The sequence below is a fragment of the Microcoleus sp. S36a_B3 genome (assembly GCF_036700745.1).
Lineage (GTDB): Bacteria > Cyanobacteriota > Cyanobacteriia > Cyanobacteriales > Microcoleaceae > Microcoleus.
The window spans coordinates 1-115,343 of sequence record NZ_JAUBPN010000018.1; the positions used below are offsets into that span (position 1 = coordinate 1).

The 115,343-nt window shown below is 46.2% G+C and carries 70 protein-coding genes and 4 pseudogenes (1 of these 74 running past the window's edge); 38 read left to right on the forward strand and 36 right to left on the reverse strand.

Annotated elements, in window-relative coordinates:
* Nucleotides 1–81: 81 nt before the first annotated feature.
* The gene (locus QUA01_RS18985; RefSeq protein WP_333091975.1) at nucleotides 82–723 is read right to left on the reverse strand and encodes a class I SAM-dependent methyltransferase; all 642 of its coding nucleotides are present in this window, start codon (nucleotides 721–723) and stop codon (nucleotides 82–84) included.
* Nucleotides 724–823: 100 nt separating this feature from the next.
* Here QUA01_RS18985 and hemH point away from each other — a divergent pair, with 100 nt between their 5' ends.
* Nucleotides 824–1,987 carry a ferrochelatase gene (hemH, locus tag QUA01_RS18990; RefSeq protein ID WP_333091974.1) on the forward strand — a complete coding sequence of 388 codons (1,164 nt, stop codon included), beginning with the start codon at nucleotides 824–826 and terminating at the stop codon, nucleotides 1,985–1,987.
* 286 nt (nucleotides 1,988–2,273) lie between these two features.
* Here hemH and QUA01_RS18995 read toward each other — a convergent pair whose 3' ends face one another.
* Nucleotides 2,274–2,885 carry a DUF4126 domain-containing protein gene (locus QUA01_RS18995; protein ID WP_333091972.1) on the reverse strand — a complete coding sequence of 204 codons (612 nt, stop codon included), beginning with the start codon at nucleotides 2,883–2,885 and terminating at the stop codon, nucleotides 2,274–2,276.
* Between the two features lie 408 nt (nucleotides 2,886–3,293).
* Between QUA01_RS18995 and QUA01_RS19000 the strand changes: the two genes are divergently transcribed.
* Nucleotides 3,294–4,580, forward strand: coding sequence for a Glu/Leu/Phe/Val family dehydrogenase (locus QUA01_RS19000; protein WP_333091971.1), 1,287 nt, complete (start codon nucleotides 3,294–3,296; stop codon nucleotides 4,578–4,580).
* Between the two features lie 82 nt (nucleotides 4,581–4,662).
* Here QUA01_RS19000 and nrdJ (QUA01_RS19005) read toward each other — a convergent pair whose 3' ends face one another.
* Nucleotides 4,663–5,745, reverse strand: coding sequence for a ribonucleoside-triphosphate reductase, adenosylcobalamin-dependent (gene nrdJ / locus QUA01_RS19005; protein ID WP_333114276.1), 1,083 nt, complete (start codon nucleotides 5,743–5,745; stop codon nucleotides 4,663–4,665).
* An 82-nt stretch (nucleotides 5,746–5,827) separates the two neighbouring features.
* On the opposite strand from nrdJ (QUA01_RS19005), the gene QUA01_RS19010 reads away from it, so the two are divergent.
* Nucleotides 5,828–5,968, forward strand: a complete 141-nt coding sequence (locus QUA01_RS19010; RefSeq protein WP_333091970.1) for a hypothetical protein — start codon at nucleotides 5,828–5,830, stop codon at nucleotides 5,966–5,968.
* 12 nt (nucleotides 5,969–5,980) lie between these two features.
* Here the strand turns inward: QUA01_RS19010 and nrdJ (QUA01_RS19015) are convergent, their stop codons facing one another.
* The 7 genes and pseudogenes from nrdJ (QUA01_RS19015) to QUA01_RS19040 all read right to left on the reverse strand — a co-directional run bounded on the left by nrdJ (QUA01_RS19015) (nucleotide 5,981) and on the right by QUA01_RS19040 (nucleotide 14,894).
* Entirely contained in the window at nucleotides 5,981–7,225 is a 1,245-nt protein-coding gene (gene nrdJ / locus QUA01_RS19015) for a ribonucleoside-triphosphate reductase, adenosylcobalamin-dependent (protein ID WP_333091968.1), read from the reverse strand.
* A 257-nt stretch (nucleotides 7,226–7,482) separates the two neighbouring features.
* Nucleotides 7,483–7,770, reverse strand: a complete 288-nt coding sequence (locus QUA01_RS19020) for a hypothetical protein (RefSeq protein ID WP_194008052.1) — start codon at nucleotides 7,768–7,770, stop codon at nucleotides 7,483–7,485.
* A gap of 200 nt (nucleotides 7,771–7,970) precedes the next feature.
* Entirely contained in the window at nucleotides 7,971–10,133 is a 2,163-nt protein-coding gene (locus tag QUA01_RS19025; protein ID WP_333091967.1) for a DUF4394 domain-containing protein, read from the reverse strand.
* Between the two features lie 697 nt (nucleotides 10,134–10,830).
* A pseudogene (locus QUA01_RS27465) lies at nucleotides 10,831–11,397 on the reverse strand (DUF6745 domain-containing protein); the annotation flags it as partial.
* Between the two features lie 495 nt (nucleotides 11,398–11,892).
* Nucleotides 11,893–13,011 (reverse strand): annotated as a pseudogene (locus tag QUA01_RS27470) (leucine-rich repeat domain-containing protein); the annotation flags it as partial.
* 90 nt (nucleotides 13,012–13,101) lie between these two features.
* Entirely contained in the window at nucleotides 13,102–14,142 is a 1,041-nt protein-coding gene (locus QUA01_RS19035; protein WP_333208045.1) for an ABC transporter permease, read from the reverse strand.
* A 239-nt stretch (nucleotides 14,143–14,381) separates the two neighbouring features.
* Nucleotides 14,382–14,894: an adenine phosphoribosyltransferase gene (locus tag QUA01_RS19040; protein WP_333040475.1), complete on the reverse strand. Its 513-nt coding sequence runs from the start codon at nucleotides 14,892–14,894 to the stop codon at nucleotides 14,382–14,384.
* A 403-nt stretch (nucleotides 14,895–15,297) separates the two neighbouring features.
* On the opposite strand from QUA01_RS19040, the gene QUA01_RS19045 reads away from it, so the two are divergent.
* The gene (locus tag QUA01_RS19045; RefSeq protein ID WP_333091961.1) at nucleotides 15,298–16,464 is read left to right on the forward strand and encodes a pyridoxal phosphate-dependent aminotransferase; all 1,167 of its coding nucleotides are present in this window, start codon (nucleotides 15,298–15,300) and stop codon (nucleotides 16,462–16,464) included.
* A 306-nt stretch (nucleotides 16,465–16,770) separates the two neighbouring features.
* On the opposite strand, the gene QUA01_RS19050 is transcribed toward QUA01_RS19045, so the two are convergent.
* On the reverse strand, nucleotides 16,771–17,544 hold the full coding sequence (locus tag QUA01_RS19050; RefSeq protein ID WP_333091959.1) for an RNA polymerase sigma factor SigF: 774 nt from the start codon (nucleotides 17,542–17,544) through the stop codon (nucleotides 16,771–16,773).
* Nucleotides 17,545–17,985: 441 nt separating this feature from the next.
* Nucleotides 17,986–18,828, reverse strand: a complete 843-nt coding sequence (locus QUA01_RS19055; protein WP_333091958.1) for a photosystem II manganese-stabilizing polypeptide — start codon at nucleotides 18,826–18,828, stop codon at nucleotides 17,986–17,988.
* A gap of 297 nt (nucleotides 18,829–19,125) precedes the next feature.
* Between QUA01_RS19055 and QUA01_RS19060 the strand changes: the two genes are divergently transcribed.
* Nucleotides 19,126–19,572: a hypothetical protein gene (locus QUA01_RS19060; RefSeq protein ID WP_333091956.1), complete on the forward strand. Its 447-nt coding sequence runs from the start codon at nucleotides 19,126–19,128 to the stop codon at nucleotides 19,570–19,572.
* An 86-nt stretch (nucleotides 19,573–19,658) separates the two neighbouring features.
* Here QUA01_RS19060 and QUA01_RS19065 read toward each other — a convergent pair whose 3' ends face one another.
* The 4 genes from QUA01_RS19065 to QUA01_RS19080 form a co-directional block, all read right to left on the reverse strand.
* Nucleotides 19,659–21,206 carry a calcium-binding protein gene (locus QUA01_RS19065; RefSeq protein ID WP_333091954.1) on the reverse strand — a complete coding sequence of 516 codons (1,548 nt, stop codon included), beginning with the start codon at nucleotides 21,204–21,206 and terminating at the stop codon, nucleotides 19,659–19,661.
* A gap of 209 nt (nucleotides 21,207–21,415) precedes the next feature.
* Nucleotides 21,416–27,334, reverse strand: a complete 5,919-nt coding sequence (locus QUA01_RS19070) for a trifunctional serine/threonine-protein kinase/ATP-binding protein/sensor histidine kinase (RefSeq protein WP_333091952.1) — start codon at nucleotides 27,332–27,334, stop codon at nucleotides 21,416–21,418.
* Between the two features lie 80 nt (nucleotides 27,335–27,414).
* Entirely contained in the window at nucleotides 27,415–32,808 is a 5,394-nt protein-coding gene (locus QUA01_RS19075; RefSeq protein WP_333091950.1) for a trifunctional serine/threonine-protein kinase/ATP-binding protein/sensor histidine kinase, read from the reverse strand.
* Between the two features lie 172 nt (nucleotides 32,809–32,980).
* Complete coding sequence (locus QUA01_RS19080; RefSeq protein ID WP_333091948.1) at nucleotides 32,981–33,967, reverse strand: AEC family transporter; 987 nt, start codon at nucleotides 33,965–33,967, stop codon at nucleotides 32,981–32,983.
* A 213-nt stretch (nucleotides 33,968–34,180) separates the two neighbouring features.
* Here QUA01_RS19080 and QUA01_RS19085 point away from each other — a divergent pair, with 213 nt between their 5' ends.
* Both QUA01_RS19085 and QUA01_RS19090 read left to right on the forward strand, forming a co-directional pair.
* A complete protein-coding gene (locus tag QUA01_RS19085) occupies nucleotides 34,181–36,712 on the forward strand; it encodes a vWA domain-containing protein (RefSeq protein ID WP_333091947.1) in 2,532 nt (843 codons plus the stop codon).
* Between the two features lie 95 nt (nucleotides 36,713–36,807).
* Nucleotides 36,808–37,152, forward strand: coding sequence for a hypothetical protein (locus tag QUA01_RS19090; protein ID WP_333091946.1), 345 nt, complete (start codon nucleotides 36,808–36,810; stop codon nucleotides 37,150–37,152).
* 115 nt (nucleotides 37,153–37,267) lie between these two features.
* Here the strand turns inward: QUA01_RS19090 and QUA01_RS19095 are convergent, their stop codons facing one another.
* From QUA01_RS19095 to gyrA, 3 genes are all read right to left on the reverse strand, one after another.
* Entirely contained in the window at nucleotides 37,268–38,560 is a 1,293-nt protein-coding gene (locus tag QUA01_RS19095) for a ribonuclease D (RefSeq protein WP_333091944.1), read from the reverse strand.
* 219 nt (nucleotides 38,561–38,779) lie between these two features.
* Nucleotides 38,780–39,436: a Uma2 family endonuclease gene (locus tag QUA01_RS19100; RefSeq protein WP_333091943.1), complete on the reverse strand. Its 657-nt coding sequence runs from the start codon at nucleotides 39,434–39,436 to the stop codon at nucleotides 38,780–38,782.
* 116 nt (nucleotides 39,437–39,552) lie between these two features.
* Nucleotides 39,553–42,270 (reverse strand): DNA gyrase subunit A, encoded by a 2,718-nt coding sequence (gene gyrA, locus QUA01_RS19105; protein ID WP_333091942.1) that lies wholly within the window; start codon nucleotides 42,268–42,270, stop codon nucleotides 39,553–39,555.
* Between the two features lie 529 nt (nucleotides 42,271–42,799).
* Here gyrA and QUA01_RS19110 point away from each other — a divergent pair.
* Nucleotides 42,800–43,723: a histone deacetylase family protein gene (locus QUA01_RS19110; RefSeq protein WP_333091941.1), complete on the forward strand. Its 924-nt coding sequence runs from the start codon at nucleotides 42,800–42,802 to the stop codon at nucleotides 43,721–43,723.
* Nucleotides 43,724–44,048: 325 nt separating this feature from the next.
* Nucleotides 44,049–44,237, forward strand: coding sequence for a hypothetical protein (locus tag QUA01_RS19115; RefSeq protein ID WP_194008036.1), 189 nt, complete (start codon nucleotides 44,049–44,051; stop codon nucleotides 44,235–44,237).
* Between the two features lie 341 nt (nucleotides 44,238–44,578).
* On the opposite strand, the pseudogene QUA01_RS19120 reads toward QUA01_RS19115, so the two are convergent.
* Nucleotides 44,579–45,202, reverse strand: a pseudogene (locus QUA01_RS19120) (transposase family protein); the annotation flags it as partial.
* 189 nt (nucleotides 45,203–45,391) lie between these two features.
* Between QUA01_RS19120 and QUA01_RS19125 the strand changes: the two are divergent.
* A pseudogene (locus QUA01_RS19125) lies at nucleotides 45,392–45,711 on the forward strand (DUF4277 domain-containing protein); the annotation flags it as partial.
* 163 nt (nucleotides 45,712–45,874) lie between these two features.
* Here the strand turns inward: QUA01_RS19125 and QUA01_RS19130 are convergent.
* A complete protein-coding gene (locus tag QUA01_RS19130; RefSeq protein WP_333091939.1) occupies nucleotides 45,875–46,009 on the reverse strand; it encodes a hypothetical protein in 135 nt (44 codons plus the stop codon).
* 559 nt (nucleotides 46,010–46,568) lie between these two features.
* On the opposite strand from QUA01_RS19130, the gene QUA01_RS19135 reads away from it, so the two are divergent.
* The 4 genes from QUA01_RS19135 (at nucleotide 46,569) to QUA01_RS19150 (ending at nucleotide 51,793) form a co-directional block, all read left to right on the forward strand.
* Nucleotides 46,569–47,852, forward strand: coding sequence for an energy transducer TonB (locus QUA01_RS19135; RefSeq protein WP_333091938.1), 1,284 nt, complete (start codon nucleotides 46,569–46,571; stop codon nucleotides 47,850–47,852).
* 72 nt (nucleotides 47,853–47,924) lie between these two features.
* On the forward strand, nucleotides 47,925–49,028 hold the full coding sequence (locus tag QUA01_RS19140; protein ID WP_333091937.1) for an MORN repeat-containing protein: 1,104 nt from the start codon (nucleotides 47,925–47,927) through the stop codon (nucleotides 49,026–49,028).
* 58 nt (nucleotides 49,029–49,086) lie between these two features.
* Nucleotides 49,087–49,563 carry a hypothetical protein gene (locus tag QUA01_RS19145; RefSeq protein WP_333091936.1) on the forward strand — a complete coding sequence of 159 codons (477 nt, stop codon included), beginning with the start codon at nucleotides 49,087–49,089 and terminating at the stop codon, nucleotides 49,561–49,563.
* 142 nt (nucleotides 49,564–49,705) lie between these two features.
* Entirely contained in the window at nucleotides 49,706–51,793 is a 2,088-nt protein-coding gene (locus QUA01_RS19150; protein WP_333156930.1) for an acylase, read from the forward strand.
* Nucleotides 51,794–51,888: 95 nt separating this feature from the next.
* On the opposite strand, the gene QUA01_RS19155 is transcribed toward QUA01_RS19150, so the two are convergent.
* The 4 genes from QUA01_RS19155 to QUA01_RS19170 form a co-directional block, all read right to left on the reverse strand.
* A complete protein-coding gene (locus QUA01_RS19155; protein WP_333091933.1) occupies nucleotides 51,889–53,175 on the reverse strand; it encodes an MFS transporter in 1,287 nt (428 codons plus the stop codon).
* 90 nt (nucleotides 53,176–53,265) lie between these two features.
* The gene (locus tag QUA01_RS19160; protein WP_333091931.1) at nucleotides 53,266–54,447 is read right to left on the reverse strand and encodes a PepSY-associated TM helix domain-containing protein; all 1,182 of its coding nucleotides are present in this window, start codon (nucleotides 54,445–54,447) and stop codon (nucleotides 53,266–53,268) included.
* Between the two features lie 260 nt (nucleotides 54,448–54,707).
* Nucleotides 54,708–57,500 (reverse strand): TonB-dependent receptor domain-containing protein, encoded by a 2,793-nt coding sequence (locus QUA01_RS19165; RefSeq protein WP_333091929.1) that lies wholly within the window; start codon nucleotides 57,498–57,500, stop codon nucleotides 54,708–54,710.
* A gap of 531 nt (nucleotides 57,501–58,031) precedes the next feature.
* Complete coding sequence (locus QUA01_RS19170; RefSeq protein WP_333091927.1) at nucleotides 58,032–58,157, reverse strand: hypothetical protein; 126 nt, start codon at nucleotides 58,155–58,157, stop codon at nucleotides 58,032–58,034.
* Between the two features lie 136 nt (nucleotides 58,158–58,293).
* Here QUA01_RS19170 and QUA01_RS19175 point away from each other — a divergent pair, with 136 nt between their 5' ends.
* The 10 genes from QUA01_RS19175 to QUA01_RS19220 all read left to right on the forward strand — a co-directional run bounded on the left by QUA01_RS19175 (nucleotide 58,294) and on the right by QUA01_RS19220 (nucleotide 94,568).
* A complete protein-coding gene (locus QUA01_RS19175; protein WP_333091925.1) occupies nucleotides 58,294–66,879 on the forward strand; it encodes an amino acid adenylation domain-containing protein in 8,586 nt (2,861 codons plus the stop codon).
* A 20-nt stretch (nucleotides 66,880–66,899) separates the two neighbouring features.
* Nucleotides 66,900–71,669, forward strand: a complete 4,770-nt coding sequence (locus QUA01_RS19180; protein ID WP_333091924.1) for an amino acid adenylation domain-containing protein — start codon at nucleotides 66,900–66,902, stop codon at nucleotides 71,667–71,669.
* A gap of 1 nt (nucleotide 71,670) precedes the next feature.
* Nucleotides 71,671–74,943, forward strand: a complete 3,273-nt coding sequence (locus tag QUA01_RS19185; protein ID WP_333091922.1) for an amino acid adenylation domain-containing protein — start codon at nucleotides 71,671–71,673, stop codon at nucleotides 74,941–74,943.
* A 96-nt stretch (nucleotides 74,944–75,039) separates the two neighbouring features.
* On the forward strand, nucleotides 75,040–76,728 hold the full coding sequence (gene panP / locus QUA01_RS19190; RefSeq protein ID WP_333091921.1) for a pyridoxal-dependent aspartate 1-decarboxylase PanP: 1,689 nt from the start codon (nucleotides 75,040–75,042) through the stop codon (nucleotides 76,726–76,728).
* Entirely contained in the window at nucleotides 76,715–78,265 is a 1,551-nt protein-coding gene (locus QUA01_RS19195; RefSeq protein WP_333091919.1) for a condensation domain-containing protein, read from the forward strand. The genes panP and QUA01_RS19195 overlap by 14 nt, the downstream gene beginning before the upstream one ends.
* A 291-nt stretch (nucleotides 78,266–78,556) precedes the next feature.
* On the forward strand, nucleotides 78,557–79,606 hold the full coding sequence (locus QUA01_RS19200) for a TauD/TfdA family dioxygenase (protein ID WP_333091917.1): 1,050 nt from the start codon (nucleotides 78,557–78,559) through the stop codon (nucleotides 79,604–79,606).
* A gap of 22 nt (nucleotides 79,607–79,628) precedes the next feature.
* Nucleotides 79,629–82,868 carry a non-ribosomal peptide synthetase gene (locus QUA01_RS19205; RefSeq protein ID WP_333091916.1) on the forward strand — a complete coding sequence of 1,080 codons (3,240 nt, stop codon included), beginning with the start codon at nucleotides 79,629–79,631 and terminating at the stop codon, nucleotides 82,866–82,868.
* Nucleotides 82,865–88,600, forward strand: coding sequence for a non-ribosomal peptide synthetase (locus tag QUA01_RS19210; RefSeq protein WP_333091914.1), 5,736 nt, complete (start codon nucleotides 82,865–82,867; stop codon nucleotides 88,598–88,600). Before QUA01_RS19205 ends, QUA01_RS19210 begins: the two co-directional genes overlap by 4 nt.
* A gap of 191 nt (nucleotides 88,601–88,791) precedes the next feature.
* Nucleotides 88,792–93,132 carry a non-ribosomal peptide synthetase family protein gene (locus QUA01_RS19215; RefSeq protein ID WP_333091912.1) on the forward strand — a complete coding sequence of 1,447 codons (4,341 nt, stop codon included), beginning with the start codon at nucleotides 88,792–88,794 and terminating at the stop codon, nucleotides 93,130–93,132.
* Nucleotides 93,133–93,191: 59 nt separating this feature from the next.
* Nucleotides 93,192–94,568: an aspartate aminotransferase family protein gene (locus tag QUA01_RS19220; protein ID WP_333091910.1), complete on the forward strand. Its 1,377-nt coding sequence runs from the start codon at nucleotides 93,192–93,194 to the stop codon at nucleotides 94,566–94,568.
* Between the two features lie 178 nt (nucleotides 94,569–94,746).
* Here the strand turns inward: QUA01_RS19220 and QUA01_RS19225 are convergent, their stop codons facing one another.
* Nucleotides 94,747–95,037: a transposase gene (locus tag QUA01_RS19225; RefSeq protein ID WP_333114279.1), complete on the reverse strand. Its 291-nt coding sequence runs from the start codon at nucleotides 95,035–95,037 to the stop codon at nucleotides 94,747–94,749.
* A 1,025-nt stretch (nucleotides 95,038–96,062) separates the two neighbouring features.
* Here QUA01_RS19225 and QUA01_RS19230 point away from each other — a divergent pair.
* The 3 genes from QUA01_RS19230 to QUA01_RS19240 all read left to right on the forward strand — a co-directional run bounded on the left by QUA01_RS19230 (nucleotide 96,063) and on the right by QUA01_RS19240 (nucleotide 97,941).
* Nucleotides 96,063–97,085 carry an ABC transporter ATP-binding protein gene (locus QUA01_RS19230; RefSeq protein ID WP_333091908.1) on the forward strand — a complete coding sequence of 341 codons (1,023 nt, stop codon included), beginning with the start codon at nucleotides 96,063–96,065 and terminating at the stop codon, nucleotides 97,083–97,085.
* 166 nt (nucleotides 97,086–97,251) lie between these two features.
* Complete coding sequence (locus QUA01_RS19235; protein ID WP_333091906.1) at nucleotides 97,252–97,581, forward strand: DUF433 domain-containing protein; 330 nt, start codon at nucleotides 97,252–97,254, stop codon at nucleotides 97,579–97,581.
* Nucleotides 97,582–97,590: 9 nt separating this feature from the next.
* Complete coding sequence (locus QUA01_RS19240) at nucleotides 97,591–97,941, forward strand: DUF5615 family PIN-like protein (protein ID WP_333025501.1); 351 nt, start codon at nucleotides 97,591–97,593, stop codon at nucleotides 97,939–97,941.
* A 21-nt stretch (nucleotides 97,942–97,962) separates the two neighbouring features.
* Here the strand turns inward: QUA01_RS19240 and QUA01_RS19245 are convergent, their stop codons facing one another.
* A complete protein-coding gene (locus QUA01_RS19245; RefSeq protein WP_333091904.1) occupies nucleotides 97,963–98,424 on the reverse strand; it encodes a hypothetical protein in 462 nt (153 codons plus the stop codon).
* Here QUA01_RS19245 and QUA01_RS19250 point away from each other — a divergent pair.
* The gene (locus QUA01_RS19250) at nucleotides 98,394–98,852 is read left to right on the forward strand and encodes a GUN4 domain-containing protein (RefSeq protein ID WP_333091902.1); all 459 of its coding nucleotides are present in this window, start codon (nucleotides 98,394–98,396) and stop codon (nucleotides 98,850–98,852) included. The genes QUA01_RS19245 and QUA01_RS19250 overlap by 31 nt on opposite strands.
* A 58-nt stretch (nucleotides 98,853–98,910) precedes the next feature.
* Here the strand turns inward: QUA01_RS19250 and QUA01_RS19255 are convergent, their stop codons facing one another.
* The 6 genes from QUA01_RS19255 to QUA01_RS19275 all read right to left on the reverse strand — a co-directional run bounded on the left by QUA01_RS19255 (nucleotide 98,911) and on the right by QUA01_RS19275 (nucleotide 101,062).
* Entirely contained in the window at nucleotides 98,911–99,273 is a 363-nt protein-coding gene (locus tag QUA01_RS19255; protein ID WP_333091900.1) for a type II toxin-antitoxin system PemK/MazF family toxin, read from the reverse strand.
* On the reverse strand, nucleotides 99,263–99,742 hold the full coding sequence (locus QUA01_RS19260) for a DUF433 domain-containing protein (RefSeq protein ID WP_333091898.1): 480 nt from the start codon (nucleotides 99,740–99,742) through the stop codon (nucleotides 99,263–99,265). The genes QUA01_RS19255 and QUA01_RS19260 overlap by 11 nt, the downstream gene beginning before the upstream one ends.
* 187 nt (nucleotides 99,743–99,929) lie before the next feature.
* Nucleotides 99,930–100,340, reverse strand: a complete 411-nt coding sequence (locus QUA01_RS19265; RefSeq protein WP_333091896.1) for a type II toxin-antitoxin system VapC family toxin — start codon at nucleotides 100,338–100,340, stop codon at nucleotides 99,930–99,932.
* Nucleotides 100,331–100,531, reverse strand: coding sequence for a hypothetical protein (locus tag QUA01_RS19270; RefSeq protein WP_333091894.1), 201 nt, complete (start codon nucleotides 100,529–100,531; stop codon nucleotides 100,331–100,333). Before QUA01_RS19270 ends, QUA01_RS19265 begins: the two co-directional genes overlap by 10 nt.
* 65 nt (nucleotides 100,532–100,596) lie before the next feature.
* Nucleotides 100,597–100,710 (reverse strand): type II toxin-antitoxin system PemK/MazF family toxin, encoded by a 114-nt coding sequence (locus tag QUA01_RS27475; protein ID WP_333208047.1) that lies wholly within the window; start codon nucleotides 100,708–100,710, stop codon nucleotides 100,597–100,599.
* Nucleotides 100,700–101,062: a hypothetical protein gene (locus tag QUA01_RS19275; protein WP_333091892.1), complete on the reverse strand. Its 363-nt coding sequence runs from the start codon at nucleotides 101,060–101,062 to the stop codon at nucleotides 100,700–100,702. Before QUA01_RS19275 ends, QUA01_RS27475 begins: the two co-directional genes overlap by 11 nt.
* A 201-nt stretch (nucleotides 101,063–101,263) precedes the next feature.
* Here QUA01_RS19275 and QUA01_RS19280 point away from each other — a divergent pair, with 201 nt between their 5' ends.
* Both QUA01_RS19280 and QUA01_RS19285 read left to right on the forward strand, forming a co-directional pair.
* A complete protein-coding gene (locus QUA01_RS19280; protein ID WP_333091891.1) occupies nucleotides 101,264–102,154 on the forward strand; it encodes an ABC transporter permease in 891 nt (296 codons plus the stop codon).
* Between the two features lie 216 nt (nucleotides 102,155–102,370).
* Complete coding sequence (locus QUA01_RS19285) at nucleotides 102,371–102,760, forward strand: hypothetical protein (RefSeq protein WP_333091889.1); 390 nt, start codon at nucleotides 102,371–102,373, stop codon at nucleotides 102,758–102,760.
* Between the two features lie 351 nt (nucleotides 102,761–103,111).
* Here QUA01_RS19285 and QUA01_RS19290 read toward each other — a convergent pair whose 3' ends face one another.
* The gene (locus tag QUA01_RS19290; protein WP_333091887.1) at nucleotides 103,112–103,861 is read right to left on the reverse strand and encodes a class I SAM-dependent methyltransferase; all 750 of its coding nucleotides are present in this window, start codon (nucleotides 103,859–103,861) and stop codon (nucleotides 103,112–103,114) included.
* Between the two features lie 308 nt (nucleotides 103,862–104,169).
* Here QUA01_RS19290 and QUA01_RS27480 point away from each other — a divergent pair, with 308 nt between their 5' ends.
* The 6 genes from QUA01_RS27480 (at nucleotide 104,170) to QUA01_RS19325 (ending at nucleotide 111,489) form a co-directional block, all read left to right on the forward strand.
* Nucleotides 104,170–105,636: an adenylate/guanylate cyclase domain-containing protein gene (locus tag QUA01_RS27480; protein ID WP_442921563.1), complete on the forward strand. Its 1,467-nt coding sequence runs from the start codon at nucleotides 104,170–104,172 to the stop codon at nucleotides 105,634–105,636.
* Nucleotides 105,637–105,920: 284 nt separating this feature from the next.
* On the forward strand, nucleotides 105,921–107,333 hold the full coding sequence (locus QUA01_RS19305; protein ID WP_333091885.1) for an adenylate/guanylate cyclase domain-containing protein: 1,413 nt from the start codon (nucleotides 105,921–105,923) through the stop codon (nucleotides 107,331–107,333).
* Between the two features lie 206 nt (nucleotides 107,334–107,539).
* Nucleotides 107,540–108,844, forward strand: coding sequence for an adenosylmethionine--8-amino-7-oxononanoate transaminase (gene bioA, locus QUA01_RS19310; RefSeq protein WP_333091883.1), 1,305 nt, complete (start codon nucleotides 107,540–107,542; stop codon nucleotides 108,842–108,844).
* A gap of 17 nt (nucleotides 108,845–108,861) precedes the next feature.
* Nucleotides 108,862–109,905: a biotin synthase BioB gene (gene bioB, locus QUA01_RS19315; protein WP_333091881.1), complete on the forward strand. Its 1,044-nt coding sequence runs from the start codon at nucleotides 108,862–108,864 to the stop codon at nucleotides 109,903–109,905.
* 135 nt (nucleotides 109,906–110,040) lie between these two features.
* Nucleotides 110,041–110,658, forward strand: coding sequence for a class I SAM-dependent methyltransferase (locus QUA01_RS19320; RefSeq protein WP_333091879.1), 618 nt, complete (start codon nucleotides 110,041–110,043; stop codon nucleotides 110,656–110,658).
* A 153-nt stretch (nucleotides 110,659–110,811) separates the two neighbouring features.
* A complete protein-coding gene (locus QUA01_RS19325; protein ID WP_333091877.1) occupies nucleotides 110,812–111,489 on the forward strand; it encodes an SDR family oxidoreductase in 678 nt (225 codons plus the stop codon).
* Nucleotides 111,490–111,602: 113 nt separating this feature from the next.
* Here QUA01_RS19325 and QUA01_RS19330 read toward each other — a convergent pair whose 3' ends face one another.
* Nucleotides 111,603–112,106: a hypothetical protein gene (locus QUA01_RS19330; RefSeq protein WP_333091875.1), complete on the reverse strand. Its 504-nt coding sequence runs from the start codon at nucleotides 112,104–112,106 to the stop codon at nucleotides 111,603–111,605.
* Between the two features lie 447 nt (nucleotides 112,107–112,553).
* Here QUA01_RS19330 and petN point away from each other — a divergent pair, with 447 nt between their 5' ends.
* On the forward strand, nucleotides 112,554–112,643 hold the full coding sequence (petN, locus tag QUA01_RS19335) for a cytochrome b6-f complex subunit PetN (protein WP_071883976.1): 90 nt from the start codon (nucleotides 112,554–112,556) through the stop codon (nucleotides 112,641–112,643).
* 152 nt (nucleotides 112,644–112,795) lie between these two features.
* Nucleotides 112,796–112,984, forward strand: a complete 189-nt coding sequence (locus tag QUA01_RS19340) for a CsbD family protein (RefSeq protein WP_194066876.1) — start codon at nucleotides 112,796–112,798, stop codon at nucleotides 112,982–112,984.
* 559 nt (nucleotides 112,985–113,543) lie between these two features.
* Here the strand turns inward: QUA01_RS19340 and QUA01_RS19345 are convergent.
* A protein-coding gene (locus QUA01_RS19345; RefSeq protein ID WP_333091872.1) for a calcium-binding protein crosses the window boundary here: on the reverse strand, nucleotides 113,544–115,343 show its 3' portion. Its footprint extends 144 nt past the window's final position; 1,800 of the gene's 1,944 nt are visible here — the last part of the coding sequence; its start codon lies off the right edge, out of view; it ends in the stop codon at nucleotides 113,544–113,546.

Genomic DNA, 115,343 nt, shown 5'->3' on the forward strand with positions numbered 1-115,343 from the left:
ATAACCAATAACCAATAACCAATAACCAATAACCAATAACCAATAACCAATAACCAATAACCAATAACCAATAACTACTAACTATTTTTCAACTTGGATTACTTGAATGCTGCCACCCGCATAAAGTTTAGCTTGTTGATTTGCTTGGGAATTGTTAGGTTGAAATCCAACTTCGGCCAACAAACTATTCAAGTCAGTTTCGATTAACTCCCAAGCAGTTTCAGTCTCAAACAACCACAAAAATACAGCTAACCCCGGCCAAAATACTGGATTTGTGGGCCGATGAAAATCTACCAAAGTGAATACACCCCCCGGCTTGAGTACGCGGTAAACTTCTTGAAAGATTTCCCTCAACTGTAGGGGCTGCATTTCGTGCATCGCCACGCTGCTGTGTACCAAATCAAAATGACAGTCGGGAAAAGGCATGGATTCGGCAAAAGCTTCTACATACTTGGCTGACGGTACATTTTTTCTGGCCCGTTCGAGCGATCGCGGCGAAGCGTCAAGTCCTGTGACATCCTGGGAATATTGCACGAGAAACTGCGTAGTTTGACCGCTACCGCAACAAAGGTCTAAAATTTTAGTTTCCGCGCTAGGGGTCAAATTTTGCAGGGCTAGCTGGCGAAAACGAGCCTCGCCACCTACGCTCAAAGCAGCCAGACGGGCGATCGCGTCGTACAGCCACTGATACCGATAACTTAAATCTCTAAAAATTGTTGCCATAGTCAAAATTATGTATAGCTTGTTATCGACTTAAGATATCATGAGGCTATATTGTTAAAATAAGTAACAGAACTGAGACGATGGGAGAGCTGTAACTGCTATGGGCCGTGTGGGAGTATTGCTATTAAACTTGGGCGGGCCAGATCAAATCGAGGATGTCCGTCCTTTCCTGTTCAACTTGTTTGCTGACCCGGAAATCATTCGCATTCCGTTTCCGTGGATGCAGAAACCGCTCGCCTGGTTGATTTCGACCCTGCGATTTCAGAAATCCCAGGAAAACTACCGCCAAATCGGGGGCGGCTCTCCTTTGCGCCGGATTACCGAAGAACAAGCCGCTTCGCTGCAAGAACTCTTGCAAGAAAAGGGACAAGATGCCCGAGTATACGTGGGGATGCGCTATTGGCATCCTTTTACCGAAGAGGCGATCGCCAAAATTAAGCGCGATCGCATCGAACAGTTGGCAATCTTGCCGCTATATCCTCAATTTTCCATCAGTACCAGCGGTTCTAGCTTCCGGCAGTTAGAAGAAATGTGGGGCAAAGATCCAGCCCTCAGCGAGATCGAATACACCGCTATTCCTTCTTGGTATCAACGACCTGGTTACATTCAGGCGATGTCGGAACTGATCGCCCAAGAATTAGACAACAGTCCACATCCCGATCGAGTTCACATCTTTTTCAGCGCCCACGGTGTCCCCCTCAGCTACGTAGAAGAGGCTGGAGACCCCTATCAGCGCGAGATTGAAGATTGCACTCGTCTGATTATGGAACATTTGAACCGATCGAACGAACACACCCTCGCCTATCAAAGTCGGGTTGGCCCGGTGGAATGGCTCAAGCCTTACACCGAAGACGCGATTACCGAATTGGCAGAAAGTGGAGTCGAAGATTTGTTGGTAGTTCCGATTAGTTTTGTTTCGGAACACATCGAGACTCTGCAAGAAATTGACATGGAGTATCGAGAACTAGCAGAAGAATCGGGCATTGAAAATTTCTACCGAGTGCCCGCACTGAATACTCATCCGGTGTTTATTGAGGCCTTGGCCGATTTAGTCATCGAGTCGATCGAATCTCCCAGCGTTAAATTCTCTGATGTAGTACGCCCTTCCAAGAGAGTCAAAATGTACCCTCAAGAGCAATGGGAGTGGGGTTTGACGACGGGGGCCGAAGTCTGGAACGGTCGTGTAGCAATGATTGGTTTTATAGCATTAGTGATCGAGTTAGTTACGGGTCAAGGCCCGCTACACTCGATCGGCTTGCTTTAAACAATCGGTTGTGCGATCGATCTTTAGGGACGGCTTAAGCCAGCAATCAGTGGTCTTAACTTCAATCTGAAATTCTTGATATCTCTGGTTTGTATTTAAGTATCGATCCCCCCTTAGCTTGCTCTCTACTCCCCCTTCCCTAGGGGGATATGACCCCGGCAAGAAACGAGAAATACAAAGGGGTTCCAGACAATTGTTAACACCAACAGCAGACAAACAACCTGCGCCTAAAACCCGCCCCCGCCCCTGAGAACCGCCAGAGGGCGGTCTTTGTATCTACCTTAAACTAATCTGGATCGTGCTTGTGGCGGCGGGGATTTTCCCCATCGGCCACTATTCCCTGACTTCTGTACCAGCGATACCACTCTTTAGAACTGCGAATTGCCAGCCACAGCAGCAGCATAGCAACTAACGCTCCCTGTCGCGGGGCATCAAAGGCAAATAAAACCAAAGAAATGCACAGAATATCTTGCAAAAAAATTACCCAAATCGGCAAACCCCGCAGCCGGTAAAGCCATCCTGCTTGTACCAGTTGCAGCACTAAAGCCAACAAACCTCCGACAATACCAATAATCCACAGCATCCAGGGATGAGCAATAATTTCGTTGATCGAACTTACCTGAGCGATCGCAATTCCCATAATTGCTCCTACAATGGGACTAAAAATAATCTGCACAACTTGCAGCACCCGCTGTCCCACAAAAGTTTTAGAAGCAAATAACTCTAACAGCGACCAACTCACTAAGATGGTAATAGCCACTTGGGGAGGAACCCCCGATAATAGAGGTATTTCCGACCAAAGTTTATCAATCCGCAACAAACCAATTAACAGCAGGGGCAGGGCAATTCTCATACCCCCCGCCGCCGATGCAGATAACGCGGCTAGGAGTCCAACCATAATAATAATTGAGTTTAGAACATTTGCTAGAGCCTCGATCTATGTCACAATTTACTTCCCCTAGTGACTGGCTGTGATTTGAGCGATCGAACTCAAATTACCCCTTGAGCTTAAATATATCTCTCTATTTTAAGTGTATTTGCTTAATCTCTGCTTGGGAGTGCGGTATTGTCGAGCGACACCAAGCAGTTTGTCAACAGTTGACCGTTGACAGTTGACAGAATTCAACCTAGATTGTGATTAAATTAAAATGTATAGGAAAACCAGTAGGTCAGCCGAGATACTTAAAATTAAGATGTCAGCTATTCTTCCTTCTTCACTCTTCTTTCAAAATCTGACGGGCACTAAATAATTAATCCGTGTATCCGTGTCCAAATCCGTGTCGTGGTTTCCTTCTTCCTTCATCTTATGTCTGATTCATTATTTGCCGATGCCAGCCGCCGATTAGAACGAGCCTTAAAATATGTATCCCTTTCCGAGGATACGATCGAACGGCTCAAATATCCCAAATCCAGCTTAATTGTATCGATTCCCGTGCGGATGGACGACGGTTCCCTGCGAATTTTCCAAGGTTATCGAGTGCGCTACGACAACACCAGAGGCCCCTCTAAAGGAGGAGTGCGCTATCATCCGGGAGTATCCCTTGATGAAGTGCAATCCTTGGCATTTTGGATGACTTTTAAATGTGCGGTTCTCAACATACCATTCGGAGGAGGCAAGGGCGGAATTACTGTCAATCCCAAAGAATTGTCTAAATTTGAATTGGAAAGGCTGAGCCGGGGTTACATTGATGCGATCGCAGATTTCATCGGCCCCGATGTCGATATTCCCGCACCGGATGTCTACACCAATCCCATGATTATGGGCTGGATGATGGATCAGTACAATATTATTAAGCGACAGCTTTGTCCGGCGGTGGTGACTGGAAAACCCGTGACAATCGGTGGCAGTTTGGGCCGAGATACCGCTACAGCAACCGGCGCTTTTTTTGTAATAGAAACTATACTGCCAAAATTCGATCTAAATCCTCAAAATACAACCGTAGCAGTACAAGGTTTTGGTAATGCGGGTGCAGAATTAGCAGAATTGCTCTATCAAGCCGGTTACAAAGTTGTTGCAGTCAGCGATTCCCAAGGGGGAATTTATGCCAAACAAGGCCTGGACATCCCCAGTATTCGAGGGTTTAAAGACTCTAATAAAGGTATCAAAGCTATTTACTGCAAAGGTTCAGTTTGCAATATTATCGAACACAAAATCTTGACAAATGAGCAACTTTTAGCATTAGATGTAGACGTGCTGGTTCCAGCAGCTTTGGAGAATCAAATAACTGAAGCCAATGTTAACGATGTCAAGGCTAAGTTTATTTTTGAAGTAGCTAACGGGCCGATCGATTCTGCTGCTGATTTGATTTTAGAATCGAGGGGGATTCAGGTAATTCCTGATATTTTAGTCAATGCTGGGGGCGTAACGGTTAGTTATTTTGAGTGGGTGCAAAATCGCAGCGGGCTTTATTGGAAGCTGGAGGATGTCAACCAGCGGTTGCAGCACAAAATGGTCGAAGAAACTGAGGCAATTTGGAAGATATCTCAGGAATTTTCAGTTTCCATGAGAACTGCGGCTTACGTGTACGGGTTAAATCGACTCGGAGAAGCGATGAATGCGAAGGGAACCCGGGATTATTACGTCAACGGTTGAGAAACAAAATCCCCGACTTCTTTTGGTTATCTTCGTGAAATATCGAAGTAATTTCAGAAGTCGGGGATTTGGCTATTGGCTATTACATAGCCTTAGTCTCCGGCATCAAACACTTATCTGAATCGCAGCCCGCCGGCCCCGAATCCATCATTTCACCTAAGTCATAACGGCTCAAAGCCGCGTGAAAAACATCAATTTCGCGGCGCGCTAAACTCTCTTCCACCATCTTGGTGTAAGTTTCCTTGTTTATCGGTTCAAATGGCAAACGTGGGAAAGTTTCAAGAGCATCAAACCGAGCTAAAAGCGCTGCGGAAATGTAGCCTTCGTCGTCGCGAATGGCTTCGTAAATCCGAGTGCCCAAACTTTCAACTTCATTTTCCCGCAATTCAATGGTGGCCGAAGTGTTATGTCTAACATAGAACTTTTGTACCTGCATATAAAAGTCCATTTGTGCCGCCGCTGAGAATTTGTTAATGTCAATTTGATCGGCACCGGGTAAATCAGCCCAACTTACCGCAACGGGTATTTCTACCAGCCATTCCGTGCAGCGTTCGTCGAAGGGATTGTTCAGCAAATTGCCGTTTTCATCCTTGTCAGATTGAGACGGAATCACGTTGTATCCGTAGTCTATGCAGGCGAGGGCTACGGGGTCGTTTTTGCCGAAAGTGATCCGGCGAATAAAACGCTGGGCTTTCGGCGGATGCCACCCCGGAGAAGCGCCTGTGAGCAGAGATTTGGTACCCGATGGTTGCACGGTTGTGCAGCGATTTGGGCGTTTTAAGGAATGGCGATCGCAATAATCCCATACTACGCGATCAACAATCTCCCGCCAACCAGTCAAATACTCTTCTTCCCGCTGTTTAAAAGCGATTCCTTGCGGAGTTTGCGGGCGGCCTTCCACCCACCAGTGCAGCCACTCAACACCAAAAGCATGAACGAAGAAATCGAACAATCCCGTGAAAGATACGCCGACAATCGGGTCTAATTCGCGGCTGTATTGATAGCGAGGTTCGAGAAATTTGTGATTGAGAAGTACCGCAACAGATAAACCTGCTGCGGTGAAAGCTTCCTCTTGTTCTTTGAAGTTGTAAGGATCGATTTGATTGAGGTGAACCTCCCCCAGATTACAGTGAAAATTAGAGCCGATGATTTCCAGTTGTGTTATCCTAAAGGCTTTTTATCCTTTAGTTCTACAGATTCTATTTTCCCTGTAGCTCGGCGTACTTTTTCATTTACTTTAGTTATAAATGCCCCGCACTCTTGCCAGGATTATATTCTTCAATCAAGAAGGTTTACCCGGTACGCTCTACGGTGGTAAAGGATTTTTAATTCCCTTACTTACCTCGGAATTAACATCTCAGTCTTCTCCGAATTTGCGAGGTTTTTAACGTGAGGCAAAATTACTTACCACACGGGTTTAAGCCCAAACGAACTGACCGATGCTCTAATTCTTCCGCAGTCATGTCAGGATAGCGTTCCTGCAACCAATGTTTAGCTTTTCCTTCGTCGTAAGCTTTCAAAAACTCAAGTTTAAGACTCGGTGTAGAAAGTAAGTCAACGTTAGCTCTAGCTACAGCTTCACCAGCCCATTGAATTGCACCTTCACCAGAATAATACTGTTTGCGGACAGCATCAATACATTCTTCCAGTGTTGGTTTGTGATGAAAAACACGAGAGTGATTTGCCATTCTAAAAGCATCGCGTTCTGGATCTATTTTCCAGTTGCCATTTTCATCTTGTTGCCATAGGTTATTTTTAGCATTGGCTCCCAGTTCGTCATCGAAAGAAAACTGACGAATTCCCGCGCTGCGCCTAATATTTCCAGCAACAATTGTGACCGCTGCTTCATCAATCAATATGCAGCATTCAACTGAATTTAATTGCCGCCCTAAAGCTTTATTCAAAATAGCCGCGCAGCGCTGATAAAGGTCGGGCAATTTCACCGGATTTGCGACTCCGCCAAAACCTTTTAAAGGCTCTCCCACCGGGCGAACGTCGCTCAAATCTATGTAAACTTGAACTTCGCCTGCAAATCTTTCATCTGTGGATAATTCCAGTAAAGTTTGATAGGATTGCACCCAACCTTGGCGAGAATCTCCGACATGGATAGTGGCGGTTTTTTTGTCTATTTTTACTTCGGTTGCTTGGCGGCGCGACTGGGCGGGTGTAGAGCCGATTTCGCCTTGCATTGTCACGGTTAAGCGGTTGCGGATTGGCGGCAATTGGTTGATATATTTGGGTTCCAAAACTGCACCGGTGCCGCAGCCCATCATTGCCAAATCCATTAACAAGCCAAAGGCGCGCCAGTCGATAATATTGGTTGAGGAACAATTATAGGCGCCGGAAAAGTTTTCGGGTTGTTCTATCCATTTGCTGCCGCCTACCCACAGCCAGCGCCCGGAAGCGAGGGTTTTGAGCTGGTTTTGCATCCGGTGTAGGAGCTCTGTTTCTTCAGCAGTGAGGTTTCCTAGCGACGCTAAGCCCTTAACTGTTCGATCGCACACTTGGGCCCAAGTCTCCCGCCCTGTCTCGGTACGGCGGCTGTACGTCCTGAAAAATATTGGATTTGCTGTGGGTACTGTTTCGGGAAAATCGGACTGGTTGCGTTTTTCGCTGACACTCGATCGCTCTAATTTTGGAACCATAATTTATGTACTGACGCGGAATATATCAACAGACTACGAATATACAATAGGATTCAGATTGAGAGTTAAACGTTAATATATTGGACGAATTGCACTAAATAGGGTGTTTTGGGCTTTGTCAGATCCAAGACTTACGCAGTGTCAAAGAAACCCGGTTCCTGCTCATCCGTGCGCCGGCAAACTAAGAGTGCCCCAAAACTTGACGAAAAAACCCGATTTCTTCCAGAAACCGGGTGAAGCGCAAATTTTGTCAACTGTCAATTATTTGTCAATAAAAACTCAATATTCGGTAACAGCGGGTCTTGAACGATCCCCACACCCTTAAAGCTCCAACGTTCCAGCAACTTTTTTACCTGAGAACCAGAAATTGATTCTACTCCGAATCGATCGGCAACATCAGCAGCATGGGTGTTGAGATAGCTCAAAGCGTCATAGTCTTCGCGAAACATTAACAAGTAACTAACTGCCGAATCAGGATTGGGATTGGCGGATAGATATTTGCCGTCAGCACGAGAACGGAGCAAGTAAAAAACTTGGGATAACATCTTATCTTGTTTGTCAAAATAATAGATTAACTTAAATTGGGAATTGGGAATTGGGAATTGGGAATTGGAAATTGGGAATGGAAATTGGGAATGGGGAATTGAGAATTGCCCGATCGCAATTGCAGTGCGAACTTCTAGCTCGCACTGCGAAATAATTACGACTCCTCAACCGGCCTCGATCGCCGATCGGACTTCACCATTTAAATCAAAGTCAGTGCCAAACCTTTAATCGATCGCCCGTCGCCAATTGGACCAACGATGGAAGCCCGACCGGTCGTCAAATTAATATTGTACAGGCTCGAAACTCCGCCAACTTCGATCGCAGCCAAAGCCGTCTCATTACCGCCAACACTCCTGACATCAAAGCCGAGAACGGTACCAGCATCAACTCCCAAAGATCCGATCGTATTCAACACTCCATTATTCGGCGGATCTTGCCGCACCAAAACGTCTAAATTGCTGTCGATGGCAAACAAAGTTGTCGAATTTACCCCCGGCAAGTTATTCACATAAGCAGCAGACGCCACCCCCGGAGAATTTCCAAAATTGCGATCGCCCGCAGCATAGGCCAAATTCCCGTCGAGTTGAATTCCCCCCGTCAGCGTGTCAGTATCCACAACTGCCCCCGTATCCGGGTTGAGGCGGGCGTTTTGACCGGCTTGATTGACAAACCGAATGCGATCCACCGTCGGATTGAAATCAAAACCCGCAGCCCCCGGAGTCAAACCAACAGGAAATTGCCCAGTCCCGACTTGACTTGCAGCCCCAGTCACCGGATCGATCGCGTACAAGCGATTGCTAGAACCCACACCGAAAAGTTGGCCGTTAGCGGGGCGAAAATCAATTCCCAGCAAACTTTCTCCAGGCTGCAAACCCGTAACTGTCGCGTCGCTCAGAATCGCCTGCGGTGCCGCCTCGTTAAAACCGACAATTGCTTCAGCGCCATTTCTGACAGTCAAAGCGTAAGCTGTAGGCAAAGGCAAAGCCAAACCGTTAATCTGTCTTCCGTCGGCAATTTGGCCCGCGAAGGAAGCTTGACCGGTTGTCAAATTGATATTGTACAAACCGGAAACACCCCCAACTTGCAGCGCAGCCACCGCGACATCGCGGCCGCCGATAGTTCTGATATCAAAGCCGAGAATGCTAGTAGCATCAACTCCCAAAGATCCGATCGTATTCAACACTCCATTATTCGGCGGATCTTGTCGCACCAAAACGTCTAAATTGCTGTCGATTGCAAACAAAGTTGTCGAAGTTACCCCGGCCAAATTGTTAGTATAGGCAGCCCCAGCCACCCCCGGAGAACTTCCGAAATTACGATCGCCCGCAGCATAAGCCAAATTCCCGTCGAGTTGAAGTCCCCCCGCCTGCGTGTCAAAATCCACAATTCCCGCCGTATTCGGATTGAGGCGGGCATTTTGACCGGCTTGATTGACAAACCGAATTCGATCCACCGTCGGATTGAAATCAAAACCCGCAGCCCCCGAAGTCAAACCAACAGGAAATTCCCCGCTACCGACTTGACTTGCTTCTCCAGTTCTGGGATTGAGAGTATACAAGCGATTGCTAGAACTTACACCGTAAAGTACGCCATTCGCCGGCCGATAATCAATTCCCAGCAAACTTTCTCCCGCTGGTAATCCAGTCACGGGCAAATCTGAGATGACACTTCCCGGATTGGAAAGACTAAAACCGACAATCCGATTAGTAGATGTTAAAGCATAAGCGGTTGTTCGCGGTGGAGGCGGGAGAGTGGGAACAATGCTGCCAATATTATTAGTGAAATTTGCCGGGCCTATCGAACTTTGTCTCACCCCTTGGAGAACCGCAAAAAATTCTCCAGTCACCCGGTCTTGAATAACAGTATTGTTTCCAGCTTCCAGAATATTCAAGTCGCTAAAACTGACACCTTCTCCCAAACCGATTAAATCTGTACCCGGTGCAAAATCTGCGATCGCGTCAGCATCGCCCAAACTTACACCGCCGCTGGTACGAAAAGGATCGGCATCAGCGTAGCGCCTCAAAACAAATACGTCTGCCCCCTCGCCGCCGCTTAGGATATCAGTACCGCGATCGCCCGACAAAATATCATTGCCGGAGTTTCCTGAGATGAAATCGCTACCTTTTCCGCCAACTAAAAAATCGCTACCTTCACCGCCGTTAATAGTATCGTTATCTAAATCTCCAAAAATCGAATCATTGCCAGAATTTCCCTCAATGGAATCGCTTTGCTTTCCTCCAAAAATGCTGTCATTTCCCGAGTTTCCCGCAATGGTGTCATTTCCCATTAAACCAAAAATCAGGTCATCTTCTGGAGTTCCGGCTAGCAAGTTTGCTTGTGCGGTGTCTCTTATTTCTGCCATGCTGTAATCACCCTCTAATTTTGATACTTCCGTTGCCTAAAAGCGGCGGTTTTTTCATTTTAACATATCACAAATTCGCACTTTTAGGATAGTTTTTCTTATTTTCGGCTGTGTGGGCTGCCATAAAAGTATTACACGCAGGTAAAATGATATATAAACCCGCCCCCAGATTCAAATAAACTCACTCCTAAATACAGATCACTTAGCCGTATTTTATAGTTGGCTGTGTAGCTGGCGCGCGATCGCAGCTCAACTGCAAACAGGCAAGCTCAACTTTTTAGCGATGCGAACCTATGAAATTTTGTACTGCGTTCATTAGTAATATACGCTGACTCTATAATTTTGGATCTGTACAGTCAGAAATTATTTTGCAACTTTAATCTTAAAGCCTCCGAAGGCGGGCTTTTTGTGTGTAGTGGCGACAACCATCGCTCAATATAAAGTGAATTATAAATGCGGAATTGGCATAATAAGTGGAACAGTCGTCTGAAGAGGAGTTAAGGTTTTCTGCAAGGGTTTAAATCCCATACCGCAATCGGGGTTTCACATTAAGTTGACACCAAAGAGTTTTGCCTGCAAACGCAAAAAAGCAGTTTTTTCGCTTCTTCTTTCTTCCTTCTTGCTCAGGACTTACGCAAGCACACATTGCGACTGCTAATCAAATTTGATTTAATTATATACTGCCGCCGCAACTAGATCAAGTCTGCACGGAAAATTCCTCTGGATCAATATCCCAATTTACCCAGCGAATTGCCTCCCTAGCTGATGTCAGGTTAGGCGGCACTCTCAAAGCGTGAATGAATCCCGTACTCGGACAAGTCATTTTTAACAAACAAATCGGCTCGACATCGGCGTTATCTATTTGTAATAGTGCATATTCCTGCCAACTATCTATTTGTTTTGCTGACAATTCTTGACAAATGCGATCGTAACCAATTCCTTCAATTAACACTCGCCGAAGTTCGGCATTCTCTTCTGTTAAAAGCCAGTGGGATTGCCATTGATTTGGGTGGACTTTGCCGTATTTTTCAGGCAATTCGACACCGTGATAATAGTAAAAATTCCATCCGTCCGCAAACTCAATAGCAGGTTCTCCTTCTGCGTGCAAGCGGTTTTGACTGTCAAAGCGCAGGTGGCGGGGGCGATCGCACACCGCGCAAAACTTTTCAAAGGGAAATATCCAACCGCAATGCTCGAAAAGCAGCTTTTGGGAGCGAAGTATTTCTTGTGCCTTTTGGGAAAGATTGACGCCTAATGAAGAGATATACCATTGAGTCAAATAGATTTCTTTAAACAAAGTCGTGGGGGTTTCAGGGGATGTCAGGTCGTCAAACCAAATATCTGGAAAAACATTCCCCTTCGTTTGTTCCGATTGTGCATAGCTTTCAACCAATTCGTACATTAGCGAACTCAGTGTGCTGTCTGCTTCGGACTCGATCGTCATGCTATCAATCTCATAGTTCCACACGCCCGGACTTGCAAATTCTCCCACAGCGGACATCCATTTCTGGTCTAGATTTTTCCCCAATCTATTGCTGTATTTGTCTGAGCAGTTTTGTGAACGGTCCTGTTTGGGCCTGTTGAATATTTGGAGATAAGCGTCGCGGGGACTGCTGCAAATCATAACGGAGGGTTCTTCTAGCCCAATAGCGGCATAGGCAACTTTGATGGCTTCTGTGGCTTTTTGAACATCAATTGGCTTAGTCGAGAGAGTAAGACGTTTCTGGGCGAGTTCCCCTAACACGCACAGAGCGGTATTTTGATTGTTCCAGAGATTCAATGTTGTCAGATTGGTGAGCTCGCGCAAGGCGCTGATATCGGTAATTCGATTGCTGTTGAGATACAGTGTGGTCAGATTGGTGAGCGAGCCGAGAAAGCTGATATCGGTAATTTGATTCTCGCTGAGATTGAGTGTTATCAGATTGGTGAGCGAGCCGAGGAAGCTGATGTCGCTAATTCTATTGCCGCCGAGATTGAGTGTTGTCAGATTGGTGAGCGAGCCGAGGAAGCTGATGTCGCTAATTTGATTGTTGCTGAGATGCAGCTCTGTCAGAGTGGTGAGCGAGCCGAGGAAGCTGATGTCGCTAATTCTATTGCCGCCGAGATTGAGTGTTGTCAGATTGGTGAGCGAGCCGAGGAAGCTGATGTCGCTAATTTGATTGTTGCTGAGATGCAGCTCTGTCAGATTAGTGAGCGAGCCGAGGGAGCTGATGTCGGTAACTCGATAATTGTAGCCCAGATGCAGTGTGGTCAGATTGGTGAGCGAGCCGAGGAAGCTGATGTCGCTAATTCTATTGTAGGAGAGATTCAGTGTTGACAGATTGGTGAGCGAGCCGAGGGAGCTGATGTCGCTAATTTGATTGAGGCGCAGATTCAGTGTTGACAGATTGGTGAGCGAGCCGAGGAAGCTGATGTCGCTAATTTGATTGCTGTCGAGATTCAGTGTGGTCAGATTGGTGAGCGAGCCGAGGAAGCTGATGTCGCTAATTTGATTGTAGGAGAGATTCAGTGTGGTCAGATTGGTGAGCGAGCAGAGGAAGCTGAAGTCGGTAATTCGATTGTAGGAGAGATTCAGTGTGGTCAGATTGGTGAGCGAGCAGAGGAAGCTGAAGTCGGTAATTCGATTGCCGCACAGATTCAGTGTGGTCAGATTGGTGAGCGAGCAGAGGAAGCTGAAGTCGGTAATTCGATTGTTGCCCAGATCGAGTGTTGTCATGCTTGAAAGTATCTGCTCCGCTGCTTGTGCCTCATCAGTGCCAGCCTTTTTTAACAACACTTTAACTGTGTACCTTGCCTCTTGTGAAAGGCTGTCAATATGCCTGCACCAGTCGGCAAAGCGGCTAAAATTCATTGGCTCGTTGGGTTTTTTTTCTGACATAAAACACTCCGAGATGGGTAATGGGAATACTATTGACTGTTGACTATTACAAATCGCCTTTGCGTACCTTCTGTTACTGAGTTAAGTCTACTATTTCAAATCTTCCAGCTTAATCCGAGGATCGATCGCCTTCAGCAGCAAATCGGCCAACAAATTCCCCACAATCAACATCGTCGCACCCATCATCAAACTCGCCATTACTAAATACAAATCTTGATTAGTCACAGCCTCCAAAGTCAGCTTTCCCAAACCCGGCCAATTAAAGAAATATTCGGCAATAAACGCACCGCTCAACAAACCAGCAAACTCAAAACCCAACAGCGTAATCAACGGATTAACAGCATTCCGCAAAGCGTGAACGTAAATTACTCGATCTTCCGGCAAACCTTTAGCCCGTGCTGTTCGGATATAATCTTGACGCAGCACGTCCAAAAATTGTCCGCGCATCAATCTTTGTAAGCCTGCAAAACCTGTAACGCTGAGGGCGACTGTTGGCAAAATTAAGTGCCAGCAGTAATCGAGGATTTGACCCCACCAAGGTAAGTCTGCATGGTCGATGCTGGTCATTCCTCCGACGGGGAAAAGAGGGGAAGTATTTTGAGCAAAAAATAGCAGCAGCAAGGCTGTGATAAAGCTCGGAAATCCCTGGCCGGTGTAGCTGACTACTTGCAAAACTCGATCGACTGTGCGGTTTTGATTGACGGCGGCGACTATTCCCAAAGGAAGCGCGATCGCCCAAGTTACAATCAAAGAGGCGATCGCCATCAACAGCGTCGCCGGCACCCGTTCCCACAGCAGCGACGCTACGGATCGCTGATACACAAAACTCGTGCCAAAATTCCCCCGCGTTACAATTTGTTGCAGCCACCGCCAATACTGCACAATAGCTGGTTTATCTAAGCCGAACTGCTGTTCGAGTTGTTTGAGTGTCTCCGGCGAAATCTTGGGATTTTGGCTCAAAGTATCCAAGTAATTTCCCGGTGCTAGCTCAATAATTGCAAAACAAAGCATTGATGCCAAAAATAGGGTTAAAAGTGCCTGCAACAGTCGCTTGAGAACATAAGTAAATGTCTCGCTGCCAAACAGAGAATTCAACATTCGCCAATTTCGATTCAATTTAATAGAAGTCATACGATTTTAGATTTTAGATTTTAGATTTGAAGAATTGTGAATGATATTAATTCCGGTTGCATCGGAATGATTTAACCACAGAGAACGCAGAGAACACAGAGAAAGAGAAGAGAGAGATAAATAATTCCGATGCAAAGGTCAAGGATATTATTTGTCAGTAGTTTTTACTCAACAGTCAACAGTCAACTGTCAACAGTCAACTGTCAACTGTCAACTGTCAACTGTCAACAGTTAACTAACTAATACTCCACTAGCGTGACGATCGGCACATCGGGCAATTTCTGCCTGCCGCCCAAAGCCTGCAATTCAATGATAAAAGCAAAACCGACAAGCTCGCAGCCAGCTTGCTCCAACAATTTAGCCGTCGCCGCCGCTGTTCCGCCAGTGGCGATTAAATCGTCCACAATCAGCACCCGGCTGCCGGATGTCATCGCATCTCGGTGCATCTCCAGCCGATCGACACCGTACTCCAATTCGTACTCAGCAAAATGAACCGCACCGGGCAGTTTCCCTGGTTTGCGGACAGGAATAAAGCCTATTCCCATTTTATAAGCCAAAGGCGCGCCAAAGATGAAGCCCCGCGATTCCATGCCCACCACATAGTCAACAGACATTGCAGAGCATTTTTCCGCTAAGCTGTCAATGGTGTAGCTGAGCCCTTGCGGGTCGCGCAGCAAAGTTGTAATGTCTCGAAACAGAATTCCCGGCTTTGGGAAATCAGGAATGTCGCGAATCAGAGATTTGAGATCCATAAGCTTGCAGGTCGGTGTTGAAGGTAACGAGGAATCAAAAATGGTACAATCATAGCGCCAATCGATTTGAGATTTGAGATTTTAAATTTGAGATTTGAGATTCACACGAAAATCTCAATTTTCGGGGTCTAAATTTTGGGGCTGCGGGCGAACCTCTCCGGGGCTTGTCTCCCTATGCAGGTGAGGTGAGTCGATTTAAAATTTGAGATTTACTCCACAGATGCAATCTGGGCCTTAAACTAAGGTCTAAATTTTTGCTGAGAACTTCTTTAATTTTTATTTGTAAATTGTTTAATCCTTTGCTTACTATGTAAACAAATGTCATAATTCCCTAACACCAGGGTTGAATATCAAGATTTGTCAACCTATGATCTAAAGTCAAAAATATAGTATCTAAAATCCAATGATTAAGTTGGCAGCACGAGTGGGTGAGGTTTCTCCTTCTATAACCTTGGCGATCGCCGCTAAGGCTAAAGCCATGAAGGCCGAAGGAATTGATGTCTGTAGTTTGAGTACGGGAGAACCCGACTTTGATACGCCCGAACATATTAAAGCAGCGGCAAAACAAGCTTTAGACGCGGGGAAGACTAAGTATGGCCCTGTGGCTGGGGAACCGCAGTTAAAGGCTGCGATCGCGCGCAAACTCCGGGAGGACAACAATCTCAACTATCAACCGGAAAATATCATTGTCACCAACGGCGGCAAGCATTCCCTCTACAATCTGATGATGGCTCTGATTGAGTTTGGAGACGAAGTAATTATTCCGGCTCCCTACTGGGTGAGTTATCCAGAAATGGTCAAACTCGCCAGTGGCACACCCGTAATTGTACCGACAGATGCTTCGACAGCATATAAAATTACACCGGAACAACTCAACCGAGCGATTACTCCTAAAACCAAGTTATTTGTGCTGAATTCGCCTTGTAACCCGACGGGAATGGTGTACTCTCCAGCGGAAATCAAAGCCTTGGCCGAGGTGATAGTCGATCGAGATATTTTAGTCGTTTCTGACGAGATTTACGAAAAAATTATATATGACGGCGCTCAACACGTCAGCATCGGTTCCGTGGGTAAAGAAATCTTCGATCGCACGATCGTTAGCAGCGGTTTTGCCAAAGGTTACTCGATGACAGGCTGGCGCATTGGCTATTTAGCCGGGCCAGTCGAACTAATCAACGCCGCGGGTACCATTCAAGGTCACAGTACCTCAAACGTGTGTACCTTTGCACAGTACGGCGCGATCGCAGCATTGGAAAGCAGCCAAGAGTCTGTCGAAAAAATGCGACTAGCTTTTGCCGATCGGCGTAAAGTAATATTTGAATTGCTCGATGCCATCCCCGGAATTAGCTGCATCAAACCAGACGGTGCTTTCTATATGTTTGTCAACATCAGCAAAACGGGAATGACTTCTCTAGAATTTTCCGACGCTTTCCTAGAACAGCAACAAGTAGCAGTTATTCCTGGGATTGCATTTGGTGCAGACGACCACATTCGTTTATCTTACGCCACCGATTTAGACACAATTAAAAAAGCTGTAGAAAGGCTCGATAAATTTGTCGGAAGCATCTAAAAATTAGTCATTAGTCCTCAGTCATTAGTCATTTGCTACTAATGACTGTTGACTGTTGACTGTTGACTGTTGACTGTTAGCTGTTAGTTGTTAGTTGTTAGTTGTTATTTGTTAGTTGTTATTGGGAATTGAGAATTGAAAATTGGGAATTCGTAGCAAGTAACCAATAACTAATAACCAATAACTAATAACCAATAACCAATAACTAATAACCAACAACTACTGACAACTGACAACCAACAACCAATAACCAACAACCGATAACCAATAACCAATAACCAATAACCAATAACTACTGACAACTGACTAAAGCTGCTTCGTCATAATTTCCTTGAGCAAATCGAGTCCTTTCTTAACTCGCCGAGAAACTGTTACCGCACTGATACCCAAGCGTTCGGCGGTTTCCTTCTGAGTCAAATCGTAGAGAAAAACAAACTCCAATATCTCGCGAGTCCGTTGTTCCAACATCGCCAAAGCTTGCTGTACGCGAATTCGATCCTCTTGGGCCAACTGAAAACTCCGATACTTGCTATCGGGCATCAATTCGCCCAGACTTGTCGCACCCTCATCTTCATCCTGCATCGGCGCGTCCAAACTCAGAGGCGATCGGTTGAGGTGGGCTAACTTAATTTCTCGCCATTCTTCAACAGAAACCTCAAGCACTGCTGCTACTTCTGCATCCGTAGGTTTGCGGTTGAACTGCACCTGCAAATCCTTGATTGCTGCGACAGACTTGCGTTCCAGGGACTGCCAGTGGCGGGGAAATCGCACCGAAGGGCTTTTGTCTCGCAAGTAGTGTTGAATTTCGCCCCGAATGTAGGGAATTGCAAAGGAACTAAAAGCGTGTCCCCTCGACAGATCGAATCGCTCGATCGCCCTAATCAACCCTATACACCCGACTTGCTGCAAATCGTCGTAGCTTTCACCGCACTGGTTTAGCCAGTGGTAAACTTCTTTTCTCACCAGTCCAATATTCAGTTGAACTAACTGATTGCGGACTTCATTCGAGCCAGAATCTTGGTACTCGCGCAACAATTGAAAATTTTCGTTTTTTAGCTCGTTCGGGGCTGTGGTAGACATGGCGGCATAAGGGTTGGTAGAGCAGAGGACTGATGTTGCTTTATATCTAGTTTCCAATCTAGCTTAACAAAAAATATTTATAGGTGGTGTAATCCTAGCACTTAATCGTTGTGACAGCGAACACGCGAGTTTGATTTTGGGAAGACGCAGGGATTTGAACTGATTATCCCAAGGTAGGAATTCAAATTTAACGGGAATTTTTTCACACCGCATTATAAGCTGAAAACGGTTTAAAAGCAATACTTTAAATAATTAAAAATCGTCTCTTAATAAATTGCAACTCAATCATAGTTTAATCATAAATTTATTCATTAGTCAACAGTCTTCAGTGATCTTGCTAAAGACTGTTGGCTAATGAAGAGCGAGCAGTAGCTTGAGGCCAAAAAACTGCTCTAGTTCGTTGGCGAAGCCCTCGCAGAGGATCGATCCAAAAAGCCAATTTTACGAAACAGAAGGCTCGATGCGAGCGTAAAATAAACCGCGAATTTTCACATCCAAAGCAGGTCTAGCTCCCAAATCAGTATCAGAAGTCTGCAAGCTTTCAAAAATCCCGCCTATTTCGCCAGTGGCGCTGTTGACTTTTGCAACTTGGAGAGAAATTTTGCCCGCCTTTGTGTTGGTGTCAGCCAACTTCACATTAGAGCGTTTGAGTTTGGAGTTGTCAGTAGCCGGAAGCGCTACAGCATGGTCGTAACCAGAGGCTACCCCGCGAGCTTTAGGGTCTAAAAAGGTACCGCTACGGTAAGAAGGAACGTTAAAATTTCCTCGCAAATCGGTGGAAGTATTGATAGCAACCACTCCTGGCTCGGAACTGGCTACCAGTTCTTTAATAGTGAACAAGAAAGGTACTTGCTCTCCGCCCGGTAACAGAATCGTAATTGCTTGAAAGTCCAAGCCATCTTCTTCTGTAAAAGTCAGAGTCCCATCCTTACCAACATCTAGCGTACCTTGAACTTGGTCAATGCTCGACGTGAACCGAGTCAGCACTTTACCAGGCACAAATTCTGCCTCTTGGCGTTTGTTTGCTGGTTCTTCCTTCACAAAATAAGTTGTGGGCTGCAAACACATACCAGTCAGTTTATAGGTTGCGCCCGCTTCAATAGGGATAGATCCGCGAGAAGTTTCTGCCAAACTAGGGCAGTTATTTGCCAATCCAGTACCTCTGATCTGGTCGTAGGTGAGTAACTCGGTAGTCGCCACCGTTGTATCAGGAGCCGAAGAACAAGCAACCAGCGCACTCATGCAAAATGCTAAAAGTGCAACAATTAAAGCACGATATTTCATTGCCAACCTCAATCTCCAACATCGGATTATATTAAGAAAAAGCCCTATTTCGAGCAAAATACAATTGCTCACGGGCAGGCCCTGCCCGTGCAACCATCCGAAAGCCATCACCGAGTTTGACTCAAACAGTCGAGCTAGCTACTGCGGTGAAATTAAGCCTTGACTTAGGATTTCTCAAAATTTTCGGATCGTCGCCCAATACACATGGTACGACGGGTTGTGCTCTTTTCCTGACTTGAGTTGCAAATTAATATTGCTTAGGTCAACCTACTTAAGTTACGTTGCTCCTAGCCCCGAATGCCGATCGCCACTAGCTCGATTAGTCGGTTGACACCAGTGGCCCCGGAAAAACGCCTTGTAGATTTCAAAGGAAGCAGCAGTATGGACAACGGCAAAAATTTAGAGTCAGAAAAGTTGCAGTCTCAACTGCAATCGTTGACACAGGCGATTCGGACTTTAGCCGAAAGTTGTCAGGGAGACAGCGTACTGCTTTTGGCTTTGCTGCGAGCTTTAGAAGCTTCGCACCAGGAAATTCGGGACGGTTTGTTTCAAGCGTCTTTTCCCGACAACCGCCAAGCAATGTACAAACTGATCAGGAATATTGAAGCCAATGGCGGCTGGCCTTACATCCAGCGCATGAAACTTCGATCGCTCTTGGGGTACAGCAAACAATTATCTCCCCTAGAATACGATCCCGCCGAGCATGAAAACGACTCGGCCGAGACTGAGCAAGACCTTAAATAGCCTGAGCGATCAGTTATGAGTTATGAGTTTTGAGTTGGTGAGTTTGACATTAACTCAAAACTCATAACTGAGCTGCCCTCGCGCCCCTAGAACCCGAAAGGTGTAGGAGGTACGGGTGTCGGACTCGGCAGCATCGAAGGAAAAATCTGCGTCTGGCCAGGCATTGGCAACAGCCCGGGAGTAGGAGTCGGGGCGATCGAACTAATTGACACCATCGAATCAGGCGCCGTAATAGTCGGCGCAGTCGGAATCCTCGAAGCAGTCGGAGTTGTCACCGGAGTTGGAGTTGTCGCCGGAGTTGGAGTTGTCGCCGGAGTTGGAGTTGTCGCCGGAGTCGGAGTTGTCGCCGGAGTCGGAGTTGTCGCCGGAGTCGGAGTTGTCGCCGGAGTCGGAGTTGTCTCTGGAGTCGGAGTCGGAGTCGCAGTTGTCGGAGTCGGAGTTCCTATCGTAGTCGTAGTCGTAGTCGTAGTCGTAGTCGTAGTAGTCGGCCTGGGGCTAGACGTCGCGCTCACAGAGATAAAATCATTGGCATCAATCAGCGCCGATGGAGTGTCTACCAAAATTGCTAAAAGCTTGCCGTCGATCGTAATTACAGTATCTCGGAGATTTGCGCCGTTACCTTGGCTCACTTGCAGTTGACTGAAAGATAAACTGCTCGGCAGTCCAAAGAAATCCTCTGCCTCATTGTAATCAGTAATTAAAACCAAACTTCCAGGGCCCGCTCCCAATCCAAAGACATCGCTGCCGCTACCGCCAGTCAGAGTATCCGAACCCTCACCTCCGATCAGAGAATCATTACCCTCTGCCCCAAATAAATTGTCATTACCGAAACTGCCCAAAATTGTATCGTCACCGAGACCACCGGCCAAGGAATCATCGCCAAAACCGCCGTCTAGAACATCATTACCTTTGCCACCGAAGAGGAAGTCGTTGCCTTCATCTCCCATTACCGAGTCATCGCCTAAATCGCCGCGAAGCGTATCGGAACCGCTGCCGCCAAAAACCGTATCGTCAGCCTTCCCCCCGAATATTTGGTCGTTGCCGGAGTCACCGAAGAGCGAATCAGTGCCGTCATTACCATACAAAGTGTCGTCGCCGTCGGCACCGAGGAGATAGTCGTTGCCGTCACCGCCAAACAGTTGATCTCCGCCGCTACCGCCGTTGAGAGAATCATTCCCCGAATCTCCGTAGAGAAAATCGTCATCAGCATTCCCGAACACCGAATCGTCGCCGTCACCCCCCACCAGGCTGTCATTGCCAGTACCGCCGGCAATCACATCAAAGCCCGCGTTGCCGCGAATCACGTCGTCGCCGGCATCTCCGAATACAGTGTCTAACCCGTCGTTGCCTTCGAGGACGTCGTTGCCCAAACCGCCGAGAATTGAGTCGTCGCCGTTTCCGCCTAAAGCAAAATCGCGGCCTTGGTTGCCAATGAGTTCGTCATTTCCTTCGCCCCCAAACAGCGAATCTGCTCCGTCGCCTCCGAGCAGTTGGTCGTTGCCCGCGTCCCCTTCTAGGGTGTCATCTCCTCCCGCACCCAGGAGCGTGTCATCGCCATCTAAAGCACGAATTCGATCGCCCTGCGGAGTTCCTAAAATAAAGTCGTTGCTGTCTGTGCCGATCAGGTTTGCCATAGGGGATACACCGCTCCTTAATCAAATCAATTGTTTTAAAGTATGTCAATCGCCTTCATGACAAGGCATTGCTGCTTGCCTACGTTAGCATAGTTGAGATTTGGGCCATCTTGCCTAGGAGTGGGGGAGATGGCTGCGAGTGTCTTGATGGGCGATCGACAAATAGGTTCGTAGCGCGGACTAAAGTCCGCGCTACGAACCTAATTTTATTAAATGACGAAGGGCTGCAATTTTTGTTCGCTAATAGGTAAAACTATCACAAATTCAGTTCCCTCTCCCTGATGGGAATTCACCTCAATTGTACCGCCGTGGGTTTCGACTACAATCTGGCGGGCGATCGCCAATCCCAATCCCGTCCCCTTGCCCACAGCTTTTGTAGTAAATAAATGGTCAAATATCTTTTGTTTTAACTCTTCATTCATTCCCTTGCCATTATCAGCAATGGTAATTTTTACAAAATTATCGACAGTTGAAGTAGTGACATTAATTCGATTTTTATTTGCTTTGATTGAATGAAAGCCTTGTCCAATATTTGACTCATCTAATGCGTCAATAGCATTAGCTAAAATATTCATAAATACCTGGTTTAGCTGTCCGGAAAAACACTCGACTTGAGGTAAATCGCCATAGTTGGTAATCACTTCAATGGCGGGACGTTGGTTATTAGCTTTCAGACGATGTTTGAGAATCAAAATCGTGCTGTCAATGCCTTCGTGAATATTAAAAATAACTTTATAATCGCGATCCGCACGGGAAAATGTTCGTAGTGAAGTGCTAATCTTACTTAACCTTTCGCACGCGACAGACATGGCATCAATGACTTTTGGCAAATCTTCCAAGCTATAATTCAAGTCAATTTCTTCGGCATGAACGATAATTTTTTCAGGTGGATCTGTGAGCGTTTCTTGATAGAGTTTTAAGTGTTCAACAATGTCATTAAATGTTGGTTTTGCTTGGTGGAGACTAGCAGAAATAAAACCCAAAGGATTATTCATTTCGTGAGCCACCCCAGCCATAAGATTACCCAATGCAGACATTTTTTCACTTTGAACTATTTGTAATTGAGCGTTTTGTAACTCGGTTAGCGCTTGTTCTAAATCTTGCGTTTTTTGCTGCACAGCAAGTTCTGCTCGCTTGCGATCGCTAATATCAATTACCACTCCATCCCATAAGATTGCACCATCTGCTTGGCGCGCTGGCCTAGCAGCAGAGAAAACCCATTTTACGATTCCTGAAGGCACAATAATACGCCATTGTTGCTCAAATGGTGTTAGATTTTGGGCAGAGTAGATCATTGCTTGTGTAATAGTTAGGTCATCATCAGGATGATGCATAGCGTTAAGGCTATGTACACCTGCCATCACTAACTCTGGTGCTAACTCATATAAGTCGAAACAGCCAGAGCTGACATAAGGTGTTGAAATTGAACCGTCAGCCCCCAGACGTAATTGGTACACCGTACCAGGAATATTATTTGCTAAATTTTGAAAACGGATTTCACTAGCCTGCAATTGTGTTAGAGATTGTGTTAACTGTTGTGCATATTTTTGAGAATTTTGATAGAGTCGCGCATTTTCTAGAGAAATTGCAGCTTGAGCGCAAAGTAAATTCAGCAGTTCGACGCGATCGCTCGTGAAAGCACCCTTTGCTAAATTATTTTCTAGATATAAAATGCCCATCAACTTCCCTTGATACAAAATCGGGCTGCACAAAATACTCTTCGGCTGCTGGCGCATGATATAAGGGTCATTGGCTAAAGTCAGATCGGTACTCGCATCAACTATTACGGTAGTCTGCCTGTTGTGCTTGACTTTGTAAATCAGCTTCAGAGGAATTCCCTCACTCTCTTCAATGGGAAGGCGCTGCAACACGACTGGCTCTGTCCCCAGGGTAATCGAGCCTTTAATCAACAGGCGATCGTCTAGCAACAGCATTAACACGCATTTATCGGCTCCCGCATTTTCGATGATAATGGAAAGCAACGATGAAAGGAGTTTTTCGAGTTCGATTTCGCCTGAGATAGCTTGGGAAGCTTTGAGAACCGCAGCTAAATCTAAAGCCACATAAGCACTGCTACTAGAAATAGCGGAACTGGTGGATGTCACAGTCCCCAAGGCGAAGATAGTTTCGTTAGTGCAAAGAGCAGAACGAGTTGGCTGTAATACGGGAGCAAGTAATTGCGGATAGCGTTTTTCTAAATCAGCGACTTTGGCTTTTGCACCCCAACGAGCATAAGCATAGTAAGCTTCAATCGCGTATTCTTGCGCGATGCGCTGTTTATTCCATTGCAAGTAAAACTTGGCTGCCAATTCATTGGCGAGAGCTTCTTCGTTGATAAATTGATGTTCTTGAGCAAGATTTATGGCTCGGTCATAACACTCGCTGGCTGCGATTTTTTCACCCAAAACTCGATAACGTTCAGCCTCCACTAGATACCATTTATGCAAGTGGTTCATCGGGGCATGGTGCGACCATTGGTGCAGAATCGTTTGATGGGTGGCAGCACCAGCAAGCAGTTCGGCTTGCTCCGGTTCTGGTTGGGTAGGGAAGAGTGCTAGATGAGTTAGCGCGGCATAAAAATGGAAAATAGGAACAAAAATCGATCCCGATACTGCCATTAAACACAGCTTGGCTTGGGCAATATAGTTGCGTGCATCTGTATAATTACCAAAATAGTAAGCAAGCAGCAGTTTGTAGATATAGGCTTGCGCCATCGCTGTTAAATCGTTATCTTGCTGGTGCTTAGTTAGCATCAACGTTTCATTATAGGCATTGCCGATCAAGCAATATGGTTGACTGACTAATTCAATCAAGTTTTCTGCTGTTTGTTTTCCTAAATTCACATATACTCGAGCCGATTCTTGTTTCACCTGAGCCAATGCCACACTATAATCAGCCATGTCTTCAATAAAACTATTCAGTTCTTCACCGCTAAAAAATCGGCCATTACTGTGACCACCGAGAGCAAAACCAGCGTGTAAAAAATCTCCAGTTTCTACGCCAGCCTGGTAAGCTGTTTTTAGAGTCGGGATCGTAGCATCCAACCGCTCTTGGTAATGTTGAATAAAGCAACCAAATAGAGACATCACGCTGGATTTAATCTTTTGTATATTAAATTTTTCCAGTAAACTTAGAGCCAATTTACCAAAAGCATAGCCTGCGGAAGGATCTTCCAAGAAAGCACACAATACCATGCCATGAATACCATACCCAGTTGTTGATGCCACGGTATTCCCCGATCGAAGGGATAAATTCACCATCATCGAACTCAGCAAGGGCAATAGACCGGGCATTCCTTGAATAATTGGTGAAAACAACATTGCCATCAATTCCATTGCAGCCTGAGCGTTAGGATCTGTCATTAATGGCAGATCGCTCAAGTCTTCAATTTGTCTACCTTCGAGTTGGGTAGCAAGGCTTTGTAGCATTCTGCTAGTCTGGGATGGATCGGGTTCTGCAGGCAGTTCAACCCCCAATTGCTCCAATGCTTGTCTGCCAATAGCGATCGCCTCCAGCACATTACTTTGTAAAACTTGCGCTGCAATTTGAATTTGATAAATTTTTATTTTATCTAAAATCGTTTTAGCCGATCGCAACACGATTGTTGCTATCTGTTCCATGCCCTCAAAGTCACTATTCAAATAACTAGCTTCAGCCGCCGCAATATGGAGGTTTAAAGCTAATTCATACTGGCTGTGCCAACAGTTTGTTTGTAGTAGCTCGATTCCTATTTGGAAATATGTCCTTGCTGCCGCGTATGCTGTAGAATGTATCGCCTTACCTCCAGCTTTTAAATTTAATTCAGCTAATCTTTCTTGTTCTTTCGGTTCAGTAATTAACTTAATTCCTTTGTTACAATGCTCCACAATATCAAACAGTTTTTCATCTTGTTCTATTTCTGATAAATTTTCTCGAAGTAACTGTCCAATTTTGAGATGAGTTGCTTGTTTTTGATAGTCTGGAATCAAAGAATAAGCCGCTTGTTGTACTTGGTCATGTAAAAATTTGTAGGTAGCTGTCATTTGTACTCGGTCATTGGTCATTTGTTGTTCTTCGTTTACAAATGACCAATGACTATTTACTAATGACTCTTGTTGATAAAATTTATAAACATCACTACTCGGTAAAATCAATCCTTCTTCTAATGCTTTCCACAACTCAGTAGCAGTTTCTATTTCTGAATGTTCCGAAACAATTGCCAAAATAGCTAAATCAAATTGATTGCCAATACAAGCTGCTAATTTTAATACATTTTGAGTCGATCGCGGCAATTTTTGTAATTGCAATGCCATAAAGGTCACTACATCATCTGTAAGTGCCTGCTGATTCACTTGGGCAATATCGCATTGCCAACAGCCTAAATCAAAATTAAATTGAATGAGATTTTCTTGATGTAATGCTTTGAGAAACTGGGTGGTAAAAAACGGATTTCCTTGAGTTTTTTGATAGATCAATTGAGAAAGATTTACTGCTAAATTTCCCGGACATTTCAGCGTGTCTGCAACGAATTGATTTACGGTTACTTGGCTCAGGGGCGCTAAAGTAATTGTATGAATCGTTGCTTGTTTTTTTTGCATCTCGCCCAAAGTCAGCATCAATGGATGTCCTGGGTTGACTTCGTTATCGCGGTATGCACCAATTAATAAAAGATAACCCGTATCAGCCATTAAAAGCTGCATTAAGTTCAGCGATGCCAAATCTGCCCATTGCAAATCGTCTAAAAACATCACTAAGGGATGTTCGGCGCTGGTAAAAACTTGGGTAAATTTTTGAAACAATAAATTAAATCGATTTTGTGCCGCCGTTCCTGATAATTCTGGTGGGGGTGGTTGTTGACCGATAATTATCTCTAGTTCGGGAATGACTTCAATAATTACTTGTCCATTTTCTCCCAGTGCTGATAATATTTGGGTTTTCCATTGTTGAATTTGTGCATCGCTTTCGGTTAACAACTGTCCCATTAAATCCCGAAAGGCTTGGACAAAAGCACTGAAAGGAATATTCCGTTGAAATTGGTCATATTTCCCTTTGACGAAGTAGCCGCTCCACTGAACGATCGGCTTATGCACTTCATTGATAACGGCAGTTTTGCCAATGCCGGAGAAACCGGCCACCAGCATCAGTTGAGACCCACCATTGGCCACATAACCAAAGGCTTCCAGTAATGTCTGCACTTCCTTTTCTCGTCCGTAGAGTTTGTCGGGGATGATGAAGCGATCGCTAATATCGCGCTGTCCCAAATCAAACCAGGTGTGCTTGCCTGTTTCTTGCCACTGTTCTAAGCAGGTAACAAGGTCATGTTTTAGTCCCAATGCACTCTGATAGCGGTCTTCGGCATTTTTCGCCATCAGCTTGCGAATAATTTCTCCGAGCATTAAGGGAATCTGTGGATTTAAATCACAGACACAAGGGGTTTCTTTAGCAATATGGCAATGCACTAATTCCATCGGCTCGTTTGATTGAAACGGTAACTCTCCCGTCAGTAATTCATATAAAGTCACGCCCAAGGAATAGAAGTCTGTGCGGTAGTCAATTCCCCGATTCATTCGGCCTGTTTGTTCTGGAGAAATATAAGCCAGTGTTCCTTCTAAGACATTGGGATTCATCAGTGTTTGCGTTTCTCTTGGGAGTAAAGAGGCGATACTAAAGTCGATTAATTTGACTTCTTTGGTTTCGGGATTAATTAAGATATTGGCGGGTTTAATATCTTTATGAATAATCCGCTCTTGGTAGAGTACATCTAAGGTATCGCACAGGGTTCTGGCTATAACTAAAAAATCTTCTAGAGATTGTATGTATCCTAGGGCTCTCCATTCCTTGAGAGAAATCCCGCCAAAGTCTTCCATGACTAAGGCATAGCCATTTTGGTACGGTTCTAGGCTGTACGTTTGGACGATTAATCTTGAGTTGAGATTTTTCGCAATAGTGTATTGATTGCGAAATGACACCAGTTCGCTGAAACTGGGATAGGGATTTTTCAGTAGTTTGATAACAACAGGTAATCGGTCATCGCTACGGATAGCTCGATAAACTAAAGTCCGACTGCCTGAATAAAGGGTTTCGATAATTTGATAGTTGGGAATTTGACAATTTGTGTTTAGGTTAGGTTTTTTAGGGGAGTTATTCATTGCTATTGTTGACGTAAAGTTCGTGTTTTGTTGGTAAAATGAGTCTGAGATACAGGGGGAAAATTATTTTTTTGCTCTACTTAAGTTGGTAAGGTGATGATAAATTCTGTTCCCGCTCCTAGTCGAGAATTGACGTGAATTGAACCACCGTGTTTTTCTACCACAATTTGACGGGCGATCGCTAATCCCAATCCCGTGCCTTTTCCCACAGCTTTGGTCGTAAATAAATGGTCAAATATTTTGCCTTTAACTTCCTCCCTCATGCCCTTTCCATTATCAAAAATGGCAATTTTTACCCCTTGATTTTCCCGGACAGTTGTAATGGTAATGCAGTTAGGATTGGCTTTGATTTCGGCAAAAACCCGACCGATATTGGCTTCTTCTAAGGCATCAATGGCATTGGCCAGAATATTCATAAATACCTGATTTAATTGCCCAGGGAAGCATTCGAGCGCCGGAATATTGCCGTAGTCTTTGACGACTTCAATAGCGGGTCGCTGATCGTTGGCTTTCAATCGATATTTGAGAATTAAGAGCGTGCTGTCGATACCCTCGTGGATATTGAAGGGCACTTTGTAGTCTTTGTCAGCCCGAGAAAAGGTGCGGAGTGAAGTGCTGATATCTTTGATGCGATCGCATCCCAGTTGCATCGAGTCGATGATTTTGGGCAGGTCTTCTATGATATAGTCTAAATCGATATCTTCGGCATGGTCGGCAATCTCTATTTCCGGGGCGCGAGATCGATAGAGATTGAGATGTTCGGTTAAGTCTTGAACTGTGCGTTTGGCTTCATTCAAATTGCCAGCAATAAAGCCAACGGGGTTATTAATTTCATGAGCCACGCCAGCAACTAAATTACCCAAAGCCGACATCTTTTCGCTTTGAATCATTTGCAATTGGGTTTGCTGCAAGTCATATAAGGCTTGCTCTAGCTGCTGAGCATTGGTTTGTGACTGCTCATAAAGTTGGGCATTTTCTAGGGAAATGGCAGCTTGAGCGCATAGCAAATTTAGCAGTTCCACGCGATCGCTCGTAAACGCCCCCGTTACTAAAGTATTTTCTAGATATAAAATGCCCAACAACTTGCCCTGATGCAAAATCGGGCTGCACAAGATACTAGAAGGCTGCTGACGAATAATATACGGGTCATTAGCTAAAGTCGGATCGGCACTAGCATCAATCAGCACAGCAGTTCGCCGCTCGTGCTTGACTTTGTAAATTAGTTTGTGGGGAATGTCTTGGCACTCTTCAATGGGAAGGCGTTGCAATACGACTGGTTCCGTTCCCACAGTAATTGACCCTTTAATCAGTAGGCGCGAGTCTCGCAAGAGCATTAACACGCATTTATTGGCTCCCGCATTTTCGATGAGGATCGAAAGCAACGATGAAAGCAGTTTTTCAAATTCGATTTCACCTGAAATAGTTTGATAAGCTTTGAGAATTGCAGCTAAATCTAAAGCGACAGAGACACTGCTACTGCTAGAAGTTGCTCCAATTGTGGAAGTGAGACTTCCCAAGGCGAAGATGGTTTCATTAGTGGAGAGGGGAGAACGGGTTTGCTGTAATATGGGAGCCAGCAGTTGCCGATAGCGCCTTTCCAAGTCGGCAACTTTAGCTTTAGCACCCCAGCGAGCATAGCCGTAGTAGGCTTGGGTGATGTATTCTTGGGCAATGCGCTCTTTGCCCCAGTCGAGGTAGAACTTTGCCGCCAGTTCGTTAGCAGGTGCTTCTTCTTGGATATAACCGTTTTCTTTGGCTCCTGAAATGGCACGATCGTACAAGTCCATCGCTGAGGCTTTTTCACCTAACACTCGACATTTTTCTGCCTCCACTAAATGCCACTTGTGCAAGAAGTTCATCGGTGCATGGTGCGCTCGCTTCTGCAACGAAGTCTGATTCTCTGCTACCCGTTGCAAGCGATCGGTCAAATCAGAATCCCCACTACAATCTCCAGTTAAAGCAGCAAGAGAATCATAGAAGTAAAAGATTGGCACCGTAACAATACCTGCCCCTGCTGCTAAATACTGTCTGCCCTCAGTCGCAATCTCTGACAGGGATTGCGCCGTTTCACCAAACAGGTAGCCAAGAATCAGTTTATGCAGATAGAAGAAATGAAGCCCCTGCAGATCGTTCGCTGCCAACAACTGGGGTAGGAACTGCGCCTCGTCGCACATATCGCCCACCAAAAGCTGGGAATTGTGAGCATTGCCCAACAGTTTTAAAACCGCCTGTCTGAGTATTTGAAAGCAGTTAAACGTCTGAACCTGCTTGAGATTCTTCGGCATCTGACTGTAGACGTGGATATCTCGCTCCAGCGTTAAGAGTTCCTGACCGCTGAAGTAGGCATCTTTGCAGCTATGAAATGCGCCATAACCCGCAAATTCCAAATCTCCGGTATCTAATCCAATTTGGTAGCTTTCCCGTAGAACTGGCACTGACATTTGCAAATGAGTAGTTCCATGCAGAACAAATGCCCCCAATATGACGCGGATTCTACATTCAACCTCCTTGGCATTGAGTTTTTCGATTACCGCTAACGCTAGCTTGCCAGCCCGCTCTGCCGCTTCCATGTCTTCTAAAATGCCATTCAAGAGCAGGCCATAGCTGACATAAAAGAAGGCAGAGAACGGTGCGTTGCCATGTTGAATCGAGGCATTTACCTGCGAAAAAATCAGTAATGGATATAACAAAGGATTTGTATTATAAATGCCTGGTGCAGCGCTGGCGGCAATTCTCATCGCTGCCAGGGGTTCAGATGCCGTCATGGGGGGCAGGTTTAATAACTCCTCGATCGGTCTACCTGCCAACAGGTTCACCGTATGCTCAAATCCCCTCTGAATATCTTCCTGAGTAGGACAATCGGGTAATTGAATACCCAATTGACTTAGCACTTGTTTCGCCAAGGCGAGCGCATCCAAGAATTGATGCTGGAATATATGGTTTTGAATCTTTATCTCGTAGATTTTCACCCGATCGAGTAGTGTTTTGGCTTGCTGTAATACTATCTGAACCCAATGTTCCATTTGCTCACGTTCTCCAGCCAGAAAGGCATTTTCAGCCGCCAATTCATGCAACATTAGAGCCAATTCGTATTGACTTTGCCAGCAATCGGGCTTTAGCAGCGTGATTCCCGTAGTTGCGTAGGTCATAGCAGACTGATATGCGGTTGCAGACCTGGCTCTTTTGGCAGCGAGTCCGTTTAAGTGGGCAATTTTCTCTCGTTCTGCGGGTCGGGCGACCAATTTCAATCCCCTGTTCAGGTGATTGACTATATCAAATAGTTTGTTGTTCTGTTCTATGTCCGATGTACGATCGAGCAGCAGTTGACCTATTTGCAGATGGATCGAGGCTTTCTGGTCATCGGGAATCAGGGAATAGGCGGCTTGTTGTACTCGATCGTGTAAAAATTTGTAGGGTACGGCAATCTCTTGTGCTGATGTTTCTATATCAGCAGCTTGGAAGAACTTGTAGGTTTCGGTAATTGGTAAAATCAAACCTTCCTGTAAGGCTTTCCATAACGCCGTCGCTACGTCTATCTGGGATTGTTCTGAAACAATTGCCAGGGTATTCAAATCAAACTGCGCCCCGATGCAAGCTGCCAGTTTGAGAACCGTTTGGGTTTCTAGTGGCAATTTCAAAAGTTGCACAGCTACGAACTCTACGACATCATTGGTGAGCGAGAGCGATCGCACCTGGGCAATGTCGCACTGCCAATAGTTACCCTCAAAGTTAAAGGTAATTAATCCATCTTCATGCAATGCTTTGAGAAATTGTGTGGTGAAAAAGGGATTACCTTTTGTCTTGCCAATTGCCAGATCTGTCAACGGCAATGCCAAGTTCAGAGAACAACTAAGCGTATCTGCAACTAATTCGTTTATTGATGCCCGATTCAGGGGAGCTAGCGTAATGGTATTGATGGTTGCCTTTGCTTTTTCCAGCTCTTGCAGCATCAACATTAATGGATGAGCTTCCGAAACTTCGTTATCCCGGTATGCGCCAATCAGCAAGAGATACTGACTATCAGTTTTACTCATCAGCAGGTGCATCAACTTCAGTGATGCTGAATCTGCCCACTGCAAGTCATCAATGAAGATGACTAGAGGATGTTCTTTGGTGGTAAACACCTGGATAAATTTCTCAAACAGTAAGTTGAAGCGGTTCTGGGCAGCACTGCCAGAAAGGTCGAGTACAGAAGGCTGTTTGCCAATAATGTGTTCTAGTTCGGGAATCACCTCAATAATTACTTGTCCATTTTCTCCAACTGCTTCTAATATTTGGTTTCTCCATCGCTCTAGCTGGACATCACTTTCTGTTAATAATTGCTCCATTAAATCTCGAAATGCTTGGACGAAAGCAGAGAAGGGAATATTCCGTTGAAACTGGTCGAATTTTCCTTTGATAAAATAACCGCGTTGCCGCACAATGGGTTTATGAACTTCATTAACTACCACAGTTTTCCCAATCCCAGAAAAACCAGCTACTAGCATCATTTCTGTTGTTCCGGTACTGACTCGCTCAAATGCTTGCAATAGAGTTGATACTTCGGCTTCTCGTCCATAGAGTTGGTCTGGGATCAGGAAGCGATCGCACAGATCCTTTTGAGCTATTTTAAAGCTTTCAATTTTCCCATTTTTTTGGAGTTGAGTTAAACAATTTTGTAAATCATCTTTCAATCCAGATGCACTCTGATAGCGGTCTTCCGCATTTTTTGCCATCAATTTGCTGACCAGCTTTGAGAGTAAAGAGGGGATTTTGGGGTTGATTTCATGGACTAAAGGTGCTGGTTTAGCAATATGACAATGCACCAACTCCATCGGGTCATTGGATTGAAAGGGTAACTCTCCTGTCAGTAATTCGTAGAAGGTGACACCTAAAGAATAGAAGTCTGTACGATAGTCAATTCCTCGGTTCATTCTGCCGGTTTGTTCGGGAGAAATATATGCAAGTGTCCCTTCTAACACATTGGGATTGAGCAGGGTTTGCGTTTCTCGTGGCAATAAAGACGCAATACTAAAATCGATTAATTTTACTTGCTTAGTTTCAGGATTAATTAAGATATTCGCAGGTTTAATATCTTTGTGAATTATTCGCTCGCAATAGAGTATATCTAAGGTATTGCACAGGTCGATCGCCACTGGCAAAAACTCGCTCAGAGACGGCCCAGTTTCCCCTTTTTCCATCCATTCGTTCAGAGAAATTCCCCCAAAGTCTTCCATTACCAGCGCATAGCTGTTTTGGTAGGGTTCTAAACTGTAGGTTTCGATGATTCCGGGCAAGTTGAGATTTTTGGCGATCGTGTACTGATTGCGAAATTGCACCAGTTCGCTGAAGCTGGGATACTGACTCCGCAGGACTTTGATGGCTACTGGCTGTGTGTCGCCCGTGCGGAAAGCTCGATAAACTAGGGTGCGAGTTCCTGAGTAAATGCGATCGAGAAGTTGATAACCTTTCAATGTAAAATTTATACTTGCCATACTTTTATTGTTCCCGTCCTCAGCGAGCTATTTCCACATTAGCAGAAGCCAATACAGTTTCCCAGTCCCGTGATTATTATTTTAAATCAAGATGACATATATGGCTCCATATTTGTGATATGGATCACTGAAGTAAGGCAGTTTAAAAACTGAGCAATTCTTATTTTTGTTATTAAAAATTAAATATTCTCATCCATAGGGGAATAGTGAATAATAAACTAACGCAGCCGAGGCCGATCGCAGTTACGGCTAATTCGCGATCGAGATTGAAAGCTTCTGCCAGCAATGTAGTACCAAAAGCCGGAGGCATCGCCATTTGCAGGACTAGCACAAGTCGCGGCGCGCCCGCGATCCCCAAAAATGTTAATCCCGTGCCAATTACCAAGGGAATTAACAACATTTTAATCACGAGACAAGCCACAACTTGTTTGAGGTTGTGCAAGGAATTCAACTTGCTCAACTGCATCCCGATCGTAATTAAAGCTAAAGTAATTACACTCCAAGCACTTGTTGTTAACAATTCTGCGATTTGTGCCGACAGCGGCAAGCTGCGCGAGACAAACCCTAGACCAAAAGCCCACAGTGCCGGATTCAGAACAATTGCGCGCACCGGATTTAACCAACTCTGACGGCGATCGCTTTTACCGCAGTGAGAAGCAATAGCAACTCCCAGTATATTGATTCCCATGGTAGTGCCTAGCAAGTCGTAAAACAACGCCCAGGCAAAGTGTTCCGACCCTAATAAGGACAAGCTGACGGGAATGCCTAAAAAACCCGTATTACCCACCATCGTTGCCAATAAGAAGCTGCCTTGAGTGGGCAAACTCCAAGCGCTGGTGTGTTCCAGGCTATTTTGGGCGATCGGATTAAGAGTCTTGAAACGTTCCTCGCCAACACCGAAATTTATCAAAATCCCAGCGAGTCCTCCACCTACTAAAATTGCCGCCCAAGCTATCAGCGGCGCCATCCAAATAGCGCCCGACAAATTGGCGCTGCGGATAAAAGCAACAATGCTCAATGGCGTGCCAAGGAAGAAAAGAAACTTGGCTAAATATGTAGAATAGCTTCTCGGTAGCTGGCGGCCGAGAAAAAATCCCAACGCCACCCATCCGATCAAATTTAGATAAAGTTTGAGCAGCGGATTTTCTAAATAAACCATGATTGACTAAATATTTGCTAAACGACTTACGCAGATCCACTACTTTTGCCAAAACAGCCCACCTTTAGCCTAGCGCCGCAGTTTTTCATTGCACCGCAGCGTTCAATATTAATGCTTATTCAGTTTCGCAAATAATTTTCCACACAGGCCTTGACATCCCCAGAAGCGCGTGTCATGATTAAGTTGAGGAGAAAATCAACATAGGTGAAAACTATGGCACGGCAAGCGAAACAATCATCTCAAGTCAAAAGTTCCAGCAGCCAAGCAGCCTCCAATACTCGCACCAAATTTACCCTCTACAATTTTGCCGGAAACGCAAAGGCATTCTATCTAGTCGATCGCATTAATTTAGAAAGAACACCAGGCGATATCCCAGAAAAATCCGTCGCTCACAGCATCATCATCATCGACCGTTCCGGCTCAATGTATTATGCCTTAGAACCGCTGAAAGAAACCCTAATCAAGCTTTTGACCTTAGACGAATACAACAATTACCAGCTAATTGTCAGCCTGATTTCCTATGCTAGTAATCGGGACGTAATTTGTCATTTCCAGCGAATTCCCATTCAAGAAGTGCTGAAGTTTGACTCTCCATACATCAAAGAAATTCAAAAAATCCACACGGCTGGAGCTACCTGCATATCGCAGTCGATGCAACTCGCTAAATCTCTGGTTAAAGCGGGAGAAATGACAGCGATCAATTTGCACACAGACGGTTATGCAAATGACCCAAGTGCTAATTCTGAATCTGCAAAATTAGGGGAAATTTGTGAAGAACTCAAAGACATGGATGTGTTTGCAAATACCATATCCTATGCCTCTGCTGACTTTAAACTGCTCTCCAAAATTGCCAACACCTTATCGGGGAATTGCATTCGTGCTGGCAAAGTGAAAATGGTTTATGATGCTCTTTACGACAGCACTAAATTGTTAGGCGGTTCCGTTGCGCCACCGCTGGAAGAACCGTTAATTAAGGAATACGATTATCAAGTTTTTGTTTCCAAAAGTGGCAAGAAAATCAACGGTTCATCGAGCACGCTGAAAATCTGCGGGCTGAAAGCAGACGATCGGGGACTGTTTTACAAATATCAGAAAGTCGCCAAAGATGAGTATGACAAGCTAGATGTTCCCGTTGCTCAAACTGATGAGTCGGTGTTTGCTTTTGCGAAAGCTAACCTGGCTGACGGCAATTTAAATACAGCGAAGTACGCGCTGGCGAGCACCTTCGACGCTACTTTGACGGAAAAACACGCGAAAGCTTTGACAAACGCCCAAATAGCGGAGTTTACGGAAGATTTGGAACAGGCTGTTTTTGCGCCTGATGTGTTGCAAAATCATCAAATTGGCGATCGGGTAAAAGTCAGCGACAAAATTTCCCTGCTGGAGTTAATCGAGATATTGGAGGAAAACAGCAACAGCATCATCATCAACTTGAAACACTTGCAAGAAAATTATCAGCGAAAAGGTTTGAAGCGAATTGAAGGAAAGCGAGACGAAAACGGCAACCTTGTCAAGCCTTGGCTGAAAACTGAATTCTTAGATGGTGGCGAATACGTGCAAATGGGTTCCTTTGCCATCAATCAAAATACCGCTACCATCAATATGCTGATTACCAGAAAAGCTAAGCTGGTAAAAGTTGAGGATGAAACTTTAATCGCAGAAGTGGCGGGAATTCTAGTTACCGATCTCAATACTTTCAACAATTATACCATTGTCAGCGACGGCGAAGTTAATATCAAGTCGCTGCGAACCAAAATCAGCAGCAAACCAGTGTTTGATTTGCTCAAAAAATGCGGTGTCCTTGAAAAAGACGGTTCGCCTGTGCAAGAATTTGACTTCCGTTCAGAGTACGATATTAAGTTAGATACTTTGCCCCTCGTGCCTTTTGACGGGCGTTACGGCAGCCTTGACGGACTGTTTGAGGAACTCGCAGAAATCAAAATTCTCTCTAGCATTCTCTCGGCTCATTTGAAGGAGGAATCTGAGGCTTACACTGGGGAACAATTGGAAGAATTGAAACAGCATTATCTGTCAAAAAGCCTTTACATCAACTTTCCGACGACGACGGAATACACAGATTTAAAAAGTGCGATCGCCAACGGTTCAGTAGATTCGCGAGTCAGCTACAAAATCGACATCGGCAGCAAAAACATCCTCAACTTGGGCAAATTACACTCTGCCAACAAATTTCTCGATCGCCTTTATGAAGTTTATCACAAAAACACGGGCGAAAAGCTAGCCAAACCGACATTTGACATCACCTTAGATGAGCCTGTTGTCTTCGCCCACAAAACGCTGTCATCCCGAACAAAAATCACCAAAGTTGACGACTTGATGAAACTGATTTTCGATGAGTTTTTGGGGTTGGAGGATAACGGAATTGTTAGCGCTACTTTAGCCAAAGTGGGTGCAGATAGTTTGCTGCGCCTTTTGCAAGCGAAATGGCAAGGAGAAGATGTCAAGCGAGAGGAGTTTGTCGCTGCTTTAGCTAATGCGAATGAGCGACTGGAAGCTTATGCCGAAAAAGTGTACAGGGAAAAAGTATCACCGCTGGTTTTCTATATAGGTTCGACTGGACTTATCCCGGATGAAATGGAGGCAAAAGCGGCGACTGCTGAGGAAATTAATTCTAAATACGGCAACTTGCAATTTTCTAAAGATGAGCAAGAGGGGATGTTTTTTGAAGTGGGCGACTGCATTATTAGCGTGTATGCTAAGAATGAGTATTTCACGGTAGGAAAGTAGAAATTAGGGTGGGCTTTTGCCCACCTTGGTTAAATATGGGTGATTGAAATTAACCGCAAAGGCGCAGCCCCTAGTAACAAATCAGGTCAAAAAATATGGATACACCACCACTCCCACAACCAAAACTCGATCGCACACCGATCACTTTCGATCAATATGCAGCCTACACCCCCCAAAAGCTAGAACTGCGACATGGTTTCTATGGCTATGGAGAGCAAGACTTGACAGGTTTTTATCTTGCAGTATTGGCAAATATGGGGTTACGGGAAGCTGTTCGCCAGGTACCGCTTTCACTATGGCTAGAAGCAATTAAAGAGTTAGCTTTGCAAAATCCTAAACTCAACTTTGATACTGAAACTGGGGAAGCTATGCTTAACAGCTTGAATCGAGGATTGGAAGATTTGCAAGCAGTTGCAGAGTATTTGGAAGAACAAGGTTAATTGCGATCGGTACAAACAGCAAAAACGAAACGCTATTCGTTTATTGTATCAGGTGCGTCGCTGTAATATTATCGATATTTCTTTGGATATTTTTCATGGCGACGCACCCTAGGACTTAAAACGGGATTTCCTCATCTTCATCTTCCACAGTCTTCGCCGTCATCCGCCAACTGGTAATATACTCAATTTGCACATCAATTTTGTTAATCGCATCCCCTAACTGCCTTTGAATGTATTGAGTCAGCGTCACCATAAAATCTAACTCAACTCCCACAGATAGCGCAAGTTTTGCCAAGCTAGCAAAATCTACCTTCAAAATCGAGGAACTGGATAACTTAAAATGGGGAGTATTTTCCTGATTTTGCACCAACATTGCTTTTTTAATGCGCTCTTTCAAATGCTCAACTTCAGAATCCAGCAACTTCCATTCAGGCAAAATTTCTTTGTACCTTTCCCCCAATGCTGTTAAATCCTCACTCTCCGGTTCCGGCGCAATTTTCTTAGTAGATTTTCGCCGCTGCTGTAGGTTGGAATTCAAGCGCCAACTAGCAATCTCCTCAACTTCCAAAGATGGATCGGCGATGACTTCCCCTAACTGTTTTTGAATTTCTTTTGTCAGCGTCACCGGAAAATTCAACTCAATTCCCTCAGCTTGCGTTAGTTTCGCCAGCGTCATAAAATCAACTTTCATCGCTATCGAACTGGAAAGCTGAAAATAAGAACTATCTTTGAGATTTTGCGCCAGCATCCCCGCTTTAAATCGTTCCTTAACTTCAGCAATTTCTGCATCTAGGGGCTTCCAATGAGATTCTATTTCCTGATATTTTTCACCCAAGGCGGTCAAGTTTTCCGCTGCGGGTTCGGGGTAACATTGGGCAAGAATTTCTAGCAGGCGGCGATGCACTCCAGCTAAATAAACCGCGTCCATCTTGGCATATTCTAGCTGCTTCTGGGTCAGGGGACGCTTTGCCCAATCGCCGCTTTGTTCGGTTTTATCTACATAAGTAATGCCGCAAAGTGTTTCTATTAAAGTTTTGAGTTGTCGATTAGGTAAGGGCAGAATGTAAGCTGGAATCTTTCTCGCCATTTTTAATGTGCAAGTGACATTTTGAGCGTCGTCATTGCCCAGAAATCTGATGTCATAGCTCGCGTTGTGCAAGACTTTTTCAATATTTGGATTTACCATGATTTGGCTGATGAAATCTTTTGCCAATTCAGGTTTATCTAAGACATCTAGTAAAAACGTGGCATCTCCTGTCGCATCGGTGGAGTCTGCTAACACTTGAATCAGAGATAATCTGGGGTTGGATTTATAGTCAGCGATTTCTGTATCCACCCACAGGATTTTAGCTTGGGCAAATTTAGCGATGAGTGCTTTGATGTCGTTTGCTGCTGTTAAATAAGGCATTTTTACAGACTTTTGCTATTAACTTTTTGATTCTCTTATGCTATAGCAATTATCGGATCGATTGTCAACGATTCAACCGCCGGATAGGGCATTGCGGTGTCCTGGAGACACGCAAACCTCAGAAACCCGGTTTCTTCCTATATTTCTCGTTCCTGTTTGCAAAACTCGTAGAAACCGGGTTTCTAGCCTCTCGTTAAAAAAAGAATGCAGTCGATCGCACTATTGAGGATTCCCGCGAACTTCCTCTAAGAACCAGTTACCTACTTCTGTATTGTCCGTCTGGCGACTGCGGCGCAAACCTTCCTCTAATAAAGCAACTTTTAGCCCCGGCAAAACTTGAGATTCCGTCAGACGTTCGCTTCCACGGTTAGCAATTATTTTGAAAGCAATAACTTGCGCTTTTTGTACGTCTACTACCCAATACTCAGACACTCCTAATTCTTCATAAATCATTCTTTTTGTTCCCAAATCGTCAACAAGAGAACTCTCGGCAATTTCAATTGCTAAATCTGGGGAAACTGCGCTATCCAAATTCACTACAGAACTGCCGCGAGGTGCCGTTTGCACCCGGTCTCCGATGTAGTAAGAAGCATCAGGTTGAGCGCCTCTGACACCTGTTTTGGCGTAGCTACAGTTGACCAGCAGTCTCATTTTTATACCTTTAGCAATGCCAAATAAATTGATTAAGATGACGATAATTCCGTTGTCATCAGCATGATCTGGCCCGACTGCTGCCATTTCAATCCTCAACTGTCCGTTGTAATAGTAGCATTTTGCTCGATCGTACTCCGGCTGTTTAATAATTTCTATATATTCATCCCAAGTCGCTGTAACCCAGGTATCAGTTAGTAGTTTGGTTTGGAGTTGACTCATCATTACCTCACCGGAAAAAATATTTGACTTTTGAGGGAAAACTTCTGAGTAGGGGCGATCGCACTTTTAGCATTCAACAGCAGTAAGGTGCACCGCAGCGCACCCTACAAACTATTAACCTATGACTCCTCTGTCGCTTCCTCAGATGCCGATTCTTCGATCGACTCTTCACCCGAAGCCGGCACCAAAGCCACAGCTACAATTGAATCATCCTCATCCAACCGCTGCACCCGCACGCCTGTTGCAGTGCGCGATTGCGTGGAAATTGCACTCACAGCCTGACGGATAATAATACCTCGGTTGGTAATAATCATCAACTCATCATTGTCGTTGACAATTCGCAGCGCAGCCACGTAATCCTTAGCCTTTTTCGACTTGAATTTAGTAGCAGTCAATCCCTTGCCAGCGCGTCTTTGCAGGCGGAATTGAGAAACTGGAACCCGCTTGCCGTAGCCGTTGCTAGTGATTACCAACACCGAGGGAACTTCGCTGCTAACTGCGGGAATTTCTTCGGCATCTTCGCCTTCAGTTTCCTCGGCTTGCAGTTCTAATTCTTCCTCTTCAAATTCCACATCTTCAGCTTCTAATTCAGCAATTTCTGCTCCTTCAAATTCCAATTCTCCCGATTCTAACAGAGCAACTTCTGCTCCTTCAAATTCCGATTCTCCCGTTACCAATTCAGCAATTTCGGCAATAATTGAACTCGGTAAAATGTCCATGCTGATCAGCTCGTCGCCCGATCGCAATTTCATTGATTTTACACCCCGCGTCGCGCGGCCTACCGGGCGCAACTGCTCGTGATTGGTGCGGAAATGAATCGCCATACCTTGGCGCGTGCCGATGATAATGCTGTCACCAACTTTTGCTCTCCGTACCCAGCGCAGTTGGTCGCCTTCTTCCAGAGAAATCGCGATCAAACCGTTAGTGCGGATGTTGCCAAAAGCAGAAAGTGCGGTTTTCTTGATATAGCCGCCGCGAGTTAGCATCACCAAATATTCTTCGCTGGTAAATTCTGTCACTGACACCATAGAAGTGATTTTTTCTTCTATAGGAATCGGCAGCAGTTGCACCACGGGAGTGCCGCGAGCAGTCCGCGAACAGACGGGGATTTGATAAGCTTTGACAGAGTAAACTACGCCCCTGTCACTGAAGAACAAAACGCTGTCGTGATCGCAACAAGAAAGGAAATGTTCTACTCCGTCATCTTCCTTCATTTTCGCGCCTGCTTTGCCGCGAGTAGCGCGACTTTGAGCCTCGAAAGTGCTGACAGGCATCCGCTTGATGTAGCCTTGTTCTGTGATCAGAATAATTGCTTGTTCGTTAGCAATTAAATCTCTTTCATCGATTTCTCCCTCGGCGTGTTCGATGACGCTGCGTCTAGGAGTAGCGATTTTGGTTTGGATTTCGACGGCTTCAAATTCGGCGATTTCTAAGATGCGTTCCCGGCGCGCTAAAATATCTTCCAAATCTGCTATTTTAGCTCGCAGTTCTTCGTGTTCTTGCTGAATTTTTTGCGCTTCTAATGCTGTCAAACGCCGGAGCTGCATTTGCAGAATTGCGTCAGATTGCTGTTCAGAAAGACCGTAATTATCCATCAATTCTTGTTTGGCTGCTGCGGAGTCGGCAGCGGCGCGAATTAGGTGAATAATTGCATCTAAGTTGTCTAGGGCAATTAATAAGCCTTGCAGAAGGTGGTCGCGTTCTTCTGCTTTACGGAGCTCATATTGAGTCCGACGAGTAATTGTTTCAATGCGGAAGTCTAGGAAGACATTGAGGAATTGTGAGAGCGTCAGTAGTTGGGGTTCCCCATTTACTAGCGCTAACATATTGGCTCCAAAGTTTGATTGGAGCGGTGTTTGTTTGTAGAGGTTATTGAGGACGACGCGGGGATAGGCATCGCGTTTGAGTTCGATCACGATCCGCATTCCGTCTCTGTCGCTTTCGTCGCGAATGTCGGAAATTCCGTCTAATCTTTTGTCGTTTACCAGTTCGGCAATTTTCTCGATTAGCGCTGCCTTATTTGTTTGGTAAGGCAATTCGGTGATAATAATTGCTTCTTTGTCTGGGCGGCCGACGTGTTCGATGGTTTCAATGTTGGCAACTCCGCGCATGGTAATCGAACCGCGCCCGGTGGTGTAAGCATCGCGAATGCCGCCTCTGCCGAGAATTTGCCCTCCGGTGGGAAAGTCCGGGCCAGGAATGTACTGCATCAATTCCAGGTCGGTAATTCCTGGATTGTGGATTAGCGCTATTAAACCGTCAATTATTTCGCCTAAGTTGTGCGGCGGAATGTTGGTGGCCATCCCGACGGCAATCCCGGAGGAACCGTTGAGCAAAATTTGGGGGATGCGTGCGGGGAGCACGAGGGGTTCTTGTTGGGAACCGTCGAAGTTGTCGCCGAAATCTACTGTTTCCGAGTCGATGTCGCGCAGCATGGAGTCGCTAGTCAGGGCTGTGAGGCGACATTCGGTGTACCGCATGGCAGCGGGCGGGTCGTTGTCAACGGAGCCGAAGTTGCCGTGGCCGTTGATCAGGCGTTCCCGCATGGAAAAATCCTGAGCCATCCGCACCAGGGCGTCGTAAACCGCTGTATCTCCGTGGGGGTGATACTTACCGAGCACCTCCCCGACGACGCGGGCGCATTTGCGGAATGGTCGATCGGGAGTCAAGCCCAATTCGTTCATGGCGTAGAGAATGCGTCGGTGAACGGGCTTGAGACCGTCCCTCGCATCTGGTAGCGCCCGACCGACTATTACGCTCATGGCGTATTCCAAGTACGATCGGGACATCTCACCACCCAGATCCGTCGGGATTATCCGCGACTCAGAGATACTCATAGGTTGAAAAACTCCGTTAAAACTTTAAATTTGACCGCTATAAATCTCAAAAATGCGATAAAATCGATTTGGATTCAGTAGAGCTGCCAAATATTGCAAATTACTCCTAAAATTATATCACAATTTGCCTTTGACTTTAGGGGCAAGTTGCCAGAAAAATTAAGGGACGAAACGAGGGAAATTCGTAAGTTGGTAGTTGGTGATTTAGTCATCAATTTGCCGGAGCTAGAAAGGGTTTTTGAGGCGGTCGGTTTTCATGTTTTGGTGAGTTTTTTTGAGTGCTATCTAAAAAATTAAAAGGGAGCATCGATCGCGCCATTTTTAATGCGTGCTATCGAGAGTTGGCAGGGGGTTAGATCTGGAAGCGAGTTCTCAACAGCGCGCATTAAGAAAAAATGCCTTTTACAAAGCCCCAGATGATCTCAATTAAAATGGTTGCCCGGACGCAATTCTAATTTCATAAAGCCGAATGTCGAATTAAATCAAAATGAAAATCTAAGATATAAAAAATTAACTCTAAAATCTACTGATGCTACCCGTCATCTACTCCCCTGATTTTTTGCTGCACAAGACTGGAATGCTTCACCCAGAGCGACCAGAACGTTTAACGGCGATCGTCAATGCTCTGAAAGCTGCCCCTTGGGCCGACCGCCTTGACTGGCAACTGCCCGCGCCAGTGGCGCAGCGCCAAACAGAATTGTTCTCGGCGCTAAAAAAAGTTCACGCGCCAAGATACATCAAAGAAGTCGAACATTTGTCTCTTCAAGGAGGCGGCTACCTCGACGGCGATACGCCGATTTCTGCTGAAAGTTACGATGTAGCGCTGCTGGCGGCGAGTGCTTGGCTCGATGGGGTCGATCGAGTCTTGGCAGGAAACGCACCAGCTTTCGTGCTGGCCAGGCCGCCGGGACACCATGCCGAAAACAATCGCGCGATGGGTTTTTGTTTGTTTTCCAATGCTGCAATCGCAGCGAAGTACGCCTTGGAACAGCCGGGAGTTAACCGCGTCGGCATCCTCGACTGGGACGTGCACCACGGTAACGGCACTCAATCCGTGGTGGAAAACTGCCGGAAAATTGCCTACTGTTCCCTGCACCAATCTCCCTGCTATCCGGGAACTGGAGATGCCGACGAGCGCGGCAGCTACGACAACGTGCTGAACATTCCGCTGTATCCCGGCAGCGGTATAGCTGAATATCGGAGCGCTTTTGAATCTCTTGTGGTGCCGTTTTTGTCAAATTTTCAACCAGATTTGTTGATTGTCAGCGCCGGTTACGATGCTATTGTCTCGGATCCGCTGGCAAGTATGAATCTGGCCCCGTCAGATTTCGGTACTTTTACCGGATATTGCTTGCAAATCACCAGCCGCCTCGTCTTTGGTTTGGAGGGAGGTTACGCGCTCAAAGAATTGGCCGAGTCGGTGGTGGCGACTATTGACCGATGCCTCAATTAAATGCAAAATTGACAGAGGCGAAAATGATGTTGAAAACGGATTAGTAAGGGATTGAGAGCAATGGCGATCGGCGGAGTTTTGTCGATCGCCCGATCGGCCCTCTTCCTTCTTCCTTCTTCCTTCTTCCTTCAACATCAGTGACTGGGATCACAAATTAAAAAGATCCGAGTCACATGGTTTCAAAGTCTAGGTCACAGATTTGTAGCCCAAAAATCACACGGTGTCAATGTTTTCGATCGCCCAAATAGACCCTTGTACAAAGCATAATAGATATATCAGGAGCCTGTGAAAATTTTATTTATCTCAATCAATTAAGAGGTTTATCATGTCAGTTACCCAAATGACACTCGAAGAATTATTTGGTCAAGTCATGTTCTCCAGCGTCGTGACTCGCCACGACCGGAGACAGCTCAGATCCGCACTCTTAGAAAGAACGCTGAATGAAGATGAGTATGCCATCATCAACCGACTGCTGTACAACGTGCGCCGCGGTTGGGTAAAAATTATCGATTAAAGACACCGCAGTCAACTCTCGTTTGGGAGTTAATACTACTTTCAATTTCGATTGGGGCATTGAAGATTAAAGAATTGGGAATCACCGATCCCTATCGGAGTTTATATCGGGGGCTTAGTCATTATTTGCATTGTTTGGGTAAGTGGTTAAAAGTAGAACTTGCCACCTGCAGAAGTTTTGGTTTTTTAATACTGCGATAGACAGTTTGATGTGTTTGAGAGCGGTGTTAATGATTCAAATCGCGATCGACATCAACCTAGAGGTAGAGATAATTATATAAGAACAGGCTTCGGGTGCATCTCTACTAATTAGACCTCTTGCCAAAAAAATCTATGTTACAATTAAAGGCTTTGAATTTGAGACATGAGAGCTAACTCATAATTGTAAAGTGCTGACAACAAATTACAACGGAGATCATAACGGCGGCGACGGTTTCGATAGCGACTTGACAAAATCTTGAAAACTTTGAGACTCCTATTAACATTTTCCATTACTATTCGCTTCTGGGCTAAGGCTCGATTGTAGTCTTTTTCTAAAAGAGAAAGCTTCCCATTTTTTGGTTTCTTTTTAGGAGTATAACTATGAGAGTGATAATCTTTTATCCCTTGATAGCCACTATCTTGTAAACTATCTATCTCAGAATGGAAATGAACATTGTTTTTTTGAACAAGCTGAAATCGTGGCAATAGTCCAAAATTTAGGCAAATAATCTGTGCCGGTTTCTTGATTAATGACCACTTGCATTTTTAGGGTGTGGTATTTTTTCTTACCTGAGTGATATTTTTTTTTGACGTTCTATAGCTGTTTCTGTGACATCCATTACCACAGCTTTGCTGATGCCCACAACCTTAGAACAATGCTTTTTTCCCAGGAATACCAAACTTTCCCGTTTTCATTAAAGTTGATTCAATATTAGTGACAATTCGGCAAATCGTTGATTCAGATACCCCCCAATTTGTTCCTATATCCCACATTCTGCACTTCAATAGCACTACCAAATATAGTATAGTGCTACCAGAGCTGACTAAGTAAAAAATACTTAGACAGTTGAGGCAAAAAAAGTGAGACAATCAAAAAAACGTCAAAAATATTATCTAGCTAAAAAAATGCCCCCTACTTCAGAAATAAAAATCAAAAATATCGATCACTGAGGAATAGTAGCTGAACTAATTGATGAGATAGGAAGATTTGAAATAATCAACGATAAATTAGTAATAGATGTTCGGAAACAAATCAGCGGGAATATTAGCGAAAGCTATTTTAAATCAATGGATTAGGGTTTGTATCAAGACCATTATATTTACTCAGTCAATTTTTTGAAGACAAAGGAATCGAAACCTTGTTAGGTGCAGGAATAAAAGCGGATTATATAAATGACGATAAAATTGGAAGAGTCATGGATAAATTATATAAATATGGATTGAAAAAGCTATTTATGGAAATCGTATTATCCGTAATAAAAAAGTTTCAAGTATAACCAAAATATGCTCATTTAGATGCTACATTATTAATGTAAATGAAAGCATCCATTGGTTTGTATTCTCGTTAGCTGTGTTGAGCGATCGCCAACTGCCTAATCATGCAATTAGCCCGATCGCAGGCTGGTATAGTTTTTGCGTCAAGCAGGCACAAGTGATTCAGACGGAGAATTGTTTCACTTCCCGCACTTCCCGCACTTCTCGCACTTCCCGCACTTCCCGCACTTCCCGCACTTCTCGCACTTCTCGCACTTCCCGCGCTACCTGTATCTGACTATCTTCGTCTGCAACCAAAATGCTCCTACTGCGATCCTGACCGATTTTTCTCCCCCTGCTTCTTTGGTAAGTATGTGCGTTAGGAGTTGACAATAATCTTAAATACTGTTAAATATTCTCAATTAGACTTCACGAATTTTCAGAAATGTCAAGCCCTAACTCACACATTATCATAACTTATACTTATCATTTACTAGGTTATATTTTATAAAACTTATAAATAGATTTCTAAAAATCTTGAGAATGCTGAAAAATGTTGGTATATTGGCCTATGGAATCTTGTATTTAAAGAGTTGTGGAAGCTGGCCCTGTCAGAATCCGAACATTGACAGCGCCCATGCGATCGAGGTAGATCCCAGCCCGAGGAAATGCTGATTTATGGCATCTGCTCGCTAGATCGAAACAAAATAAATGCAAAAGAATAGTAAGAGTGTTAAAAAAAGTGACAGTCTTCTTATAAGATTTGTAGGTTCATCATTGATAGCAAGCTCAACCCGCAGTTGGTAGCTTGTTTCCGGTGATGTCGGGGAGCCAGCCAGGATGTCACCAACCCATCCATAAAGGAGATCGATCGGGCATGAGTTTTTCAAATATTTCGGCGACGCAAAGACAACAACAAGAAGAAGCTTTCAAAAAAGTCCTGGCGATCGGTTTGTTAGCCTCAACCTTACTGCACGGCGTGGCGCTGCCCTTACTTCTGGCGTTGGTCAAACCTGCTGAATTTGCAGAGGATGCCATTGAAATTGTTGTGCTTGATGAGCCTAAAGTAGAGGAAACCAAGCCAGAGCCGGTTATTCCAGAAAAGATATCTCCCCCACCTGAGACGTTCAAACCAGAACCGCCACCAGAGCCAACTCAGCCAGAAAAGCCACCGGTAGCGGCAACGCCCCCACCGATTCCAGAGGAACCCCCGGTAGCAGCAACGCCCCCGCCGATTCCAGAGGAACCCCCGGTAGCAGCAACGCCCCCGCCAGAGATTAAGAAAGAGTTGCCTTTAACGGAAACTTTGCCGCCACCACCTCCTCTGGAGCCTTCCCCCCCGCCTCAACAGGATTTCAATCCCCCAGAAACTGCCAAAACCCCGATCGCCAACGAATCAAACTATCCGTTACCCGATCCTCCAAAAATCGATCGCCCCAGCACAACGGCGAGCCAGGAACCCCCTCAGAGCGAACCACCTGTTACCGCTTCCCGCCCCAAAGGCGCTGGAAGTTCGACAGACGTTACAAAAGATGCTGAAAATCCCAACTCCTCCGACAGCCCTGAAAAAAATAAGCCGCTCTCGCCATCTGCTTCGGCGGGTAGCGAGGGGCCTTCCGATGAGCCATTTGCGGCCGGTTCCGGGCGAGATCCCGTGCGCCAAACAGGCTCGCCAGTCACAGCTACTAAGCCAGGAGGCGGCAGCAATTCTGGAAATGCGATCGGAGGTGTAGGAAACCTCCCCTCCTCTGGTAGCCCGGTCGGAAGTGCATCGAACTCATCACCCGGTGGAGGTGAAAATGGCGGCGGGGGTTCATCAGGGCCATTTGGTAGCGGTTCGGGGCCAGTGCCAAAACCGACAAATCCAGGAAGAGGGGGGAGTCCTTCGGGCTCTTCCGGCCGGCTTCCCGACTCTTGCATTAGCTGCGGTAGACCTGAATATCCGAGCGCAGCCAGAGAAGAAGGGCGGCAAGGCGAAGTGGAAGTCGTGTTTGACATTGACCCCAACGGTAAGCCATTCAACATCAAGATCTCGACTCCTAGCAAATACAACGACTTGAATCGCGCAGTGATTAAAGCAGTAGAAAAATGGAAACTTGCCTCATCAGAGAATGGCATTAAAGGAGAAAGAGCATCCATTACCTTCCAGCTCGATGAGTAGGGATTTTTTTGAAACTCTAGCAATTTGGCTGGGAATTCTATAGCACCGTCCAAGGAATAGCAAAGTTAAAACTTGAATTTTTTGTTAATTATGAATTTGGGAATGTCGTCAGCAATATTAAGTAAACTTCAGCGAGTTGGACTCACTCTATTACTTGGTTCCAACTTGGGAATGGCTGTGTTGTTTGTCAACCCTGACAGCGCAATGGCAGGAGTAATTACTCTACCCGATGGCGGGCGTTGCGAGGGAGAATTGAGTGAGGGAAAACTTAGCGGCCCCGCTATGTGCGAATATGCCAGCGGCGATCGCTACGAAGGCTCTTTTCTCAACGGCCAACCTCACGGCCAAGGCATCTATACCTTTAAAGAAGAAGGTAAATACCAAGGAGAATTTGCCTTGGGTGAATTCAACGGTCAAGGTGTCCGCGAATTTGCTAACGGCAACCGCTACGAAGGCACTTTTAAAAACGGCGAATTCGACGGTACTGGTATTTTTACTTCAGCTAGCGGGGTTCGCTACGAAGGCTCTTTTACGAGTGGTTCCCCCAGCGGCCGGGGGGCTTTTACATTCAGTGATGGCACTCGTTGCGAAGGAGATATTAAAGAAGGCAAAGTTAACGGTAAAGGAGTCTGTCAATATGCTAATAAGAACCGCTACGAAGGAGAGTTGCTGAGTAACTTGCCTCACGGACAGGGAACCTATACTTTTGCTGAAGGAGGTAGTTATCAGGGGCAGTTTAGTGAAGGGCAATTTGATGGCAAAGGGGTTCGCGAATATCCGAACGGCAACCGCTATGAAGGAGAGTTTGTCAAGGGCAACACTCAAGGTCAGGGGTTGTTAACTTTTAAAGAAGGGGGACGTTATCAAGGCCCGTTCGAGAATGGAGAATTTAATGGTGAGGGTGTCCGCGAGTTTGCTAATGGCAATAGCTATAAAGGCACTTTTGTCAAGGGTAAGATGAGCGGGAAAGGAGTTTATATTTTTGCCAATGGCGATCGCTGCGAAGGCGAATTTCGCGAGGGTCAGTTCAACGGCAAAGGTATCTGTATTTACGCCAATGGCGATCGCTATCAAGGTGAATTCCTCAACGGGCAGAAACACGGTCAAGGTTCCTACATTTATACAGATGGAACTAAGCTAGAAGGAAATTGGCAACAGGGGCAGCTTCAAAAATAACTCTTTGATATACTCACCGTCTTTTCAGATGGGGTGATTCTTGACGTTTAATAAAAAGATGTACGTAGCACAATTAAACCTATCTATCAGTGATATTACTGGCATTGTTCAGACTATTGCAGTAGTTGTATCACTGATTTATTTGGCAATTCAAGTTAAAGAAAGTACAAAAGCAACCAAGGGTGCAACCTATCAATCAATTATTAGCGCTTGTGCAGAGCTTGAGTCACGTATAAGCCAGGATGATGAAGTGGCGCGGATATACAAGTTAGGCCTAACAAATCTGGAAAAATTAAATGAGAATGAATTCACCCGGTTTAACGAGCTTATTTGTAGTTTTTTTAATCTGTATGAAAATTTGTATTATCAATATAAAAATAAGTTGTTAGAAGAAGAATTATGGGCTGGTTGGTGCCTAAATATGCGGAATGACTTACAACAAAAAGGGGCAGCAGCTTGGTGGAACTCAAAAAGTCATCTTTACAGTAAAAGCTTCCGTGAATATGTTAATTCAGGAAAATGTCCTAGAAATTAATTTTGCTTAAGGGCATAATTTATCAACTGATATCAATATAATATAGCGGTTCTCACCAACATGAGGTACACTTTATTCTTCTGTGAATGCCAGGATTTTCGAGGCTTTTTCTGTACCCCACCTACCTGAAAAAGGCTATAGTATGTTTCAAAAACTAAAAAAACAATGCCGGCGGATTTTCTCCTTATTAATGAGTTTTATTTTAGTTCTGCTCCTCAATAATGGGGTTCAATCCGCGCCTCAAACAGGCACTCAAATTCTTTGGGATACCTATGGAATTCCACACATTTACGGAGAGAATACTAAAAGCCTTTTCTACGCTTTTGGCTGGGCGCAGATGCAAAGTCACGGTAATCTGATTTTGCGTCTTTACGGGCAAGCTCGCGGGCAAGCTGCGGAGTTTTGGGGCGAAGATTATCTGGAATCCGATCGCTGGGTGCAAACTATGGGAATTCCTAATCGTGCAAACGCTTGGTATGAATCACAAACTCCGATTTTTCGCAACTATCTCGATGCTTTTGTTGGCGGAATGAATGCCTATGCAAAAGAACACCCAGAGGCGCTCACGGAAGAATTAAAGGTAGCATTGCCCCTCAAACCGGCAGATGTATTGGCACACGAGCAGCGTGTCATCAATTTTACTTTTGTAGTCGATCCAGAGCGCGTTGAAAATCTCACTGAAAATCACACCCCCAAAGGCTCTAATGGTTGGGCGATCGCTCCTTCCCATTCTCAAAGCGGCAATGCCATGCTATTGGCAAATCCTCACCTTCCTTGGTCGGATTTATATTTATGGTACGAAGCGCAACTGGTTGGCCCAGAAATTAACGCTTACGGAGCGACTCTCGTCGGATTTCCTGTATTAACGATCGCCTTTAACGACAACTTGGGATGGACTCATACTGTCAACACTCACGATGGCTGGGATGCCTACGAATTGCCCCTCGCTAACGATGGCTATCGCTTCGATGGCGAAGTCCGAAAATTTGACAGGGAAGAGAAGGTTTTAAAAGTCAAAGAAAAGAATGGGAATTTGCGATCGGAATCTCTAGTAGTGCGGCGTTCTGTTCACGGGCCGATTCTCACAGAAAAACAGGGCAAAGCGATCGCCCTGCGCGTTGTCGGACTCGAACAGTCCGGTGCTTTAGAGGAGTGGTGGGATATGGCACGAGCCCGGAATTTCAATGAATTTGAGGCTGTTTTAAAGCGCTTGGAAATTCCCATGTTTACCGTCATGTATGCCGATCGTGAGGGGCATATCATGCACTTGTTTAACGGTCAAGTCCCCATTCGCAAAAACGGAGATTTTAAATACTGGTCAGGCACGATCCCAGGCAATACGTCAGAGACTTTGTGGAGCAAAAATCATCCCTATGCGGATTTGCCGCGCGTTGTCGATCCGCCCAGCGGTTGGTTGCAAAATACCAACGATCCTCCTTGGACGACGACCTTTCCCAGCCCGATCGCACCGGATAAATATCCCGCCTACATGGCACCGCGCGGCCCGATGGATTTGCGATCGCAGCGATCGGCAAAAATGCTCTTAGAAGATCAAAAAATCTCTTTCGATGAATTGATGCAATACAAACATTCCACTCAGGTAGAACTCGCCGATCGCCTCCTCGATGATTTAATTCCCGTCGCACGGCAAGGCAGTGCTCAAGCGCGCCGCGCTGCGGAAGTTCTCGCGACTTGGGATCGCAAAGTCGATGCTGACAGTCGCGGTGCGGTGCTGTTTGCCTTTTGGAAAAAAGCGATGGATGCCGATAAGTTATTCGCTAAACCTTGGAGCGAAGATGCGCCGCTAACGACGCCAGACGGGTTGGCAAATCCTGCGGAGGCGGTGCGGGTGCTGGAAGCGACAGCAACCAAAGTTGAGGCAACTTATGGCGCTTTAGATGTGGCATGGGGGGAAGTCTTCCGATTGCCTGGGGAGGCTAATTTGCCTGCAAATGGAGCTGACGGTGCTTTGGGTGTATTTCGCTCAGTATGGTTCGCTCCAGGGAAAGACAATCGCTTTCAAGCGGTTGCGGGCGATTCTTTTGTGGCTGCGATTGAGTTCTCGAATCCGGTCAAAGCGATGGCGCTAAACAGTTACGGCAACGCCACTCAACCTGGTTCGCCCCACGCCGGCGATCAGTTGCAGCTCTTTGCTCGCAAGGAATTGCGCCCTGTATGGCGATCGCGATCGGAAATTGAAGCTCACCTGAGTTCGCGCCAGAAACTATAGGAGAAGGCAGAAGGAAGAAGGAAGAAGGAAGAGGGAAGAAGGAAGAGGGAAGAGGGAAGAAGGAAGAAGTTAAAAGACCTCTTTCCGTTTCCCGTTTAGGGATCGCGCAGCAGTCGGCAAGCATACCCACCGACTGCTACGAGCAATAAGCCCAGCGCGGAGATAGCGTATAACAAAGCCATCCCAGCACCGGCACCTGTCCCCAGAATTGGGCCGAAAATAGCTGCTAAAAAACCTCCTGGTTGCATGGCGGGTTCAAAGACGCGATCGGCAAGTGGGCCTGCGATCAATAAACCGATCGCTGAGGCCAATTGCACGATGACTGCTCTGGTAGCAAAAACACGCCCCTGTACCTCTGGTGCAACTTCCGCCAGCCAAATCGCCTCGTTGGAACTGCCGAGGATGGGGAAATTGAAAGACGAACAAAATTGAGCGGGAATCCAGATAGAAAGCGCCTGACCGAAACCAAAGACTATTTTACTCAGACCCGCGCCTGCCATGCCCAGCAGAAAGCCTCGGATTCGGCGTTTGGGGCCGCCCCAAATACTGACTAATAATGCTCCTAAAACGCCACCTGCGCCGGCGGCGGAAAGGATAGTACCGAGGATTCTCGTATTATTGCCGGTGCGTGCCAGAATCATCGGTGAGTAGAGGGCCGCGCCGATGTCGTGAGCGAACCAGAATAGCGAAACCAACACCAGCAAGGCAAGCAGGCTGGGACGATGGACGATGTAGCGGAATCCGAAGCTGAGTTCTTGCCAAAAGTGGTGGCGAGTCGGCTGGGGATTGGAGGCGATATTGCTCCGCAATGCTGGCGCGATCGCGGGCTGGGGTATTTTGACAGATACTAGGGTGGCGATCGCGATTGTAAAAGTTGCCAGGTCGATCGTAAAAATCCCGCCGGGCCCAATCGCAGAATAGAGAATCCCCGCCAGCGTCGGAGCAATAATACTGGCCCCGTAATTTGCCAAAAAACTTAAACTGCTAGCGCGGCTGTAATGCTTTTCTGGCATCATTGTGGCGATCGCTGCTGAGTAAGCTAACTGCTGAATTTGGTCAAAAATTCCGTTAATCGCAGCCGCTATATATATATGCCATATTTGCAGGTTGTGGCTGATATAAAGTAATAGGATAGTGAGCGTTAACAAAGCTGAAACCGCATCACCGATCGCCATTAAAAATTTTCGATTCCAGCGATCGACGAGAATGCCAGCAACCGGAGCGAGCAAAATGCGTGGCAATTGAGTAAAAAACATCAACAAAGCCAAAGCCGTCGCTTGACTGGTGGACTCCCAAATCCAAATAGTCAGCGCAAACGCGGACATAGCGCTGCCAATCATCGAAGCAGTTTGTCCGAGCCAGAGTTGAATAAATTTTTGCATTAAATAGGCGATTGATAGGATTGAAAATTCAAAGGATAGGGGTTTTTAGGCAGGAGAATGACACCCGCATAAAAGCGCACATCGCCCTCATTAAAACCAAGGCCATTGCTGGCTAAGTGGAGATAATTCTTCATATTGCTGTCTCGCCTCGTTGCGGTAAAATTTCGCCAAATGCCGCTGCCGCCACATCATTGCGCCCGTCATAAACAGTACGATGGGTGCTAATCCTGCGATCGCATTTACCAGCCGCAAGTAAATTCCGCCATAGCTGCCAATATGTAGCGGATAAAGCGAGTTGAGAATTCGATTTGCGACAGAAGCCGAATTTACACTGTCAGCCTGCAATATTTCGCCACTGTATTGGTCGATAGAAATCGTGCTAATCCCGTTTGGGTGCGGGTCATTAGGAAATTTTTTCCTTACTTTAAAAGTTGCTTCAGGTGTCAAAGGCAAAGAAATAAAAGTGGTTTTAGCTTCCGGCCAAACAATACTCACTTGCTGTAATATTTCATCAAGGCTTTGCCTCGAACTGCTAGAGTGGGGATGAGAAGTCAATGCTGGCTGGGGCTTTTCATTGGTTAGCCAATACAGAGTAGATTCAACCGGCACGTAAAAAATTATCGCTGTCCCTGTAGCGGAAATGAGTATGAGAAAAGCGACCGATACAATGCCAGAAACGTTATGTAAATCAAATACAGTCCGCTGCCAGTGAGCTTTCCAATTAATAGAAAATCCGCGAGCCAAATTGCGCCAACCAGTCCACAATACCAAACCCGTAAAAGTTAGTCCTAGCATTACTAAACCGCAAATACCCACAACAAAATGACCGAATTCTCCTCCAGCTAATTCCGCGTGTAACGTAAAAATAAAACCTGTAAAAGTTTCTTTCCAAAGGCGCGCACCCTTAATTTCTCCGCTGTAAGGATTCACATAAACGCTAACTACTTCCTCACTCTTGGACTGCATCGAAACTTGGCAAACTTCCTTGGCTTCTCGCGGCAGCAAGATACTAAGAGCTTGATTTTGCGGATAAGCTTTTTCGACAACTTGCAGGACCTTTTCCAGCGGTATCCGTTCGGCTTGAGGAATTACTTGCAGGAGTTGGGGATTGAATAACCGCTCGATTTCTGGACTAAAAACCAGCAAGCTACCCGTTAAAGCAATTACTGCTAAAAATATTCCTACCACCAATCCCAAATACAAGTGCAGTTTGAATGCGAGTTTGCGGAAATTCATCTCGAAATTTTCCTCGAAGCCGTTAACTGTTCTCATTAAGGTAAAACCCATAGTCCGACAGGGAATGAATTCCCTGTCTCAAAGCTAAAGTCCTCTTAAGAGGACTGAGAAAAACACTTTTCAACTCCTTAGTCCTCTTGAGAGGACTTTAGCTATTAGACAGGGGTTTCAACCCCTGGCGGACTAGCGGGTGGGCGCGAGGACTAGCGGACTAACAGCTTAAATTGACACCAATGGGTTCTTGGAGTGTCCCTACAGGAGATATTGAATCTACCTCATAAACCTGCAATCTGTAATTACCAGTTAAGGCGGTAATTAACACTGAGAGTCAAACCTCTCCCTGCATAATTAACGCTGTCCGATCCAAATCCAGCGGAGTATTGGGATATCACGGGAAAATATTGATTATTCAATAAATTCTCGACTTTGACTTGTAGCAGCCCCGATCCAATTTTAACCGCGCTGACGTAATCCAGTGTGAGATAGCTGCTAATCGGCCCACCATCCGAGCCGTCTTTGAAGGCTTGATCGCGATTTCCAGAATATAATAACTGTAACCGATTGTTCCATCCCGGCAAAGTTTCGTTTTGAACATAAGCTGTTAGCTTGAGCGGTGGAATTCGGCTGCTATCGAGGGCGAGGTAACGCTTTTCTTCCTCATATTCGCCTTGAATATAAGTAGCAGTCCCGCCGATCGACCATTCTCGTGCAGGTTGCCAATCCACAGTCCCTTCTAAGCCGTAAATACGTTCTGGGGCGCGCTTTAGTTCCAGGCGGCCTGTGTTGCCAACTGGTTCAAAACGTACTCCTAGATCGGAGGTATTGTAAAAAGCGGCAAGCGACATTTGCACGGATTGCCAGCCTCCTCGAATGCCAATTTCGTAGTTGTTGACTTTTTGCGGTTGAGTTACTTCTAACGAAGACTCAATTCCGACAAAATCGTCGGGGGGTTGGCGGAGGATGCGGCCGAAATCTGGAACTGAGAAACCTTGAGAAAAGTTGCCAAATACGTTAAAGTTGTCGGTAATTTTATAGACCGCCCCTGTATTAAATAGGGTGGCGTTAAATTTGCGATCGCCTCCTTCGATCTGGCGCTCATTAAAAGTGGTATAATCATTGACGTTTAACCCGAGGCGTTCGTGACGTATCCCACCACTTAAAATGACGATATCGTCAATATTCCATTCCATTTGACCGAAAAAGCCAAGGCTGTTGTAAGTGTAAGGAGGAACGAAAGGACGCTCGGAGATTTTCCGGTAAACCCGGCCGCCACTTGTGTCAAATCTCTCCGGCTCGTACAGGTCGAAACGCTGTCTGCTATCTTCAGTAACATAGTCAGAACCCCAAGTTAATCGCAGATTTTCGGCACGGGATAAAGGAGTGGTAATCGCCAATCTACCTCCTATCTGTTCGTTCTCGCCTCGCGATCGAGCAACGCCGACAAACGGACCAAAGAAATCGGATGTGCGAAAATCAGAGGGAACACTTACATTGGAATTAGTTCGATAGTAGATTTGACTTTGAAGGCTGCTGCCAAAAAGGTTTTGGTTGGTGTAACTTAGGTTGAGCTGTGTACTTTTATTTCCCGGTGTTTCCCCGTCGATATCCAAATTTCCGGTGCGGATGGCGCGGGCTTTTTGCCGTCCTTCCCGATCGTCAATGCTAAAGTCTGGGATCACATTGGGATCTTGGGTTTCCCGATAGTGATTGACAGTTAGTTGCAGCCGCTGTTGGCTGTCCAAATCTACCCCGACTTTGCCCATCACGTTGAAGAGGGTGCTGCTATCTCCGCCGAGTTCAAAAAAGGGAATACGATCGCCTTTGGCATCGTAAAAAGCTCCACTTCTGGCGATCGAGACAGTGCCGGTGAAATCGAAATTGCCACTTCGACCAGAAATCGTCTGCTGAGCGTTAAAGCTTAGAGCATCTTCTGTATTTGTTAAAGCGCTACCGACACCCACTTCAGTAACAGCAGTTAGCCTTTCCTCAGTTGGCCGGCGAGTAATAATATTAATCACGCCACCCGTAGCCTGAGCACCGTAGATTGCGGTAGACCCCCGCACTACTTCAATGCGTTCGATCGCACTGGGATCGATGTTTCTAAATTCTCTGCCAAAAGATTGAAGATTGGTTGTTTGCGGCACGCCGTCAATCAGAACGGAAACGTCGCGCCCCCGCAAAGTTTGTCCATAAGTGCTAGTTTGTTGAGTCGGAGGCGCGAAACCGGGAACCTGATTTGCCAGAGCTTCCCCGATATTTCTCGATTGCCCTACCTGCTGCTGAAGTTCTTCTGAGTCTACCACTGTTATAGAGCGCGGCACGTTCGTCACTCTTTCTGCGGTTCGCGTTGCAGTGACGACGATTTCAATCGCGTCTCTCCCTACCTGTGGCGTTATAGCGGGTGGCTGTGTCGGTGTTCCTGGTGGCTGCGCTGTCGGTGGCAAGGGTTCTCCGGGCATTCCTGGTGGCTGCGCTGTCGGTGGAAAGGATTCTCCGGGCGTTCCTGGCGGCTGCGCTGTCGGTGGAAAGGATTCTCCGGGCGTTCCTGGCGGCTGCGCTGTTGGTGGTAAAGGTTCTGCGGGTATCTCTACTGGCTGCCCTGTCGGTGGTAAGGGTGCTGCGGGTGTCCCTGGCCGCTGTGTTGTAGGAGCCGGTGCAGGCGGGCGAGCAGTCATCTCCGAGCTGGGTTTTAAGCCCAGAATCAGACCCGCAGCATTAGGAATCACCCGTGCCACTGGTTGACCCCTCTCGCCAATCACTTTGATGCGGATGCTGTTGTTATCTAAAGGAGTAACGGTGACAGAAGCAATTCCGGCAGCCGGTTTGTCTTGACGAAACTCATTTCCCCCCGATAATCGCAGTTGAGCGGTGATGACATCAACTTGTAAAGTTTCGCCAAAGCTGGTGCTGAAGACTTGCAGGGGTCTTCCATCTTCAGTGTCTAGGATGATTTCGATGCCTTCTGACGTGGGGTTGAGGCGAACTGCCGTCACCTGCGCGATGGTGGAAGCGCACGCCGACTGAGCGATTAACGCTGGCACGACTCCTGCCAGCCCGAGGCTGCTTAATAATTTCTGCGATCTGTTCATTACTCTTTAATCAACAATTAATGGAACTTCGGATATGTGGTTGGCGTTGCTTGCACAACATGATTTGTGTCTTCTGTGCCTCTCGAAACTGACCTGCGGAAGATCCGGCCCAATTGTCGGGCGCAGTTTGAGCCGATTCTCCCGTCGCTAGCGGCCTTTGTCTGGGAATACAGCAGGTGCGTGAGGGCAAACGCCTCAGTCCGGTGGCGCTCTGGACGATCGCCCACGGTGGGCATTTTCCTCGCTTAAAGGAAGTAGTCGCTGGGCGCTTAATGAGAAAGTGCCTTAATTAGATAACGGAGCACTTGCATCTGTCAAGAGTTAACTAATAAAAATTTATTGCATTTCAAGATAGGGGGTCTCACCCCTCTATCTAGTTGGACACCACTTGCCTATTATGGTTGCTTGTCAGGGCCAGACAAACGACCGCCTAAAATGCTATGGCAAGAGTTAGAAAAATTGTCATATAGGAAATGAGAGGAGTTAAGAAAATATCTCAACTACTCTTGACAATAGATATCATCTAGCTTACTATGCTAAAAGTCGATAGCCGTAAAGCCTCTGAAGCCGATCTCGAAGCTGGCTCGGACTGAAAATCGCCCCGGAGCCATTGCCGAACAGCGCGATCGACCACAAAACGTTAAAAGAAGCGCTCATACCCGAATTGAAGACTCAAACGCGCTGATGAGAGACTCGTAACGCCGGACAACTGTTCACAGAAAGTCTATGTGGAAAGAATTTGGCGGAACTGGTTGGCGTACTGCAAACAAGATTTATTAGGTAAAAAGAATCGATGAGTGACGCAAGCATTAAGGGAAACCAACTCACCGAAAGTTGTACAAATTTAGTAGAACTCCTACAAAACAGAGCGTTACACCAACCAGAGCAGAAATATACGTTTCTGTTAGACGGAAAAACTGAAACCGCCAGTTTGACTTATCGAGAGTTAGATGCGATCGCCCGATCGCAGGCCGTGCGACTTCAGACATTGGGGCTCAGTGGCGAACGAGCCTTACTGCTTTTCCCGCCAGGATTGGACTATCTCGCCGCCTTTTTTGGATGCTTGTACGCCAAAGTGATCGCGGTTCCCCTCTATCCGCCGAAGCTGAAGCGGAATTTAGGGAAAATTAGTGCGATCGCCAAAGACGCAGGAGCAACAGTTGCGATCGCTCCCACACGACACCTGGAAAATTTAGAGCAACTGTGCGAGCAAGCCCCGGAACTTAAAGCGATACACTGGCTGAGTGCAGAGGTGCTTTGCGATGACGGCGAAAAATGGCAGCAGCCACCCATCGATCCCGACTCCGTGGCTTATCTTCAGTACACTTCCGGCTCAACCTCCACCCCCAAAGGCGTAATGGTGAGCCACGCCAACGTTTTGTACAACATCGAATACATTCACCGAGGCTTTGATCACGATGCCGAAAGCGTTGCGGTAACGTGGCTTCCCCCGTTTCACGACATGGGGTTAATTGACGGATTGCTCAAACCTTTGTATCTGGGAATTCCCTCTTACTTCATGCCACCAGCCGCGTTTATTCAGAACCCGATGTGCTGGTTGGAAACGATTTCGCGCTACAAAGCTACCCACAGCGGCGGGCCAAATTTTGCTTACGACTTGTGTGCTAGCAAAATCAGCAAAATGTTGGGCGATGGCCAAAAAATGCTCGACTTGAGTAGTTGGCGCGTGGCCTATAACGGCGCAGAACCCATCCACAAAGAAACCCTAGAACGATTTACCAAAGCTTTTGAGCCCTGGGGTTTTCAGGCGGATGCCTTTTGTCCTGCTTACGGAATGGCAGAAACCACGCTAAAAATTGCCACGGTTCGCAGCGGCGCAACACCGACTTTCTTAGCTGTTGATGCTGGGGCGCTGGAAAATAATCACATTGTAGAAGTTGTCGAAGGCGAGGGGGGCGCGAGAACTTTAGTCGGCTGCGGTTTCCCTGAATTTGGCACTAAAGTTGCGATCGTCAATCCCGAAACTCTGACGCAATGCCAGCCGCAGGAAGTCGGAGAAATTTGGGTAGCTGGCGAAACAGTTGCGCGAGGCTATTGGAATCGCCCAGAAGAAACAGAAAAAACTTTTCAAGCATATCTTTCAGATACCAGCGAAGGGCCATTTTTGCGAACTGGAGATTTAGGCTTTTTACGCGATCGAGAACTGTTTATTACAGGGCGACTCAAAGATTTGATTATCATCCGAGGTCGCAACCTTTACCCACAAGATATAGAAAGAACGGCAGAGCGCAGCCATCCCAGTTTGTGGCCAGGGGCGATCGCGGCATTCTCGGTGGAAGTCGCAGGCGAAGAACAGCTCGTTATCGTGCAAGAATTACAATCTCGCAAAGCGCCGGATAATGCCGAGGAAATTATCAGCGCCATCCGATCCCGCATTGCTCAAGAATATGAAGTGCAAGTTTATGGAGTAGTGCTGATTAAGCCCGGAAGCATTCCGAAAACGACCAGCGGTAAAATTCAACGTCGCGCCGCCTATGCTGACTTTCTAGCTGACAATTTGGAAGTAGTCGCCAGTAGCGTTTTAGAGTTAGCTGATTCGGTGGAAATAGACAATCAACTAACGCGAGAAATTCTGCTGACAGCAGAGTTACAAGAACGGCAGTTGCTTCTTGAGGCTTACCTTTGGCAGCAGGTAAACCGCCGGGGAATGAATTACCCAGCTAATAGCCAAAGTCGGCTAAAGCCGACTGAAATCGATCAACCACTCAGTAGCTTTGGACTAGATTCTTTAAGAATTTTTGAGTTAAAAAATCAAATAGAGAGTGACTTGGGCGTTACTGTATCGGTTGCCGATTTGTTTGAGGATAGGAGCATTGCTCAACTAGCAGAGAAAATTCGAGAGCAGCTAACAGGAAATACCAAGGCAGTCGTCATTAAGCCAGTTTCTCGATCGCGCCATCTTCCCCTGTCTTTTGCCCAAGAGCGCTTGTGGTTCTTCGACCAATTGGAACCAGGAAACCCCTTCTATAACCTCTGCGGTGCAGTTCGGATTACAGGACAACTCAATGCAGAAACGCTCAGACAAAGTATTGAGAAAATTATCGAGCGGCACGAGGTTTTGAGAACTGCGTTTGCTGGTGGAGAAAAAGCCCAAGTACAAGTTATTTTTGATGCCAAAAGTTTCCCATTACCGCTGATAGCTTTGAGCGATCGCTCCCCGGAGGAACGCGATAAAGCAGCGCAAAAAATGTCTGCGGAAGAAGCACAGTTGCCCTTTGATTTAACTCAACCAAATCTGCTCCGTGCCAAACTTCTGCGCCTATCTGAAACAGAACATACCCTGCTTTTATCCGCCCATCATATCATTTTCGATGGGTGGTCTTTGGGCGTATTTTTACGAGAATTAGCGGCATTTTATGAAGAGTTTACTAATAAAAAAATAGCTGCGATTCCACCGCTGCCAATTCAGTATGCAGACTTTGCAACTTGGCAGCGCCAACAAATGCAGGGAGAAATATTAGAAGCTCAACTTACTTACTGGAAGCAACAGTTAAGTGGTAGCGCAGCGGTTCTAAATTTACCAACAGACTTTTCTCGTCCCGCTGTTCAAAGTTACAAGGGAGGTCGGCAATTATTTGAATTGCCAGAGCACTTAACCGAGGCAATTAGGCAATTGAGTCGCCGCGAAAAAACTACTCCATTTATGACTTTGCTGGCAGCATTCAAAACACTGCTTTACCGCTACACGGGGCAAGAAGATATCCTCGTCGGTTCACCAATTGCCAGCCGCAACAGCAGCGACACCGAATTATTAATTGGATTTTTTGTCAATACTTTAGTCCTGCGATCTGACTTAACTGGAAATCCCACTTTTCGAGAGTTCCTGGGTCGCATTCGGGAGGTAACTTTAGGCGCTTATGCACACCAACAATTGCCATTTGAAAAACTCGTAGAAGAATTGCAGCCGAATCGAGATTTAAGTCACTCGCCTCTATTTCAGGTGATGTTTGCCTTTCAAAATGCCTCTGAATTCGCCTTAGAATTACCGGGTTTAAGCCTGAACTGCCAACAGATTCACAGCGGCACAACAAATTTCGATTTAACCTTGGAATTAGAAGCCACAGCAACAGGTATTAGAGGGTGGTTTGAATACAGCTTAGACTTATTTGAAGCTGCTACAATCGCGCGAATGGCGAGGCATTTTCAGAACTTATTAGAAGGTATCGTTGCGAATCCCTCCGCGCGTTTATCAGATTTACCGATGCTTGCAGAAGCCGAACGCCAGCAACTTCTATTTGAGTGGAATAATACTCAAACAAATAACTTTCAAAATGCCTGTATTCATCGCTTATTTGAAGCGCAAGTTGCGAAAACACCAGATGCTGTTGCGGTGCAATTTGAATGCCAAAGTTTGACCTACCGAGAACTGAACGATCGCGCAAATCAACTTGCCCATTATTTGCATTCCTTCGGCGTAAAACCAGATGGGATAGTAGGCGTTTATATGGCGCGATCGCTCGATGCGATCGTCGGAATTTTAGGCGTATTAAAAGCAGGCGGCGCTTATTTGCCCCTCGACCCCATCTATGCTAAAGAACGCCTCGCCTTCATGTTAGAAGACGCTGGAGTTAGCGTATTGCTGACGCAAGCAGAATTAAAAACAGAAACGCCAGCCCAAAATAATATTTCTGTGATTTGCTTGGATGCAGAATGGCAGACGATCGCCCAACAAAACAAGTCAAATCCTGAGAGCGCCGTTTTGCCAGAAAACCTCGCTTATATCATATATACATCCGGGTCTACCGGCAAGCCAAAAGGAGTGATGGTGCAGCATCAATCTTTGGCGAATTATACGCAGGCTGCAAGTGTCGAATATGGCATCGAACCAGGCGATCGCATTCTCCAATTCGCTTCCCTCAGCTTCGACGCCAGCGCCGAAGAAATCTATCCCTGTTTAACGCAAGGTGCCACCTTGGTACTGCGCCCAAATTCCATGTTAGACAGCATTTCTTCCTTCCTGCAAAAATGCCGGGAATGGCAAATCACCGTCTTAGATTTACCGACAGCTTACTGGCGCGAATTAACGGCCAGACTCAGCACCGAAAAAGCAGAATTTCCTCCATCAGTGCGCTTGACAATTATTGGCGGAGAAACTGCACTTTCAGCATCCCTGAATCAGTGGCAAAAGTGCGTTTCAGAAAAAGTACGACTTGTCAATACTTACGGCCCCACAGAAACAACAATTGTCGCCACGTGGTGCGACTTTCTCCCCTCTGCGCCCTCTGCGGTTAAAAACTCCCCAAAAACCTTGCCGATTGGTCGTCCAATTCCAAATGCCCGCACCTATGTACTCGATGCTAATTTGCAACCCGTTCCGATCGGAGTTCCCGGCGAACTTTATATCGGAGGTGCGGGCGTTTCCAGAGGATATATCAACCGTTCGGATCTGAATCGAGAAAAATTTATTCCCGATCCTTTTAGCAGCAAGCAAGGCGATCGCGAAGCGTGTGCGAAGCACTCTCGCCTTTACAAAACAGGCGATTTAGTCCGCTATCTCCCCGACGGCAATTTAGAATTTCTCGATCGCACCGATCGCCAAGTAAAAATTCGCGGTTTTCGCATAGAGTTGGGAGAAATCGAATCCACACTCAGCCAACATCCAGACGTGCAAGAAGCAGTAATTCTCGCGCGCGAGGAAGATTCAGGCCAAAAGCGCTTAATCGCCTACCTAGTTTTAAACTCAGCAGTCAGCATTGACAACTCTGCACGGATTAAAAATCTGCGTTCTTTTCTCCGGGAACAACTGCCAGATTATATGGTGCCTGCCAGTTTCATGTTTTTAGAAGCCATGCCATTAACGCCAAACGGTAAGGTAGATTTTAAAGCTTTTCCCGCACCGGAAACCAACAGTTTAGACGCCGATTTTATCGCTCCTGAGACTTTAGAAGAACAAGTATTAGCTGATATTTGGGCGGAGGTTCTCGGCTTAAAACAAGTGGGAATTAATGACAATTTCTTCGAGTTGGGAGGTCACTCTTTGCTGGCAACTCAACTGATTGCCAAGGTGCGCGATCGCTTTCAAGTTGAGCTATCGTTGCGCTGCTTGTTTCAATCCCCTACTGTCGCCAGTCTGGCAGTTGCGATCGCACAAGCTAAGAGCCAGCAGTCGCCCGAACCCCTGATTTCACTGCCCGCGATCGCCCCCGATCCTCAAAATCGCTACCAACCATTTCCGCTCAATGAAATGCAGCAGGCGTACTGGATCGGGAGAAATAGCTTCTTTGAAATGGGCAATGTTGCCATTCACGGCTATGTAGAAATTGAGAGCGACGAGTTAGATTTAGAGCGGTTTAGCCTCGCGTGGCAGCGAGTTGTAGAGCGCCACGATATGCTGCGGGCGATCGTACTTCCGAACGGACAGCAGCAAATTCTGGAAAACGTACCCGCTTATAAAATTGAGGTTGTGGATTTGCGATCGCTCGATTCAAAAGTTGCCGACGAACAACTCGAAGCAATCCGCGATCGCCTTTCTCACCAAGTGCTGCCGCTCGATCGTTGGCCGCTATTTGAAATTTGCGCTTCGCAAATGAACGATCGCATTCGCTTGCATCTCAGCATTGACGCTTTGTGCATAGATGGCTGGAGTTTTCAAATTTTGTTTGGTGATTTGGTCAAGTTTTACCGAAATCCCCATACTGCGATCGCGCCCTTGCAACTGTCTTTTCGCGACTGCGTGTTAGCTGCGATCGCCTTAGAAAAATCCCCATTTTACCAGCAATCCTTAGATTACTGGCTCCCTCGCCTCAAAACCCTGCCAGCAGCGCCGGAATTGCCCCTCGCCAAACACCCGAATTCCTTAACACAGCCGCGATTTAAACGCTGGAGCGATCGCTTAGATTTCTCAACTTGGCAGCGACTCAAAACGCGCACAGCTCGCGCCAGCCTCACTCCTACGGGCTTATTGCTGGCCGCCTATGCGGAGGTTCTGTCTCTGTGGAGCAAAACGCCTCGGTTTACCCTCAACGTGCCGCGCTTTAATCGGTTGCCTTTGCATTCTCAAGTTGAGGAAATTATCGGAGAATTTGCGTCATTTACTCTGCTAGAAATAGATAACTCAAAGCAAGAAAGTTTTGAAGTACGAGCCAAGCGATTGCAAGAACAACTTTGGCAAGATTTAGAACACCAATATGTCAGCGGCGTGCGGGTTTTACGAGAACTCGCCCAAGCGCAAGGTACAACTGCAGCGCTGATGCCAGTCGTGTTTACGATCGATCCGCAAAACGCGCCTGGGGAAGATACTTCTATCTTCTCTCTCATTCAAGAATTGGGAGAATTGGTGCACATTATCGGTCAAACTCCGCAAGTTTGGATCGACGCGCAATTTACCGAAACCTCTGAGGGGATGTCTTTTAGCTGGGATGCGGTGGAAGAACTTTTCCCGCCAGGGATGATTGACGATATGTTTGACGCCTATTGCAGCCTATTGCAAAGCCTCGCCAATGAAGAGGAAACTTGGCATAAAACGGTGCAGTTTCAGCAAGCCTTTACTAATAGCATTGAAGCACCCATTCCCGATGTATTGCTGCATGAATTGTTTGCTGAGAAAGTCGCGTCGCGATCGCACGAACCAGCCGTCATTACGCGCGATCGTACCCTCACCTACGAGGAACTCTATCTGCGATCGAATCAAGTCGGTCATTGCTTGCGAAATCTCGGAGTTCGCCCTAATCAATTGGTTGCCGTCGTCATGGAGAAAGGATGGGAGCAAGTCGTCGCTGTCTTGGGAATTCTAGCCTCTGGAGCTGCTTATTTACCCGTAGATGCGGCGCTACCAAAAGAGCGGCTGTGGTATTTGCTGGAAAATGGCGAAGTTGAGATTGTTTTGACGCAATCTCAGTTAAATCAACGCTTGGAATGGCCGAACAATGTGCGGCGAATTTGTCTTGATACTGAGGAATTAGCAACAGAAAGCGGCGAAGCTTTGGAATCAGTGCAGGAGGCGGAAGATTTAGCTTATGTGATTTATACTTCCGGCTCAACTGGCTTGCCGAAAGGCGTGGCGATCGCGCACCGAGGTGCAGTCAATGCGATCGCTCAGACCAACCAAGTGTTTAATGTGGTCGAGTGCGATCGCGCGATCGCAGTCACCGCACTGCACCACGATATGTCGGTTTACGATATCTTCGGCATCCTAGCAGCCGGGGGAGCGATCGTCATTCCCGATGCCGCACAACGGCTAGACCCCGCTCACTGGGCTCAATTGATGGTAAAAGAGAGCGTCACCATTTGGAACTCGGTTCCCCCGATGATGGAAATGCTGCTCGATTATGCTGCCGGACGTTCTGAAGAGTTGCCAGAGTTCTTGCGCTGGGCGTTTCTCGGCGGAGACTGGATTCCAGTAACGCTGCCTGATAGGTTAAGGGCGATCGCCCGTGAATGTCGCGTTGTCAGTGTCGGCGGGCCAACCGAAACTACCCTTTGGAACATCTGGTATCCGGTAGAAACTGTTGACCCTTCTTGGAAGAGCATTCCCTACGGATCGCCGATCGCCAATACACGCTATTACATTTTGAATCAAAGGCTAGAAGACTGTCCCGTCTGGGTTGCCGGCGAGATGTGCTGTGCCGGAGTTGGACTGACAAAAGGATACTGGCGGAATGAAGAAAAAACTCGCGCCAGCTTCCTGACGCACCCCGTCACGGGCGATCGCTTGTACCGAACGGGAGATTTAGGGCGCTTCCTCCCTGACGGCAATATCGAATTTTTAGGACGAGAAGATTTCCGCCTTAAAATTCGAGGATTCCGCATCGAAGCCGGAGAAATTGAAGCTGCTTTGAACGAGCACCCAGCAGTCAAAGCATCCATTGTCACCGCATTCGGAGAAAATCACAGTCAAAAGCGCTTAGTAGGGTATATCGTTTCACAACAAAACGCTGCCCCTGCGGTTGAAGAATTGCGCCAATTCCTGAAAGAAAAGCTGCCCGATTATATGGTGCCTTCTGCATTTATAATTCTGGACGCGCTGCCGCTTTCGGCGAACGGCAAAGTTAACCGCAAAGCACTGCCTGAACCGGATGCCGCAATTCCAGAAGCAAAGATTTTTGTCGCACCGCGCACCCCTATTGAGGCAATGTTAGCGAGAATTTGCTGTGAGGTTCTCGGCATTGAACAGTTAAGCATTACCGATAACTTTTTTGAACTAGGAGGAAATTCGCTGCTGGCAATTCAATTAGCAGCAAAGGTACGAGAATCTTGTCACCTAGAATTGCCTTTGTGCGATATTTTTGCAGGACGATCGCTCGCCGTACTTGCAGAAAATATTTCTGAAGCCAAAAACAAAAATGCGGCCGTAGTAGAACCCGCGATCACACCTGTTTCGCGATCGGCGTACCGCAGGTCGCTGTCCTCTTTGCGCTAACCACAAATCAGTGATGAGTCATGGGTGAGCAGCCAATAACTCATAATCACTTCCTAAATATCGGCTGCAATCCCAATTACCAATTACCAGTTACTAATCCAATGACGGTGCATTTTTCCGAAAAACCTCCAACAGATACTCGCGACTCTGCGAATGCTTCCGAAGAAGAAGTATTTGCATTTCCCACCTCTTTTGCCCAGCAAAGACTGTGGTTTATCGACCAATTTGAACCGGGAAACCCTTTTTACAACCTTCCGGCGGCTGTGTTACTAAAAGGCAGGCTAAATGTAGTAGTGCTAGAGCTAAGTTTCAAGGAAATTGTGCGCCGTCACGAAGCTTTGCGGACGACATTTGCCACTGTAGACGGTCAACCCGTGCAGGTGGTTGGTGAGAATTTTAATTTCGGGCTGCAAGTTTTAGACCTGCAACAATTGGAGGAAACTGAGCGAGAAGAAAAAGTAAAACAACTGGCTGCAGAAGAAGCTAGCAAACCTTTTGATTTAACCAAATGGCCGCTGTTGCGAGCTAGTTTGCTACAGTTAAATGCTGAGGAATGTGTCTTGCTGCTGACGCTACACCACATTATTTTTGATGGCTGGTCGATCGGAGTCTTTCTGCAAGAATTAGCAGCACTTTACGAAGCGTTTTTGATTGGCAAACCATCCCCACTTCCCCAACTTTCCATCCAGTACGCCGATTTTGCTATTTGGCAGCGGGAATGGCTGGCGGGCGATCGCTTGCAAACTCAACTTAACTACTGGAAAAAGCAGCTCAGTGGCGCTCCCCCCTTGCTGGAATTGCCAGCCGATCGCCCCCGTCCCCCGGCGCAAACCTATCGGGGCGCGAAAGAATCATTCCTCATCCCCAGAACGCTAAGGTCAGCCCTCAAAAAGCTCAGCCGCCAGGAAAATGCCACCCTGTTTATGACGCTGCTAGCAGCCTTTAAAACGTTGCTCTATCGCTATACAGGACAGGCAGATATCCCCGTTGGCTCTCCCATCGCCAACCGCAACCGAGCGGAAATTCAAGGGCTAATCGGGTTTTTTGTCAATACTTTGGTATTGCGAACTGATTTGTCAGGTGAACCAACTTTTCGGCAGTTGCTCGCTCGCATTCGGGAGGTGAGTTTAGAAGCTTACGCTTACCAGGATTTGCCGTTTGAGAAACTGGTTGAAGAGTTGCAACCAGAGCGAAATTTGAGCTACAATCCACTGTTCCAAGTTGCTTTTGTTTTGCAAACTCCACCTGTTGCTGCGGAATCAATAGCCGGACTCAATCTCACTCTTTTAAATGTTGAGAATCAGACAGCAAAAGTTGACTTAACGCTGTATTTAGAAGAAAAGCAGGAAGAAATTAGCGGTCAGTTTGAATACAGTACAGATTTATTTGATGCGGTCACTATTAGGCGGATGGCGGGGCATTTTCTCACGTTGCTGGAGGGTATAGCTGCCAACCCAGAGCGGCGGATTGAAGAGTTGCCGTTGCTGGGGGAAAAAGAGCGGCATCAGTTGTTGGTAGAGTGGAATGACACCCGCGTCGATTATTCGAGCGATCGCTGCATTCATCAATTATTTGAAGCGCAGGTCGAGCGAACTCCCGATGCCATTGCAGTCGTATTTGAAGACCAAAAACTCACCTACCGCGAACTGAATAAACGAGCCAACCAAGTCGCACATTACCTGCAACAAATCGGCGTTAAACCAGATGTTTTGGTAGGGATTTGTGTCGAGCGAGCGAGCGATACAATTGTCGGCATTCTCGGCATTCTCAAAGCCGGGGGCGCTTACGTCCCGCTCGATCCAGCCAACCCGCGCGATCGCCTTGCTTTTATACTCGAAGACGCACAGGTAAATGTGCTGCTGAGTGAGAAAAAGTTGTTGCCAAATCTGCCTAAATCCAGCGCCAAAATCGTTTGTCTCGATGCCGATCAAAGTGCTTTCTCCCAACACAGCAAAGAAAATCCCGCCAGCGCCACCACTGCCGAAAATCTCGCCTATATTATCTACACTTCTGGCTCAACTGGCATCCCCAAAGGCGTTTTAGTTTCTCACTCCAACGTCCTCCGCCTGTTTGCTGCTACCCAGTCGTGGTACAACTTCAACGAGCAAGATGTGTGGACGCTGTTTCACTCTTATGCCTTTGATTTCTCAGTCTGGGAAATTTGGGGCGCTTTGCTATACGGCGGGCGACTCGCGATCGTGCCTTATTCAGTCAGCCGATCGCCCCAAGAATTTTACAACTTGCTATGCAAAGAAAAGGTAACAGTTCTCAACCAAACTCCTTCTGCATTTTACCAGTTGATCGAGACAGATAAATCTGTTGGAATTGGCGAAGATTTAAGCCTGCGCTTAGTAATTTTTGGCGGGGAAGCTTTAGACTTGCAAAGCTTAAAACCTTGGTTCGACCGGCACGGCGATCGGCATCCCCAACTTGTCAATATGTATGGCATTACAGAAACAACTGTCCACGTCACGTATCGACCGCTGACTGCCGCTGATTTAAGTAAAAATGCCAGCCTTATTGGCCGTTCAATTCCTGACTTGCAAGTTTACCTGCTCGATCGCAACTGCCAACCCGTTCCGATCGGCATCCCTGGGGAAATTTACGTTGGTGGTGCTGGCGTCGCGCGGGGCTATCTCAATCAGCCAGAATTAACGGGCGATCGGTTTATTCCAAACCCCTTTAATGACAGTTTGACAGGGCGGTTGTACAAATCGGGAGACTTAGCTCGCTATCTGCCAAATGGCGATATTGAATACTTGGGACGAATTGACCACCAAGTAAAAGTGCGCGGTTTCCGCATCGAATTGGGAGAAATTGAAGCAGCACTAGGACAGCATTCCGATGTGTTGCAGGCTGTAGTTATAGTGCGAGAAGATGTATCAGGAGATAAGCGATTGATAGCTTATATAATTGCTAATTCAGCAGCACAAAATAAGCATTCTATACTGATTCACGAACTACGCTGCTTTCTGAAAGGAAAATTGCCGGAATACATGATACCTGCTGCTTTTGTGACACTGGAGGCGCTGCCTTTAACAAACAACGGTAAAGTCGATCGCAAGGCACTACCCGCACCGGATCGCGATCGGCCAGAACTCGAAGAGGCATTCGCCGCCCCAAGCACGGGTATTGAGAAAAATTTGGCAGAAATTTGGGCGCAAGTATTGGGGTTAGAACAAGTGGGAATTGACGACAATTTCTTTGAATTGGGCGGCGATTCTATCCTCAGCATTCAAGTCATTTCTAAAGCCAATCAAGCGGGGTTGCGGCTCACTCCTAAACAACTGTTTCAACACCAAACCATTGCACAGTTAGCAGCCATCGCCGATACAGCAGGAACCCAACAATCCGAACAAGGATTAATCATTGGCGAAGTTCCGCTGACACCGATTCAGCACTGGTTTTTCGAGCAAAATCTCTCCGATCCGCATCACTGGAATCAGGCGGTGCTTTTAGAGTTGCGGCAACCTCTCGAACCTGCATTAATTGAGTCAGTTTTGCAAGAATTGCTGAAGCACCACGACGCGCTGCGCCTGCGTTTTGTGCGAGGAGAATCTGGCTGGCAGCAGGATCTCGCCAATCCCGACGAGGTTGCGACCTTTACCTGCATTGATTTGTCGTCGCTACCTTCAGAAAAGCGAGAAGCCGCTTTCCAAACCGCCGCCACTCAATTGCAAGGCAGTTTGAATTTGTCAGAGGGGCCATTACTTCGCGCTGCCTTATTTGACTTGGGCAAACATCAGCCAAATCGCTTGTTATTAGCCATTCATCACTTAGCGGTTGATGGGGTTTCTTGGCGAATTTTAATTGAGGATTTCCAGACAGCTTATGGGCAGATTAGCCGGGGTGAAACAGTCGCGCTGCCGCCCAAAACAACCTCATTTAAGCAGTGGGCAGAACGCTTGCATGAGTGGGCGCGATCGCCAGAATTGCAGGGAGAGTTCGATTACTGGTTCGCCCTTTCTCACCAACCAACTTCTCGCTTGCCGGTGGATTTCCCCACAGCAGCCAATTTAGTTGCATCTGAAAAGACAGTATCCGTTGCTTTGAGTGTTGAAGAAACAAAACTGCTCCTGCAAGAAGTACCTGCCGCTTACCGCACTCAAATTAACGATGTATTGCTAACTGCTTTAGGTCAAGCATTTGCACACTGGACTGGCAATAACTCACTTTTACTTGACTTAGAAGGTCACGGGCGCGAAGATATATTTGAGGGAGTAGATTTGTCGCGCACAATCGGCTGGTTTACAGCAGTTTTTCCTGTTCTGTTAAATTCAGAAAAACATTCCGATCTAGGCTCTGCCCTCAAATTAGTGAAAGAGCAGTTACGTGCAGTACCAAATCGCGGCATCGGCTTTGGTGTCCTGCGATATTTAAACGAAGAAACGGCTAAAAAAAATTCTAATTTGCCGCTAACTGAGGTAAGCTTTAATTATCTCGGACAGTTTGACCAAGTGCTGCCAAAAGCTTCTTTATTAATGCTGTCTTCCGAGCCTAGTGGCCCCCTTCGCAGCCCGCGCGGAAATCGGCGTTACCTACTGGAAATTAACGGATTTATTGCCAGTGGCAAGCTGCAATTAGATTGGACGTACAGCGAAAATATTCACCGACGAGAAAGCATTGAAAATTTGGCAACGGGCTTTATAGAATCGCTGCGATCGCTAATTAAATACTGTCAGTCCCCCGACGCAGGCGGCTGCACTCCTTCTGACTTTGCAGAGTTTAAGTGGAGCCAGTGGGGCCAGGACGATTTAGACAACATTACCGCAATTTTGGGAGAGCTTTAATATGATCAATGGCAATATCGAAGATTTTTATCCCCTCTCTCCAGCGCAGCAGGGCATTCTCTTTCATTCCCTTTACCAGCCAGAATCGGGCGTATATTTCGGGCAACTGCTATGCGTCTTGCGCGGCGATCTCAATGTTTCTGCATTTAGAAATAGTTGGCAAAAAGTTGTAGAGCGACATCCCATTTTGCGGACTTGTTTCGTGTGGGAAAATTTGAAAGAACCCGTGCAAGCGGTGCGTAAGCAGGCTGCATTATCTTGGCAGGAAATAAACTGGCGATCGCTCTCTGCGTCAGAACAACAACAGCAGTTAGAAACATTCCTCAAAGCCGATCGAGATCAGGGCTTTGACTTGACATCAGCTCCCTTGATTCGCATTACACTGGCGCAGTTAGAAGCAGATACTTTTCAGTTTATTTTGAGCCACCACCACTTGGTTTTAGATGGGTGGTCGCTGGCGATCGTGCTTGAGGAAGTTTTTGCATTTTATCAAGCCTTCTCCCAGGGCGAGGAATTGCACCTCAAACGCCCTCGCCCTTATCGGGATTACATCGCGTGGCTGCACCAGCAAGATTTATCTGCGGCTGAGTCATTTTGGCGGCAAACTCTCAAAGGTTTTGCAGCTCCAACTGCGATCGCCCGGGGCAATATTGTCGCGGGAAACCGTTTAGAAAGTAGTGGCGAACAGCAGGTGATATTTTGTGCAACAGCCACCGCCGCACTGCAATCTGCCGCGCGGCAGCATCAGCTAACATTAAATACCCTCGTACAGGCAGCTTGGGCGCTACTTTTGAGCCGATACAGCGGCGAGGAAGATGTGGTTTTTGGTACGGTTGTCTCCGGGCGACCGCCAGATTTAATGGGTGCGGAATCGGTAGTGGGGCTGTTCGTAAATCCTCTGCCAGTGCGCGTAAAAATTGACCCACAGGATGTTATTTTATCCTGCTTAAAACAACTCCAATCGCAACAAGTTGAGGCGCGGCAGTATGAGTACAGCCCCCTCATTGAGGTGCAGGGGTGGAGCGAAGTTCCTCGGAGTTTACCTTTATTTGAGAGTTTCGTCGTTTTTGAGAATTATCCCTCGGATGCTTCTTTGCAGGAGAAGATTGAAAACTTAAAAGTAGAGAATATTCGCTCCTTGGAAACAACGAATTATCCTCTAACGGTGATGGCGATGCCCGGTGCGGCATTGACGCTGAAAATTATTTTCGATCGTAGCTGCTTTGAGGACAGTGCGATAGCGCGGATGCTCGGACACCTGCAAACTTTACTGGAAGGAATGGCTGCCAATCCTCACCAAAAACTATCCAATTTATCCTTATTGAGCGCTACCGAACAACAACAATTACTTGTTAAGTGGAATGACACTCAAGCGGATTACCCCAAAAATGCCTCAATTCACGAATTATTTGCAGCACAAACAGAGCGAACCCCAGATGCAGTGGCTGCAATTTGCGAAAATGAACAATTGACTTACCGCGAATTGAATGCCAAAGCCAACCAAATCGCGCATTACCTGCAATCTCTAGGTGTAAAACCCGAAGTTTTGGTGGGAATTTGTTTAGAGCGATCGCTGTCGATGCTGGTGGCAATTTTGGGCATTTTAAAAGTCGGTGCCGCTTACGTTCCTCTCGATCCTGCTTATCCCCAAGAACGCCGATCCTTCATGCTGGCCGACGCAAAAGTTCCGGTGCTTTTGACTCAAAAAAACCTCCTAGAAACCCTCCCCGAACACAGCGCTAAAGTCGTCTGTATCGACGCCGAATGGCAGGAAATTTCCCGCGAGAGCGATCGCAACCCCGCTGTTAAAGTGCCAGCCGAAAACCTCGCTTACGTCCTCTACACTTCCGGCTCGACAGGTACTCCCAAAGGCGTACTCGGCACCCACCGAGGCACAGTCAATCGCTGTTTTTGGAACCCCTACCCTTTTATCGAAGCAGATATTTGCTGTCAAAAAACGTCCTTAAATTTTGTCGATTCGGTTTGGGAAATCTTTGCTCCTTTGCTGCATGGGTTGCCCACTGTCATTATTCGCGATCGAGCCGTCAAAGATATTAACCAATTCCTTCAAACCTTATCAAAGCAAAATGTAACCAGACTGGTGCTAGTTCCTTCTTTGTTGCGCGCTATCTTAGATTCCTTCCCTGATTTAGACAGGCGTTTGCCTCAATTAAAGTATTGGATTTGCAGCGGAGAAACTCTGCCGCTGGAACTTTGCCAGCAATTTCGAGAGCAGATGCCCCAGCGGGTATTAATCAATCTTTATGGCTCTTCGGAAGTAGCTGCGGACGTGACGTGGTACGATGCAACTCACTGTGTCGAGAAAGTGCCAATCGGTCGCCCGATCGCCAACACGCAAATTTACCTGCTCGATCGCAATTTGCAACCCGTTCCCATAGGAATTCCCGGCGAGATTTACGTCGGCGGCGATGGATTGGCACAGGGCTACTTAAACCGCCCCGACTTAACCTCGGAAAAATTCATTTCTAACCCGTTTGGGCAAGAAAAATTAGATTTTCTCGGTAATACTCATCAAAAAGTTTTGTTCAAAACAGGCGATATCGGTTGTTACCTGCCGGATGGTAATATAGAATTTCTGGGCCGTGGCGATTGCCAAGTAAAAATTCGCGGTTTCCGCATCGAACTCGGAGAAATAGAGGCAGCACTTTCTCAACATTCTTCTGTGTCCACCGCTGCTGTTTTGCTTCAGGAAAATGCACCGGGCAGTCAACGCCTAGTCGCTTACCTAGTTCCTAACTCAGGGTTGAGAAATCAGCACCCAGAACTAATTTCCGAACTGCGTTCATTTTTGAAGCACAAACTGCCCGATTACATGGTGCCTTCCGCTTTTGTGCTATTAGATGCGTTGCCACTAACACCCAACGGAAAAATTGACCGCCTCGCCTTATCTCAAAAGTGCGATTACGTTTGTGATGAAACAGCCTTCACTGAGCCACAAACGCCCACAGAGAAAGAAATTGCTGAGATTTGGACTGCTCTTTTAGGGCTAGAAAAAGTAGGGACTAACCAAAACTTTTTTGACTTAGGCGGTCACTCTCTGATGGCAACACAGTTAATCTCGCGAGTGCGATCGTGCTTTGGGGTAGAGTTAGCGATGTGCGATTTTTTTGCCGCTCCCACCATTCAGAATTTAGCTGAACTAATCGAGGAAGAAATTCTGGCAAATGCCGATGCTAACCAGATAGATAAATTGCTCGATTTTTTAGAAAAGAGTGAGGGAGAGTCAGCACCAACTGTGATGCTGACTGAGTAAATGTATGGTGGCAAAAAAACACAAAAAGCTCTTTTTCATTAAGGCTTCGGTGGGGAAGAGAAGATAAAAAAAGGCAATTTAACAGGAGTAATTCGGATGATTCAACAAACAGTAAAACCCCAAAATTCTCAAGATATAATGGAGCCATTAAAAGCCTCTGTTACCCCACTTGAAGAAAAGTTAATGGAGCTATTCAGTGCCTCAGAAAAGTCATTTTTGGCAGAAGAAGCAATGGAGGAGCGAATTTCTGCCTTAGTTCAAGACTTTTTGTACGCAAAAACCGCTAGTACAGATATTGACTTAGAGTTAATTATTCAGCAGTTTAAGGAAAACAAAATTCCCGCCCTTCCTACAGATGTTGGGAATTATATCGATGATTTGACCCAAACCCTTGTTGCTCATTCCATCCACACCTCTTCCCCCCGATATATCGGTCACATGACGAGCGCACTTCCCTATTTTGTGCGCCCGATCGCGAAGCTGTTAACCGCGATGAATCAAAATTTAGTCAAGATGGAAACTGCCAAAGTTTTAAGCCCCTGCGAGCGCCAGACTTTGGCAATGATGCACCGATTAATTTACGATTTTTCTGAGGATTTTTATAACCAGCACATTCAAAAAAGTGACAGCACGCTCGGTATCATGACAACGGGCGGCACCCTAGCTAATATCACCGCTTTGTGGTGCGCTCGCAACGCTTCTTTAGGCCCAAAAAATGACTTTGGTGGCATTGAAAAAGAAGGCTTGTACGCAGCTTTAGAGTTTTACGGCTACAAGGGAATGGTGATAATCGGATCGAGTTTGATGCACTATTCTTTTGAAAAGGCTGCCGGTTTATTAGGCATTGGCGATCGCTATCTCCTAAAAGTCCCCACCGATTCCAATCACCGCATGGATTTGGCAGCGCTGCGCCAAACTGTAGCCGAATGTCGCGATCGCAATCTGCACATTCTGGCAATTATCGGTGTTGCAGGCAGCACCGATTCGGGAAGTATCGATCCGCTTCCAGAAATAGCCGCGATCGCGCAAAAAGCAAACGCTCACTTTCACGTCGATGCCGCGTGGGGCGGCCCCGTGCTTTTTTCCGAACGTCACCGGCACAAATTGGCAGGCATTGAACTAGCAGATTCCGTCACCATAGATGGACACAAACAAATGTATTTGCCAATGGGAATCGGCATGGTTTTATTCCGCAATCCCCAAACCGCCAAAGTTATTGAAAAAAACGCGCCCTACACGGTGCGAAAAGACTCGATCGATCTAGGCAAGCGCTCTCTCGAAGGCTCTCGATCGGGTGCGAGTTTGTTCTTGCAAGCCGCCTTGAATATCATCGGCCATCAAGGCTATGAGTTTTTGATAGATTCAGGCATCCATAAAACGCAGCACTTGGCTAATTTACTTCGCGAAAATCCAGCATTTGAATTGCTGCTAGAACCAGAAATTAATATTCTTTTATACCGCTACATTCCAGAAACATTCAGGGAACAAGCAGCCAAAAAACAACTAGCCGAAGCAGACAACCACTTCATTAATCAATTTAACGAGCGCCTCCAGGAGGCCCAGCGGCAAGCCGGTCACACCTTCGTCTCGCGAACAACCTTGCAAAACACCTGTTATGGCAAAACCATTCCCATTGTTGCTTTTCGAGTCGTCCTTGCCAACCCCCTCACCACTGAAGCAGATATCAATTTTGTTTTAAACGACCAGCTAAAAATAGCAGCAAAGCTTTCCTTAACTATCACAAACAGCGATTACTGCGAGGAAGTGAATTATGATGTCTACTAATCGTTCAGAACGGCTGAAAAACCTCTCGCCCCAGAAGCGATCGCTCCTCCTCAAAGCATTAAGCAAAGACGCAGCACAGGCTGAGCAATCTCAGCGCATTCCCAGGCGATCGCAGCAAAATTCGGCTCCCCTTTCTTTTGCCCAGCAACGGCTGTGGTTTCTCGATCGATTGTCTCCCGAAAACCCTGCCTACAACCTTCCTGCTGCTGTGCATTTGCAAGGGCAATTGAATTTGTCAGCACTGCAACAAACACTCAATGAAATTGTCAGGCGTCACGAAGTTTTACGGACTGCTTTTGCAGAAGTGGACGGGGAACCTGTTCAACTAATTTCTCCTTCCTTGGATTTCGCTTTGTCGGTGATAAACTTGCGACATTTACCAGAAACTGAGCAGCAAGCTGAAATTGAGCAGCGTACTCTTGAAGAAGCTCAACGCCCCTTTGACTTAACGCGAGATCCCTTACTGCGTGGCACTTTGCTGCAAGTTGGTTCGGCAGAATATGTGTTGCTGCTGACGATACACCACATTATTTCTGATGGTTGGTCTATGGGGGTATTGGTGCGAGAAGTGGCCGCACTTTATGAAGCTTTTTCCAATGACAAACCCTCTGGGCTGCCGGAACTTCCCGTACAGTATGCCGACTTCGCCAGTTGGCAGCGGCAGCATTTCCAAGGAGAGAAATTAGAAAAACAGCTCGCTTATTGGAAACAGCAATTGGCAGGCGGTTTAGCTGTACTTTCAACGGATAAGCAGCGCTCTCCCGTGCCAAGTTTCCGAGGATCGCAGCAATCTTTTGTGATTTCTGCTTCTTTAAATGAAAGGCTGAAAACCCTCGCCCAGCAACAAGATGTCACCCTATTCATGAAGTTGTTGGCAGCATTTCAATCCTTGCTATGCTGCCAAGTAAAGCAGGATAACATCGCTATTGGCTCTCCCATTGCCAATCGCAACCGCCTTGAATTAGAGGAACTGATTGGATTTTTTGTCAATACTTTAGTGCTGCGAATTGACACCGCAGGTAATCCAACTTTCCGCGAACTACTCGGCCGAACACGCGAGGTAGCGTTAGCAGCTTACGCTCACCCGGATGTTCCTTTTGAAAAGCTCGTGGAGGAATTGCAGCCGGAGCGAAATCTCAGCTATAACCCGCTGTTTCAAGTGTGGTTTGTACTCCAGAATGCACCCATGCCACCCCTGGAGTTAGCTGGTTTGACCTTGAGCATTCTGGAATCCGATGTCGGTATGTCGAGACACGACTTAAGCCTCACTCTCTGGGAGGTTTCAGAAGGAATTCAAGGCTTATTTGACTACAAAACAGACTTATTTGAGGCTGCGACTATTGCCCGAATCGTAAGAGGTTTTCAAATCCTCCTCAACCAGATAGTCATCCAGCCAGATATTAGAATCGACGACTTGGCAGAAATTCTTGCCGAAGCAGAAAGGCAGCACCAAATCGAGCAGCAAAAACAAATTCAGATTTCGGGAATTCAAAAATTAAAAATGGCTAAACGCAAAGTTATGAAAAGTTTAAAATGATGGCTCATATCAAATCTGTTAGCATCGGAATTATTCCTATCTCTCTTCTCGACATCTGCGTGAATCAGCGTCAATCCATTGTCATCTGCGGTTAATAAATTCTCTTTTTTTGACCGCAGATACAGGCAGATTAACACAGATTAACGCAGATGAATTAGATGGATTCCGGTTGCACCATCTGTGATTGTTGACTGTTGACTGAATTTTACTATGCCGATGCTACCGGAATTGATCTCCATCTCTCAGGTTTTTTCGGGAAAAAGGGATAAAATCCTCACCAAACCAAAAACTATGACAAATACAGAAACAAAGAATCTCAATTCCCAAAAGTTAGGATCGGTTAGGCGCAAAGCCGTCAGCCTCTCCTCAGAGGAATTAGTCAAAACCGCCTACCTCCAGCCGGAAAACCTTCTACCTCTAGTTGTTCAGCCAACAGTAGAAAAATTAAATCTCGCAGGTTGGGCACAGAACAATCGCTCATCAATTGAAAAGCAGTTATGGAAGCATGGAGGAATACTTTTTCGAGGCTTTGAAGTCGCCGGGGTGAATGGTTTCGAGCAGTTTATTCAAACTATTGCTGGCGACTTGTTGGAATATTCTTTTCGCTCGACTCCGCGCAGTCAGGTGAGCGGAAATATCTACACCTCCACCGAGTATCCTGCCGAGCAATTCATCCCCCTGCACAATGAAATGGCTTATTCTCGAAATTGGCCGCTGAAAATCGCTTTTTTCTGCGTCAGGAAAGCAGAAGAGGGAGGAGAAACTCCGATTGCTAACAGCCGCAAAGTGTTTGAAAGCCTGGATTCAAAGATTAGAGAAACGTTTGCCCAGAAAAAGGTTATGTATGTGCGAAATTACGGCGGTGGCGTAGATTTACCCTGGCAAAATGTCTTCAATACTGATAGCAAAATTGAGGTAGAAGAGTATTGCAAAAAAGCGGGAATTGAGTTAGAATGGAAAAGTAACGAGGGCTTGAAAACTCGCCAAATATGTCAAGCTGTCGCCCAGCACCCAAAAACGCAGGAAATGGTGTGGTTTAATCAAGCTCACCTCTTCCACATTTCCAATCTCGAACCCGCCGTTCGCAAAGAGCTTTTAACTTCTTTTAAGCAGGAAGATTTACCCCGCAATGCTTATTACGGCGATGGCTCGCCCATTGAAGATTTTATATTAGACGAAATTCGTCGCTGCTATCAGCAAGAAACAACTGTTTTTCTTTGGGAAGAAGGAGATGTCTTGCTGCTAGATAATATGCTAGCCGCGCACGGACGCACGCCATTTTCTGGTTCGCGTCGGGTTGTTGTCGGTATGGCAGAAGCGTTTAGCTGTCAAGATAGTTAGGCTTATTAAAGGAACTTTAGAAATGCAAAACGAAACAATCGAAGGGTTTAGACTCTCTCCACAGCAACGACATTTGTGGGGGTTACAGCAAAATAATTCTCAACAGATCTATCGTGTTCGAGGTGCAATTTTAATTTCAGGAAACCTCGATCGAGAGATTCTGAAAAAGGCGCTCCAAAATGTCGTGAATCGGCACGAAATCCTGCGTACTAGCTTTCACTGCTTGCCTGGGATGACACTACCCCTGCAAGCGATCGCCAGCACTGGTGAAGTTCCTATCTCGGAACACAATCTCAGCGGTTTGTCTCCCGAAGAACAAGAAGCTAAAATCGCAGCGCTTTTTGAGCAACTAAACCTGCTTCCTTTTGATTTTGAGCGCGGCCCACTTTGGCACATCTCTTTAGTCACTCTGGCCCAAGACAAGCACCTATTGCTGGCGAACTTCTCTGCCTTAATTGCAGATAGCGTCACCATGAAAAATTTTACCCGCGAACTCAGTCTTTCCTACTCAGCTTATACGTGCCAAGAAGAACCAGCCGATGAGCCAATGCAATATGCCGATATTGCTGAGTGGCAAAATGAGTTACTCGAATCAGAAGAAACGGCAATCGGCAAAGAATACTGGCGAAAGCTGAACCTTGAATCTTGGGATTTATTAACGCTTCCTTGGGAAAAGAAGAATACAGAAGCGGAATTTAAGCCGCTAGTAGAAAGGGTGGAAATTCGGGGTGATTTGTTGAACAGCCTGGAAGCGATCGCGCAAAAACACCAAAGCGATATTTCTACATTCCTGCTGACTTGTTGGCAAATTTTAATTTGGCGGCTTACCAGACAGCCAAACCTGATAGTCGGCGTAACTGGAAACGGCAGGAAATATGAAGAATTAGAACACTCTCTGGGGCTGTTGAGTACCTATTTACCGCTACATTGCGACTTGCAAGACGAATTCAGTTTTGCAGAAGTTTGGCGACAAGTTGAGCTAAATCTCAAAGATATTCACACTTGGCAAGAATATTTTACCTGGGAAGAAACTCTAGAATCCGATAAAAGTAACGCTTTTTTGCCCATCTGCTTTGAGTGTGAAACAGAGCCAGAGAAATATGGCGAGTCTGGCGTTTCATTTTTCCTCGATCGGCAAGATGCCTGCCTAGAGCCATTCAAACTTAAACTTTCCTGTCTTTCACGAGGCAATTGCTTAATCACCGATTTTTGCTACGATCCGGCTTTATTTGAAGCTGAAGATATCAAACGCTTGTCAAAACACTTTCAGGCACTATTAGAAAGTGCAGTAAAAAGTCCACAAATTCCCATTAGTCAGTTAAATATACTTAGCGATCGCGATCGGCTGCAACTTCTCATTGACTTTAACCAAACTCAAAAAGATTACCCGAAAAATAAATGCGTTCACCAGCTTTTTGAAGAACAAGCCGATCGCAATCCAGACAGCATTGCCGTCGTCTTTGAAAGTGAACAAATCACCTACCGAGAACTCAACGATCGCGCCAATCAACTCGCCCATCACCTGCAGAACTTGGGAGTTGAACCAGAGTCAATTGTCGGAATTTGCGTCGATCGCTCCTTAGAAACAATCGTAGGAATGCTGGGCGTACTCAAAGCCGGTGGTGCCTATTTACCCATCGATCCAACGACCCCAATAGAGCGCAAAGCGCTAATGCTAAAAGACGCTCAGGTGAAGGTTTTGCTCGTACAACAGCGGCTCATAGAAAGCTTGCCGAAAACTCAAGCAAATATTGTTTGCATCGATACAGACATTCCCACTGTTTCTACCGCTTGCACGCCGCGTGTTTCTGCCGGCAATTTAGCTTACGTCATCTATACTTCCGGTTCCACTGGCATCCCCAAAGGAGTCGCGATCGAACACCGGCAACTGCTCAATTACCTGCACAGCATTCAGGAAAAATTAAACCTACCAGCCAAAGCCAGTTTTGCTACCGTTTCCACCTTCGCCGCCGACTTAGGAAACACAGCGATTTTCCCCGCCCTTTGTTTCGGCGGTTGCCTGCATATTATCTCCCAAGAACGCGCCACCGATCCAGAGGCACTGGGTGAATATTTCTGCCGCCATCCCATCGACTGCCTCAAAATAGTTCCCTCTCATCTAGCCGCCCTTTTAAACTCCTCTCAACCCAAGTCAATTTTGCCTGGAAAACGGCTTATTTTAGGAGGTGAATCTGCCAATTGGAGCTTAATTAAAACACTTCGCAATCTTGCTCCTACTTGCTCATTATTCAATCACTACGGCCCAACAGAAACAACTGTAGGTGTCCTGAGTTATCAAGTCGAGTTTGATAAAATAGGGTGCGATTTTGACACAGTTCCACTCGGTCTTCCGATTGCCAACACTCAGATTTATATCTTGGATTCTTACTTGCAGCCGGTGCCGATAGGCGTACCTGGTGAACTGTACATCGGCGGTGATAATTTGGCGCGCGGATATCTTAACCGCCCTGAATTAACCCCAGAAAAATTTATTCGCAATCCATTTGACACGCAAGCAAAAACACGACTGTACAAAACGGGTGATTTGGCTCGCTATTTGCCAGACGGAAACATCGAATTTATTGGGCGAATTGACAGTCAAGTAAAAATCCGGGGTTTCCGCATTGAATTGGGAGAAATTGAGGCAGCGTTAGGGCAGCATCCAGATATCGTGCAGGCTGTAGTTATGGCGCCAGAAGACGAGATGTCACAAAAGCGCCTCGTGGCTTATTTGATTTCTGAGCAGAAACCAGCACCAAGCAGCAGCGAACTTCGCCGTTTTTTAGCGACAAAATTGCCTGAGTACATGGTGCCTTGGGCTTTTGTAATGCTCAAAAGTTTGCCTTTAACTCCTAATGGAAAGATCGATCGGCGATCGCTGCCAGAACCTGACGAAATGCGGCCGGAGTTGACAGAAAACTTTGTCGCGCCTCGCACAAATATCGAGGAAGTTTTAGCCGCTATCTGGGCTGAAGTTCTCAAACTTGAAAAAGTCGGCATTTACGACAACTTTTTTGAATTAGGAGGGCATTCCCTATTAGCAACTCAAGTAATTTCCAGAGTGCGCCAAGCATTTCAGGTCGAGTTGCCTTTGCACCGTTTATTTGAGTCGGCCACAGTCGCCGATTTTGCAGTAGCGATCGCGCAAAAGCAAGCCGAACAAACAGACAGTGAAATGCTCGCTCAAGTTTTAGCAGACCTCGATCAACTGTCAGAAGCACAAATACAGGAAATTCTCGCCCAACAAGGAGTCAGCAAATGAGTGATTTAATCGAACGCATCGCGGCTCTTTCTCCCCAAAAGCGCGAGTTGCTGTTGCAGCGGCTCAACCATAAAAAAGAAAGCGTTTCGCTAGAAAAAATTCTGCCTCAAAGTCGAGAGTCTAACACTTTTCCTCTGTCGTTTGCTCAACAGCGGTTGTGGTTTTTTGAGCAACTAACTCCCGGCAACTTTACCTATCACATCCTCGCCGGCGTGCGTTTGACGGGAACGCTCGACGCGAAATCCCTCGATCGCAGTCTCAACGAACTTGTCAAGCGTCATGAAGTTTTGCGAACGGCTTTTAAGACAATAAACGGGCAACCCGTTCAGGCGATCGCTTCAAATCTGGAATTGAAAATTTTAGAAATAGATTTGCGATCGCTTCCTGAAACTGAACGATCTCGCGAAGTTGAACGGTTAATCGCCGCAGAAGCAAAGCTTGCTTTCGATTTGTCACAAGCACCCTTATTACGTGCCAAATTGCTGCAATTGAGCGATTCAAACTGGGTGCTGCTATTGAGTACGCACCACATCATTTTCGATGCCTGGTCAATGGGAATATTCATCCCGGAACTCGCCACGTTTTATCAAGCCTTTTGCACTGGCAAACCTTCTCCCCTTCCCGAACTGTCGGTACAGTACGCAGACTTTGCAAGTTGGCAGCGCCAGTGGTTGCAAGGAGAAGTTTTAGAGACGCAGCTTGCTTACTGGAAAAAACAGCTCGGAGGCAATCTTCCTGTACTAAATTTGCCAACAGATCGCCCCCGCTCGGCAGTACAAACCTTCCGAGGTGCAGTGCATAAATTCACCATTCCCAAAGCAATAGCAGAGGAAATAACCCTATTAAGCCAGCGGGAAAAAGCTACTTTATTTATGACCCTACTGGCAGCGTTTAAAACATTGCTCTATCGCTACACCGGGCAAGAAGATATTTTAGTCGGATCCCCCATTGCTAACCGCAACCGACGCGAAATCGAGGAAGTAATTGGCTTATTTGCTAACACCTTAGTTTTCCGCACCAATCTGTCGAGCAACCCAACTTTTAAAGAGTTACTGGGCCGCGTGCGAGAAGTAGCTCTCGGCGCGTATAACCACCAGGATTTGCCCTTCGAGAAACTGGTAGAACTCCTACAGCCCGAACGAGATTTAAGTCATAATCCGCTATTTCAGGTGTTGTTTTCTCTGCGAAATGTTCCGACGTCGCAGATAAAATTGCCAGGAGTGACGTTGAGCAGTTTGGAAATAAAAGGGACAACGGCGAGATTTGATTTAGCGCTTGACCTGGAGGAAGGATTAGAGGGTATTAATGGAACGCTTGAGTATAGCCAAGATTTGTTTGACGCTAGCACTGCACGACGGATAGCCGGACATTTCCTAACCTTACTAGAAAGTATAGCTGCTAATCCCGAACAGCCCATTTCAAATTTGCAAATCTTGACGAAACCAGAACAGCAGCAACTTTTGTTCGAGTGGAACAACACTCAATCGAGTTTTCCGCAAGATAAGTGCATACATGAACTATTTGAAGCGCAGACAGAGCGGACGCCGGATGCGATCGCTGTCGTTTTTGAAAATGAATGTCTGACTTACCGGGATCTGAACAAAAAAGCAAATAACCTCGCAAGTTACTTGCAAAAAATCGGTGTCAACCCAGAAGTTTTCGTGGGAATTTATGTCGAGCGTTCCCTAGAAATGATGGTAGGGCTTCTCGGCATTCTCAAAGCCGGTGGCGCTTATGTTCCCCTCGATCCAGCGTATCCACCAGAGCGCCTGGGATTCATGCTGGAAGACGCGAAAATTTCAGTGTTACTCACTCAGAAAAAGCTATTAGAAACCCTGCCCAAAAATAGCGCCTCCCTCGTGTTTCTGGATGCAGATGGGGAAGGCATATCGAGCTGCGACGAGCCAGTCGTGGGTTTACAAAATTCGTCCAATTTAGCCTATGTGATCTATACTTCAGGCTCAACAGGTAAACCCAAAGGAGTGCAAATTTCCCACGCCTCTGTCGTTAACTTCTTGAGTTCTATGCGCCAACAACTGGCGATCGCAGATCGAGATGTTTGGCTAGCAGTAACATCCTTATCTTTTGACATTGCAGCACTGGAACTGTTCCTGCCTATTACAACAGGTTCTCGCGTTGTTGTAGCCAGCCGAGAAGTGGCATCTAACGGCGAAAAGCTGTTAGAAACATTAACAAATTCTGGCGCGACAGTCATGCAAGCTACTCCAGCCAGTTGGAAAATGCTTTTAGCAGCAGGATGGCAGGGAAACAATCAATTAAAAATACTGTGCGGGGGAGAAGCTTTACCCCGACAACTCGCCAATCAGTTGCTTTGGCGCGGCGCTGCTGTGTGGAATTTATACGGCCCTACAGAAACCACTATCTGGTCTACTCTCTATCAGGTCGATCGCAAAGATGAATCAGTTTCCATCGGTCGCCCGATCGCTAACACTCAAATTTTCATATTAGACCGCTATTTAATGCCGGTTCCCGTTGGCGTATTTGGCGAACTGCACATCGGCGGTGCCGGCTTATCTAGAGGCTACCTAAACCGACCGGAACTGACCGCAGAGAAGTTTATTCCTAACCCCTTTGCAGAGGACGGAATTCATGCTTCATGCTTCATTCATCCTTCATCGTTTATTCTTTCAGAACGCCTCTATAAAACCGGGGACTTGGCTCGCTATCTCCCAGATGGAAACATTGAATTTATGGGGCGCAGCGACCACCAGGTGAAAGTTCGCGGATTTCGCATCGAATTAGGCGAAATTGAAGCGGTACTCAGCCAATACCCAGCCGTGCGAGAAGCGATCGCACTGGTTCGAGAGGACAATCCGGGCGACAAGCGTTTAGTAGCTTATATCGTTGCTAACTCAGAACTCAAAACTCAAGACTCAGAACTTATTAATGATTTGCGCTCTTACCTGAAACAAAAACTGCCGCAGTACATGATGCCGTCAGCGTTTGTGCTGCTGGAAGCAATGCCTTTAACGCCTAACGGAAAAATCGATCGGCGATCGCTAAAAGCACCTGACAAAAACACAGCAGAATTCGAGAGCAATTTTACCTGCCCTCGAACTCCCGACGAGCAATTAATAGCAGAAATTTGGGCGGAAGTTCTCGGTTTAGAGCGCGTTGGAATTCACGATAACTTCTTTGAATTGGGAGGTCATTCATTGCTGGCTACTCAGGCGATCGCCCGCCTGCGAGAAGCGTTTCAAATTGAATTGCCCCTGCGCGTTTTATTTGAATCGCCTACCGTCGCAACTTTCACCGAAAGCCTCTTGCAATATCGCGCCTCGCAAAAACTGAAAGCACCCCCCATCAAGCGTGCGTCAAGGCAGGGAGAATTACCCCTTTCTTTTGCACAACAACGACTGTGGTTTCTCGACCAATTGCAGCCGGGGAATCCTGCCTATAATATCCCAGCAGCCGTGCGCTTGAAGGGGGCGCTCAATGTAGCCGTTCTAGAGCAAACTTTTCAGGAAATTATCAAGCGACACGAAGCATTGCGGACAACTTTTAAATCGGTGGAAGGACGACCCGCTCAGGTTATTATTTCATCTTTTAATTTCACATTGCCGATCGTAAACCTAAGAGAGTTATCGCAAGCTGAACGAGAAGCCGAGGCAATGCGACTCGCCGCTGAAGAAGCGCGACAGCCTTTTGACCTAACAAAATGGCCGTTACTGCGCGTCACATTGTTACATCTTGACGAGACAGAATACCTGCTGTTAGTGACAGTACACCACATCATAGCCGATGGCTGGTCGATGGGGGTACTCGTGCGGGAAGTGGCGGCGCTTTATGAAGCTTTCTGCAGTGGCAAACCTTCTCCCCTACCCGAACTTTCTGTACAGTACGCAGACTATGCTGTTTGGCAAATAAACTGGCTGCAAGGCGAAGTTCTCGAAGCAAAACTCGCTGACTGGAAGCAGCAGTTGGGTCAAATTTTGCCCCCGCTGCAATTGCCAGCAAAACAACCGCGTTCTGCTGTTTCTAGCGATCGAGCTGAGATTCAAGAATTCCAGCTTGATTGGCAAGTTTCACAAGCGCTAAACGCACTCAGTAGGCAACAAAATGTCACTTTGTTTATGACCTTGTTGGCAGCACTTCAAACGCTGCTTTATCGCTACACAAATCAAGAAGATATTGTCGTCGGTACTGACCTGGCAAACCGCACACAAGTTGAGACTGAAGCTTTAATTGGTTTCTTTGTCAATATCCTCGTCTTGCGAACCGATATGCGCGGCAATCCTACATTTCGCCAACTGCTCGATCGCGTGCGCGAAGTGACATTAAAAGCTTACACTCACCAAGATTTGCCCTTCGACAAACTGGTAGAAGAACTGCGGCCCGATCGCACCCTGAGTCAGACACCGCTATTTCAAGTTTTATTCGTCATGCAAAATGCGCCTATGCCGAATTTAGAAATGGCCGGTTTAACTTTAATGCCGGTTGCAATTGATAGCGGTACGGCTAAATTTGATTTGGCGCTATTTGTCTCGGAAACAGAGACAGGAATTGTCGGCAGTTGGAAGTATAATTCCGATCTATTTGACAGAGAAACGATCGCTCAAATGTCAAATCGCTTTGAAACCCTCCTCAGCAGCATTGTGGCGCAGCCTGACAGTCGTTTAAACACTTTAGAAATACTCACAGAAGCCCAGAAGCAGAAACAAGCCATGCAAGAATTAAAGCGTGAAAAAAGCAATTTTAGTAAGTTCAAAAGCGTCAAGCCCAAGCCAGTGGCATTGCCACAAGGCGAATTGATAACAACCGACTACCTGCACCCCGACGAACTCTTTCCTTTAGTGGCAAAACCCGCAGTAGCCGATGTCGATCTCGCAGACTGGGCGAAAAATAACCGCGAATTTATAGAGGCAAAATTGCTACAGCATGGAGGGATTCTTTTCCGAGGGTTCATCGGCCCTGTGGTTTCCGCATTCGAGCAGTTTGCACTCTCAATTTGTTCGGAATTATTTGGGGAGTATGGGGATTTGCCACGCGAAGGAGTTAGCGGCAAAGTTTACGGTTCAACTCCTTACCCAGCAGATAAAGCTATCTTATTTCACAGCGAGAGTTCGCACCTGCACCGCTGGCCGATGAAAATCTGGTTTTTCTGCGTTCAGCCAGCGCAACAAGGCGGAGAAACGCCGATCGTTGATTGTCGGAAAGTTTACCAGTTGCTAGACCCGAAACTCAGAGAAAAATTTGCCCAAAAGCAAATTATGTACGTTCGTAACTACACAGACGGACTCGATGTAAGCTGGAAAGATTTTTTCCAAACAGAAGACAAATCCGTAGTTGAGGAATATTGCCGGCAAGCTGGGATGGAATTTGAGTGGAAAGCAGGAAATAATTTGAGAACTCGCAAAATTCGCCCCGCAATTGCCAAGCACCCAAAAACCAAAGAGATGGTATTTTTCAATCAACTTCCCTTGCACCACATTTCCTGCTTAGATGCCGCAACCCGCGCTTCCTTGCTCTCGGTTTTTGGAGAAGAGAACCTCCCCCGCAATGTTTATTACGGTGACGGCACTCCTATTGAAGACTCGGTAATGGCAGAAATTCAGGCAGTGTACGCGCAAGCTGCTGTTAGTTTTCCCTGGCAAGCAGGAGACATCTTAATGCTAGATAATATGCTTGCCGCTCACAGTCGCAATCCATTTATCGGTTCGCGAAAAATTGTTGTAGCGATGGGCGAAATGATTCCTGAATCAGGAATTTAATTCCCTTTCATATCATGTCCGGTCGATTGCCAGAAATCAGGTAGGGGCGGGTTCACCAACAATATTTGCCAATAATTGACAATCTCAAAAACCCGCCCGACCGGGAGATTATAGTCAATCGATCGGGCATAATATCATCTCTTCCAGGCAAAGGTAACGAGAATAAAGTAGTGCTTTGATAAAGAGGAACAATGCAAACAATTAATGGATTTCGGCTTTCACCCCAGCAAAAATATCTGTGGCTGTTCCAGCAAGACAGCCCGGCTTATCGCGTTCAATCTGCTATTCTTATCGAGGGAATTCTTCAAACTGATAACCTAAAGAAAGCTTTAGAAAAAGTTAGCGATCGCCACGAAATTATCCGCACAAGCTTTCAGCGAAAGACCGGGCTAAAAACTCCTATACAAGTTATCTCCGAACATAGCTCTGTTTCGTGGAACTGGGTTAACTTAAGTGAAGTGACTCCCCAGGAGCAAGAAGCCAAAATTGAAGAGATTTTTCAGCAAGAAAAGAGCGCTTTATTCAACTTCGATCGCAATCCTGTTTGGCACTTGTCTTTAATTAGACTTTCATCTGAGAGGCATATTTTACTGGTTAGTTTGCCCGCACTGTGCGCCGATAGTCGCACACTAAAAAATCTGGTTCAAGAAATCAGCCAGTGCTATGCCGCCTGCCTTCACGGCGAAGAAATTACCGATGAAGTTGTGCAATACATTCAATTTTCCGAATGGCAAAATGAATTGCTCGAAGATGAGGAAGCGGCGGACGGCAAAGAATACTGGACTGGGCATAATTTTTCAGCGCTAGCGAGTTTAAGGTTGCCGTTTGAAAATAGATTAATTAACGCGCCAGCTCAATTTACTCCCCAATCTTTTGAGGTCAAATTAGAGTCAGCTTTGCTGGGAAAAGTGGAATATCTTGCCCGCCAGTACAACACCTCACTTTCTACATTCTTGCTCGCTTGCTGGAAAATTTTGCTCTGGCGGCTGATTGACCAATCAGACATCGCTGTTGGCGTGGCATTCGACGGTCGAAAATACGAAGAACTAGAGCCAGCGCTTGGGCTGTTTGCCAAATTTTTACCGCTGTCGAGCCAACTAACAGAAAACTTTTCCTTCGCGGAAACTTTGCAGCAAATTCAGCAGGAAGAACGCGAAGCATACAAGTATCAAGAATATTTCTCCCACGAATATCTAGGCAACTCTTCCGGCTTTCCATTTGGTTTCGAGTTTGAGGAACAACTCGAAAAGTATGCCGCTGCTGGCACATCTTTTTCGATTTACAAGCAGTATGCGTGCTGCGATCGCTTCAAAGTTAAACTCTCTTGCAACCGCCAAAATGACTCGCTTGCCGCTGAGTTTCACTACGATCCTATCTTCCTTGCAGACAACAGTATCCGGTGCTTGGCAGAGCAATTTTACGCCTTAGTGCAAAGTGTAGCCAGCAACCCACAAACCGCAATCGGCAAGCTCGAAATGCTGAGCGATCGCGCCCGAAATCAATTATTAGTAGAATTCAACAGCACAAAAGCAGATTACCAGCTCGATAAGTGCGTTCACCAGTTATTTGAAGAACAAGCAGAGCGATCGCCCAACCGTATAGCTGCTGTTTGTGAAAATGAGCAAATTACCTACAGCGAACTCAACGCCCGCGCTAACCAAATCGCCCATTACTTGCAGCAATTAGGTGTCAAGCCAGAGGTGATTGTCGGCCTTTGCGTCGATCGCTCTTTAGAGGCGATCGCTGGAATTCTAGGCATCCTCAAAGCAGGTGGCGCGTACCTACCGATCGACCCAGCCATGCCCAAAGAGCGCCTAGCATTGATGCTGCAAAACGCTCAGACTCCAGTGCTGTTAACCCAACAGCATCTCATCAAAAGTTTGCCTGAAACTAAGGCATATATCCTGTGCTTAGATACAGACATTCCCTCTTTTTCTCCTACTAATTTCGTCTCTGCTTCTGGTGAAAATTTAGCTTACATTATCTATACCTCCGGTTCCACCGGCACCCCCAAAGGAGTCGCCATTGAACACCGACAACTGCTCAATTACCTGCACGGAATTCAGGAAAAATTAAACCTGCCATCAGGTGCAAATTATGCCACCGTTTCTACCTTCGCCGCAGACTTGGGAAACACCGTTATTTTTCCGGCGTTGTGTTCGGGTGGATGCCTGCACATCATCTCTCAAGAACGCGCAACAGATCCTCAAGCAATTGCGGCTTATTTTCAGCAACATTCTATCGATTGTCTTAAAATTGTTCCCTCTCACTTAAAAGCTTTGTTGAGCGCTGATAACGCCTCGCAAATCTTACCGAAAAAGCGATTAATTCTCGGCGGTGAGCCTTTGATGTGGAATTTAATTGAAACAATTCAGAAATACAATCCAGACTGCTCGATCTTCAACCATTACGGGCCGACAGAAACAACTGTAGGCGTGCTGACTTATCAGGTAAAAATGCAAGGCGATCGCATTTCCCAGACAGTTCCTTTAGGTCGCCCGCTACCCAACACGCAGATTTATTTGCTCGATTCGCACTTGCAGCCAGTTCCTGTAGGGGTAGCCGGTGAATTATATATTGCTGGGGCGGGATTGGCTCGCGGCTATCTAAACCAACCAGAACTCACTGCAGAAAAATTTATTTGCAAGTCATTGACTCAGGAACCGGAAACTCGACTTTACAAAACTGGCGACTTAGCTCGCTATTTGCCAGACGGAAATATAGAATTTATCGATCGCGTCGATCGCCAAGTAAAGCTGCGAGGTTTCCGCATTGAATTAGGGGAAATTGAGGCGGGGCTGTCTCATCATCCCTCTGTACGCGAGGCAGCCGTTTTACTTCAAGAAAATGAACCGGGAAATCAGCGTTTAGTCGCCTATATTGTTTCTCAATCAAAACCCAGCATTCAGGACTCACAACTGATTGAAAGCCTGCGTTCATTCCTCAAAGAAAAGCTGCCCGAATACATGATACCTTCTGCTTTTGTGGTTCTGAAAGCGCTGCCACTGACTCCCAATGGCAAAATAGACCGTCAAGCGCTTCCTGCACCGTCCATAGCAGCCAATTTTACAGATACGTTTGTAGGCCCTCGCACTCCCGGTGAGGAGATTCTTGCCGAAATTTGGAGCCAGCTTCTCAACCTTCAAAAGGTAGGAATTCACGACAATTTCTTTGACTTGGGGGGACACTCATTACTGATTACTCAGTTGTTAGCCAAAGTGCGAGAAATTTTTCAGGTGGAATTGCCTTTGCGCGTTTTGTTTGAAGCTCCTACTGTAGCTGGTTTAGCTGAAAAGATCGAAATGCAACAAGAGGGCAACACAGCGGGCGATCGCACTGCAAGTTTCGATATTAACGCTGAAGTTGTTTTAGATCCGGCAATTCGCCCTGCAACTCCATTGAGCGATCCAAAAACTGAACCAGCTTGCATTCTCTTAACAGGGGCGACGGGCTTTTTGGGAGCCTTTTTACTCCGCGACCTCTTGCAACAAACTCAAGCAGAAATTTATTGCCTAGTCCGTTCTGCCGATTCAGAATCAGCTAAAAAGCGGATTCAAAGCAGCCTCGAATCCTATTTAATTTGGGATGAAAGCAGCAGCGATCGCATTATCCCAATTGCTGGAGATTTGTCTCAACCACTTTTGGGGCTTTCCGAGGAGCAGTTCGGAGTTTTAGCCAGTAAAATTGATGTCATTTACCACAATGGCGCGTTTGTCAAGTTTACTTATCCCTACTCGGTTCTCAAACCCCCTAACGTTTTGGGGACGCAGGAAGTTCTGAGATTGGCGAGTCAAAGTAAGCTAAAACCAGTCCATTTAATTTCTACGATTTCCGTTTTCTCGGCAATGGGAGAATCTGGGATTAAGCTCGTGCGAGAGGAGGATGAACTGACTCCGGGAGAGGGTTTAAAAGGCGCTTACACTCAGACTAAGTGGGTGGCAGAAAAGTTAGTAGAGGTCGCGCGCGATCGGGGAATTCCTGTTAGCATTTACAGGCCAGGTCGCATTTCTGGGGATAGCAAAACAGGGGCTTGCAATCCCAGCGATTTACTATACAGGTTAATCGCTGGTTGCGTGCAACTTGGATGTACTCCCGATGACGATAAGCTGATGAATATAGCGCCTGTTGACTATGTGAGCCGAGCGATCGTTCATCTTTCGAGCCAAAAAGAATTGCTCGGAAAGACTTTTCATTTAGTCAACCCTCAGTCCTTTCAGATGAGTGAATTGCTTGGCTGGATTTGCTCAATGGGTTATCAAATCAAACGAGTTTCGTCTGAGGCTTGGCAAGCAGAAATAATCAATCGCGCTGGAAATTCTCCCGATCATGCTTTGTACCCGCTAGTCGGTCTTTTCTCCGAAAAAGTTTCGGAAGCAGAAATGGCTAAATCTGCCACGCTGCAATTCGATTGCCAGAATGCGTTGAAGGGACTTTCGGGAACTGACATTATCTGCCCGCAAGCCGATGTGAGTTTGTTTCGGACTTATTTTTCCTATCTCGTCGATTCTGGCTTGATAGGTAGCCGCAATTAAAACTTGTAAGGGCGCAAAGCATTGCGCCCCTACCTGACTCAATCTCTGGAAAATTCAAAATGAACGAACAATTGCAGCAAAGACACATGAAAGCGCTGATAGAGCGCTACACCGATCGCACAAAAACCTCTAAGAATTTCGCGCAAAAATACCGTCCGGTTCTCGCGGACAATCGGGCTTCAGATGGGTTTCGCTTTCCCGTCAAGGAGATGTTTTATCCCATTGTCGCCGATCGCTCGCTTGGCTCTAAAATGTGGGATGTTGATGGCAACGAATACATCGATATCACAATGGGATTTGGCATCAATCTTTTCGGTCATAATCCGCCCTTTATTAAAGAAGCCCTATTAGAGCAACTCGATCGCGGTGTGCAGATTGGCGCTCAAGCAGACCTTGCCGGAGAAGTTGCAGAATTAATCTGCGAACTGACGGGGATGGAGCGCGTCGCTTTTTCTAATACCGGCACCGAAGCAGTGATGGCAGCTTTACGATTAGCTAGAGCGGCAACTAAACGCAATAAAATTGCTTTGTTTTCGGGTTCTTATCACGGTCATTTTGACGGAACTCTCGCCGTTGTAAAAAAGATAAATGGCGATTTATGCACCATTCCAAAAGCGCCAGGAATTCTCGCTAATTTTATTGAAGATGTTTTAGTTTTGGATTACGGAAGCCCTCATGCCCTGGAAATTATCAAAGCTCACCAGCACGAATTAGCGGCGGTTCTCGTGGAGCCGGTGCAAAGCCGCCGTCTCGATTTGCAACCCAAAAAATTTCTCCAGCAACTCAGGCAATTAACAAAAGAATCAGAAATTGCGCTGATTTTTGATGAAATGGTTACTGGTTTCCGAATTCATCAAGGCGGGGCGCAGGCGTGGTTTGGCATTGAGGCAGATATTGCAACTTATGGCAAAATTGTCGGGGGCGGTATGCCCATTGGAATTATCGCTGGAAAAGCTGCTTATATGGATAAAATTGACGGCGGTTTGTGGAACTACGGCGATGATTCCTACCCCCAGATAAAAACCACAATTTTTGCTGGCACTTTTTGCAAGCACCCACTTGCTCTGGCCGCTGCGCGTTCCGTGCTGCGCTATCTTAAAAATCAAGGCCCAGCCCTTCAGCAGCAGTTGAATCAGCGAACTTCGCAGCTAGTTGAAACCCTGAATACTTATTTCAAAGAGAATGAAGTCTCTGTCTGGCTTGTAAATTTCGGATCGCAATTTCGCGCTGCTGCATCCGTTGAGATAGATCCGCTACTTTTTCACTTACTCGAAAAGCGTATTTTCATATCCGAAGGTCGTAGCTGCTTTCTCTCCACCGCTCACACTAATGAAGACATCGATCGCATCATTCAGGCTGTTAAAGAGAGTATTCAAGAAATGCGCGAAGGAGGCTTTTTCCCGGTTTCTTCTCATCCCCAAGCAGAAGTTGTTTAGGCTCTTCCTTACTTACCATGCCAAACTAACACCATTTTTTTAAAGATGTGCTAGAGATAAAGAATGTAAAATTCAAGACCATCCTGTGAGAAAACCAATGACATGATTCGTTAAAGATGCTAAGATTTCCTGAACTTTTACGCGGAGTTCGTCAAGATTACTAACAACTAACTTTCGCTTAAAATTCTTTGATGTATTCCCACACTCTTTCTGTGGGATTTACTTCAGGACAATGAGGAGGCTGAAATAGTAAAATAATATTGTCTGGCAATTCAGATGTGTTTAAAAGATGACCGGGAGCATTATCGACTTGAATAATGTGCAATTCATCGGGATATTGAAGCGACAATTGTTGCAAATATGCTTGAAAACAAACTTTATCTAAATGGGGAAACTCCCAAAAAACAACTTCTTCCAGTAGATGGGGATACTGCGACCTAATGCCAGAAAAATTTAAATTTCTATTGATGTTCTTCTACGGGCTTTATACCCCGTAGTGTTATCCTTCGTCTCTGAATTTTATGTAGTCCTAATCGAGTTTCGTCACTGCACCAAAACAGAACTTTCTTGTATTTCTTTACTTGGTCAGGAACTCGATCCAGCAAAAGGCTTTGATTGTTTGAGGCAGGCTATTCTTGAATTTATTGATTGCCGTTGGCTTTTGTTTCCTACTGCGGGTTCTTGGGATTTTCGATTTACTTTTCAACTCCCCTTTAACCAAGGAGTATACAGCTTGATAACTACTAGGTATTTCTTTGATCGGCCAGAGCCAGAGATGAACTTCTTTATAACGGGAAAATCCTTCGGGTTCTCTCAATTATTGTTGTAATGCAGCCGCTACGTCAACTGAAAACTTCTTGGGTCTGCCAAAAATCTGCCGATTTTTTAACAAGTTTTCCCGACCACCCTCTTTATATTGAAAGAGCCAGCGATGAATTGTGGTTTCACTTTTACCCAAAATCTACGATATTTCTCGGACTGTTTCTACTTTTGTTGATTGAAATAAATAAAGCATTTGAACTTTATTATATGATAAAATTTTTTTTGGTTGTTTCCTAATCTTTAGCAATACTTCTACAGGTTCGGCAATCTTTATATGAGGACAACCAGACATTTTAATGTTCTCCTTTACTTTATATAAATCTATCATAACTTTATAAAAATGGTATAAGAAGTTATAGTTAACTCCATTTTTTTTGATAAAAACATCAATAACCGAGAAAAGAAATCAGAACTGGCGCATAAATATTAAAGAAACCGGGTTTTGGACAGGGATTAAAGGTTGAGATGCGCGGGTTCGTTAAAAAAAACCGGTTTCTGCCTCGGCGCATCAATCTTAAACAAATTAGGTTGTGGAGAGGGATTAAAGGTTGAGATGCGCGGGTTCGCCAAAAAACCCGGTTTCTATGGAGACTTGGGCTTTGAATTTCGAGATTCCGGCAATTTGAGCCCGGAAGTGTCAAAATATTAACAACCAGTTCATCCCCAAAATATATGGCTCCCGCCGTTTTAATTGAAAATCTTCAGAAACGCTACGGCACTGTAGAAGCCGTTAAAGATGTTTCCTTCAAGGTAGAACCGGGGGAAATATTTGGTTTGCTAGGGCCCAACGGTGCTGGTAAAACCACTACCCTGCGGGTACTTTGTACTTTAACATCGCCAGACAGCGGACGCATTGAAGTGTCTGGCATTTGCGCTGTCAGCCAGCCGAGAATTGCTCGACAGAGACTAGGCTATGTGGCTCAAGAAGTGGCTCTCGATAAGGTGTTGACGGGCCGGGAACTCCTGCAACTGCAAGCGGCGCTTTACCATTTGCCCCGCCCTACGATTAAAGGGCGGATTGACGAAATGGTGAAACTCCTCGGTTTGGAGGAGTGGGAAAATAAAAAGACTGGTACGTATTCCGGCGGTATCCGCAAGCGCTTGGATTTGGCTGCTGGGTTGCTTCACCAGCCGGATGTTTTGGTGTTAGACGAACCGACTGTCGGGCTCGATATTGAAAGTCGGTTGGTTGTTTGGGATTTCCTGCGGCGCTTGCGCGAGGAAGGTACGACGGTTTTGATTACGAGTCACTATCTCGAAGAAGTTGACGCTTTGGCCGATCGCGTGGCGATTATTGACAAGGGTACGGTGATTGCACAGGGCACGCCGGAGGAGTTGAAAAATCGGGTTGGGGGCGATCGGGTGACTCTGCGGATTCGGGAGTTTTCGCCGATCGAAGAAGCCGAAAAAGCTAAAAATCTAATGCAATCGCTGCCTTTTGTGCAAGAAGTAATTGTCAATACGGCTCAAGGAAATTCTCTCAATTTAGTAGTAACACCGCAAAGCGATGCGCTGGTGACAATTCAGCAAGCTTTGAAAGATGCGGGACTTCCTACTTTTGGGATTGCTCAATCTCGGCCGAGTTTGGATGATGTGTATTTGGCGGCGACTGGTAAGACGCTGTTGGATGCCGAGTTGGCTGCTGCTAGCAACCGCGATTTGAAGGCGGAGCAAAAACAGGCGATGCGATCGTAATTTAGTTTAATTGGAAGCTCCACGCGCGGGGTCAGAAACCCGGTTTCTTTACAGATTTCTCGTCGCCAAACCAGATTTTTTTAAGAAACCGGGTTTCTTTTGCCTTAGTCCTATTTAAGATGATTCGGCGGTTGAATACGATGGTAATTTTGGAGGATATTAATAAATGAATCTTGTTTTAGAAGTTGAAGCGCCTCCTTTCCGAGAAGATGCAACAGGTGCTATTCGGGTGGGAAATTCAAGAGTTTTGCTGGAATTGGTGATTCGAGCTTTTCAGGATGGTGCGTCGCCGGAATCAATTGTGCAGCGTTATTCAACTGTGTCATTGTCCGATGTCTATAGTGCGATCGGCTATTATCTCCGACACCAAGAAACAGTAGAAGCTTATCTCAATTATCGCGAGCAATTAGCAGATTCCGTCCGTCAGCGTTTGTTGGATATTCAACCCGATCTCAGTGTTGTGCGATCGCGCTTGTTAGCCCAAAAACAATCTTGAGGATTAACTATGCTGCGGCTGTTGAGCGATGAAAATTTTAATGGCGATATTGTTCGAGGGCTTTTCCTGCGTCAGCCAGACCTTGACTTGCTTCGCGTTCAGGATGTTGGTTTGCGAGAAGCTGACGATCCAACAATTCTCAACTGGGCGGCCCAGAACGATCGCATTGTGTTAAGCCATGACCGAGCAACTATGCCCGATTTGGCTTACGAACAGTTGAGGGATAAGGAACAAATGTCAGGTTTGTTTATAATTAACGATCGAATGCCAGTTAGACAGGCTATTGATGAACTTCTGGTGCTGGTTAACTGTAGCGAACAATCGGAGTGGAAAGGAGTTGTTTTGTATCTACCATTGTAACAATTAGCTAGATATTTAGGACTATTCTGCAACCATTTTAACATACTGTTTTAACACAGGTGGAATCGTGAAAACGGTTTCAGCTTCACCGCTCAATTTTTCGATCATTCCCCGTCGGGCTAAAGATTGAATTGCTTTACATAATTCGCCCTGCGAACCTTGACATTTTGCCAAAAATTGAGTAAAGGAAACAGGTTCGATTTCATTACTAAGTTGCGAAATAGCCTGTTTTTCTCTTTCCGACAACCGCTGATAGTGCTGCTGCAATATCGGCGTCAATTCATCGCTTAAAAATACTGGTTTATAGCTTAAATATTGAGATACTCTACCATTAAATAAGTTGTTTATAGTTTGAGCGACTAATTTTAACCAGAGGGGATTACCTTGATAAAGGTTAATCAATTCGGGCCAGGCTTCTTCATCCAACAAACTTTTTTCTCTAAGAATTTCTGTTGCTGCTTCACCTAAACCGGTTAACTGCAATAAACGTACTTTTACGCACTATTGACCAGCTTTGGGTACAATACAGTGACGGACATTTTGGTTTTAGCATCCAGTTAGGTATCTTGGAAGAATGTAAAAAAGCGGATGATTGGAAAAAAAAAGAAGTAAAGGAATTTGATCGCGGTATGTGTGGTCATGTTCAAGAGCATTTCGTGAAACTTTCCGGGTCCTTAGTTCCACTCGCCGATCCAGTTGAAGTGGTAATGCTTCGGGAACGCTTGGGGTGGATTACTCGTTGTTACCCTACTGAGGAGACATACAGTTTTATGTGTGCCGTGGATCCTTCTAAGCTCAAATACAGTATAGGGGCTCCAAAAGGTCATCTCCCCGTTTATGATAATGGTACGAAGATTTTTAATTCATATATGCTATATGTTTGGCAGCGACTAAAAGACTGTGGTATATAGAGTGCAATTAAGGCAAATAATCTCGAATCAAACAATAGCGATCGCTCTTGATAAATAACTACTGATACTCTACTACAGCGGCGATCGCCCTGGCAATTTCCTCCCTATCAGTAGTCGAAAGTTCTCCTATTTTACGAATGAATCTTTGTACATCCATACCCCGCAATTGCAACACGTCCACTGCCGAAATTTTCGTTAAACCATTAGCAATATCTGAGTCAATCTTAATGTGCCAGATATTACCAGCATAATATTCTTTCCAATCTGTGATAGGTGCAGCCAATTTCAGTGGTAATTTACCAACACTATCAGAACTTACCACTACAGCGGGACGGATTTTTTTGATTTCTGCTCCCACTGTTGGGTCAAAATTAGCCAACCAAATATCACCCCGTTTAGGAGAAGGAGAGTTAGTAGTCAATTAAATCTCCTGCTTCTAATTCTTGCCATTCTCTATCTTCCTGGTAATGTTGCAACATTACCTCAGCTTGTCTTTCTAAAATATTTCGTCTCTCTTCTAATGGCAATTGCATAAATTCTCTGCGACTGGGATAGTTCCCTAGTGTTGGTATTTCTAAAGCTATATCGCTCGACTGCTTTTGAATCTGACGATCGCAACTCAATGCTTCTATTCGATCGCTTTCGGCTGCTTCCGCTGCAATGTCAGCATCAATTTCCTCTCGGTTAGCATGATAATAAGTCAAAGCTGCATAGACTTGAGTGAGAGTTAAATGCCCGATGCGATCGCCAATTTCTTCTGCATTCAAACCTTGCTTGTACCAAATAGCAATGCGCCGGACTGTAACACCCGTTCCGGCAATAATTGGACAGCCACCATGTATGTCAGGATTGCGGCTAATTAAAGTTCCTATATCTGTGATAGTTGACAAGATTTTTTTCCCCGCCAATTTCCGATCGCTCTCTTATCTAGGATAACACTGTCACAGCAAGAGCGATCGCCCTTATTTTCCTGAAGTGCGATCGCCCTTATCCCATCCCCATTAACTCTCTTTCGTATGCGATCGCTAAAAAGTGAGCTCGCCCTTATTCCCAAAAGTGCGATCGCCCTTTCCATTCTCATGCTTTTGATTGGGCGGCAGGAATAACTTCAATTAGTCCCGTATGAAAAGCTGTATCGTAGGTAATAACTGGTAAATTTTCGAGTTCAGCTTGTGCCATAATCATCCGGTCAAACGGATCGCGGTGGGCAATAGGCAGGCTGCCAGCGCGAAGGGCATGGGCTGAAGTTATAGCTAGTTCGATAAATTGCGATCGGTGGAGGATTTGCGAATATTCCCCGACAATCTGTTTGGCTTCGGGAAGTTTACCGATGCGATATTTGGTGGCTATTTCCCAGGCTGAAGCAGTGCTGACAATGATATTAAAATCCGGGTTGCGAATGATGTCGCGGCATTTGGCATTGAGTTTGGGGTCGTCAAAGAGCCACCACAACAGGATATGGGTGTCAATGAGATAGCTTATTCCCATTGTTCGAGTTCCTCTTCTGGTAGGGGCTCAAAAAAAGTATCACCCAGTTTTCCTGTCAGTAAACCAGGCCTGCGAGGCTGTGGCTGTTCTCGTCCTAATCCGAGGCGAAAGTAGTGAATCAAGTCATAGATTTCTGCAAGTTTGTCTTCTGGAATGTCTTGTAGTTCTTGAACGATCTTCTCAATTAGCATAAATCAAACACTCCGATAGTTGCTGGTTAATCGATCGAGCTACTGCGATCGCCCTTAATAAGTAACTACTCATACTCTACTACAGCCGGACGGATTTTTTTAATTTCGGCTCCCACTGTTGGATCAAAATTAGCCAACCAAATATCACCCCGTTTAGGAGAAGGAGAGTTAGTAGTCAATTAAATCTCCTGCTTCTAATTCTTGCCATTCTCTATCTTCCTGGTAATGTTGCAACATTGCCTCAGCTTGTTTTGCCAGAATATTTCGCCTCTCTTCTAACGGCAATTGCATAAATTCTCGGCGGCTGGGATAGTCGGCTAGTGTTGGTATTTCCAAACCTATATCAATATCTAATGGCTGTGCTTTTCCTGCAGAGATTTCCTGTTTGGCGCGCTGTGCTGCCACAATCAGCGATTGTTCTGTATTCTGAAAAGATACATTCCACTGTTCTTCATCCCTCAAGTCTTCAAGATATTCTCGCAAATGTTCAACAACTCTATCTTGCAGAGTTTCCGGCAGAGATTCCATCATCTCGACCAAAGTTGCGATTCCCTACGGGATAGCTACGCTTCACGCCCTTGATGACATAGCTTTATCCTCCTAATAAATCAACTTTTTATTTAGCATATTTGATGAGCTTATTCTCAATTTTAGACCGATCGCCCGCCCGGCCCCACCAATACCTCCAGACTTGCTACCCTAAAGATAGTTAGATTTAATCAACAAGCAATTATGAGCGGTACAGTTACATCCCCCAACAACCTCAACCAGCAGCGGCCACTCGCCACCCCATCCGCTGACACTTCGAGTTCCCTGCTGGGCGACTTCATCCAAGAAACCCTCGCCTTAACCAAACGCCTGTTTATTCAATTGCAGCGCCGCCCCTCGACGCTAGTTGCAGGTATTATTCAGCCGCTGATGTGGTTGGTTTTATTCGGAGCTCTGTTTAAAAATGCACCCGCCGGCTTGTTCGGCGAAAGCCAGAATTACGGACAATTTCTCGGCGCAGGCGTGATTGTTTTTACTGCATTTGCAGGGGCGCTGAATGCCGGTTTGCCGATCATGTTCGATCGCGAATTCGGATTTCTCAACCGCCTGTTAGTCGCGCCCCTAGCTTCCAGATTCTCGATCGTCCTAGCTTCGGCTATTTTCATCGTCACCCTCAGCTTTATCCAAACAGGCGCAATCGTTACGGCGGGAGCATTTTTGGGTTCGGGATTCCCCGGAATGGCCGGACTCGGGGCGATCGCCCTAATAGTCCTGCTGTTAGTTTTGGGAGTCACGGGCATCAGTCTCGGTTTAGCCTTCGCCCTCCCCGGCCACGTAGAATTAATCGCAGTTATTTTTGTTACCAACCTGCCCCTATTATTTGCCAGCACCGCCCTCGCGCCGCTGTCGTTTATGCCAGAGTGGCTGCAAGTTGTCGTCACTCTCAATCCTCTGAGTTACGCGATCGAACCCATCCGCTATTTGTACCTGCACAGCGATTGGTCGCTAGCTAGCGTCGTCATGCACGCTCCTTGGGGTAATGTTACCTTTGGAGGAGCGCTGTTAGTCTTGCTAGCCTTTGATGTCGTAGCGCTGCTGAGCATTCAACCCCTGCTGCGCCGCCGGTTTGCTTAGGGCGCACGGCGGTTGAAACCGCGTCTACAAAAACCAAGTCCGCCTCCGCGGACTGAAAAAAATAACGTAATTTCAACTGCCTGGTCTTCTTCAACCCGCGCACCATCCGGGTTTTGTCTGTGTAGACGCGGTTTCAACCGCCGTCTTCGTTTATTAGCTGTCAGTCAGAATATTGTTGAGATACAATTGTTTTTTTGAAAGTTGAACTAATAAATTATGAACACCAAAACTTCTAAATCCGCCAAAGCGATGATTCAAATTGCCGCCAGCGCGATCGCCACCTGTGCTATTTTATCGCCTCAAGCAACCTTCGCTCAAGCCAGCAATTTAAATAATAATAACGCCCAACCACTGCAAGACTTTCAAACTCAAGACAACACCGACCCTTTTTCCGGCCGCAGCAGTGGCAGCGGAATATTTGATTTAATTCACAGATCCCGATTGGGAGGCGGCCGCAGCATGGAAGAATTCAATACCGAACAGCGCCAAAATTTGAACGATGCCGCCACAGAATTTCGGAACAAACAGCGCCAACTACTGGAAAAACCAACAGCACCTACACCAGGGGCGATCGCACCTACAGAAATTACCGCCCCCGCCCCTTAAATTGATTTCTTAGTCCGCGTAGGCGGACTTCGTTTATGTAGCAACAGTTTAAACCGCCAAAATTAGTCTTAATTTCTTAGTCCCCCTCTGCTCGGACTTCGTTTATGTAGCAGCGGTTTAAACCGCCAAAATTAGTCGTTATAGCAACAGTTTAAACCGCCAAAATTAGTCTTAATTTCTTAGTCCCCCTCTGCTCGGACTTCGTTTATGTAGCAGCGGTTTAAACCGCCAAAATTAGTCTTAATTTCTTAGTCCCCCTCTGCTCGGACTTCGTTTATGTAGCAGCGGTTTAAACCGCCAAAATTAGTCGTTATAGCAGCAGTTTAAACCGCCAAAATTAGTCATTCTAGCTTAATTAACAAATCCCCCAAACACCGCCATACCGTAATGCTTCCAAGGAACCGCCACAGTCTCAAATCCCGCATTTGCCAGCATTTCCAATTGTGCCGCCAGTGTAGCTAGGCGATCGGGATTAGAATACCCGTAAGAAACACTCGTCCCCACCTTTGCCCGAATTTGTGCTAAAGTTTCCCCCTGATTTAGCACCCAATCTTCTCGCGCCACTCCATAAATATCCTTCATTGCTGACGATTCTGCCACCACAGGATCGGCATTCCAAAAACAACCGCCAGCAGTTAAACTTTCGCCAATCCGTTGAAACAATTTCAGCTTCATCTCATCCTCAAGATGGTGAATTGCCAGAGATGAAATGCCAGCATTAAACTTATCGCCCAAACCTGAAAAATTTGGATTGTTCGCCCATTCTCCAAAATCCAATTCTATCCCAGTCCACCGGGCTGCATATCCTGCCGACTCTATTTTGGCGCGGGCAAAATCCAGCATTCGCGGCGAATAATCCACAGCAACAATTTCCGCAGACGGGTAGCGTTGGAGAACTTTTAAACTCAGTTCCCCCGTACCGCAGCCGAGTTCTAAAATCCGCTGGTTTGTGTTAGCAATGCAGGCTACTAATACATCCAGCATTTCGTCATATTTCGGTAAAAGCCGCCGAATGCCAGTATCAAAATCCGCAGTATTGACGAAAACTTCTCCCGGAAAAATTTCCTTGTTAGTAGGTGAGACAGTAGAGTCAGAATTCACGATCGCCAACCATAGACTACAATTGCTATCCTAACCGAGATAGAACAAAAAATGCGTGAACTAGGGACACGGTACTGCCTTGTGCTTACTCGATCATCTATACTTCACTCAATCAACAGAAAACCACTATCAAGTTATGCGTATTCTTACGGATAAGCGAAACACTCGCGGTAAACAATAATTAACCATCCTTTGCACTCAGAGAGTCTGGCTTTACCCCTGACGCCAGCAAAACACTCTGAACAAGCAGTGTTATCTTAGTAGTGCATAAAATCAAATCAAGATTCAACCTCACACTTGAGGATACCATGCGCCAGTTAATCTCTCGCAGTTTGGCTGCCATCAGCCAATTAATTTACAAGCGAATTCTCCTTGCGGTGACAATTTTATTTTGTGTAGGTGTAGGAGTAGCGATGGCAGATATGTCTCGCCTTTCTTCCAACCTCATCGAATCGCAAGCCCTCCAAAATGCCACCCTCTACGCCCAAGCTATTAAAGAAGCCCGTACTCTTTACAGTTCCGATGTTGTTAATCCTCTAAAAACCGCTAAAGCGATTAACTTTACCTACGATAACAACCCGACCAAAGTAACAGTTCCAGTCCCAGCCACCTTCTTAATAGAACTGGGCAACCATATCACCAACAAAAATCCCGAAGTCTCAGTTCGCCTCTACAGCGACTACCCGTTTCCCTGGCGAAAAGAAGGCGGAGTTAGAGACGAGTTTGAACGTCAAGCTATTACCTATTTAACCCAAAATTCCAATAAACAATTTTTTAGAACAGAGGAATTTCGCGGCAAACCAGCATTTCGATATGCCGAGGCTGATATTCTCACTCCTAGCTGCATCAACTGTCACAACACTAGCCCAAATAGTCCTAAAACTGACTGGAAAATTGGAGATGTCCGAGGGATATTAGAAATTACTCAACCTCTGGAAACCCTAACTCAAAAAACTCACAACGGACTAAAAAATCTGTTTTTACTATTAGCAGGACTTTCAGTTTTAGGCATCGCAGGATTAACTTTATCAATCAGCAGGTTGCGCCAAAATGCTAAAAAATTAGAACAGCGTGTCAGGGAACGCACGGCACAATTGCAAGAAACTAATGTAGAATTGTTGAAAGAACAAGAAAAGAGCGATCGCCTGCTGCTCAATATTTTACCCGAATCCATTGCTGCTAGGTTAAAAGACGGTCAAAGCAGTATTGCGGACGGCTTCGCAGAAGTCACGATTTTGTTTGCGGATATCGTGGGCTTTACCGTGCTATCAGCACAAATATCTCCCGAAGAATTGCTTGTTTTTCTTAACGAAATTTTTTCAGCCTTCGATGGGCTGACAGAAAAGTACGGATTGGAAAAAATCAAAACAATTGGAGATGCTTACATGGTAGTCGGAGGCTTGCCAAATCCCAGCACCAACCACGCCGAAAAAATTGCAGAAATGGCCTTAGATATGCAGGAGGAACTAGCAAAATTTAATGTCAAACATCATGCAGGAATTAACATTCGCATCGGCATCAATACCGGGCCTGCCATTGCGGGAGTTATTGGCACCAAAAAATTTATTTACGACCTCTGGGGCGATGCCGTCAATACAGCAGCCCGCATGGAATCCCACGGAATTCCTGGCGCGATTCAAGTCACACAATCAACTTACAATATCTTGCAAAATAAGTACCTGTTTGAAGACAGAGGAATTATCCACGTCAAAGGCAAAGGCGATATGAATACTTATCTGCTTGCAGGCAGGTTAGTCAGCGCAGTTTTGGTTTAATTTGTTTATTATATTATTCAGGGGCTAGCCAATACGCTTGGGATCAGAAGACCGGGCGGTTGAAACCGCTTCTACACAAGCAAAACCTGGATGGTGCGCGGGTTGAAGAGCGGGCGATTAAAATTACGTTATCTTCTTTCTTCAGTCCGCGGAGGCGGACTTCGTTTGACAAGAAGCGGTTTCAACCGCCGTCTTATCTTCGTCGAAAAACCCAAAATTTATGGCGATAAACCGGGTTTGTTTTCCTATATCCTAAATTAGCCATTGGCAGAATACTAAATTTTATGTTAGCGCGCATTTTATCATTTTTGGATTTTTTCAAATCTCGTTTGTCCAGACAAATAGCTTTGTGGATATTTGCTAGCATTCTTGTCATAGAGGGAATTATTTTAGTCCCCTCTTATTTTCGGCGCGAAAATGAACTTTTAACTCAACTGGAACAGCTATCTCGGACAACTATTGATTCCCTCGAATTTTTGCTAGCACAAGATGTTTCCGATCGCACTTTATTTCAAGAAGAAGTAAAAAATATTACTAAGGATTCTCAAGTAGTCTTAGGACTATCTATTTATCAAGCTAACGGTGAATTAATATATACACTTGGCGAACAGCCTCAAATCAGTTTAAATGAACTGAAAATGGCTCGTATAGTTCACAAGCACAATTTCGATCGCAATCGCTACGATGTGGCTTGGACTGAGCGACATTTGGGAGGAGATTACATCTTAATTGTTCGTCACGATGCGTCCACCGTTCAACCTGAACTCTACGCATTTATCGGGCGAATTGCTATTTTAGTAATCATTATATCAGCTTTTGTTACTTCTGTAACTATGTTTTTTTTAGGGTTGACAGTAATTGCACCAATCTTGAGATTGCGCGATGACTTGCTCGCTGCTGGAGACGCTTTGAGCAAAGATCGAGAAAAACCTGATTTCTACTCTCTGTCTGTCAAGCGCGATGACGAATTGGGAGAAGTCATGGTCGCTTTTAATCAAATGTTTCACCGAGTCTACCAGGAAATTGCACAGCGGAAACAAGCTGAGGAAATATTGCGCGCCGAACAAGAAAAGTCGGAACGTTTATTACTAAATATCTTACCCGAAATGATTGCCGATCGCCTAAAACAAGGCCAGATAAATATTGCAGACGGATTTGCCGAGGTGACGGTACTATTTGCCGATATTGTAGGCTTTACCGAAATATCCTCCCGCACGTCTCCTGAAGAATTAGTCAAATTGCTTAACAAAATATTTTCAGCTTTCGATTGTTTGAGCGACAAATACGGCTTAGAAAAAATTAAGACCATCGGCGACAATTATATGGTAGCAGGCGGTTTGCCACTGCCCTGTACAAATCACGCCGAATCTATTGCGGAAATGGCCCTAGAAATGCAGCAAGAAATTATGAAATTCCGCGACGAATGCGACAAACCTCTTAATATCCGCATTGGCATTAATACTGGGCCTGTTGTAGCAGGTGTCATCGGCACTAAAAAGTTTATTTACGATTTGTGGGGAGATGCTGTGAATACGGCAAGCCGCATGGAATCTCAGGGGGTTCCCGGTAAAATTCAAGTTAGCAGTTCAACTTATAAGTTGCTATGCGATAAGTATTTGTTGGAAAAGCGCGGTAAAATTAATGTTAAAGGTAAAGGGGCAATGACGACTTATTTGCTTAAGGGCAGAAAATTGTAACTGATAATTTTAACTGTCGCCTGCGAATAGCTGGGCTGCAAAGGTTGCAGCCTAGCTATTTCCAACAAACTAATTTTTTTTAACGAACCGCGAAGACGCAAAGGACGCTAAGGAAGAGAAGAAGAAAGCAGAAAAAATAAAAATTTTATAAGTGAGTGAAAGTTGCTATATTAAAAGGGGAGTTGATGTTAGTTAGATGGGTTAATATGACGGCAGATCAGGAGCATAATTCTTCAAATTCACCGATTTGGCAGCCCTTCACGCAAATGAAAACTGCTCCTGCGCCGCTGAAGGTGGTTCGCGGTAAAGGAGCGCTGCTGGAATTAGCAGACGGGCGGCAAATTCTCGACTGTATTTCTAGTTGGTGGGTGACGATTCACGGACACAGCCATCCGGTTCTGGCTGAGGCTCTTTACAAACAAGCTCAAACTTTAGAACACGTAATTTTTGCGGGTTTTACTCACGAACCGGCACAGAAAATTGCTGATAAATTGATAAGTCACACGCCTGATTCTTTGACGCGAATCTTTTTTTCGGATAACGGTTCGACTGCTGTTGAAGTTGCTCTAAAAATGGCTTTTCAATATTGGCTAAATGTCGGAGAAACTAACCGCACTAGCTTTATTAGTTTTGAGGGAGGTTATCACGGCGATACTGTGGGCGCGATGTCTGCTGGCAGAAGTTCGCTGTGGTGGGAACCTTTTGCGCCTTTAATGTTTCCTGGGGATGTTGTGCCTTTTCCTGCGACTTTTGACGGGGATGCGGAGGTGGAAAGCAAGGAGGCGGAGAGTTTGGAGAAATTGGAGTTTTTGTTGCAGCAGGGTGGCTATGCGGGCATTTTTATTGAGCCTTTGGTGCAAGGTGCTGGGGGAATGCGAATGTGCCGCCCTGAGTTTTTGCGGGCGATCGCACAAATGGCCCGTCAGTATAATGTATTGTTGATTTACGATGAAGTGATGACTGGTTTTGGCCGCACGGGCGAACTGTTTGCCTCGGTTAAATCGGGAACTGCACCGGATATCATGTGTTTGTCTAAGGGATTGTCTGGTGGCTGCTTGCCACTTTCTGTCACAATGGCTTCGGAGGATATTTATCAAGCTTTCTGGCGAGATGAATCGGACAAAGCTTTTTATCACGGTCATTCTTACACCGGAAATCCGTTAGCTTGTGCGGTGGGTGTAGCATCTTTGGAGCTTTTGGAGCAAAACCCAAATGTGTACCAAGGGATGGAAAAACTCCACCGCAAATACCTGAATCAATGGCTGATCAATCATCCTAAACTAGAACGGATTCGGACTTGCGGCACCATTGCAGCAATGGATGTCAAAACCGAAAGCAGTTCCGGTTATTTTAATGACATCGCTCCTATGTTGAAAGCCAGATTTCTCGAAGCGGGCTTTTTGCTCCGCCCCTTGGGAAATACGCTTTACTTGATGCCTCCCTACTGCATTTCTCCTGATGAACTCGAATCGATTTATCGGGTGATTCGTCAGGTTCTGGATACTTTGTAAACTCTTTAATTTTAGTGATGAATTTACCCAATTGGAACGATTTGGCTGACGACGCGCTGGCGGGCAAATGTATCTCTCGCGAGCAATCTTTAGCCGTATTGCGTGCACCGGATGAGGTTTTGCTGGAACAACTAAACGCAGCTTATCGGGTACGCCGCCATTACTGGGGAAACCGCGTCAGATTGCACTATTTGCTAAACGCTCAAAGCGGTCTTTGTCCTGAAGATTGCCATTATTGTTCTCAGTCCAAAATCTCGACTGCGGAAATAGAAAAATATCCGCTTTTAGCTAAGGAAAAAATTCTGGAGGCGGCCGGGCGCGCGGCAGATTTAAAAGCTGGTACGTTTTGTTTGGTAATTTCTGGCCGCCAACCCAACGCATCTACTTTCGATCGCGTTTTGGATGCTGTCGAGACTGTGAAGGCAAATTATAACCTAAAAATTTGCGCTTGTTTGGGATTGTTGAGCGAGGAACAAACTCACCGTTTGGCTAAAGCTGGAGTCGATCGCGTAAATCACAATCTCAATACTTCCGAATCGTACCACACGGACATCTGCACCACTCACACTTTTGGCGATCGGGTTGAAACCGTCGAACACGTAAAAGCAGCGGGAATCACCACTTGTTCCGGCGGAATTTTGGGGATGGGCGAATCGGATGATGATGCGATAGACTTAGCGCTTTCCCTGCGAAAATTGGGCGTTACTAGCGTGCCGGTCAACTTTTTCATTCCGATTCCCGGTACGCCCTTTGCAGGTTTAAACACATTAAATCCCCGCCAATGTTTGCGAATTCTCTGTATGTTCCGATTTTTGCTTCCCAGCCAAGAAATTCGGATTGCTGGGGGACGGGAGGTGCATTTGCGATCCTTGCAACCCCTCGGACTTTACGCGGCTAATTCTATCTTTGTGGGCGATTATCTGACTACTCCCGGACAAGCTGCACATCAAGATTGGGATATGATTCGAGATGCGGGATTTGCGATCGAATCTCCCGAAGATTCTCTCTTAGAAGTTGATTCAGCAGTTACCAAATCCGAACAAAAAACCCTGGTTGTTTAACTATTATAGCAGTTTTCAATCGGATGAAATACAGTAGGAAATGGCAGATTAAATAGAATAGGACACGGCACTGCCGTGTCCCTACGGTTGAGATTCTTCAATCTCAAATCTAAAATCCTACAAGAGGGAGAAATTGTGGACAAACGCGAAGAAATTACGATCGCAGAATACCAAGCAACCGCCGAATCTTTCCTGCAAGGAACATGGCATCACGACGTATCTCAAAATCGATCCGCACTGACCGCTGTCATGCCCCGCAATCCGGGTAAAATTCTAGATATAGGATGCGGCCCAGGACGAGATTTAGTAGCGTTTAAAAGCCAAGGACACACAGTTGTAGGCTTAGATGCAACCCCGGCTTTTGTAGAAACAGCAAAAAAGTTATCCGGCTGCGAAGTTTGGCAGCAATCTTTTCTGAATCTCGACTTACCAAAGGCAGAATTTGACGGTATTTTCGCCAATGCTTCCCTGATTCACGTTCCCAGCGACGAGATGGTGAAAGTGTTGCAAAATTTGCACAAAGCCTTAGTTATTGGCGGTGCAATTGTCATGTCAATGTGCCGGGGAAATTGGGAAGGCTACGACGAGCGACCGACCGGAAAACGCTATACTGCAGGATGGGAATACGAAACTTTAGCACCTTGTTTAGAACAAGCAGGATTTGCAATATTCAACCACTACTACCGCCCCCCCGGCTTACCGCGCGAAGCTCAATCTTGGGTAGTAATCGTGGGCAAAAAAAATCTAATATAAATCAGCAATTGCCAATCTTTCCCCTCTCTTCCTCTGCGCCCTCTGCGCCCTCTGCGGTTAAAAAAAAACGAATTCAAAAATGCACAGAGAATTGCTGTATAATACTCCCCAGTCAAATACACCAATTTCTGCACAAATTAAAACCAAACTTATATGACAGAAAATTTCCACGTTTTTTTAGCAGGTGCTAGCCGAGGTGTTGGCTTAGAAATCGCAAAATGTCTCGTAGCACAAAAGATGCAAGTAACTGCACTTTTGCGATCGCCCGAAACGCGCACTGAATTAGAAGCAATGGGCATCAAAGTCATGAGTGGCGACGCTTTGGACGCTGCGGCTGTAGAAGCTGCGATGGCTGGAGGCGAACCAATTCATGCCGTAATCAGCACCGTTGGCGGCTTGCCAAAGGATGGGGAAAGAGCCGATTATTTGGGCAACAAAAACTTGATTGATGCGGCCGTTAAAGCAGGCGTACAAAAATTTATTTTAGTTTCATCCATCGGAAGCGGTAACACTGCCTCTGCTTTGCCACCGCAAGCTTTAGAAACTTTGCGCCCGGTGTTAATTGAAAAGGAAAAAGCGGAAAATCATTTGATAGCAAGCGGGATGATTTATACTGTGATTCGTCCGGGCGGATTGAAATCGGAACCTGCGACGGGGAACGGTGTTTTAACGGAAGATTGTCGGGTGGCGGGAACGATTCACCGGGCGGATGTGGCGGATTTAGTTTGTCAGTGTTTAGTTTCTGATGCTGCTAACAATAAGGTTTTGTCGGCGGTAGACAAGCAAATGGTTTATGGCAATTTAGAATATGAGGTATTAGGTTTGAAATAAAAAGGCTATTAGTTCGTAGTACGGACTTTAGTCCCCAAATTGGAGCGGATTAAAGTCCGCACGCGCGATCGATCGAACTGTTTTTGCGATCGCGCGTGCGGATATTATATTGTCTACGATCGCCCGAATGGTTGAATCAACGATCGCCCGTTAGCGAAGCCCTCGAAGAGGATCGCCCAATCCAACACCAAACGCGCGATCGCAAACAATACCACGCTCTCCACCGCACCAACCGCAAACGGCAATAACTCCTGCAAACCAGGTATTTCCCCCGCCTCAAAAGAAAGTCCCGCATCCAACTGTCCAAAAGCCCGCACCAGCCCAAAAGCCAACACCACGCCAGATTTAAGGTGCGGGTTAGTATCGCGCCGGATAGCGTAGCGGTAGGTAACGCCGAATAAGAAACCGCCCAAAAGCACCATCACTCCTCTGAAGGCAAAATTTAGGTCAACGGCTATTACCTGCAAGCTCGTCAGAGAATCCCACCAGCGGGCTAGGATTAAGCTGTTAACCAGGGCGATCGCCCCAAAACCAAAAAAACAAGACAAAGCAGCAACAGTCCCTGCTTTCAAAGATTCTACTCGTTCAGCGAAACTAAAATTTGACGAGTCCTTCACAACACCCTCATTTCAAAAATGGCTCAAATTGACTTATCATCAGAAAATTGGGTAGAAACCCCGTCCTTTTAGGACGGCTTTATATTACAATATAATTGGTCAATGACCCACTCGCGACTATGTGAACATAAACCCTAATTAATAAGTTTGCGACAACCGCAACGGGAAAGAAAAATAGGTAGACCGGGAAAAGAGGATAGGGCAATGGTAAACATCCCTAGAATCAAAAGTACGAAGAATTCCGTTTGGTATTCGACACGTAAAAACCGCAGGGCTTGCGGGGTTAGTCTGTGGAGCGAACATAAGACCAAATCTCTTTGAGGGTGGAGGCAGTTGCATTCGAAGCAGAAATTCAAATCGTGAGGTTTGGGAATCCCCGTACCGACCGGGCGGGGTGGATGTCAAAAGGGTTGAAGTCACTTTGTACAGTTAGTTCAATAAATAGCTATGGATATTTTGTCACTCGGTTGGGTTTCGGTGCTAGTTCTGTTCTCCTTCTCAATTTCAATGGTAATTTGGGGCCGCAACGGTTTCTAGATTCCAGATGCAGACGGCGGTTGGAACCGCGTCTGCACCTAGAAATGCTCGCCTTTTCCACCCCAGGCATTAACCGCAAATCTATCTCAAGACAGATACAGACTCAACTTTAAAATTCTATATTGGTAATTGTAGAGTTTATATAAAAAATCATGAACATTGAAAACAGAGTGGAAGCTACAGCTAAGAATATTGAAGGCAAAATCCAAGAAGCTGTAAGCGAAGTTACAGGGGATCAAAAAGATAAATTAGAGGGTCAAGCCAAGCAGGACCAAGCCTCAGCCATGCACCTGAAAGAAGACCTCAAAGATAAAGCAAAAGAGATTGTAGATAAGGCTTAGTCACAGTATTTGCTAAATTTTTCCTGCCTACTCAATCCAGCAAACATATTGTTTGCTGGCTTTTTTTTGCTCGCCCAAACTTGTAGGATGGTTGAAGGGGAATTAGTGTCAATAAACAGGTCAAACCATTCATAAATCTCGCTTTTGGCTGAGGCCAGATCCCCCTAAATCCCCCTTAAGAAGGGGGACTTTGAGGAGAATCCTGTCCCCGCGACTGTGATGGGGGTCACGAGAGACGCAAGATGCTCTTCCGCGACTATGTGGGGGTGACGGAGACGCAAAATGCTCTTGTCCCCCCCGACCTAAGGGGCGTTAGGGGGGATCTGGCCTAATAGTCAAACAGTAGACCGCTACTACATAAGACGTGTTTGTTGACACAAATGTCAGGGAAACACCTCGCTACACCAAGAAACTAACACACCCGCCGAGTCCCTCAAAATCGCTGCCAATAAAAAAGCTAGGGATTGATATCCCTAGCTCGAAACATAGCACAATTAGTTTTTAGAGTTGGCGCGGGCGATAGCTTTTTCCAAACCCACCTTACCCGCTGCCACCTAAATTAAATTAGCTGAATATCAGTCACCGTCAAGCCCGGTTTGCCGTTGAGGTTTGCCAGTGTAACGGCTGGCAGCGCTCCTGAACCGTCAGGGTCGTACAGCAAGCGACCTGTGTTGTCGTTTAGGTTCAGTCGATTTTCATAGATCAGGAGTGGTGATTGCCCATTTAGCCCGCCCTGACCGTTGTATGCCCCTTCGTCAATCACTAAGAACTGTTGGGAACCAGGTCGGCTCGGTCCATTCACTGTACCCAAGCCGAAGGCATTGCTATCCAAGACTATTTTGTCTACGCCGGCAGTAAAATCACCGATCTGGTCTGCGTTAGTACCGCTGAAGCCCTCGGTGCCGTTTTGGTAGTAGAAGCTGTCACTGCCGAAGCCGCCAATCAGCGTGTCTGCACCGGGCCCGCCGCCGAGAGAGTCGTTGCCGTCTCCTCCGATCAAATAGTCGTCTCCAAAGCCGCCCAACAGCGTGTCGTTTCCACCACCAGCATTTAAGGTATCGTTCCCGTCAATTCCTGCGGTAACAAGATTGGTGGGGCCGCCGAACAGTATGTCGTCGCCAGCACCGGTAGTAATCGAATCATTGCCGTTGCCGCCGGTGATGAAGTTGCTGCCTAAGTTATCGGTAATCACGTTTGTGGTTGTGATACCGCTAAAGTTGACACCGACAGCGTAGGAGATGGTGTCGTTACCGCCAAATGAGCCAATTAATCGATCGCCCGTGCCACCAAAAATGATGTTGTCATTTCCTTCACCGCCGTTCATGAAGTTGGTGACACCGGAGGTGCTGTTGCCAATTAAGAAATCATTGCCCAGGCCGCCATCGAGACTAATCCGCCCAGTATTACGGGCAGAAGAGGCATCGATCGTATCGTCGCCATCTCCACCGAAGGCTTGAGCAAAGAAGCCACTCAAGGTGTCATTGCCACCGCCACCGATCATTGTGTCAGTCGAAAAAGCTGCAACGATGGTATCGTTGCCCTCGCCGCCGTCGAGCAAGTTCCGACCCGCAAAGCCTGGAAATGAACTCTGCGCGCCTACGCTCGAAAGCACAGTCACCGTCGCAGATGTAATGAAGTCGTCGCCTGCTCCTCCCAAGGCGGTATCCTGCGTAGCAAAAACCTTGATCGTGTCGTTGCCGTCGCCGCCGTCATAGAAGTTTCTGCCGGTGCCAAAGTCGCCGATCGCGCCGTAGAGGGAATCGTTGCCCCCACCGCCGATCAAGGTGGTTTTCTCAATGCCGATCGTGATGACGTTGGAAGCAAACGGGCTTGTTTGGGTAGTGTTGGTAATAACTAAAGTATCGTTGTCAAGATCGCCCGACAAGTAGCTGCTGCTGGCGACACCTGTCAGGGTGTCGTTACCTTTACCGCCGAAGAGACTGTCTCTCTGATTGATACCTACAACCAAGTCGTCGCCCAAATCGCCCCGCAAGTAGTTGCTGCCTTCGTTGCCAGCGAAGCCAATAGCCAAGCCACCGGGTAAAGAAAGGTTGTTGCCGCCCCCTGCGATGAAGAAGCCGATCGCGTCATTGCCCTTGCCGCCGTAGAGCGAGTCTCTTCTCTGCGCTCCTCCCAAGATCGTATCCGCGTCCTCATTACCAAATATGAGGTTAGCTTCGACAGTACCTTGCAGGAAGTCTTCTCCCGCACCGCCGTACACGGTAGCGCGGGCTTCAGCAACTATGGTGTCTGAGCCTCCGTCGCCAAACAGCAAGGCGGGAGTGCGCTGGGATCTGATGGAATCTTCGTCTTCGCCGCCGTATATGGTATCGTTCGGGCCGACGGAAACCAAGGTATC

Bases quoted from the DNA above. Each gene is read 5' to 3' on its own strand.
- QUA01_RS19150 (WP_333156930.1), top strand. From the start codon at position 49,706: ATGTTTCAAAAACTAAAAAAACAATGCCGGCGGATTTTCTCCTTATTA.
- QUA01_RS19155 (WP_333091933.1), bottom strand. From the start codon at position 53,175: ATGCAAAAATTTATTCAACTCTGGCTCGGACAAACTGCTTCGATGATT.
- panP (WP_333091921.1), top strand. From the start codon at position 75,040: ATGATTCAACAAACAGTAAAACCCCAAAATTCTCAAGATATAATGGAG.
- hemH (WP_333091974.1), top strand. From the start codon at position 824: ATGGGCCGTGTGGGAGTATTGCTATTAAACTTGGGCGGGCCAGATCAA.
- QUA01_RS18995 (WP_333091972.1), bottom strand. From the start codon at position 2,885: ATGGTTGGACTCCTAGCCGCGTTATCTGCATCGGCGGCGGGGGGTATG.
- QUA01_RS19160 (WP_333091931.1), bottom strand. From the start codon at position 54,447: ATGAGAACAGTTAACGGCTTCGAGGAAAATTTCGAGATGAATTTCCGC.
- QUA01_RS19010 (WP_333091970.1), top strand. From the start codon at position 5,828: ATGCCCCGCACTCTTGCCAGGATTATATTCTTCAATCAAGAAGGTTTA.
- QUA01_RS19195 (WP_333091919.1), top strand. From the start codon at position 76,715: ATGATGTCTACTAATCGTTCAGAACGGCTGAAAAACCTCTCGCCCCAG.
- QUA01_RS19060 (WP_333091956.1), top strand. From the start codon at position 19,126: ATGCCGATCGCCACTAGCTCGATTAGTCGGTTGACACCAGTGGCCCCG.
- petN (WP_071883976.1), top strand. From the start codon at position 112,554: ATGGATATTTTGTCACTCGGTTGGGTTTCGGTGCTAGTTCTGTTCTCC.
- QUA01_RS19135 (WP_333091938.1), top strand. From the start codon at position 46,569: ATGAGTTTTTCAAATATTTCGGCGACGCAAAGACAACAACAAGAAGAA.
- QUA01_RS19200 (WP_333091917.1), top strand. From the start codon at position 78,557: ATGACAAATACAGAAACAAAGAATCTCAATTCCCAAAAGTTAGGATCG.
- QUA01_RS19170 (WP_333091927.1), bottom strand. From the start codon at position 58,157: ATGAGCGCTTCTTTTAACGTTTTGTGGTCGATCGCGCTGTTCGGCAAT.
- gyrA (WP_333091942.1), bottom strand. From the start codon at position 42,270: ATGAGTATCTCTGAGTCGCGGATAATCCCGACGGATCTGGGTGGTGAG.
- QUA01_RS19270 (WP_333091894.1), bottom strand. From the start codon at position 100,531: ATGCTAATTGAGAAGATCGTTCAAGAACTACAAGACATTCCAGAAGAC.
- QUA01_RS19045 (WP_333091961.1), top strand. From the start codon at position 15,298: ATGATTAAGTTGGCAGCACGAGTGGGTGAGGTTTCTCCTTCTATAACC.
- QUA01_RS19210 (WP_333091914.1), top strand. From the start codon at position 82,865: ATGAGTGATTTAATCGAACGCATCGCGGCTCTTTCTCCCCAAAAGCGC.
- QUA01_RS19305 (WP_333091885.1), top strand. From the start codon at position 105,921: ATGTTAGCGCGCATTTTATCATTTTTGGATTTTTTCAAATCTCGTTTG.
- QUA01_RS19090 (WP_333091946.1), top strand. From the start codon at position 36,808: ATGGATACACCACCACTCCCACAACCAAAACTCGATCGCACACCGATC.
- QUA01_RS19240 (WP_333025501.1), top strand. From the start codon at position 97,591: ATGCTGCGGCTGTTGAGCGATGAAAATTTTAATGGCGATATTGTTCGA.
- QUA01_RS19175 (WP_333091925.1), top strand. From the start codon at position 58,294: ATGAGTGACGCAAGCATTAAGGGAAACCAACTCACCGAAAGTTGTACA.
- QUA01_RS19065 (WP_333091954.1), bottom strand. From the start codon at position 21,206: ATGGCAAACCTGATCGGCACAGACAGCAACGACTTTATTTTAGGAACT.
- QUA01_RS19080 (WP_333091948.1), bottom strand. From the start codon at position 33,967: ATGGTTTATTTAGAAAATCCGCTGCTCAAACTTTATCTAAATTTGATC.
- QUA01_RS19280 (WP_333091891.1), top strand. From the start codon at position 101,264: ATGAGCGGTACAGTTACATCCCCCAACAACCTCAACCAGCAGCGGCCA.
- bioB (WP_333091881.1), top strand. From the start codon at position 108,862: ATGAATTTACCCAATTGGAACGATTTGGCTGACGACGCGCTGGCGGGC.
- QUA01_RS19035 (WP_333208045.1), bottom strand. From the start codon at position 14,142: ATGACTTCTATTAAATTGAATCGAAATTGGCGAATGTTGAATTCTCTG.
- QUA01_RS19110 (WP_333091941.1), top strand. From the start codon at position 42,800: ATGCTACCCGTCATCTACTCCCCTGATTTTTTGCTGCACAAGACTGGA.
- QUA01_RS19165 (WP_333091929.1), bottom strand. From the start codon at position 57,500: ATGAACAGATCGCAGAAATTATTAAGCAGCCTCGGGCTGGCAGGAGTC.
- QUA01_RS18985 (WP_333091975.1), bottom strand. From the start codon at position 723: ATGGCAACAATTTTTAGAGATTTAAGTTATCGGTATCAGTGGCTGTAC.
- QUA01_RS19325 (WP_333091877.1), top strand. From the start codon at position 110,812: ATGACAGAAAATTTCCACGTTTTTTTAGCAGGTGCTAGCCGAGGTGTT.
- QUA01_RS19070 (WP_333091952.1), bottom strand. From the start codon at position 27,334: ATGAATAACTCCCCTAAAAAACCTAACCTAAACACAAATTGTCAAATT.
- bioA (WP_333091883.1), top strand. From the start codon at position 107,540: ATGACGGCAGATCAGGAGCATAATTCTTCAAATTCACCGATTTGGCAG.
- QUA01_RS19205 (WP_333091916.1), top strand. From the start codon at position 79,629: ATGCAAAACGAAACAATCGAAGGGTTTAGACTCTCTCCACAGCAACGA.
- QUA01_RS19285 (WP_333091889.1), top strand. From the start codon at position 102,371: ATGAACACCAAAACTTCTAAATCCGCCAAAGCGATGATTCAAATTGCC.
- QUA01_RS19000 (WP_333091971.1), top strand. From the start codon at position 3,294: ATGTCTGATTCATTATTTGCCGATGCCAGCCGCCGATTAGAACGAGCC.
- QUA01_RS27480 (WP_442921563.1), top strand. From the start codon at position 104,170: ATGCGCCAGTTAATCTCTCGCAGTTTGGCTGCCATCAGCCAATTAATT.
- QUA01_RS19145 (WP_333091936.1), top strand. From the start codon at position 49,087: ATGTACGTAGCACAATTAAACCTATCTATCAGTGATATTACTGGCATT.
- QUA01_RS19055 (WP_333091958.1), bottom strand. From the start codon at position 18,828: ATGAAATATCGTGCTTTAATTGTTGCACTTTTAGCATTTTGCATGAGT.
- QUA01_RS19085 (WP_333091947.1), top strand. From the start codon at position 34,181: ATGGCACGGCAAGCGAAACAATCATCTCAAGTCAAAAGTTCCAGCAGC.
- QUA01_RS19220 (WP_333091910.1), top strand. From the start codon at position 93,192: ATGAACGAACAATTGCAGCAAAGACACATGAAAGCGCTGATAGAGCGC.
- QUA01_RS19265 (WP_333091896.1), bottom strand. From the start codon at position 100,340: ATGGGAATAAGCTATCTCATTGACACCCATATCCTGTTGTGGTGGCTC.
- QUA01_RS19230 (WP_333091908.1), top strand. From the start codon at position 96,063: ATGGCTCCCGCCGTTTTAATTGAAAATCTTCAGAAACGCTACGGCACT.
- QUA01_RS19040 (WP_333040475.1), bottom strand. From the start codon at position 14,894: ATGGATCTCAAATCTCTGATTCGCGACATTCCTGATTTCCCAAAGCCG.
- QUA01_RS19075 (WP_333091950.1), bottom strand. From the start codon at position 32,808: ATGGCAAGTATAAATTTTACATTGAAAGGTTATCAACTTCTCGATCGC.
- nrdJ (WP_333091968.1), bottom strand. From the start codon at position 7,225: ATGGTTCCAAAATTAGAGCGATCGAGTGTCAGCGAAAAACGCAACCAG.
- QUA01_RS19050 (WP_333091959.1), bottom strand. From the start codon at position 17,544: ATGTCTACCACAGCCCCGAACGAGCTAAAAAACGAAAATTTTCAATTG.
- QUA01_RS19095 (WP_333091944.1), bottom strand. From the start codon at position 38,560: ATGCCTTATTTAACAGCAGCAAACGACATCAAAGCACTCATCGCTAAA.
- QUA01_RS19275 (WP_333091892.1), bottom strand. From the start codon at position 101,062: ATGATGGAATCTCTGCCGGAAACTCTGCAAGATAGAGTTGTTGAACAT.
- QUA01_RS19115 (WP_194008036.1), top strand. From the start codon at position 44,049: ATGTCAGTTACCCAAATGACACTCGAAGAATTATTTGGTCAAGTCATG.
- QUA01_RS19020 (WP_194008052.1), bottom strand. From the start codon at position 7,770: ATGTTATCCCAAGTTTTTTACTTGCTCCGTTCTCGTGCTGACGGCAAA.
- QUA01_RS19340 (WP_194066876.1), top strand. From the start codon at position 112,796: ATGAACATTGAAAACAGAGTGGAAGCTACAGCTAAGAATATTGAAGGC.
- QUA01_RS19180 (WP_333091924.1), top strand. From the start codon at position 66,900: ATGGGTGAGCAGCCAATAACTCATAATCACTTCCTAAATATCGGCTGC.
- QUA01_RS19025 (WP_333091967.1), bottom strand. From the start codon at position 10,133: ATGGCAGAAATAAGAGACACCGCACAAGCAAACTTGCTAGCCGGAACT.
- QUA01_RS19185 (WP_333091922.1), top strand. From the start codon at position 71,671: ATGATCAATGGCAATATCGAAGATTTTTATCCCCTCTCTCCAGCGCAG.
- QUA01_RS19215 (WP_333091912.1), top strand. From the start codon at position 88,792: ATGCAAACAATTAATGGATTTCGGCTTTCACCCCAGCAAAAATATCTG.
- QUA01_RS19100 (WP_333091943.1), bottom strand. From the start codon at position 39,436: ATGATGAGTCAACTCCAAACCAAACTACTAACTGATACCTGGGTTACA.
- QUA01_RS19235 (WP_333091906.1), top strand. From the start codon at position 97,252: ATGAATCTTGTTTTAGAAGTTGAAGCGCCTCCTTTCCGAGAAGATGCA.